This is a genomic window from Burkholderia sp. 567, from assembly GCF_040545115.1.
GTDB classification, from domain to species: Bacteria; Pseudomonadota; Gammaproteobacteria; order Burkholderiales; family Burkholderiaceae; genus Burkholderia; species Burkholderia ambifaria.
Window position 1 is genome coordinate 1030024 of the sequence record NZ_JBEPLG010000002.1, and the last position, 113788, is coordinate 1143811.

The 113788-nt window shown below is 66.1% G+C and carries 106 protein-coding genes (2 of these 106 running past the window's edge); 56 read left to right on the forward strand and 50 right to left on the reverse strand.

Features of this window, described 5'->3' with window-relative positions; translation table 11 throughout:
- Both ABIC50_RS10120 and ABIC50_RS10125 read right to left on the reverse strand, forming a co-directional pair.
- Nucleotides 1-671, reverse strand: partial view of an NAD(P)H-binding protein gene (locus ABIC50_RS10120; RefSeq protein ID WP_354163513.1) — the 5' portion only. Its footprint begins 217 nt before the window's first position; the window shows 671 of its 888 coding nt (coding positions 1-671); the start codon lies at nucleotides 669-671; its stop codon lies beyond the left edge, outside the window.
- A gap of 284 nt (nucleotides 672-955) precedes the next feature.
- Entirely contained in the window at nucleotides 956-1861 is a 906-nt protein-coding gene (locus tag ABIC50_RS10125) for an AraC family transcriptional regulator (RefSeq protein ID WP_011660025.1), read from the reverse strand.
- 192 nt (nucleotides 1862-2053) lie between these two features.
- Between ABIC50_RS10125 and ABIC50_RS10130 the strand changes: the two genes are divergently transcribed.
- Nucleotides 2054-2251 carry a hypothetical protein gene (locus ABIC50_RS10130; protein ID WP_041491567.1) on the forward strand — a complete coding sequence of 66 codons (198 nt, stop codon included), beginning with the start codon at nucleotides 2054-2056 and terminating at the stop codon, nucleotides 2249-2251.
- Nucleotides 2252-2290: 39 nt separating this feature from the next.
- Here the strand turns inward: ABIC50_RS10130 and ABIC50_RS10135 are convergent, their stop codons facing one another.
- The gene (locus tag ABIC50_RS10135; protein ID WP_006749336.1) at nucleotides 2291-3244 is read right to left on the reverse strand and encodes a LysR family transcriptional regulator; all 954 of its coding nucleotides are present in this window, start codon (nucleotides 3242-3244) and stop codon (nucleotides 2291-2293) included.
- A 100-nt stretch (nucleotides 3245-3344) separates the two neighbouring features.
- Between ABIC50_RS10135 and ABIC50_RS10140 the strand changes: the two genes are divergently transcribed.
- From ABIC50_RS10140 to ABIC50_RS10150, 3 genes are all read left to right on the forward strand, one after another.
- Nucleotides 3345-4703 (forward strand): NAD(P)/FAD-dependent oxidoreductase, encoded by a 1359-nt coding sequence (locus tag ABIC50_RS10140; protein WP_011660024.1) that lies wholly within the window; start codon nucleotides 3345-3347, stop codon nucleotides 4701-4703.
- Between the two features lie 316 nt (nucleotides 4704-5019).
- Nucleotides 5020-5454, forward strand: coding sequence for an HAD family hydrolase (locus tag ABIC50_RS10145; RefSeq protein ID WP_011660023.1), 435 nt, complete (start codon nucleotides 5020-5022; stop codon nucleotides 5452-5454).
- A 185-nt stretch (nucleotides 5455-5639) separates the two neighbouring features.
- The gene (locus ABIC50_RS10150; RefSeq protein WP_354163515.1) at nucleotides 5640-7262 is read left to right on the forward strand and encodes a histidine-type phosphatase; all 1623 of its coding nucleotides are present in this window, start codon (nucleotides 5640-5642) and stop codon (nucleotides 7260-7262) included.
- A gap of 4 nt (nucleotides 7263-7266) precedes the next feature.
- Here the strand turns inward: ABIC50_RS10150 and ABIC50_RS10155 are convergent, their stop codons facing one another.
- Complete coding sequence (locus tag ABIC50_RS10155; protein ID WP_041491711.1) at nucleotides 7267-7554, reverse strand: hypothetical protein; 288 nt, start codon at nucleotides 7552-7554, stop codon at nucleotides 7267-7269.
- Nucleotides 7555-7858: 304 nt separating this feature from the next.
- Between ABIC50_RS10155 and ABIC50_RS10160 the strand changes: the two genes are divergently transcribed.
- From ABIC50_RS10160 to ABIC50_RS10180, 5 genes are all read left to right on the forward strand, one after another.
- Nucleotides 7859-8164: a hypothetical protein gene (locus ABIC50_RS10160; protein ID WP_354163677.1), complete on the forward strand. Its 306-nt coding sequence runs from the start codon at nucleotides 7859-7861 to the stop codon at nucleotides 8162-8164.
- Nucleotides 8165-8619: 455 nt separating this feature from the next.
- Nucleotides 8620-10260, forward strand: coding sequence for an EAL domain-containing protein (locus ABIC50_RS10165; protein ID WP_354163517.1), 1641 nt, complete (start codon nucleotides 8620-8622; stop codon nucleotides 10258-10260).
- 172 nt (nucleotides 10261-10432) lie between these two features.
- Complete coding sequence (locus ABIC50_RS10170) at nucleotides 10433-12025, forward strand: PAS domain-containing hybrid sensor histidine kinase/response regulator (RefSeq protein ID WP_354163679.1); 1593 nt, start codon at nucleotides 10433-10435, stop codon at nucleotides 12023-12025.
- 87 nt (nucleotides 12026-12112) lie between these two features.
- Complete coding sequence (locus tag ABIC50_RS10175; protein WP_354163519.1) at nucleotides 12113-14479, forward strand: DNA polymerase II; 2367 nt, start codon at nucleotides 12113-12115, stop codon at nucleotides 14477-14479.
- A gap of 223 nt (nucleotides 14480-14702) precedes the next feature.
- Nucleotides 14703-15821 carry a J domain-containing protein gene (locus ABIC50_RS10180; RefSeq protein ID WP_354163520.1) on the forward strand — a complete coding sequence of 373 codons (1119 nt, stop codon included), beginning with the start codon at nucleotides 14703-14705 and terminating at the stop codon, nucleotides 15819-15821.
- 37 nt (nucleotides 15822-15858) lie between these two features.
- Here ABIC50_RS10180 and ABIC50_RS10185 read toward each other — a convergent pair whose 3' ends face one another.
- The 6 genes from ABIC50_RS10185 to ABIC50_RS10210 all read right to left on the reverse strand — a co-directional run bounded on the left by ABIC50_RS10185 (nucleotide 15859) and on the right by ABIC50_RS10210 (nucleotide 21712).
- A complete protein-coding gene (locus ABIC50_RS10185; RefSeq protein ID WP_212069734.1) occupies nucleotides 15859-16764 on the reverse strand; it encodes a LysR family transcriptional regulator in 906 nt (301 codons plus the stop codon).
- A 363-nt stretch (nucleotides 16765-17127) separates the two neighbouring features.
- Nucleotides 17128-18372, reverse strand: a complete 1245-nt coding sequence (locus ABIC50_RS10190) for an acyl-CoA dehydrogenase family protein (RefSeq protein WP_354163521.1) — start codon at nucleotides 18370-18372, stop codon at nucleotides 17128-17130.
- Nucleotides 18373-18405: 33 nt separating this feature from the next.
- Nucleotides 18406-19164, reverse strand: a complete 759-nt coding sequence (locus ABIC50_RS10195) for an SDR family NAD(P)-dependent oxidoreductase (protein ID WP_354163523.1) — start codon at nucleotides 19162-19164, stop codon at nucleotides 18406-18408.
- 7 nt (nucleotides 19165-19171) lie between these two features.
- The gene (locus ABIC50_RS10200) at nucleotides 19172-19936 is read right to left on the reverse strand and encodes an SDR family oxidoreductase (RefSeq protein ID WP_041491710.1); all 765 of its coding nucleotides are present in this window, start codon (nucleotides 19934-19936) and stop codon (nucleotides 19172-19174) included.
- A gap of 50 nt (nucleotides 19937-19986) precedes the next feature.
- Nucleotides 19987-21018: a phosphotransferase gene (locus ABIC50_RS10205; RefSeq protein ID WP_354163525.1), complete on the reverse strand. Its 1032-nt coding sequence runs from the start codon at nucleotides 21016-21018 to the stop codon at nucleotides 19987-19989.
- Between the two features lie 19 nt (nucleotides 21019-21037).
- On the reverse strand, nucleotides 21038-21712 hold the full coding sequence (locus ABIC50_RS10210) for a histidine phosphatase family protein (protein WP_354163527.1): 675 nt from the start codon (nucleotides 21710-21712) through the stop codon (nucleotides 21038-21040).
- 205 nt (nucleotides 21713-21917) lie between these two features.
- Between ABIC50_RS10210 and ABIC50_RS10215 the strand changes: the two genes are divergently transcribed.
- Both ABIC50_RS10215 and ABIC50_RS10220 read left to right on the forward strand, forming a co-directional pair.
- Nucleotides 21918-22073 carry a DUF3309 family protein gene (locus ABIC50_RS10215; protein WP_012365129.1) on the forward strand — a complete coding sequence of 52 codons (156 nt, stop codon included), beginning with the start codon at nucleotides 21918-21920 and terminating at the stop codon, nucleotides 22071-22073.
- A 408-nt stretch (nucleotides 22074-22481) separates the two neighbouring features.
- Nucleotides 22482-23774 carry an MFS transporter gene (locus ABIC50_RS10220; RefSeq protein ID WP_354163529.1) on the forward strand — a complete coding sequence of 431 codons (1293 nt, stop codon included), beginning with the start codon at nucleotides 22482-22484 and terminating at the stop codon, nucleotides 23772-23774.
- A gap of 346 nt (nucleotides 23775-24120) precedes the next feature.
- Here the strand turns inward: ABIC50_RS10220 and ABIC50_RS10225 are convergent, their stop codons facing one another.
- Entirely contained in the window at nucleotides 24121-25071 is a 951-nt protein-coding gene (locus ABIC50_RS10225; RefSeq protein ID WP_175677540.1) for a LysR family transcriptional regulator, read from the reverse strand.
- A 155-nt stretch (nucleotides 25072-25226) separates the two neighbouring features.
- Here ABIC50_RS10225 and ABIC50_RS10230 point away from each other — a divergent pair, with 155 nt between their 5' ends.
- From ABIC50_RS10230 to ABIC50_RS10265, 8 genes are all read left to right on the forward strand, one after another.
- The gene (locus tag ABIC50_RS10230; RefSeq protein ID WP_354163531.1) at nucleotides 25227-26273 is read left to right on the forward strand and encodes a 4-hydroxythreonine-4-phosphate dehydrogenase PdxA; all 1047 of its coding nucleotides are present in this window, start codon (nucleotides 25227-25229) and stop codon (nucleotides 26271-26273) included.
- Nucleotides 26274-26323: 50 nt separating this feature from the next.
- Nucleotides 26324-27496, forward strand: a complete 1173-nt coding sequence (locus ABIC50_RS10235; protein WP_175798550.1) for an L-rhamnonate dehydratase — start codon at nucleotides 26324-26326, stop codon at nucleotides 27494-27496.
- Nucleotides 27497-27504: 8 nt separating this feature from the next.
- Complete coding sequence (locus ABIC50_RS10240) at nucleotides 27505-28422, forward strand: dihydrodipicolinate synthase family protein (protein ID WP_354163533.1); 918 nt, start codon at nucleotides 27505-27507, stop codon at nucleotides 28420-28422.
- 95 nt (nucleotides 28423-28517) lie between these two features.
- Nucleotides 28518-29810 carry an MFS transporter gene (locus tag ABIC50_RS10245; protein ID WP_354163535.1) on the forward strand — a complete coding sequence of 431 codons (1293 nt, stop codon included), beginning with the start codon at nucleotides 28518-28520 and terminating at the stop codon, nucleotides 29808-29810.
- A gap of 46 nt (nucleotides 29811-29856) precedes the next feature.
- On the forward strand, nucleotides 29857-30804 hold the full coding sequence (locus ABIC50_RS10250) for a YncE family protein (RefSeq protein ID WP_354163537.1): 948 nt from the start codon (nucleotides 29857-29859) through the stop codon (nucleotides 30802-30804).
- A complete protein-coding gene (locus ABIC50_RS10255) occupies nucleotides 30782-31738 on the forward strand; it encodes an amidohydrolase family protein (RefSeq protein WP_354163681.1) in 957 nt (318 codons plus the stop codon). Before ABIC50_RS10250 ends, ABIC50_RS10255 begins: the two co-directional genes overlap by 23 nt.
- A gap of 72 nt (nucleotides 31739-31810) precedes the next feature.
- A complete protein-coding gene (locus ABIC50_RS10260; protein ID WP_354163539.1) occupies nucleotides 31811-32833 on the forward strand; it encodes a MerR family transcriptional regulator in 1023 nt (340 codons plus the stop codon).
- A 202-nt stretch (nucleotides 32834-33035) separates the two neighbouring features.
- A complete protein-coding gene (locus ABIC50_RS10265; protein ID WP_354163683.1) occupies nucleotides 33036-33992 on the forward strand; it encodes an LAPAL motif-containing putative phage structural protein in 957 nt (318 codons plus the stop codon).
- Between the two features lie 74 nt (nucleotides 33993-34066).
- Here the strand turns inward: ABIC50_RS10265 and ABIC50_RS10270 are convergent, their stop codons facing one another.
- The 3 genes from ABIC50_RS10270 to ABIC50_RS10280 form a co-directional block, all read right to left on the reverse strand.
- Nucleotides 34067-36001: an SMP-30/gluconolactonase/LRE family protein gene (locus ABIC50_RS10270; RefSeq protein WP_354163541.1), complete on the reverse strand. Its 1935-nt coding sequence runs from the start codon at nucleotides 35999-36001 to the stop codon at nucleotides 34067-34069.
- 435 nt (nucleotides 36002-36436) lie between these two features.
- Nucleotides 36437-37744, reverse strand: a complete 1308-nt coding sequence (locus tag ABIC50_RS10275; protein ID WP_175733785.1) for a dicarboxylate/amino acid:cation symporter — start codon at nucleotides 37742-37744, stop codon at nucleotides 36437-36439.
- Between the two features lie 333 nt (nucleotides 37745-38077).
- The gene (locus ABIC50_RS10280; RefSeq protein ID WP_354163542.1) at nucleotides 38078-39283 is read right to left on the reverse strand and encodes an MFS transporter; all 1206 of its coding nucleotides are present in this window, start codon (nucleotides 39281-39283) and stop codon (nucleotides 38078-38080) included.
- Nucleotides 39284-39596: 313 nt separating this feature from the next.
- Between ABIC50_RS10280 and ABIC50_RS10285 the strand changes: the two genes are divergently transcribed.
- Nucleotides 39597-41744, forward strand: a complete 2148-nt coding sequence (locus ABIC50_RS10285) for a TonB-dependent receptor (protein ID WP_354163544.1) — start codon at nucleotides 39597-39599, stop codon at nucleotides 41742-41744.
- A gap of 127 nt (nucleotides 41745-41871) precedes the next feature.
- Here ABIC50_RS10285 and ABIC50_RS10290 read toward each other — a convergent pair whose 3' ends face one another.
- From ABIC50_RS10290 to ABIC50_RS10300, 3 genes are read right to left on the reverse strand one after another with little or no spacing between them, the layout of a single operon-like run.
- Nucleotides 41872-42057 (reverse strand): DUF1289 domain-containing protein, encoded by a 186-nt coding sequence (locus ABIC50_RS10290; protein ID WP_059508013.1) that lies wholly within the window; start codon nucleotides 42055-42057, stop codon nucleotides 41872-41874.
- 2 nt (nucleotides 42058-42059) lie between these two features.
- Complete coding sequence (gene dmeF, locus ABIC50_RS10295; protein ID WP_354163546.1) at nucleotides 42060-43340, reverse strand: CDF family Co(II)/Ni(II) efflux transporter DmeF; 1281 nt, start codon at nucleotides 43338-43340, stop codon at nucleotides 42060-42062.
- 11 nt (nucleotides 43341-43351) lie between these two features.
- On the reverse strand, nucleotides 43352-43624 hold the full coding sequence (locus ABIC50_RS10300) for a metal/formaldehyde-sensitive transcriptional repressor (protein ID WP_354163548.1): 273 nt from the start codon (nucleotides 43622-43624) through the stop codon (nucleotides 43352-43354).
- 173 nt (nucleotides 43625-43797) lie between these two features.
- Here ABIC50_RS10300 and ABIC50_RS10305 point away from each other — a divergent pair, with 173 nt between their 5' ends.
- The 4 genes from ABIC50_RS10305 to ABIC50_RS10320 all read left to right on the forward strand — a co-directional run bounded on the left by ABIC50_RS10305 (nucleotide 43798) and on the right by ABIC50_RS10320 (nucleotide 48070).
- Nucleotides 43798-44775 carry a chromate resistance protein ChrB domain-containing protein gene (locus ABIC50_RS10305; protein WP_354163685.1) on the forward strand — a complete coding sequence of 326 codons (978 nt, stop codon included), beginning with the start codon at nucleotides 43798-43800 and terminating at the stop codon, nucleotides 44773-44775.
- Nucleotides 44772-45950, forward strand: a complete 1179-nt coding sequence (locus ABIC50_RS10310) for a chromate transporter (protein ID WP_354163550.1) — start codon at nucleotides 44772-44774, stop codon at nucleotides 45948-45950. The genes ABIC50_RS10305 and ABIC50_RS10310 overlap by 4 nt, the downstream gene beginning before the upstream one ends.
- A 189-nt stretch (nucleotides 45951-46139) precedes the next feature.
- On the forward strand, nucleotides 46140-47294 hold the full coding sequence (locus tag ABIC50_RS10315; protein WP_354163551.1) for a DUF3182 family protein: 1155 nt from the start codon (nucleotides 46140-46142) through the stop codon (nucleotides 47292-47294).
- On the forward strand, nucleotides 47291-48070 hold the full coding sequence (locus ABIC50_RS10320) for an alpha/beta hydrolase family protein (protein ID WP_011659984.1): 780 nt from the start codon (nucleotides 47291-47293) through the stop codon (nucleotides 48068-48070). Before ABIC50_RS10315 ends, ABIC50_RS10320 begins: the two co-directional genes overlap by 4 nt.
- A 22-nt stretch (nucleotides 48071-48092) precedes the next feature.
- Here the strand turns inward: ABIC50_RS10320 and ABIC50_RS10325 are convergent, their stop codons facing one another.
- The 9 genes from ABIC50_RS10325 to ABIC50_RS10365 form a co-directional block, all read right to left on the reverse strand.
- The gene (locus ABIC50_RS10325) at nucleotides 48093-48797 is read right to left on the reverse strand and encodes an RNA polymerase sigma factor (protein ID WP_354163553.1); all 705 of its coding nucleotides are present in this window, start codon (nucleotides 48795-48797) and stop codon (nucleotides 48093-48095) included.
- Nucleotides 48794-49093, reverse strand: a complete 300-nt coding sequence (locus ABIC50_RS10330; protein WP_354163555.1) for a cupredoxin domain-containing protein — start codon at nucleotides 49091-49093, stop codon at nucleotides 48794-48796. Before ABIC50_RS10330 ends, ABIC50_RS10325 begins: the two co-directional genes overlap by 4 nt.
- A 31-nt stretch (nucleotides 49094-49124) precedes the next feature.
- Nucleotides 49125-49676 (reverse strand): DUF4142 domain-containing protein, encoded by a 552-nt coding sequence (locus ABIC50_RS10335; RefSeq protein WP_354163557.1) that lies wholly within the window; start codon nucleotides 49674-49676, stop codon nucleotides 49125-49127.
- Between the two features lie 367 nt (nucleotides 49677-50043).
- Nucleotides 50044-51303, reverse strand: coding sequence for an IS256 family transposase (locus ABIC50_RS10340; protein ID WP_354163559.1), 1260 nt, complete (start codon nucleotides 51301-51303; stop codon nucleotides 50044-50046).
- A gap of 161 nt (nucleotides 51304-51464) precedes the next feature.
- Entirely contained in the window at nucleotides 51465-52667 is a 1203-nt protein-coding gene (locus ABIC50_RS10345) for an L-dopachrome tautomerase-related protein (protein WP_354163561.1), read from the reverse strand.
- Between the two features lie 28 nt (nucleotides 52668-52695).
- Nucleotides 52696-52986 carry a putative quinol monooxygenase gene (locus ABIC50_RS10350; protein WP_222151644.1) on the reverse strand — a complete coding sequence of 97 codons (291 nt, stop codon included), beginning with the start codon at nucleotides 52984-52986 and terminating at the stop codon, nucleotides 52696-52698.
- Between the two features lie 14 nt (nucleotides 52987-53000).
- Nucleotides 53001-53795, reverse strand: coding sequence for an SDR family NAD(P)-dependent oxidoreductase (locus ABIC50_RS10355; protein ID WP_011659967.1), 795 nt, complete (start codon nucleotides 53793-53795; stop codon nucleotides 53001-53003).
- Between the two features lie 57 nt (nucleotides 53796-53852).
- Complete coding sequence (locus ABIC50_RS10360; protein ID WP_354163563.1) at nucleotides 53853-54695, reverse strand: type 1 glutamine amidotransferase domain-containing protein; 843 nt, start codon at nucleotides 54693-54695, stop codon at nucleotides 53853-53855.
- Nucleotides 54696-54716: 21 nt separating this feature from the next.
- Nucleotides 54717-55430 (reverse strand): type 1 glutamine amidotransferase domain-containing protein, encoded by a 714-nt coding sequence (locus ABIC50_RS10365; protein ID WP_354163565.1) that lies wholly within the window; start codon nucleotides 55428-55430, stop codon nucleotides 54717-54719.
- 121 nt (nucleotides 55431-55551) lie between these two features.
- Here ABIC50_RS10365 and ABIC50_RS10370 point away from each other — a divergent pair, with 121 nt between their 5' ends.
- From ABIC50_RS10370 to ABIC50_RS10395, 6 genes are all read left to right on the forward strand, one after another.
- Nucleotides 55552-56460, forward strand: coding sequence for a LysR family transcriptional regulator (locus ABIC50_RS10370; protein ID WP_354163567.1), 909 nt, complete (start codon nucleotides 55552-55554; stop codon nucleotides 56458-56460).
- Nucleotides 56461-57352: 892 nt separating this feature from the next.
- Nucleotides 57353-57739 (forward strand): ectoine synthase, encoded by a 387-nt coding sequence (locus tag ABIC50_RS10375; protein ID WP_354163569.1) that lies wholly within the window; start codon nucleotides 57353-57355, stop codon nucleotides 57737-57739.
- 107 nt (nucleotides 57740-57846) lie between these two features.
- Nucleotides 57847-59067 (forward strand): MFS transporter, encoded by a 1221-nt coding sequence (locus ABIC50_RS10380; RefSeq protein WP_175694251.1) that lies wholly within the window; start codon nucleotides 57847-57849, stop codon nucleotides 59065-59067.
- Nucleotides 59057-60580: a class I adenylate-forming enzyme family protein gene (locus ABIC50_RS10385; RefSeq protein ID WP_354163571.1), complete on the forward strand. Its 1524-nt coding sequence runs from the start codon at nucleotides 59057-59059 to the stop codon at nucleotides 60578-60580. Before ABIC50_RS10380 ends, ABIC50_RS10385 begins: the two co-directional genes overlap by 11 nt.
- Nucleotides 60475-61614, forward strand: coding sequence for a class I SAM-dependent methyltransferase (locus tag ABIC50_RS10390; protein WP_354163573.1), 1140 nt, complete (start codon nucleotides 60475-60477; stop codon nucleotides 61612-61614). Before ABIC50_RS10385 ends, ABIC50_RS10390 begins: the two co-directional genes overlap by 106 nt.
- Entirely contained in the window at nucleotides 61614-62846 is a 1233-nt protein-coding gene (locus ABIC50_RS10395) for an acyl-CoA dehydrogenase family protein (protein ID WP_354163687.1), read from the forward strand. The genes ABIC50_RS10390 and ABIC50_RS10395 overlap by 1 nt, the downstream gene beginning before the upstream one ends.
- A 218-nt stretch (nucleotides 62847-63064) precedes the next feature.
- On the opposite strand, the gene ABIC50_RS10400 is transcribed toward ABIC50_RS10395, so the two are convergent.
- The 4 genes from ABIC50_RS10400 to ABIC50_RS10415 form a co-directional block, all read right to left on the reverse strand.
- Nucleotides 63065-63679, reverse strand: a complete 615-nt coding sequence (locus ABIC50_RS10400) for a hypothetical protein (protein ID WP_175677572.1) — start codon at nucleotides 63677-63679, stop codon at nucleotides 63065-63067.
- A gap of 63 nt (nucleotides 63680-63742) precedes the next feature.
- The gene (locus tag ABIC50_RS10405; RefSeq protein WP_354163575.1) at nucleotides 63743-64534 is read right to left on the reverse strand and encodes a molybdopterin-dependent oxidoreductase; all 792 of its coding nucleotides are present in this window, start codon (nucleotides 64532-64534) and stop codon (nucleotides 63743-63745) included.
- Nucleotides 64535-64536: 2 nt separating this feature from the next.
- Nucleotides 64537-65130: a cytochrome b/b6 domain-containing protein gene (locus ABIC50_RS10410; RefSeq protein ID WP_354163689.1), complete on the reverse strand. Its 594-nt coding sequence runs from the start codon at nucleotides 65128-65130 to the stop codon at nucleotides 64537-64539.
- Nucleotides 65131-65490: 360 nt separating this feature from the next.
- Nucleotides 65491-66975 (reverse strand): HD domain-containing phosphohydrolase, encoded by a 1485-nt coding sequence (locus ABIC50_RS10415; protein ID WP_354163577.1) that lies wholly within the window; start codon nucleotides 66973-66975, stop codon nucleotides 65491-65493.
- A gap of 176 nt (nucleotides 66976-67151) precedes the next feature.
- Between ABIC50_RS10415 and ABIC50_RS10420 the strand changes: the two genes are divergently transcribed.
- The 5 genes from ABIC50_RS10420 (at nucleotide 67152) to ABIC50_RS10440 (ending at nucleotide 70737) form a co-directional block, all read left to right on the forward strand.
- Entirely contained in the window at nucleotides 67152-67748 is a 597-nt protein-coding gene (locus tag ABIC50_RS10420; protein ID WP_175677575.1) for a TetR/AcrR family transcriptional regulator, read from the forward strand.
- Between the two features lie 50 nt (nucleotides 67749-67798).
- A complete protein-coding gene (locus ABIC50_RS10425; protein WP_354163579.1) occupies nucleotides 67799-69280 on the forward strand; it encodes an MFS transporter in 1482 nt (493 codons plus the stop codon).
- 73 nt (nucleotides 69281-69353) lie between these two features.
- Complete coding sequence (locus tag ABIC50_RS10430; protein WP_354163581.1) at nucleotides 69354-69539, forward strand: hypothetical protein; 186 nt, start codon at nucleotides 69354-69356, stop codon at nucleotides 69537-69539.
- Nucleotides 69540-69763: 224 nt separating this feature from the next.
- The gene (locus ABIC50_RS10435; RefSeq protein WP_354163583.1) at nucleotides 69764-70381 is read left to right on the forward strand and encodes a LysE family translocator; all 618 of its coding nucleotides are present in this window, start codon (nucleotides 69764-69766) and stop codon (nucleotides 70379-70381) included.
- 107 nt (nucleotides 70382-70488) lie between these two features.
- Nucleotides 70489-70737: a hypothetical protein gene (locus ABIC50_RS10440; RefSeq protein ID WP_006749284.1), complete on the forward strand. Its 249-nt coding sequence runs from the start codon at nucleotides 70489-70491 to the stop codon at nucleotides 70735-70737.
- A gap of 123 nt (nucleotides 70738-70860) precedes the next feature.
- On the opposite strand, the gene ABIC50_RS10445 is transcribed toward ABIC50_RS10440, so the two are convergent.
- The 7 genes from ABIC50_RS10445 to pobA form a co-directional block, all read right to left on the reverse strand.
- Entirely contained in the window at nucleotides 70861-72219 is a 1359-nt protein-coding gene (locus tag ABIC50_RS10445) for an MFS transporter (RefSeq protein WP_011659955.1), read from the reverse strand.
- Between the two features lie 193 nt (nucleotides 72220-72412).
- A complete protein-coding gene (gene pcaC, locus ABIC50_RS10450) occupies nucleotides 72413-72799 on the reverse strand; it encodes a 4-carboxymuconolactone decarboxylase (RefSeq protein WP_006756643.1) in 387 nt (128 codons plus the stop codon).
- Nucleotides 72800-72809: 10 nt separating this feature from the next.
- On the reverse strand, nucleotides 72810-73595 hold the full coding sequence (pcaD, locus tag ABIC50_RS10455) for a 3-oxoadipate enol-lactonase (protein ID WP_175659894.1): 786 nt from the start codon (nucleotides 73593-73595) through the stop codon (nucleotides 72810-72812).
- Nucleotides 73595-74977 (reverse strand): 3-carboxy-cis,cis-muconate cycloisomerase, encoded by a 1383-nt coding sequence (locus ABIC50_RS10460; RefSeq protein ID WP_354163585.1) that lies wholly within the window; start codon nucleotides 74975-74977, stop codon nucleotides 73595-73597. The genes pcaD and ABIC50_RS10460 overlap by 1 nt, the downstream gene beginning before the upstream one ends.
- Nucleotides 74978-75065: 88 nt before the next feature.
- Nucleotides 75066-75722, reverse strand: coding sequence for a CoA transferase subunit B (locus tag ABIC50_RS10465; protein WP_006749279.1), 657 nt, complete (start codon nucleotides 75720-75722; stop codon nucleotides 75066-75068).
- Between the two features lie 19 nt (nucleotides 75723-75741).
- A complete protein-coding gene (locus ABIC50_RS10470; RefSeq protein WP_354163587.1) occupies nucleotides 75742-76458 on the reverse strand; it encodes a 3-oxoacid CoA-transferase subunit A in 717 nt (238 codons plus the stop codon).
- Nucleotides 76459-76602: 144 nt separating this feature from the next.
- The gene (gene pobA, locus ABIC50_RS10475; protein ID WP_105833570.1) at nucleotides 76603-77835 is read right to left on the reverse strand and encodes a 4-hydroxybenzoate 3-monooxygenase; all 1233 of its coding nucleotides are present in this window, start codon (nucleotides 77833-77835) and stop codon (nucleotides 76603-76605) included.
- A gap of 116 nt (nucleotides 77836-77951) precedes the next feature.
- Between pobA and ABIC50_RS10480 the strand changes: the two genes are divergently transcribed.
- From ABIC50_RS10480 to ABIC50_RS10490, 3 genes are all read left to right on the forward strand, one after another.
- Nucleotides 77952-78878 (forward strand): LysR family transcriptional regulator, encoded by a 927-nt coding sequence (locus tag ABIC50_RS10480; RefSeq protein ID WP_011659951.1) that lies wholly within the window; start codon nucleotides 77952-77954, stop codon nucleotides 78876-78878.
- A gap of 101 nt (nucleotides 78879-78979) precedes the next feature.
- A complete protein-coding gene (folE, locus tag ABIC50_RS10485; protein WP_011659950.1) occupies nucleotides 78980-79609 on the forward strand; it encodes a GTP cyclohydrolase I FolE in 630 nt (209 codons plus the stop codon).
- Nucleotides 79609-80412, forward strand: coding sequence for an SDR family oxidoreductase (locus ABIC50_RS10490; protein WP_354163589.1), 804 nt, complete (start codon nucleotides 79609-79611; stop codon nucleotides 80410-80412). Before folE ends, ABIC50_RS10490 begins: the two co-directional genes overlap by 1 nt.
- Nucleotides 80413-80444: 32 nt before the next feature.
- Here ABIC50_RS10490 and epsC read toward each other — a convergent pair whose 3' ends face one another.
- Nucleotides 80445-81365, reverse strand: a complete 921-nt coding sequence (gene epsC / locus ABIC50_RS10495) for a serine O-acetyltransferase EpsC (protein ID WP_175733803.1) — start codon at nucleotides 81363-81365, stop codon at nucleotides 80445-80447.
- 143 nt (nucleotides 81366-81508) lie between these two features.
- Nucleotides 81509-81742, reverse strand: a complete 234-nt coding sequence (locus tag ABIC50_RS10500) for a hypothetical protein (RefSeq protein WP_011659947.1) — start codon at nucleotides 81740-81742, stop codon at nucleotides 81509-81511.
- Nucleotides 81743-82020: 278 nt separating this feature from the next.
- Between ABIC50_RS10500 and ABIC50_RS10505 the strand changes: the two genes are divergently transcribed.
- The 3 genes from ABIC50_RS10505 (at nucleotide 82021) to fnr (ending at nucleotide 84449) form a co-directional block, all read left to right on the forward strand.
- Nucleotides 82021-82431, forward strand: a complete 411-nt coding sequence (locus ABIC50_RS10505) for a DUF3005 domain-containing protein (protein ID WP_342611666.1) — start codon at nucleotides 82021-82023, stop codon at nucleotides 82429-82431.
- A 637-nt stretch (nucleotides 82432-83068) separates the two neighbouring features.
- Nucleotides 83069-83539 (forward strand): universal stress protein, encoded by a 471-nt coding sequence (locus tag ABIC50_RS10510; protein WP_105833564.1) that lies wholly within the window; start codon nucleotides 83069-83071, stop codon nucleotides 83537-83539.
- A 160-nt stretch (nucleotides 83540-83699) separates the two neighbouring features.
- Entirely contained in the window at nucleotides 83700-84449 is a 750-nt protein-coding gene (gene fnr, locus ABIC50_RS10515) for a fumarate/nitrate reduction transcriptional regulator Fnr (protein WP_126226341.1), read from the forward strand.
- A gap of 68 nt (nucleotides 84450-84517) precedes the next feature.
- Here fnr and ABIC50_RS10520 read toward each other — a convergent pair whose 3' ends face one another.
- Entirely contained in the window at nucleotides 84518-85411 is an 894-nt protein-coding gene (locus tag ABIC50_RS10520) for a LysR family transcriptional regulator ArgP (RefSeq protein WP_011659943.1), read from the reverse strand.
- 106 nt (nucleotides 85412-85517) lie between these two features.
- Between ABIC50_RS10520 and ABIC50_RS10525 the strand changes: the two genes are divergently transcribed.
- Both ABIC50_RS10525 and ABIC50_RS10530 read left to right on the forward strand, forming a co-directional pair.
- Complete coding sequence (locus ABIC50_RS10525; RefSeq protein ID WP_105833562.1) at nucleotides 85518-86138, forward strand: LysE/ArgO family amino acid transporter; 621 nt, start codon at nucleotides 85518-85520, stop codon at nucleotides 86136-86138.
- A gap of 374 nt (nucleotides 86139-86512) precedes the next feature.
- On the forward strand, nucleotides 86513-87460 hold the full coding sequence (locus tag ABIC50_RS10530; protein WP_011659941.1) for an aldo/keto reductase: 948 nt from the start codon (nucleotides 86513-86515) through the stop codon (nucleotides 87458-87460).
- A 235-nt stretch (nucleotides 87461-87695) separates the two neighbouring features.
- On the opposite strand, the gene ABIC50_RS10535 is transcribed toward ABIC50_RS10530, so the two are convergent.
- Nucleotides 87696-88661, reverse strand: coding sequence for a helix-turn-helix domain-containing protein (locus tag ABIC50_RS10535; RefSeq protein WP_354163591.1), 966 nt, complete (start codon nucleotides 88659-88661; stop codon nucleotides 87696-87698).
- Between the two features lie 187 nt (nucleotides 88662-88848).
- On the opposite strand from ABIC50_RS10535, the gene ABIC50_RS10540 reads away from it, so the two are divergent.
- From ABIC50_RS10540 to ABIC50_RS10560, 5 genes are all read left to right on the forward strand, one after another.
- A complete protein-coding gene (locus tag ABIC50_RS10540; protein WP_126226333.1) occupies nucleotides 88849-89382 on the forward strand; it encodes a 2,4'-dihydroxyacetophenone dioxygenase family protein in 534 nt (177 codons plus the stop codon).
- An 18-nt stretch (nucleotides 89383-89400) separates the two neighbouring features.
- The gene (locus ABIC50_RS10545; RefSeq protein ID WP_354163593.1) at nucleotides 89401-90702 is read left to right on the forward strand and encodes an MFS transporter; all 1302 of its coding nucleotides are present in this window, start codon (nucleotides 89401-89403) and stop codon (nucleotides 90700-90702) included.
- A 1-nt stretch (nucleotide 90703) separates the two neighbouring features.
- Nucleotides 90704-91825 (forward strand): 2,3-butanediol dehydrogenase, encoded by a 1122-nt coding sequence (locus tag ABIC50_RS10550; protein ID WP_354163595.1) that lies wholly within the window; start codon nucleotides 90704-90706, stop codon nucleotides 91823-91825.
- Entirely contained in the window at nucleotides 91803-92525 is a 723-nt protein-coding gene (locus ABIC50_RS10555) for an SDR family NAD(P)-dependent oxidoreductase (protein WP_354163597.1), read from the forward strand. The genes ABIC50_RS10550 and ABIC50_RS10555 overlap by 23 nt, the downstream gene beginning before the upstream one ends.
- Before the next feature lie 205 nt (nucleotides 92526-92730).
- Nucleotides 92731-93822 (forward strand): porin, encoded by a 1092-nt coding sequence (locus ABIC50_RS10560; protein WP_354163599.1) that lies wholly within the window; start codon nucleotides 92731-92733, stop codon nucleotides 93820-93822.
- A 69-nt stretch (nucleotides 93823-93891) separates the two neighbouring features.
- On the opposite strand, the gene ABIC50_RS10565 is transcribed toward ABIC50_RS10560, so the two are convergent.
- The 3 genes from ABIC50_RS10565 to ABIC50_RS10575 are packed head-to-tail and all read right to left on the reverse strand — an operon-like array spanning nucleotide 93892 to nucleotide 97019.
- The gene (locus tag ABIC50_RS10565) at nucleotides 93892-95379 is read right to left on the reverse strand and encodes an NAD-dependent phenylacetaldehyde dehydrogenase (RefSeq protein WP_354163601.1); all 1488 of its coding nucleotides are present in this window, start codon (nucleotides 95377-95379) and stop codon (nucleotides 93892-93894) included.
- A gap of 41 nt (nucleotides 95380-95420) precedes the next feature.
- The gene (locus ABIC50_RS10570) at nucleotides 95421-96014 is read right to left on the reverse strand and encodes a GMC family oxidoreductase (protein ID WP_354163603.1); all 594 of its coding nucleotides are present in this window, start codon (nucleotides 96012-96014) and stop codon (nucleotides 95421-95423) included.
- Nucleotides 96015-96050: 36 nt separating this feature from the next.
- Nucleotides 96051-97019 (reverse strand): GMC family oxidoreductase, encoded by a 969-nt coding sequence (locus ABIC50_RS10575; RefSeq protein WP_354163605.1) that lies wholly within the window; start codon nucleotides 97017-97019, stop codon nucleotides 96051-96053.
- A gap of 386 nt (nucleotides 97020-97405) precedes the next feature.
- Here ABIC50_RS10575 and ABIC50_RS10580 point away from each other — a divergent pair, with 386 nt between their 5' ends.
- Both ABIC50_RS10580 and ABIC50_RS10585 read left to right on the forward strand, forming a co-directional pair.
- A complete protein-coding gene (locus ABIC50_RS10580; RefSeq protein ID WP_354163607.1) occupies nucleotides 97406-98356 on the forward strand; it encodes a helix-turn-helix domain-containing protein in 951 nt (316 codons plus the stop codon).
- Nucleotides 98357-98875: 519 nt separating this feature from the next.
- Nucleotides 98876-99451 (forward strand): AidA/PixA family protein, encoded by a 576-nt coding sequence (locus ABIC50_RS10585; RefSeq protein ID WP_354163609.1) that lies wholly within the window; start codon nucleotides 98876-98878, stop codon nucleotides 99449-99451.
- Between the two features lie 120 nt (nucleotides 99452-99571).
- On the opposite strand, the gene ABIC50_RS10590 is transcribed toward ABIC50_RS10585, so the two are convergent.
- The 5 genes from ABIC50_RS10590 to ABIC50_RS10610 all read right to left on the reverse strand — a co-directional run bounded on the left by ABIC50_RS10590 (nucleotide 99572) and on the right by ABIC50_RS10610 (nucleotide 107706).
- Entirely contained in the window at nucleotides 99572-101809 is a 2238-nt protein-coding gene (locus ABIC50_RS10590) for a TOMM precursor leader peptide-binding protein (RefSeq protein ID WP_354163611.1), read from the reverse strand.
- A 92-nt stretch (nucleotides 101810-101901) separates the two neighbouring features.
- On the reverse strand, nucleotides 101902-102264 hold the full coding sequence (locus ABIC50_RS10595) for a BMA_0021/BMA_0022 family TOMM bacteriocin (protein WP_126226323.1): 363 nt from the start codon (nucleotides 102262-102264) through the stop codon (nucleotides 101902-101904).
- A gap of 16 nt (nucleotides 102265-102280) precedes the next feature.
- Nucleotides 102281-102625, reverse strand: coding sequence for a BMA_0021/BMA_0022 family TOMM bacteriocin (locus tag ABIC50_RS10600; protein WP_175656997.1), 345 nt, complete (start codon nucleotides 102623-102625; stop codon nucleotides 102281-102283).
- Between the two features lie 33 nt (nucleotides 102626-102658).
- On the reverse strand, nucleotides 102659-106708 hold the full coding sequence (locus tag ABIC50_RS10605) for a TOMM system kinase/cyclase fusion protein (protein WP_354163613.1): 4050 nt from the start codon (nucleotides 106706-106708) through the stop codon (nucleotides 102659-102661).
- Nucleotides 106705-107706 carry an FHA domain-containing protein gene (locus ABIC50_RS10610; RefSeq protein ID WP_212051689.1) on the reverse strand — a complete coding sequence of 334 codons (1002 nt, stop codon included), beginning with the start codon at nucleotides 107704-107706 and terminating at the stop codon, nucleotides 106705-106707. The genes ABIC50_RS10605 and ABIC50_RS10610 overlap by 4 nt, the downstream gene beginning before the upstream one ends.
- Nucleotides 107707-108505: 799 nt before the next feature.
- Here ABIC50_RS10610 and ABIC50_RS10615 point away from each other — a divergent pair.
- The 3 genes from ABIC50_RS10615 (at nucleotide 108506) to ABIC50_RS10625 (ending at nucleotide 110422) form a co-directional block, all read left to right on the forward strand.
- Complete coding sequence (locus ABIC50_RS10615; RefSeq protein ID WP_175731902.1) at nucleotides 108506-109219, forward strand: PadR family transcriptional regulator; 714 nt, start codon at nucleotides 108506-108508, stop codon at nucleotides 109217-109219.
- 38 nt (nucleotides 109220-109257) lie between these two features.
- A complete protein-coding gene (locus ABIC50_RS10620; protein ID WP_229081155.1) occupies nucleotides 109258-110079 on the forward strand; it encodes a siderophore-interacting protein in 822 nt (273 codons plus the stop codon).
- Between the two features lie 118 nt (nucleotides 110080-110197).
- Nucleotides 110198-110422, forward strand: coding sequence for a hypothetical protein (locus tag ABIC50_RS10625; protein ID WP_354163615.1), 225 nt, complete (start codon nucleotides 110198-110200; stop codon nucleotides 110420-110422).
- Nucleotides 110423-110461: 39 nt separating this feature from the next.
- Here the strand turns inward: ABIC50_RS10625 and ABIC50_RS10630 are convergent, their stop codons facing one another.
- Nucleotides 110462-111043, reverse strand: coding sequence for an undecaprenyl-diphosphatase (locus tag ABIC50_RS10630; protein WP_354163617.1), 582 nt, complete (start codon nucleotides 111041-111043; stop codon nucleotides 110462-110464).
- 443 nt (nucleotides 111044-111486) lie between these two features.
- On the opposite strand from ABIC50_RS10630, the gene ABIC50_RS10635 reads away from it, so the two are divergent.
- The 3 genes from ABIC50_RS10635 to ABIC50_RS10645 all read left to right on the forward strand — a co-directional run.
- Nucleotides 111487-112227 (forward strand): acetoacetate decarboxylase, encoded by a 741-nt coding sequence (locus tag ABIC50_RS10635; RefSeq protein WP_011659919.1) that lies wholly within the window; start codon nucleotides 111487-111489, stop codon nucleotides 112225-112227.
- Between the two features lie 51 nt (nucleotides 112228-112278).
- Nucleotides 112279-113064, forward strand: a complete 786-nt coding sequence (locus ABIC50_RS10640; RefSeq protein ID WP_006480179.1) for a 3-hydroxybutyrate dehydrogenase — start codon at nucleotides 112279-112281, stop codon at nucleotides 113062-113064.
- Nucleotides 113065-113194: 130 nt separating this feature from the next.
- Nucleotides 113195-113788, forward strand: the 5' portion of a protein-coding gene (locus tag ABIC50_RS10645) for a patatin-like phospholipase family protein (protein ID WP_011659917.1). 624 nt of this gene lie beyond the right edge of the window; 594 of the gene's 1218 nt are visible here — the first part of the coding sequence; it begins with the start codon at nucleotides 113195-113197; its stop codon lies beyond the right edge, outside the window.

Genomic DNA, 113788 nt, shown 5'->3' on the forward strand with positions numbered 1-113788 from the left:
TCGGCCGCCGCGCCGAGCATGTCGGCGATGTCCCGCACACTCACGCGCCGCGGTCCTTCGATGCTGACGATACGCGGCCCGTTGCCGGCTTCGGTCCGATCGAGCAGCAGCCGCGCCGCCGCGACGCCCACGTCGGGCGCCCAGACCGTCGGGAACAGCTTGTCGACCGGATGATGAAAGCTGGGCAGCACGCCGGTACCGAGCGCGACGGGCAACACGCGTGTCCAGTTCTGCAGGTGTTCGGCCGAGCGCAGCAGCGTGAGCTGCGTCGGGACCGTTTTCAGCCGCTCCTCCAGATAATGAAAGAGCCGCGTGATGCCCGTGTTGCCGTCGCGCTCCGCGCCGTAGTCCGACAGCGCGAGCAGCGCCGGCGGCGGGTTCGCGGCGAGTGCGCCGGTCAGGATGTCGATCGCCCGCGCCATCGTCGCGGCTGGGTCGCTGTCGGCGACGGGCACCGGACATAGCATCTGCACGGCTTGCGCGCCGTCGATCGCGGCGGCGACCGCGCGCGCGTCCGTCAGGTCGGCGATTGCCACGTCGCAGCCGAGTTGCGCAAAGCGTTCACGATGGCCTGAGTCGCGCAGCACCGCGCGCACGGGATGGCCTGCCTGCCGCAGGGTCGTCACGGTCGACAAGCCGACGTTGCCTGATGCTCCGAAAATCACGAACACGATCTGCTCCTGGGGGATGAAGGTGAGGTGATTGTCGGCACGCGCGGCCAACGTGGCGCGCACAGATGGATGCCCCGGACAGGAACGGATGACGGTTTTGGCGATTGCCGACGATGTCCGCTGCATGGCAGGGCCCGGCAATTCTCCAACAGTCCGTTGGACAATCGGCTTGGATTAGAGACTAACCGGGCGTTGCCGGCCAAGCTGGAGCGGTCCTACGCGTGACGGAGCGTAGACTCGCCGATCGGCGTCCGCGTGGAGAACCCGTCTCGCGCGACGGTCGATCAACGGTCCTCGCCATCGTAAGCGAGCCGCAGCCCGCCGCGCGCGCCCGACCGCGCGATCTCCGTCGGCGTCGCGCCCAGCACGCGATTCATCCAGTGCGCCATGTGGCTCTGATGCGCGAAACCCGCTTCGAGCGCGATCTGGCTGATGCCGAGCCGGCCTTCGAGTAACAACGCCTTCGCGCGCTCGACCCGGCGCCGCACCACGTACTGATGCACCGGCATCCCGAGCGTCTCGCGAAACAGCACCTTGAAATGCGGCACGCTGATCGACACGAGCGCCGCGAGTTCGGCGAGCGTCATGCGGCGCTCGAGGTTGGCCTCGACATAGTCGATCACGCGCGCCGCCGCCTTCGGCGCGAGCGTACGCCGGTGCTCGCGGAATGCCGGCTGGCTGTCGGCCAGCCGTGCGACGAGTGCGGTGCACAGGCTCTCAGCATAGAGCGGGTCCGACGCGTCTTCCGCTTCGAGTTCGGCGGCCATCGCCCATGCGATGTGCTGCAGCCGCGGATCGCGCACCTGCAGCCGGCGGCGGATTTGCGCCTGCGACGGCTTCAGCTCGAGCTGGTCGAACGTGCGCCGCACGAACGTATCGCTGAGCGCGATGTGCAGGATCCGGCAGTCGGCGCTGTCGGTCCATTCGCCCGGCAGGCCGGCGGGAATCACGTCGACGTCACCATGCGCCTGGATGCGCGACACGCGGGCGCCGTCGCACACGCAATCCGCGCGCACGGGCGAGCCGATATGCACGCCGATGCGGTGATGCTCGGCGGCCGGGATCCGGTACGTGCCCGCGCGAATCTCCAGCAGCGACGCGCCGAAGCCATGCCAGCCACGCCCGCGGCTCGAGCGCAGGCTGACCGGCACGCCGTTGTCGGTCGGCGCGGCGGGAATCGGATCGCTCATGGTTCTGCTCCACCAGTCGTGGGTCGAACGCGCATTGTGACGCTTTTTCCGGCCGCTCGCCGGGCTTGCACGGCCATTCCCGCGCCACGCGGAAAAATGATCATCCGTTTCTGCTCCGGCCCATCCTTGCGTGCGCGCCGACGGGCGCGGCGCCGCTTACGATGGCCTCATCCGACACTTCCGGAGACCGTCATGCCCCATTACTGCCCGCAACGCGCGGCGTTCACCACCGCTTCACCGTCCCGCGGCGCATGCCGCCCTGCCCGGCCCGCGCCGCGTCACGATCGGATCGGTATCGCGTTGTGGTGCCTGCGCATGATCGGCTGGTACCGGCTCGAACGGCTGCTCGCATCGATTCCCGACAGCAACGACGACTTCGGGCTCGTCTGACGGTCGACACGCACGGCGTCACGCGCGGGCTTGATCCGCCTACTTGCGTCGCCGTTCGTGCGACGCGACCGTCGCGCCGTCGATCACCGGCGCGCCCTGCTTGATCAGGAAATCGCGAAACAGCCCCGTCACCTGCGAGATCCGCCGGTCGGCGAGCGTGATCACGTACCACTCGCGCACGATCGGATTGCCCGGAAACGGCAATTGCCCGAGCAGCCCGGTGCGCAGCTCGAGTGCACACGCGTGCAACGACAGGAACGCGATGCCGAGCCCCGCTTCGGCCATCTGCTTGATCGCCTCGTTGCTCGACAGTTCGGAGCCCACATGAAAGCGGTAGCCGGACGTCTTGAACAGGCTCTCGACGGTCGAGCGCGTCCCCGCGCCGCGCTCGCGCACGAGCAGGTGCGCGGATTCGAGATCCTTCAGCGCGACGCGCTTGCGCTGCATCAGCGGATGACCGGGCGCGGCGACGAACACCATCGGATGCTTCGCGAACTCGACCGCGTGCGTGCGCAGTTCCTTCGGCGCGCTGCCCATCACCGCGAGATCGATTTCATGCGTCGCGAGCATGCGGATGATGTCGTCGCGATTGCCGACCTTGAAATACGTCTTCACGTGCGGGCGCGTCGCGGTGAACTTCACCAGCAGCGGCGGGATCAGGTACTCGGCCGTCGTGATCGCGCCGATCCGCAGCGTGCCGCCGAGATCACCCGTCAGCGCGGCCACTTCGTCGCCGGCCTCGCTCCACAGATGGAGGATCTCGCGCGCATAGCGCGACACGATTTCACCGGCCGCGGTGAGCTGCACGCCGCGCCCCACTCGCTGCAGCAGCGCGGCGCCCACCGCCTGCTCGAGCAGGCGAACCTGCAGCGACACGGCCGGCTGCGTAAGGTTCAGCTCCTCGGCCGCGCGCGACACGCTGCCGAGCCGCGCAATCATGTCCAGCGCCTTCAGCTGCCGGAACGTCGCGGTCTTTCCTATAAGTGAATACATATGAGTCGCTTATAAACATTGAATTGTTCTAGTAGGTTCGAAACTATATCGTCGGTTCTTGAGCAATGTCATCCGAATCGTCATCAGCGGGAGCCACAACATGGACAACATCACGCCTACCCTTGCAACGGATCGCGCACCGCGCGTGCCGCGCATCGTGATCGTCGGCGGCGGCGCCGGCGGCCTGCAGCTCGCCACGCGCCTCGGCGACACGTTGGGCCGCCGCGGGCAAGCCGACGTCGTGCTCGTCGACCGCTATCCGACGCACTTCTGGAAGCCGCTGCTGCACGAAGCCGCGTCCGGCCATCGCGATCCGGCGTCGCACACGATCGAATACGCGGCGCAGGCGAAGCGCCACGGCTTTCGCTTCGTGCAGGGCGCGCTGCACCGGGTCGACCGCGCGGCACGCACGGCGACGATCGCCGCGGTGCAGGACGCGGACGGCACGGAGATCCTGCCGCAGCGCGCGCTCGGCTACGACGATCTCGTGCTGGCCGTCGGCAGCGTGACGAACTTCTTCAACGTGCCGGGCGCCGCGCGCCACGCGTTGCCGCTCGAAAACCTCGACCAGGCCGAGGATTTCCGCCGCAAGTTCCTCGCCGCCTGCACGAAGGCGAACCATGTGGCCGAGCAGCAACCGGCGCGACCCGCGGCACCGATCTGCATCAACGTGATCGGCGCGGGCGCGACGGGCGTCGAACTGGCCGCGGCGCTGCGCCACGCGATCCAGCAGCTGACGACGTATCGCTTCAAGGCGCTGGTGTCCGCACGCGACGTGCACATCCGCCTGATCGAAGGCGGCCCGCGCATCCTGCCGGCGCTCGACGCACGGCTGTCGGCCAGGATGCACGCGCAGTTGCGCACGCTGAACGTCGACGTGCTGACGGATACGCGCGTCGCGGAAGTCGGCGCGGATGCGGTCACCACCGCAACCGGCGAGCGACTCGCGAGCGACATCACGATCTGGGCGGCCGGCGTCGCGGGCCCCGCGATCCTGCGGGAACTCGGCGACATCGCGCTCAACCGGTCGAACCAGGTGATCGTGACCGATACGCTGCAGACGCCCGACGATCCGCATGTGTATGCGTTCGGTGACTGCGCCGCGTGCCCGTCGGCCGATGCGAGCGGTTTCCTGCCGCCGCGCGCGCAGGTCGCGCACCAGCAGGCCGTGTACCTCGGCGAAGCGCTCGCGCGGCGCCTCGCCGGCAAGCCCGTCGCGGGCTTCACGTTCCGCGACGCGGGCACCGTCGTGTCGCTCGGCCAGGCCGGCGCCGTGTATCAGGGCGACCTCGGCGTGCGTTCGCGCTCGCTGATCGTCGACGGGCTCGCCGCGATCGGGCTGTACAAGTTCCTGTACCGCAAGCACCTGTTCAGCGTGTACGGACTGAAGCGCGCACTGTTCCAGTCGCTGAGCCACTGGCTGCAAAGCCGCAACCAGCCGTCGATCAAGCTGCACTGATCAGTTGGTTCGCACACGGCATCGCATGACGGCGTATCGGGCCCGATACGCCGTTTTTCCTGATGCACATACCCGGTGCAGTCATCGTGCGCGCACCTTTGGTGCATCAAGTTCAAGCCCATCGATACGATGCAAATCGTGCGACACGCACCGCGTCGCGCGCCTTCCGCGCTGGCTATGGCTTGCCACCCCATTCATTAGTCGAATCGTATGAGTCGGACATAAATATTAATTGGTCGCCTATTCCGGATCGACGCTAAGGTGTGTGGCATTCCCGTCCGCGAACGGATCGTCACGTCTCAGGAGAGGAATCACCGTGGTCATCGAAGCCATTGTCACCCGTCTCGACGCCGCCTTCGCGCAGATCGAAGCGACACCGGATTCGCACGAATCGCGCAACCAGCGCGATGCGATCATCCAGTGGCTCGACAGCGCGTCGGAGCATGGATACCGACTCGGTCTCGTCACGACGCTGCCGGCCGCCCGGCTCAGCGACATGTTCGAAGGCCAGTTCGGCCGTGCGAACCTCGACCGCTTCTCGGTCGTCGTGACCGACGCCAATCAGCAGGATTCCGTATCAAATCAGCATCCGTTCGACGTCGCGCTGCAGGCGCTGGGCGTGCCGCCCGAGCGCGCGGTGGGTGTCGCGAGCAGCGAACCGGAACGCCGTGAAGCCGAAACGTTCGGCCTGTCGCGTTGCGTGCGCATCACCGACACGGTGCGATCGATCGCATCGGCAGGCGTGCACTGAACTGAGCACCTGCACACAGGCCGGCTCGCGCCGGCCGGCGGCAATCCGGCGCAATGCCGACGATCGCCCGACCGAAGCCTGACATTCTGCTGTCAAAGTCGCTTGCAACACTTCCGGGTTCGACCGATCCCGCCCGGAGATGGAACGACGCACTTCCTGCGTCGCCCCGCCCGTTTCAAGCCACGATGACACGCCCGACCCGCACCGCCTCCGCCATCGCTGTCCTCTGCCTGCTGCTCGCCGCGTGCGGCGGTGAGACGTCCAGCACGCCCGCCACGTCGGCAGACAACAGCGGCACGCAGCCGGCGCCGCAGCCTCCGCAACCGAAACCCACGCCCGCACCCGCGACCTACTACCAGACGAAAACGCCGTATCGTCCGCAGCAGGACGCGGCGACCTACGAAGCGCCGCCGGCCGGCTACGCACCGGTCTACACCGAGCTCGTTGCACGGCACGGCTCGCGCGGACTGTCAGGGTTCAAGTACGACGGCGCGATCTATTCGATGCTGGTCAAGGCCGAGGCCGACGGCGCGCTGACCGCGCTCGGCGCGCAGCTGAAGGCCGACACGTACGCGATGATGAAGGCCAACGCACTGCTCGGCTACGGCGTGCCGGGGATTTCAACGCCCGGCTACGGCAATCTCACGCAAACCGGCATCCGCGAACACCAGCAGCTCGCCGCGCGGCTCGCGCAGCGACTGCCGGCGCTGTTCGCGTCGGGCGGCCGGCAGATCGTCGTCGTCAACTCGGGGCAGGACCGCGCGGTCGACAGTTCGACCTACTTCTCCGCCGCGCTCGTCGCCGCGCAGCCGGCACTCGCCGCCGCGATCACGCTGCCGGCCGCGCCGTCCGGCTATCCCGCGAGCGCGCCGATTGCGCAGCCCGCCGGCACCAACCGGTTCCTGCTGTATTTCCATTCGCTGAAGCCAGCCACCGATCTGGTGACCGATACATCCGATCCGTATTACGCGACCTATCAGGCGAGCCAGGCATACCAGGCCTATTCGAGCGATGCGGCGGTCGCCGACAAGCTGAAGACGATCAAGGCGGCGCCGCAGGTCGGGGAAGTCGCGCAGACGGTGCTCGCCGCGCTGGTGTCGCAAGCCTTCATCGCGAAGCTCGGCAGCGACGGCTACACGTTCGCGAACACGGGCACCTACGCGTTTACGTCGTCGGACGGCAAGTTCACCAACACGCTGAAGGGCGACGGCAAGACGAAGATCGCGTCGGCCGTCGATGCTGTGAACGTGCTGTACAACCTGCTGCAGGTCGCGCCCGCGATGACGGCCGAAACGGGCGGCGTCACGATGGAGAAGTACCTCGGCGCGGAGCAGGCCCAGACGCTCGCCTACCTGCAGGACGCGGAGGATTATTACCAGAAGGGGCCCGGCATCCAGGAAGCAAACCCGGTCACGTACCGGATGGCGAAGGTGCTGCAGGACGACTTCTTCAACGAGGTCGACGCGATCGCGCGCGGCGACCTGACGCGCGCCGCGAAACTGCGCTTCACGCATGCGGAAATCGTGATTCCGTTCGCGTCGATCATGAACCTGAAGGGCGTGTTCGTGCCGACGCCGCAGGCGCAGACCTACACGTATGCGAACAACCCGTGGCGCGGCGACCAGGTGTCGCCGATGGCCGCGAACATGCAATGGGACGTGTATCGCAACGGCTCGCGGCTCATCGTGAAGATGCTGTACAACGAGCGCGAGACGGATTTCCAGGCCGCATGCGATGGCGCGAAGATCGCGCCGGCGAGTCACTACTATGGCTACGCGGGATTGAAGCGCTGTTACGGATATCAGTGACGCGTCAACGCTGGATCGTTGCGCTCGTGTGTGCCGCCGGCGCGGCCTTCGGTTTCGCCGCGGCGTGCGCCTTCGGATCGGCGCTGGCCGCATGTTGAACCTTGCGCGGCTTCGCGGGCGCCGCGTGTGGCTTCGACGCGGGCTTCGCGTCGGCATGCGCCGCGGCCGGCGCCTTCGACGGCGAACGAACGGCTTGCCGCGCCGGCTTCACGGATGCCGTCGCACTGCTCGTCGCGACGGGCGCATGCTTGGCGTGCTGCTGCGCGTACGCTTTGACGTCCTGGTCGTTCATCCACGATTCCGTGTAGGCAGCCGCCGCGGGCTGCGACAGATTGAGACAGGCGATCGATGCCACGAGAAAGGCACGAAGATGCGTGCGACGATTGAATGCGGTAATGACGAATGCTCCTTGCGATCTTGGCTTGACGCGCCGTGTCGAACTTGCCGGCGCCGTCGTGGCGGCACGATAAATGAGCGCATTCCACATCGCAAGCATCCGGCCGGTGATCCAAACGATTCTTGACGTTTGGTCGGCCACCGGTGATCTCGAACTCCGGTTCGCCGACGGTGTCGAACGTGCATCGCCGGAGAGTCATATGAAACGCGCCACCCCTTTCGCCATCCTGATCGCGCTTGCCGCCGCCAGCATGCCGGCGCTCGCCGGCAGTACCGCGTCGCCGGTTCCGCAGCAAGCGAAAAACTGTGTACCGTCCTCCACCTCAGCCTCTGCCGGCACGGCCCCCGGCTCCCGCGCCACATCGAAGGCCCCGCCGATTCGCGTGTGCGTCGGCGATTCCGACACGCAACTAAATCTGCCGTGGTTCCTGACCGACGTCCTCACCGCCGTGGACACGCACCAATCGCCGCGCGACCTGTTCCACAAGATGCGCAACGACTTCTGACGCGCGGCCGGGCCGACGGCGCGCCAGTTATGCTCGGGTATTCCCCAACCCAGAAAGAAGCCCCCCCCATCGCGCGGGTTGAACGACGTTGAAAGCAAATTGCCAAGAGATTGCGGTGTCGCCCCGTTGCTCGAATATTTCCCGTTGAGCGTCAATCGCAAAATTACACCATTTGTTGACTAACAATATTTCGCAATCGGGCATCGCGTCATATACTTGCCGCGCACCATCCTCGTGCCAAGAGAAGGTGTTCTTCTGTCCCGGCCGCACCCCGATGCGGCCGGGTTTTTTTTCGGTGCGCGACGTCGATATCTATACATAATGAATGCATGTATAGCGATGCGCGTCGAATCCCGTGACTCCGTCGCGATGCGTTGGCTTGCGGACCGCAAGCATAGAATCGATTTGCGTCCAGATCTCGGCGCGAGCGCCATTGCCCCGGCCAGGCACGGCAAATGCTTCGCGCCCATCCATCGACCGGTTCGACCTGCATTGCCATGCATACAACAACAAGCGCGATCGGAGAATCAGCCCCGCCGGGCTCAAAACCCGCATTCCAGCGCAGCGGTGCGTGGCCGCATGTCGTCTTCTCGCTTGCGTTGATCATCTGCATCCTCGTGCTCGCGATGGCGCTCATCGTGGCCGAACGCCTCGCACGCGAATCGGTAGCCGAGCACGAACGCGTCGTCGCGAACGACATCGTGATCTCGGTCGACCGCATTCTCGACGGCGTACGCTCGCGACATCCGGCCGAATTGACCGCGCTGGTCGGGCGACCGTGCGCGACGGTCTTCAGGACCCTCGCCGAAGTAGGCACTCACCTGCGCTATCTGCGCGCCGTCGCGCTGGCCAACGACGGTCGCGTCACGTGCTCGTCGGCGCTGGGCTCGATCGACGTGTCGCTGGACGCGTATGTGCACGCCCCGCCACCGGGGATGACGGCCATCACGCTGCTTCGGCAGACCCCGTTCCAGCATCGCGTCCCGGTGCTGGCGGTGTTTCGTGCAACCGCGCCCGCCTCGGGCGTGCTTTATCTGATCGAAGGCGACTATGTGGCCGACATGCTGTCGCACGGCGCGCGCTTCGGCGCGGAAACCGCGATGCTGTCGGTCAACGGCGCGGGCGGTCTCGATCAGCATGGCGAGTTCGTGCCGGCGTTCCACGCGGCCCCGTCGGCCGGCAGCACGATCGCCTCGGGCGCGTGGCCGTTCACGGTTTCCGTCACGTCGTCGGAATCCTATGTTCAGCAGGTGGAACGGCACTATCGGCTGATTTGCGTGACGATCGCGCTGCTGGTGAACGGCCTCGTCGCGGCCGCGTACCTGCTCGCGATGGCGCCGCGCCGGCTGTTGCTGAAGGCCGTGCGCAACGCGTTGAAGCGCAACGAGCTTCACGTCGTGTATCAGCCGATCGTCGACGTCGAAACGCGCAGGACCATCGGCGTCGAGGCGCTGCTGCGCTGGCATCATCCGAAATGGGGGCTGATCAGCCCGGCCGTGTTCGTCCCGCAGGTCGAATCGAGCGCGATCCTGCCGAAGGTGACCGAGTTCGTGCTGCGCACGGCCGTGTCGGAGCTGACCGCGCTCGCGCCGGCGATGCCGCTGCGCATCGCGATCAACGTCGCGCCGAAGGATCTCGAACGCCCGCGTTTCGTGTCCGTCGTCGAAGACGCGATCCGCAGGCTTCCGCCGGGGTTCACGCTGGTGCTCGAAGTGACCGAGCGCATCCTGCTCGAAAAGAATGCGCGCACCACCGCGATGTTTGCCGCGCTGCGCGCGACGGGCGCGCGATTCGCGATCGACGATTTCGGCACGCATCACAGCAACCTCGACATGCTGTCGCGCTTTCCGTTCGACTACGTGAAGATCGATCGCCAGTTCATCGCGCAGCTGACGACCGGCAATGCCAGGCTGATCGAAGGCATCGCGGCCGTCGCGCATCACTACGAGCTGAAGATCATCGCCGAGGGCGTGGAGACGGAAGAGCAGCATCGCGCGCTGCATGCGGTCGGGATTCAGTATGCACAGGGCTACCTGTATCAGCGGCCGCAGCGGCCGGCCGACCTGAAGCGGGATTTCGCGCCGATGCCGGCTTAGGTACCGGCTCAGGTGTCGGCCGGCGCGGCGCGGGCGCGGCCGGGCACTTTGATCCGGCGCCGTTTCACGGCTATGCTCTCTGCGATGCTGACCGTCGCGCGACCGGGTATGAATCCATCGCGCCATAATGGAATTCGCAGCGCGATCGACAGGTTTAACGAGTTTTCCGATCATGACGCCAGACCAGCCGCAGCCCATCCCTTCGGACCCACCGCCGGCCCAGCACGAGCAGCCGCTGCTCGACCGCTATGCGGAGTTCCGCTTTCAGACGGTCGTCGCGTCGATCACCGACTACGCGGTGTTCATGCTCGACCCGCACGGCAACGTCGCGACATGGAACGCGGGCGCCGAGCGCATCAAGGGTTTCCGGACGGACGAAATCATCGGCAGCCATTTCTCGCGCTTCTATCCAGCCGATGCGATCGCGGCCGGTCGCCCGTCGCACGCGCTCGAAGCCGCCGCCGCGTACGGTCATTTCCAGGACGAAAGCTGGCGCGTACGCAAGGACGGTTCGCGATTCTGGGCCAGCGTGACGATCACGGCCGTCCGCGACGAATCGCATCAGTTGCGCGGCTTCATCAAGATCACGCGCGACATGACCGAGCGCAAGCGCGTGGAGGAACTCGAAGCGGCCACGCGGCGGCTGGACGTCTTCATCGCGACGCTCGCGCACGAGCTGCGCAACCAGCTCGCGCCGCTGCGGCATACGATCGGCATCCTGCAGGGCCTGCCGGCGTCCGAACTGGGCCCGGCGCTCACGCAATGCAAGGACATCGCGGATCGCCAGATCGAACAGCTCGTGCGGCTCGTCGACGATCTGCTCGACATCGGACGTATCAAGTCCGACAAGGTGGATCTGAAGAAAGCGCCGGTGAACGTGCGCGATATCGTGTACCGCAGCGTGCAGGGCATCCAGCCGAAGGTCGACGCGCGCGGGCAGCGGATCATCGTGCGGCTGCCGCCCGCGCCCGTGATCGTTCACGGCGACGATGTCCGGCTCGTCCAGGTGCTGTACAACCTGCTCGACAATGCGTCCAAGTATTCGCCGAACGGCGAGCGCATCGAGCTCCACGTGCGCACCGAGCAGAACGTGGTTGCGATCGAGATCGTCGATTACGGGATCGGCATCGTGCCCGGCGCGCAGGAATCGATCTTCGACCCGTTCGAGCAGGAGAATGCCGCGGAGCGCCACGCACCCGGCGGGCTCGGGCTGGGGCTCGCGATCAGCAAGAAATTCGTCGACCTGCATGGTGGCGGCATCACGGCCGACAGCGCCGGGATCGGCGCGGGGTCGACGTTTACCGTCCGGCTGCCGATCGCGGAATCGAATCGTGCGGTCGAGCACGTGCAAAAGGCGCCGGCGCCATCTTCCACGCATGCGCTGCGCATCCTGATCGTCGACGACAACCGCGAATCGGCCGACACGCTCGCCATCCTGATGCAGATCAAGGGCCACACGTCCCGCGTCGCATACCACGCGCGCGATGCGCTGCCGCTCGCCCGCGAATTCGCGCCGCATCTGATGCTGATCGACCTCAGCATGCCGGACGTCAGCGGCTTCGAGCTGCTGCAGACGTTGCGCTCGACCGGCGCCGCCCCCGATTCGTACTATGTCGCGCTGTCCGGACATGTGCGTTCGTCGGACCGACAGGACACCACGGACGCAGGCTTCCACGATCACTTCGCGAAGCCGATTCCGATCGAGGCGCTGGACAGCCTGCTCGCGCGCGTGGAGGACGATGCGCGGCGCCGCGGCCGGCTGTGAAGATTGGCACGGCCACCGCGGAGCGACGCGCGGGAGCCGCGAGAGGGGCTAAAATCCGCCGCCTGAGCATCCATACGAGCAAGCGTTTTGACGGAGTTCGAGCAGGGTTTCATCCTCACCCGCCACTGGCGGGACACAGCGTCCGGCATCGAGATCGAGTTCTGGCTGGCAACCGAACACGGCCCGCGCCGCGTGCGGTTGCGCCCGCAGGAAGCCGTCGCGTTCGTGCCGGCCGAGCAGCAGGCGCTCGCCGAACGCGCGCTGGCCGGCGAACGTGATGCCGAACTGCGCCCGCTCGCGCTGCGCGACTTCCGCCAGCGCGCCGTCGCCGGCCTCTATTGCCGCCGCTACCGCAATCTGTCCGGGCTTCAGAAACGCCTCGCCGCAACCGGCGTCGACGTCTACGAAGCCGACATCCAGCCGCCCGACCGCTACACGATGGAGCGCTTCATCACGGCGCCCGTGCTGTTTCGCGGCACGGCCGGCCGCGACGGCACGCTGACCGACGGCGAACTGAAACCCGCGACCGGCTATCGCCCGACGCTGCGCTGCGTGTCGCTCGACATCGAGACGAGCGTCCACGGCGAGCTGTATTCGATCGCGCTCGAAGGCTGCGGGCAGCGGCAGGTCTACATGCTCGGGCCGCCCAACGGTGACGCGCCGGCCGTCGACTTCAACCTCGACTACTGCGACAACCGGGCCGAGATGCTCATGCGGCTCAACGACTGGTTCGGCGCGCACGATCCCGATGCGGTGATCGGCTGGAACGTCGTGCAGTTCGACCTGCGCATCCTGCATGCGCACGCGGAGCAATACGGCGTGCCGCTGAAGCTCGGGCGCGGCGGCAGCGTGCTCGAGTGGCGCGCGCATGGTCAACAGCCCGACCACTTCTTCGCGGGGGCGGCCGGCCGCCTGATCCTCGACGGCATCGACATGCTGAAATCGGCGACGTGGTCGTTCCCGTCGTTCAGCCTCGAATACGTGTCGCAGTCGCTGCTCGGCGAAGGCAAGGCTGTCGACAATCCGTATCAGCGGATGGACGAGATCCAGCGCCGCTTCGATCACGACAAGCCCGCGCTCGCGCACTACAACCTGAAGGACTGCGAACTCGTCACGCGCATCTTCGAGAAGGCCGACCTGCTGTCCTTCGCGCTCGAACGCGCGAGCGTCACGGGCCTCGCGGCCGATCGCACCGGCGGCTCGGTCGCCGCGTTCACGAACCTGTACCTGCCGCGCATGCACCGGCTCGGCTATGTCGCGCCGAATCTCGGCGACGTGACGGGGCAGAACAGCCCCGGCGGCTTCGTGATGGATTCGCGGCCCGGGCTGTACGATTCGGTGCTCGTGTTCGACTACAAGAGCCTCTATCCGTCGATCATCCGCACGTTCCTGATCGATCCGGTCGGGCTGATCGAAGGGCTCGCGCACCCGAGCGACGACGCGTCGGTGCCGGGCTTTCTCGGCACGCGCTTCTCGCGTACCGCGCATTGCCTGCCCGACATCGTGCGGCGCGTGTCCGAAGGCCGCGACGAGGCGAAACGCCAGCGCAACGCACCACTGTCGCAGGCGCTGAAGATCATCATGAATTCGTTCTACGGCGTGCTCGGCTCGACGGGCTGCCGGTTCTTCGATCCGCGCCTCGCATCGTCGATCACGATGCGCGGCCACGAGATCATGCATCGCACGCGCGAGCTGATCGAGGCGCAGGGCTACGAAGTCATCTACGGCGACACCGATTCGACTTTCGTGTGGCTCGGGCGCGAGCACGACGACGATGCGGCCGCCGCCAAGGGCCGCGCGCTCGTCGAGCAGGTGAACCGCTGGTGGCAAGCGCACCTGCGCGATCGCTTCGGGCTGGAAAGTGCGCTCGAACTGCAATACGAGCGGCATTACCGCCGCTTTCTGATGCCGACGGTGCGCGGCGCGGAGGAAGGCAGCAAGAAGCGCTATGCGGGCCTCGCGGTCACGGCGAACGGCGACGATGACCTCGTGTTCAAGGGGCTCGAAACGGTGCGCACCGACTGGACGCCGCTCGCGCAGGTATTCCAGCGCGAGCTCTACCGGCGTGTGTTCAAGCGCGAGCCGTACCAGGACTTCATTCGCGACTATGTGCGCCGCACGCTCGCCGGCGAATACGACGCACAACTGATCTATCGGAAGCGCGTGCGCCGGCCGTTGAGCGAATATCAGCGCAACGTGCCGCCGCATGTGCGCGCGGCGCGGATCGCCGACGAATTCAACCAGGCGCGCGGCCGGCCGCTGCAGTACCAGCGCGGCGGCTGGATCAGCTACGTGATGACGACGGCCGGCCCGGAGCCGCTCGAGACGATGCGCTCGCCGATCGACTACGCGTTCTATGTGAGCCGCCAGTTGCAACCGGTCGCTGATGCGATCCTGCCGTTCCTGCGCGACGATTTCGAACGCGTGATTTCGGGGCAGGGGCAGTTGTTTTGAGGTCGGGGGCGGGGGGACGTCGCGCGCCTTCGTTGTGCCGCACGCGCGCCACCGTCTGCCCGGCCGGGTGACCGGCCCAGCGCCGTCCCGCCTTTTCCGCTCGCCCTGGCGTGGTCACGCGGCTCGCGGCCACGCATCGAAACACCGCAGGCCGGCGGCACCACGCCCATCCGGCTAAAATACCGCCCTGCCGCGCGTCCCGCCGCGGCCGGAGGATACTCACATGACCGCACGTCGCGGTGCCGCGGTCGCCATCGCGCCCGGTCACGAGACAGCCAGCCTGTCGAAAGCCCAGAAAACGTTCAATACGCTCGTCAAGCAGATCGAGAAGCGGCGCGAGCGTCTCGGCGCGTGGGACGCCGTGATGCCGGCGTTCCAGAAGAAATTCGTGGACGCGCTGTTGCCGCTCGAACAGGAATCGACGGCACTGCGGATCAAACTGATCCACCTGCTCGACGACGCGTTCCTGCAGAAGGGCTTGAGCAAGGCCGAGCAACGCACGCTGTCCGACCTGATCGCCGATATGGCGCGCGATTTAATGCAGGTCAGCGACGACGCGACACTGAAGGTCATTTACAACCGGCATGTCGGATCTGCGAACGTGGGCAACGCGGCGGCCGAGGCCGAGGCCGAGCCCGATTTCGAGCCGCAATCGCAATCGCCAGAGGATCTCGACTCACTGTCCCCCGACGAACTTGCCGAGCGGATACAGGCCGAACTCGACGCACAGTTCGAGCGCGACATGGCCGCTCACGCAGCCCGCGAAGCCCAGCGCGCGAAGCGCAAGAAAGCGCCGAAGCAATCGGCCGCGCAGGCCAGAATCGAAGCCGAGCAGGCCGAATCGAGCAAGTCGATCCGCGAAATCTACCGGAAGCTCGCCAGCGCGCTGCACCCCGATCGCGAAACCGATCCGCGCGAGCAGGAACGCAAGACCGTGCTGATGCAGCGGGTCAACCACGCTTATGCGAAGGGCAATCTGTTGCAGCTGCTGGAACTGCAACTGGAGATCGAGCAGATCGACCGGCGTGCGATCGACGGGCTCAGCGAAGCGCGGCTCACGCGCTACAACGGCATCCTGGAAGAGCAGATCCGCGAGCTCGACCAGGAGATCCAGCACGTCGAGAACGATTTCCGGCGCACGTACGGCATCGCATCGTCCACCAAGGTCGCGCCCGATACCGTGATGCGCATACTCACGCGTGATATTGCCGGCATGCAGCGCGGCAATCAGGATCTCGCCGTGGCGCTGCGCGAGTTCGAGGATCCGGACAAGGTCAGGGACTGGTTGAAGGACATGAAGCGCCGGCCTGCGTCGTCGCGCTTCGATGACGAGTCGTTTTAAGCGGCAAGCCGGCGCACACCGGCGAACGCACGACGTATCACCGCGCCTCCCCCATCCCACCCATCAGCGTCATCAACTGCTCCCGCAGCCACTGACTACCCTGGTCCTGATCGGCGCTGCGATGCCAGTAGCAGAAGTATTCGAGCCCAGGCATCTCGAACGGCAGTTCGAGGATCCGCGCCGGATAGCGCTGCAGCAGCCTGAGCGGCGCGGTCAGCGCGAGATCGCCGCGCATCGCGATCAGCGGCGCGACCATGTAGTGCTGCACGCGCATCTGGATGTTGCGGCGCAGCCCGAGCCGCGTCAGCTCCGCGTCGACGTGCCCGCTGCCCTTGCGGCGGCTCGACACGTGGATGTGCCCCATCGACAGGTAGTCGTCCATGGTCAGCGTGTCGCCCTTGAACGGGTGATCGTCGCGGATCATGCACGCGTAACGGTCGCGCACGAGCAGCGCCTGATGCAGATGCGGATCGCCGATCAGCGGTGCGTCGATCGCGATGTCGACCGAGCCGTTCGCGAGCGCGGTCGCCACTTCGCGCCGGTCCATCGTGTAGCTGCGCACGTGCATGCCCGGCGCATGCGTCTGCAGCAGTTCGCCGAGCGCGGGGAGCAGCAGCGCTTCGGTCAGGTCGCTCATGCTGAGCCGGAACACCCGCTCGGACGACGCCGGATCGAACACGTCACCTTCGTGTGCGCTCGAATCGAGCAGTTGCAGCGCCTCGCGCACGCGGCCGACGATGTTCTCGGCCATCGGCGTCGGCATCATCCCGGCCGGCGTGCTGACGAACAGCGGATCGTTCAGCGTCTTGCGCAGCCGCGCGAGCGCGTTGCTGACGGCCGGCTGCGTGAGGTTCAGCACCTCGGCCGCGCGCGTCAGGTTGCGCTTGTTGTAGATCGCCTCGAATACGACGAACAGGTTCAGATCAATCTTCGAAAGGCGCATCGCCGGGTCTCCAGGGGCCTGTTCCCGCTCATAACGGGCTTGCGAACGCGCCTTGCCGGTCGTAGTGCAAGGAGAGAGGAGCGCCGTTTGGCCATGCCAAACAAGCGACGATCGACGCCGCAATACGGCCGGCAAGGCGGGTTCCCCTGTTTGGAAAAAATCATTCGCGGGGCTGGCCGCCAGAAGGGCCGATCGCTGCGTCATGCTCCTTGCGAATACGTCGAGTATTCGCTTCGTCGCAATCCTTGCGCTCGGCCCTTCTGACGGCCAGCGCAAGCCCGTTATGAGCGGGAACAGGCCCCCCATGTTACGGCGTGCACCATCTGTTCGTCCATGCCGCCCCCGCGCGTCGCGGCGCGAGGCTCAGCCGCGCGGCGGCCGCGTCAGGTACGGCTCGGTCGAGCCGCGCACGCCTTCCTTGATCTCCATGCGCGCGATCGCCTGCAGGTGCACCTCGTCCGGGCCGTCTGCGAAGCGCAGCGCGCGACCCCAGGTCCACATGTCGGCAAGCGGCGTATCGGGGCTCAGGCCCATCGCGCCGAACACCTGCATCGCGCGGTCGCATACGTCCGTATACACGGTCGGCACGAGCGCCTTGATCATCGAGATTTCCTTGCGCGCCGCCTTCGCGCCGACCTTGTCGATCATCCACGCGGCCTTCAGCACCAGCAGGCGCGCCTGGTCGATCTCGATGCGCGAGCGCGCGATCCATTCGCCGATCGTGCCGTGCCGGTTCAGCGGCTTGCCGAACGCCTCGCGCGACTGTGCGCGATCGACCATCAGCTCCAGCGCCAGCTCGGCCGCGCCGATCGAACGCATGCAGTGATGGATGCGGCCCGGCCCGAGGCGCGCCTGCGCGAGCGCGAAGCCGCTGCCTTCCTCGCCGAGCAGGTTGCGCGCCGGCACGCGCACGTTGTCGAACGTGATCTCGCAGTGCCCTTCCGGCGCATGGTGATTGACCACCGTGATGTTGCGCACGATCGTCACGCCCGGCGTGTCGCGCGGCACGAGGATCATGCTCTGCTGCTGGTGCGACTCGGCATCGGGATCGGTCTTGCCCATCACGATGAAGATCTTGCAGTTCGGATGCGCGGCGTTCGTGATGAACCACTTGCGGCCGTCGATCACGTAGTCGTCGCCGTCGCGCCGGATCCGCGTCGTGATGTTGGTCGCATCCGACGATGCCACGTCGGGCTCCGTCATCGCGAACGCCGACCGGATCTCGCCGCGCAGCAGCGGCAGCAGCCACTGTTCGCGCTGCTCCGGCGTCGCGAACATGTGCAGCAGCTCCATGTTGCCGGTGTCCGGCGCGTTGCAGTTGAACACTTCCGACGCCCAGCTCACGCGCCCCATGATCTCGGCGAGCGGCGCGTATTCGAGGTTCGTCAGGCCCGTGCCGGGCTCGTCGTCCTTCAGGTGCGGCAGGAACAGGTTCCACAGCCCCTCGGCCTTCGCGCGTTCCTTCAGCTCCTCCATGAACGACACGGGATACTGGCCCGCGTGCACTTCGTCGTTCCACTGGCGGATGCGCGGCACGATGTGCGCGTCCATGAACGCATGCACGCGTTCGCGCAGCGCTTCCACTTTCGGGGTGTAGCCAAAGTCCATGATCGACTCCTCGAGATTGCGTGTTCGGTTCGGTCAGAAGGCCGAGACACCGCCGTCGACGGCGACGGCCTGCCCGGTCAGATAAGTGTTTTCCTTCGCGCACAGCATCAGCATCGTCGCGACGATTTCGTCGGGCCGGCCGAGCCGCTTCATCGGCGAGCCCTGCGCGAGAAAGTCCTGGCGGTCGCCGATATCGCTGTCGGTGACCATCGGCGTCGTGCTGTAGAACGGGCACACCGCGTTCACGCGAATGCCGTGGCGCGCGTATTCGAGCGCGGCCGTCTTCGTGAGCCCGATCACCGCGTGCTTCGACCCCGCGTACGCGGCCAGCTTCGGCGCGCCGCCGAGCCCGGCCATCGACGCGACGTTCAGGATCACGCCTTCGCGCTGCGCGAGCATCTGGCGGATCTGGTGCTTCATCCCGAAGAACACGCCCTTCGCGTTCACCGCGAAGCTCAGGTCGAGATCGGCTTCGTCGGTGTCGATCAGCGCCTTCATCGGCGGCGCGATGCCCGCGTTGTTGATGCCGACGTCGAGCCGCCCGAAGCGCGCGGCGGCCGCCTGCACCAGCGCTGCCACGTCAGCTTCGACGCGCACGTCGCAACGCTGCGCGATCACGTCGGCGCCGGCCGCGCGCAGCGGCGCGGCCACGCGTTCGAGCGCGTCGCCGTTCAGGTCGCCGAGCGCGAGCCGCGCGCCCATCGCGGCCAGCTCGCTCGCGAGCAGCGCGCCGAAGCCGCTCGCGGCGCCGGTGATCATCACGGCCTGCCCCGCATAGCTGTCGAGTTTCATCGCGCGCTCAGATCGTCAGGCCGCCGTCGACGACGATGCATTCGCCGTTCGTGTAGCTCGCCGCGTCCGACACGAGATACAGCACGGTGCCGGCCATCTCGCGCGGCTCCGCGTGGCGGCGCAGCGGGATCTTCGCCATCCAGCTCTCATAGATGTCCTTGTCGGCGAACAGCGCGCCCGCGAACTTCGTCTTCGTGAGGCCCGGCAGCAGCGCGTTCACGCGGATGCCGAACGGCCCGCATTCCTTCGCGAACGCCTTCGTCATGTTGACGACGGCCGCCTTCGTGATCGAGTAGATGCCCTGCCGGTCGCCCGGCTGCAGCGCGTTCACCGACGCGGTGTTGACGATCGCGCCGCCGCCCTGCGCCTTCATCAGCTTGCCGGCCTCGACCGACATGAAGAAGTAGCCGCGGATGTTCACGTCGACGGTCTTTTCGTACGCGGCGAGATCGGTATCGAGGATGTGCCCGAAATACGGGTTCGCGGCCGCGTTGTTTACGAGGATGTCGAGCCGGCCGTGCTTGCCGCGGATCGTCTCGAACGTCGCGGTGATATCCTCCAGCCGCCCGACGTGACAGGCCAGCGCTTCGGCGCGGCCGCCCGCCGCAACGATCGCGTCCGCGACCGCCTGGCAGTCGTCGAGCTTGCGGCTCGACACGATCACGTGCGCGCCCTGCTCCGCGAGCAGCTTCGCGATTTCCTCGCCGATGCCACGGCTCGCGCCCGTCACCAGCGCGATCTTGCCCGTCAGGTCGAACAGATTCGTTGCCATGTTGCTGTGCTCCTCCATGTTGTAATGTGTCGTGCCGCCGCTCGGCGATGTCAGCGATGCGCGTCGATCACGCCGACGGCCATTTCGGCCAGCCGTCCGGTCATGGCGCCCACGCGCAGCGCCTGCTCGCTCGACGCGTTGCCCTGCAGCGCACGCGCCTTCACGCCCTGCGCGATCGCCGCGAGCCGGAAGAAACTGAACGCCAGATAGAAGTGCCAGTCGCGGATCGGCTCGATGCCGCGCAGTTCGCAATAGCGCGCGACGATCGCCGCTTCGTCAGGAATGCCGAGTTCGGCACGATCCTGGCCCGCGAGCCCGCGCACCTGTCCGCCCGACGGCAGCCGCAGGCACATACAGAAGTACGCGAGATCCGCGAGCGGGTTGCCGAGCGTCGACAGCTCCCAGTCGAGCACGGCCTGCACGCGATAGTCGTCGCGCGCGAACATCAGGTTGTCGATCCGGAAATCGCCGTGCACCAGCGCGGGCCGGCCCGTGTCCTCCGGGCACGCCTTCGGCAGCCAGTCGATCAGCGCCTCCATCGCGTCGAGGCGCTCCGTTTCGGCCGCGCGATACTGCTTCGTCCACACGCCGATCTGGCGCTCGAAGTAGTTGCCGGGTCGGCCGTAGTCGGCAAGGCCGACCGCGTCGACGTCCACGTCGTGCAGCGCGGCCATCGTGCGCAGCAGTGCGTCGTAGCAAATCGCCCGATCGGCCTTCGGCAGTTCCGGCAGCGCTGGATCCCAGAAGATCCGGCCGTCCTCGAAGCTCATCACGTAGAACAGGCTGCCGATCACGTCGCGGTCTTCGCAGAGGTGATACGGATGCGCGACCGGCACCGCGGTGCCCGACAGCGCGGTGAGCACGCGGAATTCGCGATCGACCGCGTGCGCGGATTTCAGCAGTTCGCCGGGCGGCTGGCGGCGCAGCACGTAGCGGCCGCTCTTCGCATGCAGCAGGAAGGTCGGGTTCGACTGGCCGCCGGCAAACTTCTCCATGTCGAGCGGACCTTCGAAACCCGGCACGTGCGCTTCCAGATAGCGCGTGAGACGGGCTACGTCGAGGGGCTGGGAAGGGTTCGTCATCGTCGCGATCGTTCGTAGGTCAGCCGTAGGTGCGCCACGCATGTCGTTCGGGGTCCTCGAGATGCGGGATGCCGTTGAACGACGCCAGGTGGAACGCTTCGGCGTTGAAGAAAAACTGCGAAAGACTGCTGTTGCGGATCTGCAGGTTCAGCGCGATCGCGCTCGACGGCGGCGCGGCGAGCACCTGCTGCACTGTCACCGCGATCGGCCCGCCGGAACTCACCGCGAGCACGCGCTGGCTGCCGCCGTCGCGGATCGCGGCGCGCGCGTCGGCGACGCGCTGCTGGAAATACGCCCAGGTTTCGGGCGCGGTGTGGCCGAGCTTGTCGTCGGCCCACAGATGCAGCACCTGTCGCAGCGCGCGAAAGTGCTCCTTCATCGAGCCGGCCGCGAGCCGCGCGATCTCCGGATAGTCGCTGGCCGCCGCCGCGAACAGCCCGTGGAAGTCGTATTCGTTCAGGCCCGGATGGCGGTCGACCGGCGCGCCTTCGTGGCCCATCCCGCGCAGGATCGCGGCGACCGTCTGCGCATGCCGGTTCATCGTGCCGCAGATCACGCGGTCGAACGTCAGGCCCTGCCGGGCGAAGTATTCGCCGAGCCACGCGCCCTGCTGCTCGCCGGCAGCGGACAGCCGGTCGTAGTCGTCCGTGCCGAACGACGCCTGTCCGTGCCGTACCAGAAAGAGTTCAGCCATTGCCTGTCCGCCTGAAAGGGAACCGAAGGCCCAGCATAGCGATCGCGCTTACATTTTTGAAATTTATTTTCTGAATCGATCGGTATTCATGGAATGAATTCCACCGATTCAGACAATGCGCTTTCAGAGAGTTTCGAGTTGCCCAGTGTCGCGGCACGCGAATTGCGGCAGCAGGCACCGTCATATCACCACTCAGGAGGGTGCGATGCTCGGTACGATCCTTATCATCGTTCTGATTCTGCTGCTCATCGGAGCATTTCCTGCATGGCCCCACAGCCGGAGCTGGGGCTACTGGCCATCGGGCACTCTCGGGCTGGTCGTCGTCATCGTCGTGATACTGGTGTTGCTGGGGCGGATTTGAGCGGGAAGGCGCGCGTGCCGGTTGAACGCCCACGCGCGCCTTCCCCTGTCGCCGCCATCACTTCTTTACAAAGGCAAGCGATGATCGGCACCTCCGTAGCCCGTGCGGACGGCATCTGATGCCGTCGACCCACGCGGGCGGGATATCGCTGTCCGTTGCTCGCGCACCGATCCGCTCCGATCCCGCAGAACGTGTTTCCCGCCGCCCTCGAGCAACGCCGCGCGTACGTCGCGCATTAGCAGGGAGGATCGTCCTCCCGCGCGACCCGCGCCCGGCAAATCCGAACGCCTCAGGTTATCAATTGATCGAAAAGATTCATTAGACGGTGCATCCTCCTGCGCGCGATGCTGGCCCCGCCCGTGAACGCTGCGTCATTGCAACGCCGCGCACGAAAATGGAGTGAGACACATGCCTACCGATCACCGTCAACGGCGCCACACGCTGTGGCTGCTATGCGCGCTTTCGTTCATCCTCTACGTCGACCGCGTGAACCTCGCGACCGCGGCCGGCGCGATCAAGGCCGAACTCGGGCTGTCGAATACCGAGCTCGGCATCGCGTTCTCCGCGTTCGCCTATTCGTATGCAATCTGCCAGATCGGCGGCGGGTGGATCGCCGACCGCTTCGGCGCGCGCATCACGCTGATCGGCTGCGGGCTGATCTGGGTCGCGTCGACGTTCATGACCGGCCTCGTGCACAGCCTCGCGCTACTGTTCGCCGCGCGCCTGCTGCTCGGCATCGGCGAAGGCGCGACGCTGCCCGCGCAGGCCCGCGCGATCACGCACTGGTTCTCGCGCGAACGGCGCGGCGTCGTGCAGGGCTTCACGCATTCGTTCTCGCGGCTCGGCAACGCGGTCACGCCGCCGATCGTCGCCGCGCTGATGACGTGGCTGTCGTGGCGCGCGGCATTCTTCGTGATCGGCGCGGTGACAATGGTGTGGCTCGTGTGGTGGGTCGTCGGCTTCCGAGAGTATCCGCGCGGAGAAAGCGACGGCAATGGCGTCGGCCGCACGCACACCGCTGCGACCGCCCGCCCGGCACCGTCGTCCGGCCCGACGCCGTGGGGGCCGCTGTTCCGCCGGATGGCGCCGACGATCTTCGTGTACTTCTGCTACGGCTGGACCGCGTGGCTGTTTTTCACGTGGCTGCCGACCTTCTTCCTGAACGGCCAGGGCCTTAACCTGAAATCGACCGCGTTGTTCGCGTCCGGCGTGTTCTTCGCGGGCGTGGTCGGCGACACGCTCGGCGGCTGGCTGTGCGACCGCATCTATCGCAAGACCGGCAACCTCGCGCTGTCGCGCCAGAGCGTGATCGTCGCGAGCTTCACCGGCGCGCTCGTCTGCCTGCTGCCGCTCGCGTTCGTGCATTCGACGGCCGGCATCGCGCTGTGCCTGTCCGGGTCGTTCCTGTGCCTCGAACTGACGATCGGGCCGATCTGGGCCGTGCCGAGCGACATCGCGCCGCAACACGCGGGCATCGCGAGCGGGATGATGAACGCGGGTTCGGCGATCGCGGGGATCCTGTCGCCGATCCTGTTCGGCTATCTCGTCGATCACACCGGCAGCTGGACGGTGCCGTTCGTCGGGTCGGTCGCGATGCTGCTGATCGGCATCGTCGCCGCGCTGCGGATCCGGCCGGATCGCGCGTTGTCGGAAGCGGCGGCGCCGCTCGCCGAAGCGCCGGTTGCACCGTCGGCGCGCTGAAGCCGTTCGCTTCGGGTTCGCCTGCCTCCCCCGTCTCGCCAGCGTCGCCGTCGCGTTTCACTGCGTTCCGCGATGGTGGTGCCTCGGCTGATTCGGCTGATTCGGCTGATTCGGCTGATTCGGCTGATTCGGCTGATTCGGCTGATTCGGCTGATTCGGCTGGTTCGGCTGGTTCGGCTGGTTCGGCTGGTTCGGCTGGTTCGGCGGATTCGGCCGACGCGGCCGACGCGGCTTGTTCGGCGTGCTTGGCTGGCTCGGCCAGCTCGGCTGATTCGGCCGATTCGGCTGGTTCGGTCGCCTCGGCTGGCGCGGCTGGCTCGGCCGCCTCGGCTGGCAAACCGCGCCGTTACGCGCCGCCGTCATCGCCCGGCCCGCCTTCCCGGTGGAACAGCGCGAGAAACTGCTGTGCGGGAATGCTCAGCGGCCGGTCGCGCCGCACGAGACTCCCGTACGACGGCAGCTTCTGGCCAAGCTCGTAATCGAGGATCGCCACGAGCCCGTGCTCCGCGTTGCGCTGCGCGACCGTCAGCGGAATCACGCCGAGCATGTGCGAACGGTCGACGAGGTTCATCGTCGTCAGGATCGATCCCGTCTCGACCAGCCCGCGCGGCATCGGCTGGTGACGCGCGCGGAACTCGCGCTCGACGACCTCGCGCGCCGGGCTGCCGGCCGGCTGCAGGATCCACGTGTAATCGAGCAGCGCATCGAATTCGACCGGCCCCGCCCCTGCAAGCGGATGGTCGCGGCCCGCGATGATCGCGAGCGCCTCGTCGTCCACCACGCGGAAGTCGCAATCGGTGCCGACGTTGCGTCCGATCACCACTTCGAGCACGCCTTCGCGCAACTGCGGCATCAGCCGGTCGCTGGTATCGACCGCGATGTCGATCGCGAGCAGCGGATAACGCGCCTTCAACTGCACCAGCGCCTCGGTGAGCCGCCCCGGCGACGCGGCCATGATGCTGCCGATCGCAAGCCGCCCCGCGCTGCCGAGCTGCAGTTCACCCAACTCGCGATTGAGCGCCTCCATGCTGCCGCGAATTCCGCGGAAATAGCCGAGCACGCGCTCGCCGGCCGGGTTCAGCACGAGCCCGCGCCCGACGCGGTCGAACAGCCGCTGGCCGAGCGCGCTTTCCAGCTCGGCCAGCATCTTCGTCGCGGCCGGCTGCGTGAGGCCCAGTTGCCCGGCGGCCGCGTGCAGCGTCGAGCATTCATCCACCGCGAGCAGCAGCGCGATCTGCCGCATCCGCAGCCGGTTCAGCAATTGGGGAGTCGAGTCTCGTCGATCGATCGAGCCCATTTCGATTACTCCAGGTTATCGATTCATCAAGAGTTTTCAATTTACCGACTCATTCCGTCTACCTAGCATGAACCCCATAGACCAACGGCCCCGCGCCGCCACCGGAGACACCGCATGAACCCGCAACCGACCGCCGCCCGTCACGGAGATGCCCGATGACGACCGCCGCTGCCCTGCCCGTCGTCGCGCTGACGCTCGGCGACCCCGCCGGCATCGGCGCCGAACTGATCGCGAAATTGCTCGCGCGGCCCGACGCGACGTCCCGCGCGAACCTCGTGCTGATCGGCGACCGCTGGCTGTGGGAAGCCGGCCAGCGCGTCGCCGGCGTGACGGTCGAGGTCGAGCCCGTCGAATCGCTCGCCGCCGTGCGCGGCCGGCCGTCCACCGCGCGCGCCGCGTTCGTCGCGGTCGACACGATCGATCCCGCGCAGGTCACGGTCGGCCAGCCCGGCGCGGCCGGCGGCCGCTCGACGCTGACGGTGCTCGACCAGTGTCTCGACGCCGCGCTCGCCGGCGACATCGACGCGATCTGCTTCGCGCCGCTGAACAAGTACGCGATGAAGCTCGGCGGGCTCAGGCACGACGACGAGCTGCACCACTTCGCGGCCGCGCTCGGCGTGACCGGCTACTTCTGCGAATTCAACACGCTCGGCGAACTGTGGACCGCGCGCATCTCGTCACATATCCCGCTGAAGGAAGCGGCGGCCCAACTGAGCGTCGAGCGCATCGAACAGGCGTCCGAACTGATTTACCGGTCGCTGCTCGCGAACGGCGTCGCGACGCCGAAGGTCGCGATCGCCGCGTTCAACCCGCACGGCGGCGACGGCGGCAGCTGCGGCCGCGAGGAAGTCGACATCATCGAGCCGGCGGTGCGCAAGCTGCAGTCGCGCGACTGGCCGACCGACGCGCCGTTCCACGGCCCGTTCCCCGCCGACACGATCTTCCTGAAGGCGCAGGCCGGCGACTACCAGGCGATCGTCACGATGTACCACGACCAGGGGCAGATCGCGATCAAGCTGCTCGGCTTCTCGCGCGGCGTGACCGTGCAGGGCGGGCTGCCCGTGCCGATCACGACGCCCGCGCACGGCACCGCGTACGACATCGCGGGGCGCGGCACGGCCGACGTCGGCGCGACCTGGCAGGCGCTGCAGATCGCCTGCCGGATGGGCGCCGCGCGCCGCACGCCCACCGTTTCGGCGTGACGCCCGCACGCCGCTTGCACACAACAACATCGATTCCAGGAGACACCAACATGAAGATCCGCTCCGTGCGCGCCCGCGTATTCCAGTGGAAAGGCAAGACCGTCCCGCCGCAGGGCAACTTCTGCTCGAACGCGATGGACCTGCTGTACGCGCCGCAGGAAACCATGAGCACGTTCCGCTTCCATGCGTGGACCGTCGTCGAAGTCGAGACCGACGACGGCATCGTCGGCCTCGGCAACGTCGCGCTCGCGCCGCACATCGCGAAAGCGATCATCGACCAGTACCTCGCGCCGCTCGTGATCGGCCAGGACCCGTGGGACTACGAGTACCTGAACCAGCGGATGTACCGCGCGACCCACGCGTGGGGCCGCAAGGGCATCGGCATGGCGGCGATCTCGGCGGTCGACATCGCGATCTGGGACATCCTCGGCAAGAGCGTCGGCAAGCCCGTGTTCAAGCTGCTCGGCGGCCGCACGAAGGAAAAGATTCCCTGTTACTACTCGAAGCTCTACCGCACCGACCTGAAAGAGATGCAGGACGAGGCGCAACGCTATATGAAGGAAGGCTTCCGCGCGTTCAAGATGCGCTTCGGCTATGGGCCCGCGCACGGGCAGCAGGGCGTGACGGAGAACCTGAAGTCGGTCGCGGCGATCCGCGAGGTGATCGGCTACGACAACGACCTGATGCTCGAGTGCTACATGGGCTGGAATCTCGAGTACGCGAAGCGCATCCTGCCGAAGCTCGAGAAGTACCAGCCGCGCTGGCTCGAGGAACCCGTGATCGCCGACGACATCGACGGCTACGCCGAACTGAACCAGCTCACGCGCATTCCGATCTCCGGCGGCGAGCACGAGTTCTCGCTGTACGGCTTCAAGCAGCTGCTCGACCGCAAGGCCGTGTCGGTCGTGCAGTACGACACGAACCGCGTCGGCGGGATCACGATGGCGCACAAGATCAATGCGCTGTGCGAGGCGTACAGCGTGCCGGTGATTCCGCATGCGGGCCAGATGCACAACTATCACCTGACGATGAGCACGCTCGCGTCGCCGATGAGCGAGTACTTCCCGATGTTCGACGTCGAGGTCGGCAACGAGCTGTTCTATTACATCTTCGACGGCGAGCCGGTGGCCGAGAACGGCTTCCTGCAACTGCGCGACGACGTGCCGGGCCTCGGTCTCACGCTGAAGACCGAGTTCCTCGACCAGTTCGACATCGTCGAGTGAGCACGGCCATGAACGCACGTTACCAGGGCGTCTTTCCGGTCGCGCCGACCATCTTCGATGCGCACGGCGCGCTCGACCTCGACGGCCAGCGCCGCTGCCTCGACTTCATGATCGATGCCGGCTCGCAGGGCATCTGCATTCACGCGAACTACTCGGAGCAGTTCGCGCTCGGCGACGACGAACGCGACCTCATCACGCGCACGACGCTCGAACACGTCGCCGGCCGCGTGCCGGTGATCGTCACGACGTCGCATTTCAGCGCGCGCCTCTGCGCGGAACGCAACCGCCACGCACAGGCGTGCGGCGCCGCGATGGTGATGGTGATGCCGCCGTACCACGGCGCGACGTTCCGCGTGCCCGAAGCGCAGGTGCGCGCGTTCTTCCGCGAAGTCGCCGACGGCCTCGACATTCCGCTGATGATTCAGGACGCGCCCGCGAGCGGCGTCGCGCTGCCTGCGTCGTTGCTCGCGACGCTCGCGCGCGAGATCGACGCCGTGTCGTACTTCAAGATCGAGACGGCCGGCGCCGCGTCGAAGCTGCGCGAGCTGATCGCGCTCGGCGGCGACGCGATCGAAGGGCCGTGGGACGGCGAGGAAGGCATCACGCTGCTCGCCGATCTCGATGCCGGCGCGACCGGCGCGATGACGGGCGGCGGCTATCCGGACGGTATCCGCCGGATCACCGACGCGTATTTCGCCGGACGCCGCGACGAAGCTTGCGAGCAGTACGCGCGCTGGCTGCCGCTGATCAACTACGAGAACCGCCAGTCGGGTTTCCTGACCGCGAAGGCGCTGATGAAGGAAGGCGGCGTGATCGCGTGCGACCAGCCGCGCGCGCCGTGGCCCGAGCTGCACCCCGAGGTACGCGCGGGCCTGCTCGACGCGGCGCGGCGGCTCGATCCGCTCGTGCTGCGCTGGGGACGCTAGCCACACACCGGTTGCACCTGCAACAACGTTGCGCATCGGCGTGACGGCGGTCCGACAGATGGCCGCCGCCGCTCGTCACATGGATCGGAGACACCATGAACCTGTTGAACCCCGCCACCCCGGCCTATGAAGCCGGCGAAGCCATTCCGCGCCGCCGCTGGCTGCGCGTGATTCCGCCGCTGCTGCTCGCCTGCATCGTTTCGTACATGGATCGCGTGAATATCGCGTTCGCGATGCCGGGCGGGATGAACGCCGATCTCGGCATGGACGCGACGATGGCCGGCCTCGCCGGCGGCATCTTTTTCTTCGGCTACCTGTTCCTGCAGATCCCCGGCGGCCGGCGCGCGGCGCTCGGCAGCGGCAAGACCTTCATCGCGTGGTCGCTCGTGAGCTGGGCCGTACTGTCGGTGCTGACCGGGCTCGTCACCCACACGTGGCAACTGCTGACGCTGCGCTTCCTGCTCGGCGTGGCCGAGGGCGGGATGCTGCCCGTCGTGCTGACGATGGTCAGCCACTGGTTTCCCGATCGAGAACGCGGCCGCGCGAACGCGATGGTCATCATGTTCGTGCCGCTCGCCGGCATGATCACCGCGCCGCTGTCCGGCTTCATCCTCGCCGCGTACGATTGGCGTCACCTGTTCTTCAGCGCCGGCGCGCTGTCGCTGCTGTGCCTGTTCGCGTGGATGATGTTCGCCGACGACGGCCCGCAAACCGCCCGCTGGGTGTCGCCGCGCGAGAAGGCATACATCCTCGACGCGCTGCGCGACGAACAGGCGCGCAAGCAGGCCGCCGGCGCGCCGGCCGCCGCGTCGTTCGGCGCGATACTGCGCAACCCGACGATCTGGCTGCTGATCGCGATCAACTTCTGCTATCAGGTCGGCATCTACGGCTATACGATGTGGCTGCCGACTCTGCTGAAGAACCTCACGCACGGCGGGATGGGCAAGGTCGGCCTGCTCGCGATGCTGCCGTATGTCGCGATGGTGATCGGGATGTTCGCCACGTCGTATTTGTCGGACCGGACCGGCAAGCGCCGCCTGTTCGTGCTGCTGCCGCTCGTCGGCTTCGCCGCGTGCCTCACGCTGTCGGTGCTCACGCATGCATCGATGGTCGTGTCGTTCGCGTTCCTGATCGGTTGCGGCTTCTTCCTGCAGGCGGCCGCCGGCGTGTTCTGGGCGATTCCGCCGAAGCTGTGCAGCGTCGAGACGGCCGGCAGCGCGCGCGGTCTGATCAACGCGCTCGGCAACCTCGGCGGCTTCTGCGGCCCGTATGCGGTCGGCGTGCTGACCCAGCACGTGAGCGCGGCGGCCGGCGTGTACAGCCTCGCCGTCACGCTCGCGGTGGCCGGCCTGCTCGCGCTGACGCTGCCGAAGCGCTGCGAAGGCTGACGCGCACCGCCACGCGAACACGCGAACGAAACAACGGAGACACACCATGAACGACATCCTGTTGCTGGTGCAGAAATGCGCCCATACCTTCAGCTTCTACGACCTCGAGACGAAAGCCGCGCTCAAGCATCTCGTGCTGCCGAATTTCCCGCACGAGTTCACCGTCGACGTGAACGAACGATTCGCGTACGTCGGCATCTTCGGGATCGAGACGGCCTGGTCGCGCGGCCATGAAGGCGATCACCGGATCGCCGAGATCGACCTCGTCGAGCGCATGCAGACGCGGATGCTCGACCTGTGGCCGTACTACCGGCCGCACGGGATGGCGACCGATCGCGACGGCCGGCTGTACGCGATGAGCGAAGCGCACGACATGCTGCTCGTGTTCGACGAACCGACGCGCCAGAGCGTGCCGAACATGGCCGTGCCGTCCGGCGGCGTGAAGACCCACCTCGTGACGCTCACGCGCGATGCGAGCCGCGCATACGGCGTGCACTTGCTGTCGAACACGGTCACGCAGTTCCATCCGCGTGACGCGACCGTCGCGCCGCGCGCGGTGATGCCCGGCCCGCGTCCCGAAGGCAATGCGCTGTCGGGCGACGAGCGCACGCTGTTCGTCGCGAATCGCGGCGACGACACGCTCGTCGAGATCGACACCGACACGATGACCTGCGGCCGCCGCGTGAAGACGCGCAGCGATCCGAACCGCATCTACCGCACCAGCGCGCCGGACGGCCGCGACCTGCTGCTGCTGACCAATTCCGGCGAGCAATCGATCTCGGTGTTCGACGCGCGGCAGCTGGAGGAGATCGAACGCGTCGCGCTGCCCGCGAACCCGACCGCGCTGTCGTTCCATCCGTCACGGCGCGTCGCGTACGTGTCGTTCCAGGACGACTACGTGCGCGAGCTCGATCTCGATGCGTGGCGGTTCGTCGGCGCGTGGCCGACGCTGCGCGAACCCGATGCGTCGTATGTGCTCGCAGGCGCGCGCTGAGCGGCACGGCGACGCCCCGTCGCCGTATGCGCTGCCGGCGGCGCTCGTCGACGCGCATCATCACCTGTGGCAGCTCGGCGCGGGTGCGCACTATCCGTGGCTGCAGGAATGCTACGACCCGGCGCGCTTCATGTTCGGCGACTACGCGGCGCTGTGCCGCGACTTCGGCGTGGACGACTACCGGCATGCCGCACAGCGCGCGCCGATCGTCGCGAGCGTGCATGTCGAGGCCGAACGGGCACGCGACGAGGCGCTCGCGGAAACGCGCTGGCTGCACGAGGTCGCGGCCGCGCACGGGCTGCCGTCGGCCGTCGTCGCGTGGGTCGACCTGCTGGCCGACGATGCGCACGAGCGGCTCGCCGAACAGGCCGCGTGGCCGCGCGTGCGCGGCGTGCGGTTCAAGCCGCGCATCGCGGCGGCGCCCGATGCATCCGTCGACGGGCCGGGCACGCTGCGCGATCCGCGCTGGCCGGCCGCGCTGGAGCGGCTCGCCGCGTATGGCCCCGGCTGGGATCTGCGCGTGCCCTTCTGGCATCTCCGCGACGCCGCCGCGCTGCTGGCCGACGCGCCCGGTGTCGACGTCGTGCTCGAACACGCGGGGCTGCCGTGGGATCGCTCGGAAGCGGGGCTCGCGCGCTGGCGCAGCGGCATGGAAGCATTGGCCGCATCGCCGCGCGTGACCGTGAAGATCTCCGAACTCGGCTTGCGCGATGCGGTGTGGAACGAGGCCGACAACGCGCGGATCATCCGCGACACGATCGCGATATTCGGCTGGCAGCGCTGCCTGTTTGCGAGCAATTTTCCGGTGGCGGGGTTGCGCGTGTCGTATCCGGCGCTGCTGCGTACGTTTGCCCGCGCGATGGCGGACCTTGACGATGCGGCGCGTCAGGCGATCTGGCACGACAACGCGATGCGCGTGTACCGGATTGCGTGAACGGGCTTGACCCGGCCCTTGGGGTCGCCTTTATGCTGGCGGTGACGAATCGACGGCAGACAGGGGTGACGAATGGGCACGACCACGCTTCGCTTGAGCGCTTCGGCGGCAGCCGCGCGGCTCGGTGTATCGGTGAAGGCGCTGCGGCTCTATGAGCGGCACGGTCTCGTCGCGCCGAAGCGAACGCCGGCGGGCTATCGCGTCTACGGCCCCGAGGACCTCGCACGCGCGGCCGACATCGTCGCGCTGCGCGCGCTTGGCCTGAGCCTGGCGCAGGTCGCGAGCGTGCTCGGTGGCGACGCGCGCAGTCTCGATGACGCGCTGGCCGCTCACGAAGCGGCGCTCGACCTCGGCATTCAGGATCTCGTCCACAAGCTCGATCGCGTGCGTGCGATGCGCACCGGCCTTGCGCGCGGCCGGATGCCGTCCGACGGGGAGCTGACGCGGCTACTCGACGATCGCGGCGCCGGTGTCGCGTTCAATCTGCCGTGGCCGTGGGGTGGCGAGTGGTTCGAGTTTCACAACATTCGCCCGTTGAACTACATCATCGGCTCGCTGGGAAGCGGCAAGACGCGACTGGCGATGCGGCTGGCCGAGGCGCTGCCCGGCGCGGTATTCGTCGGACTCGATCGGCTGGAAAACGGCGCTACCGCGGCATCGGGGGCGCTGCAGGCCAACCCGGCGTGGCAGGCGCGTGTGGCGCGCGCTTTGGCGTCGCTCATCGACCGTGGCGCAACGCAATCGCCGGCCCTGACCGCGCTGCTTGCCTGCCTCGAAGCGCCGGGCCCGAGCGCATTAGTCGTCGATTTGATCGAACAGGATCTCGACCGGCCCACGCAACAGGCGTTGATCGCGTGGCTGCGTACACGCGCCGCGACCGACGCGCGTCCGCTGTTCCTGATGACGCGTTCGTCGGCCATCCTCGATCTGTCGGCGGTCGGGCCCGATGAGGCGATCATCCTGTGTCCGGCGAATCACACTCCACCTTCGCGCGTCGCGCCTTACCGTGGTGCGCCCGGCTACGAAGCCGTGGCGATGTGTCTGGCGTCACCCGAAATTCGCGAGCGAATCGCCCGCAGGCCGGAAGCGGCGTAACCCGCTACGCGCAAGAGTCGGCGGTTGTAACCGGGAAAGTAGTGGAAAAGTTCGATGCTTGCCGGGCACTGTCGGGACACGTCGGACGATCGCCTTGGCCCGATGGCCAACGTCGCGCGCAGCCGATCGATCGCGCTTAACATTCAAGGCATCCGAACGAATTCGATTCCTGTATCGTCCACGTCTCCAGCCGACATTTCGCATGATCGCACGCCATGAAAACCGCACCGGCCCGGCCGAATTCGGCCGCCTCGACACCATGAGCCGATTTCGCGTCACTTACGACGGCCCCGCACTCGAATCCTCCGAAATGGACGTGCGCGAACTCGCGCCCGCACTGCTTGCGATCGGAGATTTGCTGGAAGCGTCGACACGGGCACTGTGCGGCGATCAGGTTCGGCCGCGCGTGAACGTGCGCGGCAGCTTCAAGACCGGCAGCTTCGGAATCGACTTCACGCTCGCGACCTCGCTGCTTGGCCGCATGCGCGACCTCCTGAGCGGCAACGAAAGCACGGCGCTGGCCAACGCGGTCACGATCCTGACCGCGCTCGGCATCGCCGCGCCGAAGGCAAGGAAGGGTCTCTTCGCTGTACTCAAGTGGTTGCGCGGGCGCGAGATCCAGCGGGTGCAGATGCAGGACCACACCGCGACGCTGCACGTGGACGGCGAGCAACTCGAGATCGACCTGTCGGTCCTCACGCTGCTGCGCGACGTCGGCGTTCGGCAGGCAACCGAGCACGTGCTTGCGCCGCTTGCGCGAGACGGCATCGTGATTTTCGCGACCGGCACCGACACCGAGGTAGTCGAGACGATCACCCGCGATGAGATCGCGTGGTTTCACGCGCCCGGACAAACCGACGCGCTCCTTCTCGACGAACATCGAAAGATGGCGTTCTCGATCGTGTCGCTCGCGTTCAAGGACGACAACAAGTGGCGGCTGTACGACGGCGCGTCGACGATACACGCGGCGATCACGGATGCCGGCTTCCTGTCGCGCGTGAACAACAGCCAGATCAGTTTCAGCAAGGGTGACGTGCTCGTGTGCAATGTCCGTATGCAGCAGTGGCAAACCTCGGACGGAGCGAAAACCGAATACGAAGTCACGGATGTCCTCGAGCATCGTCCGGCCGGGCGGCAGATTCAGTTGCCGGGGCTTTGATTGCGAAGTTGAACCGATCCGCCGGCCTCGATGACAACCACCGCGGCGTCATCGCCGCATTCGACGCGCCGCCCTCAAGGCGTCCACCGATAAACGGTGATGCTGTTCCCCTTAACGTTGTTCTTCGTCACCACATACTCGCCGTTCGAGCGGCGATACGCGCGCACGCTGTACATCGCATCGATCGCGCTGCTGGTATCCACGGTCGCCGGGCTGGCATTGACGAGCGTCGTGTCGAGGTTGCCGGTGTCGAGATTGAATGCGTCGATGTTCGGCCACAGCGGCCCGCTGCTGCTGAACCAGTAGCCGACGAACAAGTGGTTGCCGGCCGCGTCGATCGACTTCGCGCCGCTGTGCGGCAGCGTGATCACCGGATTCGGCTTCGTCGTGTTGCCCGCGCTCCAGCCGTGATACACCTCGATGCGCGTGCCGATCGACGTCCAGTCCGTACTCCCGACCACGCCCTGCGCGAGCACCATCGTGTCGCTGTCGGCGAGATAGACCACGCGCGTCAGCGGCTGGATGCTGGCCGGCACCGGCGTCGGCACGCCCGGCCCCCACGAAGGCTTGCCGCTCGCATCGAAGCCGGTCAGCGGATAGTGATAAATGGCGCCGGTCTTGTCGAGGCCGGCCCACACGTCGCCCTTGCTGTCGAGGCTGAAGCCGGCCGACACGCGCAGGGTCGTGTTGAACGCGGGGCCCGGGATCGATCCGTCGGGAATCGCGACGTAGCCGTTGGCCGCGTTGAAGTGGAAGAAGTAATAAACCGGCGGATTCTGCCCCGCTGCAACGAGAATCCGGTTCGCACCGACCGACGTCAGCAGCCCGAAGTGCTCGTCGCGCTGCGTGTCGTTCATGTTGATGCGCGGATCCGACGGATACGTGAACGGATCGACCGTATTCGCGATGAAGGTGCCGCCCGCGGTGCCGCCGTAGATGTGCGTGCCGCTGTAGAACAGCGCGCCGTCCGTGACCGGATCGGGTGACGCGATCCCTTCGAAGTTGAGCGACTGCAGCGTCCACCGCAGGCTGCCGGTGCTGCTGTACGCGTGAATGTCGGTCGCGCCGTTGCGGCCGAGATCCCAGCTGCCGCCCCACGGGTTATTGAGCACGTACAGGTTACCGCCCGTGTCCTTGCCGATCCCGACGATCCGGGTGAAGCGCTTCGCGCCGACTTGCCCCTTGATGCCCGCCGTCGTGTCGAGATAGCCGCCGCGCGCGCCGAACGTGCCGGCCAGCGCGGGCCGGCCCGATACGGTGTAGCGCTTGATGTTCATGTCGGGGCCTTCGTCGCCCACCAGCAGCTCTCCTGCCGCCGCATCGACATAGAGCGCCGACGGCTGCGACCCGGCAGCCAGCCGGATCGTGTTCAGCAGCGCACCGGTCGGGCTGAATTCGACGACCGCGCCGGCGCTTTTCTGCGCGACCCAGATGTTGCCCGCCGCGTCGACCGCGAGCGCGCCCGGCGCGGACACGCCGATATCCCGCTGCCAGACGCCGTCGGTCGTGAACACCCGCACGCGGTTGCCGTAGAAATCGCTCGCGTAGAGCAGCGAGCCGGCCGTCGCGAGCCCGGTGACGACGTCGATGCGCGGCTGGTTCGTCGCGGCGGTGACCTGAATGAGCTTGTCGCGAAAGTGCGTCGCGCGGTTGTAGCGCCCGACCGCGCCGCTGCCGTAGGTGCTGCCGGGCTGCAGCGCGACGAACAGCGACGTCGCGTTGCCCGTGATCGCGCTGCCCTGGAATTCGGAATGCGCGCCGATCGAGCCGACGCTCTTGCCGTTCTGGTAGATCGCGACGCCGCCTTCATCCTCGTCCCACATCGACGCGGTGTAGATCACGCCTTCGGGCGCGACCCACATCGAACGTGCGACGTTGCCGACGTGCGCCGCGAGCGTGCCATATGTATTCGCCAGCCAGTCGGTGGTGTTACCCGCATATCCGTAAGGCGCGATCGCGGCGATCGCGGCGGCGAGCAGCACGGCCCGAATCGATTTTCTGGCGACCATGGCTGAGGTTCTCCTGAATGTTGGAATCATTCACACGAAGGGCAGCCGGATGGTTTGAAATCGACAATGCGTAAATACTTCCGCTAAATCATCCGGTGCGGTCGGTATTACATCGGGCGTGCATTCGATAATCGGCAGCGTCGAGAATAGCGTTATATAAATGGAAAAAAATTGCGAGCCGCTCGCGCAGACGGCATGCGCAATTGCGCGAGAGTGAATGATCACTTACGCGTGCACGCTTGATATCGGTGAAGTCAGGCTTGCGCCTTCGGGAATATCGTCGCCGGTTCGAATGCGACGTATTGAAATAACGGAGGGTTTTTCGGCGAATCGGAAAAATCGCCGGATGCGGGTACCGAAATGACCGACGGCGAGTATCGCGCCGGCCCGAATTTGACTGAATCCAGGCCGGCGCATATCACGACAACAGGAAAATCACGCGGACGTCGCCGTCTCCCGCACCTCCACCTGCTTGATCTCGCCGCCGCCGCCCGAATCCGCGTCGTCGCGCGGATCGCCGAGCTGGCCCTCCCACTTCGCGACCACGGCCGCCGCGATCGAGTTGCCGACGGCGTTGGTCGCCGAGCGTCCCATGTCGAGGAACATGTCGACACCCATGATCAGCAGCAGCCCGGCTTCCGGCAGGTGGAACTGGCTGAGCGTCGCCGCGATCACGACGAGCGATGCGCGCGGCACGCCGGCCATCCCCTTCGACGTGACCATCAGCATCAGCAGCATCGTGATCTGCGTGCCGAGCGGCAGGTCGATCCCGTACACCTGCGAGATGAACAGCACCGCGAACGTGCAGTACATCATCGAGCCGTCGAGGTTGAACGAATACCCGATCGGCAGCACGAAGCTCGAGATCTTGCGGTTCACGCCGAACCGGTCGAGCGCGTCGAGCAGCTTCGGATACGCGGCTTCGGAGCTCGCCGTCGCGAACGACAGCAGGAACGGCTCGCGAATCAGGCGGATCAGCGTGAACGCGCGCTTGCCGAGGAACGTCACGCCGGCGAGCGTCAGCACGCCCCACAGCAGCGCGAGCGCCAGATAGAAGCTCGCCATGAACTTCGCGAACGTGAGCAGGATGCCGAGCCCTTCCGTCGTGATCGTCGATGCCAGCGCGGCAAACACGGCGACCGGCGCGAACCACATCACCGCGCCCGTCACCTTCAGCATGACCTGCGCGAGATCGTCGATCACGCCGGTCAGGCGCTTGCCGGCGTCGCCGAGCGCGGACAGCGCGGTGCCGAAGAAGATCGAGAACACGACGATCTGCAGGATCTCGTTGTTCGCCATCGCCTCGGCGATCGACTTCGGCACCAGGTGGACGACGAAGTCCTTCAGCGTGAATGCGGCCGTCTTCAGGTTCAGCGTCGCATCGGCGGCCGGCAGCGGCAGGCTCAGGTGGCTGCCCGGCTTCAGGATCGTCGCGGTCACGAGACCGAGCACCAGCGACGTGAACGACGCGATGAAGAACCAGCCGAACGCCTTCACGCCCACGCGGCCGACCGACCCGCTGTCGCCCATCTGCGCGATGCCGACCGTCAGCGTCGCGAACACCAGCGGCGCGATGATCATCTTGATCAGCCGCAGGAACACGTCGGACAGCAACGACACGTAGCCGGCGACTTCCCTGGCCATTTTCGGGTCGGGAAACGCGCTATGACAGGCGTAGCCCACGGCGATGCCCAGCGCCATCGCGATGACGATGTACCGGGTGATGTTGTGCTTCTTCTTCATTAGCAATCCAAATTACGGAACATGTGTTTCCAACGGCAGGTCGATCGCCGGCATCGAAACGGGAACGGAATTCCGCGAGCACGGCGTGCGCCGTTTCGACTGCCGGAGCCCGTCCGTGGGCATGGCCACGGCGAACGGGGAGGCATTCTATCGCAAACGCCGGGCCATCTTTCAATTCTGAAAGGAAGGATGGCGGGACCAGGAGGGTGTAGGTGGCGGAGCGTTCTGCCGCAGCGGGCCGGGCCAGGCCGCCGGTTGAGGACAGGCGCCCTGTCGCGCCCGGCGCTCAGCTCGGCCGTACGCGGGACACCCGCGAAACCGCCATCCGACTCGTCACGCCGCCGACGTGCCCGGTCGCGGCATGAACCGGCACAGACACAACGGCACCACGACCAGCGCGGCACCCGTGACAAACGTGGTCGACGCGCCGAAATGCGTCCACAGCGCGCCGGCGAGGCTGCTCGCGAGCAGCATGCAGATGCCGCTCACGAGATTGAATACGCCGAACGCGGTGCCACGCAGCGTGGCCGGCGAGGTTTCCGACACCATCGCGGCGAGGATGCCCTGCGTAAAGCCCATGTGCAGCCCCCACACGGCCACGCCGACGAACATCGAGATCGTCGACGTGCCGATGCCGAGCAGCAGGTCGGCCGCGATCAGCAGCACCATGCCGGCCGCGAGCAGCACGCGGCGATCCAGCCGGTCCGACAGGATGCCGACCGGCCAGGCGGACAGCGAATAGGTGACGCTCATCGCGACCATCACCGCCGGGATCCATGCGGCGTCGAGCCCCGTCTGCTGCGCGCGCAGCACCAGGAACGCCTCGCTGAAACGCGCGAGCGTAAAGGTCGCGCCGGCCGCGACGACGAACCAGTAGCTGCGCGGAAACTCGCGCAGCGCGCTCCAGCGCAGCGGCGAGCGAAAGCGCCGTTGCGATTCCGCCCGATCGGGCTCCCGCACGCCGAATATGATCAGCGCGATCGCGATGAACGCCGGCACCACGGCGAACCAGAGCACGGTCCGGATGCGGTCCGCGAACAACAACATCAGCGCGATGGCGAGCAGCGGGCCGAGAAACGCGCCCACGGTATCCATCGACTGACGCAGGCCGAAGCACGCGCCGCGGATTTCGGGCGGTGCGACGTCCGCCACCAGTGCGTCCCGCGGCGCGCCGCGAATCCCCTTGCCGACGCGATCGAGCAGCCGGGCCGTCACGACCACGGCCGGGGTGGACGCCAGCGGAAACAACGGCTTGGTGAACGCCGCGAGGCCGTAGCCGAGCAGCAGCAGCCCCTTGCGGCGCCCGAGCCAGTCGCTGATCGCGCCGGAGAACACCTTCACGATCATCGCGGTCGCCTCGGCCGCCCCTTCGAGGATGCCGAGCGCGACGACGCTCATCCCCATCGTCGACACCAGATAGATCGGCAACAGCGCATGGATCAACTCGGAAGACAGGTCCATGAACAGGCTGACGAGGCCCAGCGCCCACACGGTCCGTGGAATCGCACGCTTGCCGGCAATCGGTGATGGAACGCTCATGACGGGTCGACCTCGAGGTTGGGGCGCCGTACGCCGGGGGTTGCTGCCTGTCGCAGCGGGTACTTACTTGCTGCGAAATCCGTAGAGGAGCACATGTCCTGCGGAAATCCTCGAGCACATTCTGGACGAGACCGACGCACATATCGACCGGATCGACACGCAATGCGTGACGAGCAGCCCCATCGCGCGGCCAAAACATCAGACAAATCAACAATCGAGTGCATTGCAACACTTGTTGACCTTCGATTCCTTTCAAATGATAATGCGTCGCGTTACGAAATTACGAATCATTACGCACACGACAGGTTGGGAGATGAGACGAGTATTGCACCCGGCACGACGCGCCGTACTGGCCGCCGTTGCGTGCCAGCCGATCATGGTTGGCGCGGCCTTCGCGCAGGAAAACACCGCCGCGCCGACGAGCGCGACGACCGACATGTTGCCGGCCGTCTCGGTGAACGCGAGCGCGGTTCGCGATCCGGGCGAAGGCTACAACCCGACCAACGCGGTCAGCGCTACCCGGATCGACGCGCCGCTGCGCGACATCCCGCAGACGGTGAACGTGGTCACGGCCGAAGTGATGCGTGATCAGCACGCCAATTCCCTGCAAGACGTGTTGAAGAACGTGGCGGGCGTCGGGTTTTCCACCGGCGACGGTCAGCGCGACCAGGTCACCATTCGCGGCTTCTCCGCGATTGCCGACCAGTTCGTCGACGGCATTCGCGACGATGCGCTCTATTTCCGCGATCTGTCGAACGTCGATCGCGTAGAAGTCGTCAAGGGCCCTGCCGCCGTTCTTTATGGCCGAGGTTCTTCAGGTGGACTAATCAACCGTGTGACGAAGAAACCCGGAGTCGACGTCACCAACCTGGGTATCAGCTACGGTTCGTGGGCCGATCGCCGGGTCGAAGCCGACGTCGGCCGCGTGCTCGCGAACGGCGCGGCCGCGTTCCGGATCACCGGCGCGCACGAGGAAGCCAAGAGCTATCGGTCGCAGCAGTTTCTGAATCGCACGGCGGTCGCGCCGTCGTTCGAATTCCGCATCGCGCCGAAGACGACGGTATTGCTGCAGGCCGACTACCTCGAAGATCGCCGTGTGACGGACTTCGGCATCCCGGCCTACAAGGGACGGCCGGTCGACGTGCCGGCATCCGCCTATTACGGCGCGGCGAACGCCGGCGAGGTCGACTACTCGCGATCGCGGGTCTATTCGAGCACCGCGACGATCAAGCACGAGTTCAACGAGCAGTGGTCGATCCGCAATGCCACTCGCTACTATCACTATTCGCTCGACCGGAACAACACGCTCGTCGGCAGCGTCAACGAAGCGAACCGGACGTTCACGCTGAATCACGGCAACGTCTATCGCGAGGAACACGGCTGGTTCAACCAGACCGATCTCACGCAAAAGGCCACGCTGTTCGGCATGAAGCACGAGTTGCTGTACGGGATGGAATTCGGCCAGCAGAACAAGGATCTCGTCAATTATTCGGCCCCCGTCACCGGCGCGAATGGCAAGCCGATGAATTTCGACCTGTTCGCGCCGGCGCTGCCCACGCTGCCGCTGCACACGTCGACCACGCCGGCCACCAACAACCTCGGCATCTTCAAGACGCTCGGGTTCTACACGCAGGACCTGATCAGCTTCAACGATCAGTGGAAGGCGCTGGTCGGCATCCGCTACGACCGCTTCGAGCAGGAGACGCTCGACCGCCGGCCCAAACAGCCGGGCCTGTCGCGTACCGACACCGCATGGAGCCCGCGCCTGGGCCTCGTCTGGCAGCCGACCCGCACGCAGTCGTACTACGTGTCGTGGAGCCGCTCGTTCCAGCCGTCGGGCGAGGCGTTCTCGCTCGCGGCCAACAATGCGGAGCTCGCGCCGGAAATCACGACCAATACCGAGATCGGTGCAAAGTACGACTGGCTCGGCGGCAAGGCCACCACGACGATCTCGGTGTTCCGGCTGGATCGCAGCAACATCAAGATTGCCAATGCAACCAATACGGCGCTGATTCCGATCGGCGAGCAGCGGACCGACGGCGTGGAACTCAGCGGCGCAGCCGAGCTCAGCCACGGCTGGCGCGTGCTGGCAGGCTACGCGTACCTGGATGCCACCGTCACGAATTCGACCGCTGCGTTGCAGGGCAAGCGGGCAACGCTCACGCCGCGTCACTCCGGCAATCTGTGGCTGACCAAGAATCTCGGCGGCGGCTTCGGTGTTGGCGGCGGCCTGAACTTCGTCGGCGCGCGGATGGCCGATCCGCAGAACACCGTGACCTTGCCGGGCTACGTGACGGCCGACATGATGGCCTGGTACGCGCGCGGCCCGATGTCGCTCCAGTTGAACCTCTACAACCTGTTCAACAAGGGCTATATCGTCTCGGCACACGGCTCGAACGCGAACCTCAACCTGCCGGGGGCACCGCGCAGCGTCATGGCGACGTTGCGATACGAGATGTAGAAGTGGAGCGTTGCCGATGACGCGTGCCGGGCCGGGCCGGCTGGCGGCCCTACTCGGCGTGCGTCGTCGGCAATAGATGAACGCATATACGCGCGGCGTGTCGCTGTCCGGCCGCGCAAGCCTGCAATCAGTCGGTCGTTTCCCGCGTCAGCTTCGCGTGCCGCCGCGCGCGGTCGTTCACGATCTGATGACGCCGGTGGTCCGTCATCTTCTTCCAGCCGCGCGCTTCGTCGCGCGTGCGCAGGCAGGCCACGCAGTAGCCGGTCCGGCCGTCGAACGAACACACGTCGACGCAAGGTGATTTGACCGCCATGTCTACTGCCCTCCCGCCGCGGGTATCACTTCGACCGTGACATGCGACAGGTTCCTGAAGCGCTGGAGCACGCCATGATAGAAGCGTGCATCCCGCTGTGGGTCCGCCGTCGCCACCGACACGACCGCGCTCATGTGCCCCGGTCCGAGACGCCAGACATGCAGGTCGCCGACGCGGTCGCCCACGCCTTCGATTGCATCGCGCACATTGTCCGTCAGACGACGGTCCGAATTCATGTCGAGCAGGATGCCGCCGGTGTCGCGCATCAGGCCGTACGACCAGTTCGCAATCACCAGCGCGCCGATGATGCCGGCCAGCGGATCCATCCACACCCAACCGAATGCGCGCGCGAGCAGCAGCCCGACGATGGTCAGCACGGACACGGCCGCGTCGGCGATCACGTGGACATACGCGGAACGGATGTTGTGGTCGCGCGCCGCCGCCGTGGACGCGCGATGGTCGTGCTCCTCGAACGCCAATGCATGCTCGCGGTCGTTCAAGCGGACGATTGCTTTGAATTCATGCGGCTCGGGAATGTCGTCCGTCGACTCCAGGTAAGCGCCGCGGCTTTCCATCGCGAACGTCTGCCGCGTGCCGTCCGGACGGATCGTCGTCACCGACACGGCGCTCGCGTCGACGAGCTTCGTGTCGTTCGACGCAGTGGCCATACGGAAAACCGGCGGGACGCCATCCTCGAACACCGATACGACAAATACACCTTGCTGATCGAAGATCCGGTGCGCGTCCTCTTCGTGTTCGTGAGCGTCGTGCGCATGCCCGTGGTGATGGTGATGACCATGCCCGTGGCCATGGCCATGATGATCGCCGCTCAGCAGCCAGACGCTCGCGACGTTGACGAGCAGGCCGGCAACCGCGATCGGAATGGCCTCGCCGAAATGAATCGGTACCGGGGCGAGCAGGCGCGCAACCGCCTCGTACCCGATCAGCAGCGCGATCATCGCGAGCACGATCGCGCTCGTGAAGCCCGCCAAATCACCGAGCTTGCCGGTGCCGAACACGAAGCGCGGGTCGCTCGCATGCTTGCGGGCGTAGGTGTAGGCGAGCGCGGCGATCAGCATCGCGCCCGCATGCGTCGACATGTGCAGGCCGTCCGCGATGAGCGCCAGCGAGCCGAACATCGACCCGCCGAGGATCTCGGCCACCATCATCGCCGCGCACAGCGCGATGACCATCCACGTCCTGCGTTCGTTCTGCTCGTGCGCCGCGCCGAGAAAGATGTGGTCGTGCCCTGCGCCGAAGGCGTCGTTCGTGAAGTCGTTCATGTCGCCCTCGATTACTTGAAGTAGCTGTGAACGACTTCGATCAGCTGCTCGGTCGCGCTGCCTTCATCGGCGTGATGTTCGGCGTCCACCAGATGGCTGCGGATGTGATCCTCCAGCACGACCGCGAGCAGGCCGTTCATCGCGCCGCGGCCGCTCGTGATGAGGCGCAGGATCTCGTTGCAACCGCGCTCGTCCTCCAGCGCGCGTTCGATCGCTTCGACCTGTCCCTTGATGCGGCGGCCACGGTTCAGCAGCTTTTGCTTTTCCTTGATGGTGTGGCTCATGGCAGTCCCTTCACATACCGGGGGGGACTATATCTCAAATCTGCTTCCATATAGGGGGGAGGGGTATATCGGCCAAACGTCAGACGAAGAAGGGAGTTGCCCGCCGCCCCGCCGCGACAGCCTTGGCCAAAGTTTTCTTGTAGAGCTGATAACGCTTGAGTAGCATTTTCTACATGAATGCGCTCACGACATGGTCGCTTCTCATCCTGACGCTTCCGACGCAGAACGCGACGGCGCGCATGCGGTTCTGGCGTTCCCTGAAGGCGAAGGGCTGCGCGGTGTTGCGCGACGGCATCTATCTGCTCCCGTACTCGGACGAGCATGAAGCGGCACTGCGCGAGCTCGCGGACGCGATTGCCGAGAGCGGCGGCACCGCCCACCTGTTGCGCGCGCCGAGTCTCGACGCGGCGCAGGATCTGGAATTCCGGACGCTCTTCGATCGAGGCGACGACTACACCGCCTTCATTCAGACACTCGCGCAAGCCCGCAAGACCCTCGCCGGACAATCCGCCACGGAACTCACGCGCTTGCTGCGGCGCGTGCGCAAGGACTTCGACATGATCCGCGCAATCGATTACTTCCCGAGCGACGCGGCGATCCGCGCCGAAGTCGCACTGCAGGATTTCGTCGCGCTGGTCGATACCGTGCTGTCGCCGGGCGAGCCGCACGCTGCCGAGCGCCCCGTCCGCCTGCTGGCAATAGGCGAGTACCAGGGACGAACCTGGGCGACGCGTCAGCGCATGTGGGTCGATCGTGTCGCCAGCGCGTGGCTGATCCGCCGCTTCATCGACACCCGCGCGCGCTTCATCTGGCTCGCGTCGCCGGCGGATTGTCCCGCTCACGCGCTGGGATTCGATTTCGACGGCGCTGCATTCACCCATGTCGGCGAGCGCGTCACGTTCGAGGTGCTGCTCGCGAGTTTCGGGCTCGACACGAATGCCGCACTCGTACGGCTCGGCGAGATCGTGCATGCGCTCGACGTGGGCGGCCCCGCGGCGCCCGAAGCGATCGGCTTCGAGGCCGTGATGGCCGGCATGCGCCAGCGCGCGGAGAACGACGACCAGTTGCTCGAGCACATGAGCGCCGTGCTCGACGCGCTGTATGCACATTTCTCATCGACCGGAAAGAACGGGAACGGAGCCAGGTCATGACCACCGCCATCGCCGCGACCGAACCGACCTACTCGCTCGGCGAGCTGGTCGCCTACATGCTGCGTCTCGGGACGTTCGGCTTCGGCGGGCCGGTTGCGCTCGCCGGCTACATGCGTCGCGACCTGGTCGAGCGTCGCGGCTGGATCACCGAAGCCGACTACAAGGAAGGACTCACGCTGGCCCAGCTCGCGCCCGGGCCGATGGCCGCGCAGCTCGCGATCTATCTCGGCTTCGTCCACTATCGCCTCCTTGGCGCGACGCTCGTCGGATTCGCGTTCGTGCTGCCGTCGTTCCTGATGGTGCTCGCGCTCGGATTCGCGTACGCGCACTTCGGCGGGCTGTCGTGGATGCAGGCGGTGTTCTATGGCGTCGGCGCCGCGGTGGTCGGCATCATCGCGATGAGCGCGTACAAGCTGACGACCAAAACCGTCGGCAACGACAAGTTGCTTTGGGCGATCTTCCTGACGCTCACTGTCGTCACGTTCGTCACCGAATCGGAAATCGCGTGGCTCTTCATCGCTGCCGGGTTGATCGGCTGGCTGTGGCGCGCGCCGCCCAAGTGGCTGCGTCGGGGCGGGCTGCATGCGGTGGCCGCCGCCAACCTGCCGGCCGCCAGCGGAATACTGAGCGGCATCGACCTGCCGCAGCTCGTGCAGATCGGCGCGTTCTTCACGAAGGCGGGCGCGTTCGTGTTCGGCTCCGGGCTCGCGATCGTGCCGTTCCTCTACGGCGGCGTCGTCACCGAACATCACTGGCTGAACGACAGGCAGTTCGTGGATGCCGTTGCGGTCGCGATGATCACGCCCGGCCCGGTCGTCATCACAGTCGGCTTCATCGGCTATCTCGTGGCCGGCTTGCCCGGCGCGTGCGTCGCGGCGCTCGGCACGTTCCTGCCTTGCTATCTGTTCACCGTCATTCCCGCGCCGTACATGAAGAAGTACGGGCACCGTCCGGACGTCAAGGCGTTCGTCGACGGGATCACAGCCGCAGCCGTCGGTGCGATCACGGGCTCCGTCCTCGTGATCTCGAAACGCTCGATCGTCGACATACCGACCGCACTGATCGCCGTCGCAACCGTGCTGCTGCTGTGGCGCTTCAGGAAGCTGCAGGAGCCGGTCATCGTCACCGCGGCCGCGCTCTTCGGGCTCGTGGCCTATCCGTTGCTCCATCACTGATTTGCGTTGCGGCGCGGTGAACTCGTGCCGCGCTGACCGCCCCGCAACCTTGCGTCCGCGCGTGCATGCCCGCCCGGGAACGTAGGCGAATGAATCTTGCTACATCACCGCGATGAGCGGATTCGACAGGCGAAACCGCCCGCGACGATGCATTCATGACAATCGCGCCGCCGGCGCGAAGGGGGCGATTTGAAACCACGGGTTCAACTGGCGCGCGTCACGCCGGCACTACCGGTCGTCCTCATTCACTTTCGGGACGAGGGGACGCCGCACGTCGGTCATGTAGCCGACACGCTGCGCCAGCTCGGCGCGCAGATCGCCGCACTGAAGGGAACACGGCTTGCGGGCGAGTTCCGTCGGACGGAACGATACCCTGCAAACCGTTACGTGATCCCGAACGATACGCTCACCGTGTCGCAAGCACGCGAACTCGGGGTCCGATCGGTACGGGACCTGTTCGGTGGCGTCGTGCCGTTTCCGTTCGTCGCGACCAAGGTGATCGCCCATCGTCTCGTCGACGGCGCCCGCGTGAAGCCGCCCGGCTGGTCCGCCGCATTCGCGGAACACGCCGCGGCGCTGACGCTGCCGGGTTACTCCGCGTTTTCGCGCGAGGATGCGTGCGATGCCGCGCAGCGCCTGTGGCAGGACGGCCGCGTGCGGCTCAAGCGGCCCTGCGGAATCGGCGGAACGGGGCAGACACTGGTGGCCGACATGGCCGAACTGGAAGCGGAGCTTGACGCGTTCGGCGACGCGGCGTTGCGCACCGGCGGCATCGTCGTCGAGCGCCATCTCGATTCGATCGAGACATTGAGCGTCGGGCAGGTCACGCTGGACGATCTGGTGGCGAGCTATTGGGGCGTTCAGCATCTGACCGTCAACAATAACGGCCATGAAGTGTATGGCGGCACCGACCTCGTCGTCGTCCGCGGCGGCTTCGACGTGCTGGCGCGGCTCGACGTCACGGCCGAGGTCAGTGAGGCGATCGCGAAGGCGTGCGCATTCGACGCCGCCGTGCAACGCGATTACGCGGGCTTTTTCGCGTCGCGGCGCAACTACGATGTCGCGTTCGGCACCGATGCACAAGGCGTGCGCCACTGCGGCGTACTGGAGCAGTCGTGGCGGATCGGCGGCGCATCCGGCGCGGAAATCGGCGCGTTGCGCATGTTCAGGACGGACCTGGAGGTGGACGCCGTGGCCGCCGCGACGCGCGAGATTTACGGCGACGACCCGGCGATACCGGCCGGCGCGCAGATCGTCTATCGCGGTGTCGATGCCCACGCCGGCGCCCTCACCAAGTACTACACGGTCGATCGTCATCCCTTCCGAAGGAGCAGCGAGACATGACAGCGGAGCATTATCGTGTGCGCATCAAGGTCGAGAACGGCTACCTCGACGGTACCGTGCTCGCGCCGAAGACTACCGTGGCGGGCGTTCTGTTCGTGCACGGCTGGGGCGGCAGCCAGGAGCAGTATCTCGAGCGGGCGCGGCAGGCGGCGGCGCTCGGGTGCGTCTGTCTGACGTTCGATCTGACCGGGCATGGACGTACGCTGGAAGAGCAGCAAAACGTGACGCGCGAAACCCATCTTCGCGATTTGCTCGCCGCTTACGACACGCTCGTTGACCACCCATTGATCGATCGCGATGCCATCGCCGTGGTCGGCAGCAGCTATGGCGGCTATCTCGCGACCATCCTGACCGAACTGCGCCCCGTGCGCTGGCTCGGGCTGCGCGTACCGGCGCTCTATCTCGACGACGGCTGGAATACGCCGAAGCGGGCGCTTCATGTCGAGCACGATCTCGTCGCGTATCGCAAACGCATCGTGCCGGCTTCAGACAATCGCGCGCTGCGCGCGGCGTCCCGCTTTCGCGGCGACGTGTTGCTCGTCGAATCGGAGCACGATCAGATCGTGCCGCACACGGCGATCGCCAGCTATCTGCAGGCATGCCTGTCCGCGCATTCGCTGACGTACCGGATTCTCGAAGGCGCCGATCACGGGCTCTCGGACGCTGCCAGCCAAAGCGCGTACACCGCTCTCGTCGAGAAGTGGCTGGTCGAGATGATCACCGGTCAGCGCGCGGGTGTGCGTGGATCCGCCGCACCCGGCCCGACGGACGCGTAGCGCGCCTGTCGGCTCGTCGAGGTCAACGCGAAGCGCTTTTCGCCAGCACGCCGAGCACGATGCGATCGCACCGTTCCCCGTCGAACGAAAACACGTCGCGCTCGGCCAGATCGATATCCCGGGCGAGCGACTCGCGCAGCATGCTCCTTGCCCGGAAATGCCGCGAGCGCACCGTCGCCTCGGGTATGCCGAGGCACTCGGCAGTTTCCTCGACGCTGAATTCCTCGACGCAGCGCATCACGAACACGATGCGAAACGCTTCGGGCAACGCATCGAGCTTGCGCTCCAGCAAGGCGCGCAATTCGGTCCGCATCAGCGCACGGTCCGGCGATTCGTTCTGGTCTGCATCCATGGTTTCCCGCTCGAAGTCGGCGATGGTCGACAGCGCGACCATCGGCGCGATCGTGTCGCGCCGCGCGCCGCGGCGCTGACGCGTCAAGCACTCGTTGAGCACGAGCCGCGACAGCCAGGTCGACAGCGACGCGGCGCCGCGAAAACGCGGAATTGCGCGGAACGCCGCGAGGTAAGCCTCCTGCAGCGCATCCTCGGCTTCGGCATCGTCGCGCAACGTCGCCCGTGCAAGCCGGTAAAGCCGCCGGTTGTAGCGACGCATCAGCTGTTCGAACGCAGCGCGCTCGTCGCTCGCGACGCGCGCGGCGAGCGTACGGTCGTCTTCTTCCGCAAGCGGCAGCGGCTTCGATTCGGGATGGCTCGCAGGGGGCTTCATGGTCTGCGCTTCACGGTCAGTGTCGCTTTCATCGTAGGATGAAACGTGCAGATATATGCGTGGCGGCCCGGTGTGTTCGCGACATACGTCCACGAAGCATCGGGTCGGATTTCATGCGAATCGAACAGGCCCGCGGCGGTGGCCGTGTGCGCGACGAGATCCTTGTTGACCCAGACGATCGTATCGCCGCGCTCGACCGTCACGCTGGGCGGGTTGAAACGCATGCCTTCGATGGTGATGCGGTGCGTCGTGGCGGCGGAGACGTCCGCGGCCACGGACGCCAGCGCCGCCGCCACGATGATCCGGCGCGCGGTCGAGCGCGCAGGCTTAGTAGGCCTTCTTCTCACTGCCGCCGCCGAGCGTCGATTGCAACGCGCGAGCATGCTCGAGGTGTGCGACGAATGCCGGCCGCACCTTCACGAGCAGCGCCTTCAGTTCGTCGTTCTTCGCCGATGGAATGAGCGTCTTGTCTATCGCATCGATCACCTGTTGATGATAGGTCACCTCATGATCGACATAGGCCTTATCGAATGCGTGCCCCTTGAGCGCCTTAAGCGCGGCGATGTTGTCGTCGCCCTCCTTCTTCAACGCGTCGCTCGTCGGGTTGGTTTCCGGTTTCAGGTTCAGCTTGGTCGCGAGTGCGACCGTCGATTTGTTCACATTGGTGTGATCAGTAACCATCGACGCGGCGAAGTTCTTGACCGGTTTCGTATGCGTCACGTTTTCCGCGAGCTTGCCGGCATCGATGTCGACCTGGTTGGCCGTCACGACGATCGCCGCGATCTGAGGGTCCGTCAGTTTGATTGCTTGCGCGGAGGCGGCGAGCGGCAGCGCGGAAAGGAGGGCCGCCAAGATGGATAGCTTGTGTGTGCGTGCCATGTCGATTTCTCCAGTCGAATGGAAACGGGACGCTCATCCAGGTCGCTCGACGATGGAGGGCTCTGTGGTGATAGACGTCGTGAGGGTGGGTTGCGTTCCGGGGGGCTGCGGGAGCTGCGGAAGCAGGCGCTCTAGATGAGGTGAGCTGGGATCGATATGTCCGGTGAGGGACAGAGCATGCTCGCGTGAGTGCGCATTGGAGATTTCTCCATGCCCCTGTGCTGGGAGGCCCCAGTGCACCCGAGCAGCGAATGATATGAGCAGCCGCGGATTCGATACGAAGGATGAACGGCTCGAATCGGACCGCCGGTATGAGCAACCCGATTTCGGAGGTATCCGGAATTTAGTGTGTGAGGCGGGTTGAGATTCAGACTCCGATGTTGAATCGTTCCGGGTAAAGCAGCGCAAACTGGGTCATCGCGCTCTTCCAATCGTGCCGGGAACCGGTCCACTTGGCTACGACGTTGCGCAGCGCTAGCCAGATCAGTTTGAGCGCGGCCTCGTCCGACGGGAAGTGGCCGCGCGCCTTGATGATCTTTCGAAGCTGCATGTGCAACGACTCGATGGCGTTGGTCGTATATACAATTTTCCGGATATCGGGCGCGAAGGCATAGAACGGAATCACCTGATCCCAGGCTCGTCGCCAGAGGGCGGCAATCGGTGGGTATTTCGTACCCCACGGGCTCGTATCGAACGCATCCAGCGCCACGGCGGCCGCTTCGGCCGACGGTGCCCGATAGACTTCCTTGAGCGCCGCCGCGACGGATTTCCGGTCTTTCCAGCTGGCGAAGTCCAGCGAGTTCCGGATCAGATGCACGATGCAGGTCTGGACCGTCGTTTCCGGGAACACCGTGTTGATTGCTTCCGGAAAGCCCTTCAGGCCGTCGACCACGGCAATCAGGATGTCCTGCACGCCACGCAGCTTCAGGTCGTTCACCACCCGCAGCCAGAACTTGGCCCCCTCGGTCTGCTCGATCCAGAGGCCCAGCACGTCACGTGTGCCGTCGCGGCGCACGCCCAGCGCCAAGTAGATCGCCTTGTTGCGGACCACGCCTTCGTCGCGGATCTTGACGCGCAAGGCGTCGAAGAACACCACCGGGTACATTGGCTCGAGCGGCCGCTGTTGCCACTCGCGCACTTCGTCGATCACCGCGTCGGTGACGGTGCTGATGAAGTCCGGCGACACCTCAATGCCGTACATCTCCAGCAAGAAGCCCTGAATCTCCCGCACGCTCATGCCGCGTGCGTACATCGCGATGATCCTGTCGTCGAAGCCGGTGAAACGCCGTTCGCCCTTGGCGATCAGCACCGGGTCGAAGGTGCCTTCGCGGTCCCGCGGAATCTCGACGTCGAGCAGGTCGTCGTCGGTTGCAACGCGCTTGCGGCTCGTGCCGTTGCGATGGTTCGTGCGGCCGCCCGGTTTGGCTTCACCCTTCTCGTAGCCAAGGTGGTGCGTCAACTCGCCACCCAGCGCACGCTCGAAGATCGCCTTCTTGAGCGCAGCGAGCTGCTCGTTGATCGTTGCGCGGTCCAACGTCCCGGGCACCAGTTGCTTGATCAGTTCCGGGTCCAGGTTCAAGCCCTTGCCCGGCTCAATCGTCACTTCTTCCTTGCGTTTGCGTGGCATAAAGTGGCTCCTTGGCCATCAGTTTATGCCTCACACACAAAGGTTCGGATAGGCTCCCGATTTCAGGTTGCTCATGCCAAGAGCCAACCCCGTACGCGGTCATATTCTCGATCGGCTATAAACCGTCTGTCGACCGATACAGACCCACCCCCGATTTTCAATCACTTGCCCCCAATCGACATCCGCCACAACTCGTAGCGCTCGCGACCGCTGGCGACCAGCCCCGCGACATGATCACTCAGCGCACTAGATGTGAAGACCAGATCGCCATTCGGCAGCAGCGCCGGCGTATCCGGCCAATGCACGCCATCGTCGGATGCGATCAACGACATCGACTTCGTGCGCGGTTCGTACTTCACAATGCCGTTATGCGTAACGTCGGTAATGTAGAGCGCGCCCCGCGAATCCGTCACCATTCCGTCCGTATTGCCGCCAACGGCACCAAGATCACGAATCTCCGCGGCAATCTGCTCATCCGTCGAGCCGTGCCGTCTCAGAACGGCGGTTGGAACCGAACGTACGCGTGTCCCTGTCGTCACCGTCCAGTACAGCGTTGTGCCGTCCGGTGACAGCGCGATTCCGTTGATACCGATCAGCAGCGGCTTTCCCGGCCATACTTCAGCGCCATGGGAAACGACCTTCACCCCCGCTTCGACCTGCAAATCCGGATGCCTGTCCAGCACACGCCGTGCGGTACCCGAAGCGAAGTCGGCAACAATCAAGCCCACCTTGTTATCGGGCGCACTGCGCGAGCCACTGTCGGAAACATAGGCCACGCGCCTGCGTTCGTCGACCACGATGTCGTTGAGGAAACTGCCGGCACGATCGGCCACGCCGTCGAGGCCGATGCGCTTCACGATTCGTCCCGACTTCAGATCGAGCACGACGATTTTCTGAGCGCCCGGGGGTGCTTCGGATTCGCCGGCAACGAACCCCATGTCGAGTGCCCATAACCAATCGTTTGTGCGGTCGACGTAAAAGCCCAGCACGTTGCGCAAATGCTCGGCAGGCGCGGTGGATATCGCATTGCCTTCCATCGACGGAAATGGCGTCAGCCGCGCGGGGCCGGTCGTCGATCGCGTATCCAGCCTGCTGAGCGTCGCCGGCGTCGATGCCGCGACGAAGCGCGGCGTACTCACGTATGCGGCGCCGCGTGCATCGAAATGAAGCCCCGCAATCGGTGCATTGACCGAGCCTGCGAACGGCGCGGGATCCCCACCGCCTTTCGGAGTCTCCCAACTTACTCCGGCATAGCTTCGCCAGCGCTCGAGCCGGGTATCGGCCGCCGCAGTCGCTGCAGTCGCGCAACTGATGAAGGCAATGGCGAACGCAATTGCCGTAACTCGATTCGAGCGCTTGAACATGATGAGGATTTCAGTGAGTCGGATGGGGTTATGCGACTTGGCGCAGATGCAGCAACTGGAAGTTTTCGATCCACCGACCAGCGCTCGCGCGGAATGCGTCCATCAGCGGGCTGCGCATGTGATGCTCCCAGGACGCACGGTCCAGCCATTGCTCGAAGAAGACCACCGTCCCGGGCTGCTCCAGCGATTCATGCAGTTCATAGCTGAGACAGCCGGGCTGATGGCGCGCCATTTCGACAAGCTCCCGCTGCGCTTGCACCAGCACCGCCTCACAACCTTGCTTCGCTTCGACGAGCGCGACGATGACATGGGCGGACATATCGACGCTCCCGTTCAGAGAATCGACCGGAAGGTGCCGCCTTCGACGCGCACCGCCGCGCCGTTGGACGCCGCGCCCAACGGACTGGCCAGCAACGCCACCATGGCGGCGATCTCGTCGGCTTCGATCATGCGGGCGATCAGCGAACTCGGGCGATAGGTCTCGAAGAAGTGCGATTCGATTTCCGCATCGCTCATGCCGGGGCGCGGCGCGGTCTGCCGCAAATACGCGACGATGCCTTCGGAACGCGTGGCGGACGGCAGCACGCTGTTGACGGTCACGCCCGTGCCCTTCGTCAGTTCGGCCATGCCGCGCGAGACCGCGAGCTGTGCCGATTTGCTGACGCCGTAGTGCACCATGTCCGGCGGCGTAAATGCGCCGACCTCGCTGGACATGAAGATCACACGCCCCCAGTTCTTCGCAAGCATGCGGGGGAAATAGTGACGCGACAGCCGCACCCCCGACATCACGTTGACGTCGATCATTCGCAGCCAGTCGTCATCGGTGATTTCCGCGAACGGCTTGGCTTCGTAGTAGCCGAGATTGTTCACGAGAATATCCGTATCCGGCTGCGCGTCGATCAGTTCGGCAACGCCTCGCGTGCCGCTCACGTCGGCAACGATTCCGCGCACGCTGCCTTCCGGGACTGCCGCGGTAATTTGAGCGACGGCTTCGTCGAGTTTGTCGCGGTGACGCCCCGTGATCGTGACCGACACGCCCTCGCCGACCAACGTTCGCGCGATAGCCATGCCGATGCCGGCGGTAGCGCCCGTGACGATCGCGGTTTTTCCTTGCAGTTGCAGATCTATGTGTTCGTTCTCCTTTGCATCATCGAAGAACCGGCGATGCCGGTCCGTTGCGTGGCGTTACTTCAGCCGCTTCAGCATTTCGCCGGCGACGTCGAGTGCGGACGCCGGGTTCTGGCCGGTGATCAATTCGCGATCGGTCACCATGTGAGCGGTAAAGGGCACCTCGTTGCTGCTGTAAATTCCACCGGCGCGTTGCAACGCCGTCTGCGGATAGAACTTCATCGCGCCGCCGCCGAGCAGTGCTTTGGCCTGCTCTTCTTCCGCGTTGCTGATCACCGTCATCCGGTAACCGGCATAGATCCATTTCGGCGCGCCATCGCCGGCCTTCCCGGCCGCGAGTTGCCGTGTAAAGCCCTGTGCATCGGGCAGCGTCGACAGCAGCGCAATCGGCCCATGACAAACGAGCGCCGTGGTCTTGCCGCGCGCATGAAAATCGGCCAGCAGCCTGCCCACCGCGGGACTGGTCAGAAGATCCTGCATCGGCGCATGACCGCCGGGAACATAGACGGCATCGAAGTGGCCGTAACCGATCTGCTCGACCCGCGACAGACTGATCACGGGAGAGTGCGCACGCGATGTGATCTGCAGTTTGTCGAGCAAAGCCCGGTAGTCGCGCATCGCCTTTTCGTCGCCGTTGAAGTACATCTTGTCGGCAGACGTGGCATCCATCGTCGGCGCCTTGCCCTCGGGCGTGGCGAAGGTCACCTGATGGCCGGTATCAAGCAGGGCCTTCACGGGCTGCATCAGTTCGTTCAGGTAGAAGCCCGTCGCGAACACTTTGCCGTCCTTCAGATCGAGGTGATCGGAATCCGACAACACCACCAGCACGTTGGCGGCGTGAGCGCTGTACGCGGCAATGCCGAGCATCGCGGCTACGGCGAGCTTGCGCATCGAATACATGGTTTTCTCCATCGGGAAATGTCAGGCCTGTTCGGATCGGTTCAGCAACAGGTAGCGAATCGCCGCGCCCACACCGGCAGCCGACTGCGGGTTCTGGCCGGTCACGAGACGCCCGTCGACCACGACCTTCGCCGTCCAGCTCGGTGCCGGATGGTGATGCGCACCTCGCTGCGTCAACGTGCTCGCGAGCAGGAAAGGCACGACGTGGTCGAGCTGGACCGCGCGTTCCTCTTCATCCGTGAATGCGCTGAGGTTCTTGCCGGCGACCAGGTAAGTACCGTCGCCCAGCGTCACATCGACCAGCGCCGCGGGGCCGTGACATACCGCTCCGACCACGCCGCCAGCCTCGTAGACCGCGCGCGTCACCTGCTGCACGTCGGCATTGCCCGGAAAATCCCACATCGCGCCGTGGCCGCCCGCAAAGAAGACGGCGGCGTATTTCGACGCGTCGACATCGCCCAGTCGCTGCGTGTGGCGCAGCGCGTCGCGGAACGCACTGTCGTTCCAGTAGCGCGCGTTGACTTCATCCGTCAGGTCGAGACCATCGACGGGCGGCTCGCCGCCCTGAATCGACGCGAATTCGACCGGGATGCCGGCCGCGTCGAGTTCGGCAAGCGGATGCGTCACTTCGCCGAGATAAAAACCGGTCGGCTCGCCGGTCGCGCCTTTCGTCGCGTGGCTCGTGAGGACGAACAGCACGGTGAGGCCCTGCCGGTCGTGAGGGACACGATTCATGGTTTGCTCCTTGATGTCAGTGAGTGACCAGACGACGCAGTCACGATGCGCTCACTTTATTTGGCGCACTCAAGGAGATAAACTCGGTTAAAAGTAAATCTTCTGTTCTTTGGAGGACAAGATGGCGCGAAGATTCGACCATCTCGGTGACGTGGAAGCATTCGTCACGGTGATCGAAAAAGGCTCGATGACGGCGGGCGCGGTGGCGCTGGGCAGCACACCGTCGGTTCTCAGCCGTGCCATTACACGTCTGGAGACGCGGCTGGGCGTGCAATTGCTGCGCCGTTCGACTCGACGGTTGAGCCTGACGGAACAAGGCAGGCTCTATCTCGAGCAGTCGCGGGCGGCGTTCTTGCTGATCGACGACGCCGAGCGTGCCATTCAGGGGCACGGCGGCACGTTGACAGGCCATGTCCGCCTCAGCGTACCGACGACGTACGGACACTATCGTCTGCCGCCGCTGCTGCGGCAGTTCACGCAGCAGCACCCGGAGGTTCGCGTGGAGCTGAACATCGCGAACCGGAACGTGGATCTGGTGGCCGAAGGGTTCGACCTGGCGATCCGGCTAGGTGAGTTGCCGGACAGCGGCCTGGTCGCACGCAAGCTCGAGGACGCGGCGCTGTGCCTTGTCGCGTCGCCGGAGTACGTGGCGCGCGCAGGCATGCCGGAGAACGTGGCGGATCTGGCGCACCATCTCTGTTTGCCCTTCATGCTGCCCAGCAGCGGCCGTATCGCGCCTTGGGTGTTCCGGGATGACGGGCAGGACATCGATTGGCTCCCGCCGTCGAACGTCGCGGTCTCCGACGACGTGCTGGGGGTCGTTTCGATGGCGCAGAGCGGCGCCGGCATTTGCCAGACCTACGACTTCATTGTTCAGGATCGCGTGCGGGCCGGGAGTCTCGTCGAAGTGCTGCCTCATCTTCGTGGGCGCACACGGGCGTTTTCGGTGATCTATGCGCCGCATCGTCGGTTGTCTGCGGCGTCGCGGGCTTTGATCGACTTGATCGTTGCGTCTACCGGCGATCAGTGAAGGGGGAAATAGAAGGGTTGGGGATAGATTCCTGTGGGCAGAGAGTGTCGCGCCGATCGTCGCGGCGCGACGTGAGGCCGTGCGCTCGCCGAGAAGCGACGGTACCCGTCTGGATACGTCGCAGTTCGGTCGACTTTCGCGGGAGCATCGACTGTAAGCAGATACTGGTCGGCCAGGGATTTCGTTTGAACCCAAAGATTTCTGCGCCGTTGCCTTCATGCGCGTCTTCGCGCATCGCTTGCCAACCAAGCTGGCTTACATGGCAAGCCGGATTCGCTGCGCGATGATGCAGGCAGCGCAAATGGTTCGGCCGGGATTCATGGGTATCTGAAGCTTTGGATATTTGCAAGTAGTGCGAATAAATCACACTTGAGGCAGCGTGGGTCATGGACGGTCTGGAGCCGAATGATAAAAGAAGAGAACGATAGTCGGCCCCGCAGGGAACATCAGTTGTCGGCGCCCTTGTATTCCATTCGATGCCAATCGCTGGAGGAACTCCGAGTTGGCTCGGCCGGCCGCGCCCACACGAGAACGTCTTGGTACGCACCGGAGATCGCTCTGCTTGTTCGCTCCATCGCGATCGCAAGGCAGTGTCGCTGCCAGGGAAACACTGCCACGGATTATGTCGGCAAGCCAGGCAACCCACAAAAAATGTAGATAAACTACATCGCGCCTGTCCAGCCTCACCCCAACACCTCCAAGGTAGATTTACATAATCACCGGAAAATCCCCCATATTCCGCCCTTGACCAGCCACGCCATCAGCGGGTAATGTTGAAAAACTACATGATTTAGCCGGCCATTCTGTTACGGACACTGGCTTGCTTTTTCGTGGCTTCGCTTCCGCTGAGAGCAGGACAATAATTTCTTACACAAAAGAAAGGAGTGCGAATATGTTCGTCAGGACCCTGAGAGACGTCGAAAAGGATGGCCTGCTTGTCGAATGGGGCTCCGGCACAAGCCATCGCTTGTTGACGGAAAAGGACGGCATGGGCTACGGCGTGTGCCATACGGTGGTGCGTGCGGGTACAGAATCGCTCCTGCAATACCGCAACCATCTCGAAGCCTGCTATTGCATTGCAGGCGAAGGCGAGGTCGAGGACATGAACGGTAACGTCTTTCCGATCCGCCCGGGCACCATCTACGTGCTCGATCGACACGACCAGCATTACCTGCGCGGCGGCAAAGACGAGGATCTGGTGCTTGTCAGCGTCTTCAATCCCCCGCTCAAGGGACACGAACGGCATAACCTGGAGTCTGCAGAAGCGTCCGCTTACTGACGCTCGATACGCTCATTCCGGGAGGCCCCGGGGTACCAGCCCTCCCGGCAACGTCCGCAGGAGCGCGCATGCATCGCGTGCTCCGCGCAAAAGAAAGGTGACTGTTCGTGCGCGCCCAGCATCAAGCCTTTTTCCATTCGCTTTTCCTTGCCCGCCTCGCCGACCAGATTCTGTTGTTTCTCGTGCCGCTGGTCATCTTTCAGATGACAGGACGCGTGTCCTGGTCGGGCATCGCGTTTTCGCTCGAAACACTGCCGAGATACCTGTGCTTCCCGTTTCTAGGTGCGCTTTGCGACCGGTATTCGCCCACGAAACTGATGCGCGTCAGTCAGGTTCTCCGCGCGGCAGTATGCGTCGCGGGCGTCGTCGCCTACGACCTCGTCGGCGGTATCGGATGGCTGATCGCGCTGTCCGCGTTGTGCGGCATGCTGACGAGTCAGGGCATCGTTGCGCGCGAGGTGATGCTGCCGCAGATATTCAGTAGCCATCGCTTCGAAAAAGTATTGTCGTATTCGCAATTGGCCGACCAGCTTGGTCTGGTGCTCGGCCCCATGCTCGCGGCGATCCTGCTGTCGTGGTGGCGCTGGGAATTCGTCGTGGTGGCCGCGGCCGTGCTGTTTGTCACAGCCGACGTCGCGCTCGCCTATTGGCAAAAGGCCAGCGCGTTCGAATTCGTGATGCCGGAAGGCACGCACGGCACCTGGTTCACGCCGATCAAGACGGCCTTGTCTCACGTCATCCGTCTCCCTGGCCTCAAGTCCGTCATCATGTTGGCTGCCGCGGAGAACCTCGTGATCGGCGTCACGCTCGCGACATCCGCCGCGATGGTCACCGGCTTTCATCACGAAAGCGGACGCTATTACGCAGGACTGCAAACGGCAGGCGCGTGCGTGACGATCGCGATTCTGCTGATGACGGCGAGGTTGCATGTCCCGAGGCGCGTCCTCGGCCTCGTCGGCTTCGGTTCGATCTGTATCGGCGGCGTTATCGCGGCAGCCAGCCCGGGAATTGCGGGGTACGTTTTCGGCTTCCTCCTGATCGTCGGATTCGACAAGATGTTCAACGTGTACATCCGGAGCACGCGGCAGAAGATCATCCCCGCGCGCGACTACGGCAAGACGACGGGAGTCGTCATCCTCCTCAACAACATGACACAGCCGCTCGCGGGCGTCGCGGTGGGCGCGTTCTCGACGCGTTTCGGACCAGACACGGTGATCATGGTGCTATCCGTGTGCATGGGTTGCCTCGGGTTGCTGGTCTCGCTCGCGCCCCGCATTCGAAAAGGCCACAGCCCCTCGTCGGCTTCGGTGTCCTCACATGAAGGCTGATGCCATGATCGAACGATTCCCGCAATACTTCGAGCGCAGCGCGAGCAGCCGGCGAGACAAAGTCGCGCTGGTGGTCGACGGACGTTCGGCAACCTACGGCGAATTGCTGGACGTGATGTTGACGATAGCCGATACGCTTCACCGTCTCGGCATTCCCGCCGGCGCGCGCGTCGCGATCTATTCGGAGATGTCCGTGCATGCGGTGGCGGCCGCATTCGGCATCCTGAAGGCCGGATGCGTACTGGCATGCATCCGGCACACGATCGACACCGCCGAACTGGAGCAGCAGATCGCGGATTGCGGCGCCAGCGCGCTCGTGGCATCGCGATCGACCTCGCCCCGCATCGCGTCCCGTCATCGCGCGGTCACGATCGACGCGACCCGCGGCGACCTGTCGGAACATGTCGTCTGCGTCGCGGCCGACGGCGCATCCGAAGCGGGCAATCCCTCCATGGATGACGCAGCAACGATCTTCTACACATCCGGCTCGACGGGCGATTCGAAGGGCGTGCTCGTCACGCACCGGATCATGATTGCCGCGTTCCGCTCGGTCTCCGGCTATCTCGCCAATAGCGAACGCGACATCGTGCTCAGTTTCTCCCCGGGCTTGAGCTCGGACTACGGCTTTTACAACACGGTCATGCCGCTGCTGTTCGGGGGCCGTGCCGTGGTCGAGACGGCGTTGCCCGCTTCGGCCGCCGCCATCGTCGACATCATCGAGCGACACGGCGTAACCGGCCTGCACGTCTTTCCGCCGGCGCTTTTCCGTCTGTGCGAATCGGGCGACCTGCCTGCCTCGAGACTGCAATCGCTGCGGTATGTCTCGACCAGCGGACAGGCGTTTCCCGGCAAGTACATTCGCCTCCTCAGGCGTGCGCTACCGGCTGTCCTGATCTACTGCAACTACGGTTCGACCGAGTGCAAACGCATCGCCTACCTGCCGCCCGCCGAACTCGATCGACGTATCGGCTCGGTCGGCAAAGCCATTCCGGGCATCAGAACCTACCTCGTCGGCAACGACAATGCACTCGTGGTCCGGCCATGGGAGGTCGGTGAACTGGCGGTAGCCGGCGATCTGCTGATGGAGAAATACTGGGGGCGCGAAAGCGATACCGCCCGCGTCATTCGCGAAGGATGTTTCGGTGAATCGCGCGTGTTCATGACCGGTGATCTGTTCGCGATGGACGAGGACGGATTCCTGTTCTTTCAATGCAGGAAGGGCGACCTGTTCGATCGAGACGGCGTGCCGGTGAATCCGCGCGCCGTCGAGCGGGTATTGCTCGACCACGAATCCGTTGCGGAAGCGCTCGTCGTACCGGTTTCCCGGTCAGACGGCGCACGCGTCCCCAAAGCCTATGTCGTTCCGGCTGCGACATCTGCGGCCAATGCAATCGAGCTGCTCGATCATTGTCGCCGCCATCTGGATTCCGCCGCGGTTCCGGCAAGCATCGACTTTCTGCGGGCGCTGCCAAGAACGTTCGGCGGCAAGGTGTCCGCCCAGGGTTTGAACTGATACCACATGTGAAGAGGTCAACCATGACGTCAAGCGGAATCGAGGACGGCGCGGAGCAATACCTGGAAAGCGCGCCGATGATCCGGATGGCAAGTTATTTTCACAGCCTTGCGACGGGCGCGACGCAGGTGCCGAAGCAATCGGTCGCGAGCCGCATCCGCCATTTGCTGCGCGATCCGGACGTGCTTGCGTATCACGACCTGATGGTCGCCGAAGCCGGGCCGCTGTTCACGCATTTTCTTGCCAGCGTGCCGGCCATACTGGAGGAAATGTCGCGCGTCGGCGTCGCGCTCACGCGGTATTCCGAACGCCGCAGGCAGCACGCGGATCAGCACTTCGAGTTTTACGAAATCGATGCCTTCGACGGCACCAACGGCAGAACGCTGGCAAAACGATCGAACGGCCTGATCCGCACTTTCACGAACTCGCCCAATCCGGCCAACGAAACGGCGTTCAACCAGTTCGCCAATCACGACTTCTCGACGTTCCACCCGCAGGCATTCGCCCACGTCACCCCTCGGCTGTTCCGGGAGCATGCGCGCCTCGACCGCTTCTCCGGCACGTTCGACTACATATACGAGACTGCCGCATTTCAGTTCTATGGCGTGGATCGCGCGGACCAGATTCGTCATGTCGCGCGTCTGCTGAAGCCGAACGGATTGATCTTCTTCCTCGAGAAGCTCAACTGCTATTCGCTCGACGAGTACGACAAGCGCGAGAGCGTCAAGGACGAACTGCACAAGAGTCGTTACTTCAGCCGCGAGGAAATCGACTGGAAGCGCAACCAGATGCTTTCGCAGATGCAAAACGGACAGGTGACGTTCGATACGCTCGTCGCGTCGATCCACGAGCAGTTCGAACATGTCTATCTGCTCTGGAACGGGACGAATTTTCACGAGTTCGTCGCCTCCAACGACGCACGATCGATCGAGGAATTCGTCTCGCTGCTGGGCGAACCCTGCATCGAGCCCGTGTTCTGCTTCGATCACCCCGTACCGCGCAGAGTGGCCGGGCCGCGAGGAGACGCGACGTGATGCAGCTGCATGATGACCTCCCGTCAATGGATACGATCCGGTCATGCGTGGACGGGCTCGAACTCGAGCGCACACAGATCGGCCGACGCATCGAACAACTGCTCCCGCGCTGGCAGGCTCGCGCACAGGCGGCCGATCAGTTCGCGCGCCTGTCGCCCGAGACAATGGCCGAACTGCACGACGCCGGGCTCCTCCACCTGCTGACACCGCGCCGCTACGGCGGATTGCAACAGGACTTTCCGACACTCGTCGAAGCTGCGCGGCTCGCAGCCACCGCGTGCGCGTCCACGGCCTGGATGTTAAGTGTCGTCGGCGGACATGTGACGACTGCGGCGCGCCTGCCCGCCGCCTGTCAGGACATCATCTTCGCGAACGGGCCGCGACAGCTGTTCGCGACGGCCACGGTTCAGAACGGCACGTTCGTCAGGGACGGCAGCGGATTCCGGTTGAACGGCATCTGGCGCTACAGCTCGGGCATCGATCACGCAACCTGGGTGATCGTCTCGGCACGACTCAGCGGGACGGACGCACCGGAGGCCCAGGAGATCTTCAAGATCGTGGTTCGACGCGAAGACGTCCGTGCGCTCGACACATGGCACGTATCCGGCATGCGCGCGACAGGTTCCAGGGATATTGCATTCGACAATCTGTACGTATCGGACGAGTGGATCTTCGCTCGTTCGAACTATTTTGGCCCGCATCCCGCCGGCGCCGACCTGCATCCCGACGCGTATCTGTACGACGTGGCGCTCATCCCGTACAGCACGACGTGGATCATCGGACCGATTCTAGGCTGCGCACAGGGCGCGTACCGGCACTGCATCAATACGCTCCGCAGCCGCGGTAGAAGCTGCGACGCGATGCTTTGCGGGCACATCGCGAAAAGCGACGCGGAGCTCACCTGCGCGGGTCGTCTCTACGACACGCTGGTCCGCACCTTGCACACGGCCGGCATCGCGCGGCGCGCGGTGTCGCCCGCCGAGACGGTCCGCATCAGGCGTGATCGCGCATTCATCGCGCAGCTTTGCGTCGACGCGATCCGACGACTGATCGGCAGCATGGGCACCGCCGTGGCATTCGACGCCCATCCTGCACAACGTCACTGGCGCGACCTGCAGGTCATGGCATCGCACATCGACGTCGGCTGGGACGCGGCGGCTGTTGCGTATGGCGGCCACGCGATCGCGCATTCGACGGGCACCTCCCGCGATTCCCCGCCGGTGTATCAATGAATACCGCGGCGCCGGACGACGAAACGGAGACGATCGACATGAACCGGGACGCGATATTCCGCCGAATTGCCGATGCGCTGGGACTCGCCGTAGACGAGGACCTTGGTGCGGCCGGGCGGTACGCTCCGCTCATGCGCTGTGACAACCAGATCTTCGTCAGTGGACAAATTCCGAAGCTTAACGGTGAAATCACCGTTCGCGGTTTCTGGACGCCCGGCTTACATCGGAGGCGCTACCCCGTCCTTCTCGACCACGATCTGGCGTCCGTCGTATTCCCCGTCCTTGCCCGGCGTAGCCACGACGAAGATCTTCTTGCCCGTCGACAAATCGGCGCGCGTCGCCGGGATGAGCGTCACGACCGGCGCGTCGGGCGGCACGTTGATCGTGTTGCTGCCGCCCTTGTACGAAAGCTTGAGATCGCGCCCGCTCGTGCCTTGAACGATGGTATCCACATTCGCGTTCGTCATCGAGCTGTTCGCGGCGAGATCCCATGCATAGTGGCCTTCGCCCATGCCGCGCGCGGCTTCGGGAAATACGAGCACTTCCTTCGCGATCAACTTGCCGTTCTCGCCCGGCATGGCCGCCGCGCCGACATAGGAACCGGGTTTGATATCGGAAAGCTGAATCGCTTTCACCGCGTTCACGTTGGCCGACGCTGCGACATTGATGAGCACGGTATCGCCGCTGCGGCGGTGCACCTTCAGGCTGTTGCCGGAAAACGAGACGATGTCGCCGCGAATGCGCTCGGGCTTGCCCGCCGCGGATTGCGCGAACGCGCTGCCGGCCAGCGTAGCCGCGACGACGGAGGCGGCGAGTTTGAGTCGAATGGACATGAATGCTCCTTTGAAGAGGTTGCGATCGAGAATGTCACCGGCGCGGTGTCCAGGGCCAAGGGCTCAGGAACCGCCAAACCAGTTGTATCCCTGGTTTTCCCAATAACCGCCCGGGAATGCGTTGGTCACCGTGATGGCGACGATATGTTTGGGATTCTTGTATCCGAGCTTGGTCGGCATGCGCAGCTTCATCGGGAAGCCGTACTTCGCCGGCAAGACGCCGCCGTCATATGAGAGCGTCAGCAGCGTTTGCGGATGGAGCGCAGTCGGCATGTCGATGCTCGTCCAGTAGTTGTCGGCGCAATGCAGCGCGACATACTTCGCGGTGGTGTCGGCGCCGGCGCGCAACAGGAAGTCGGAAAATCGCACGCCGCCCCACTTCCCGATCGCACTCCACCCTTCGATGCAGATATGCCGCGTAACCTGGCTTTCCTGCGGCAGCGCATGGAGCTCGTCGAGCGTCCACACACGCTTGCCTTTGACCAGCCCGCCGAGCTGGAGCCGATATCTCGCCGCATCCACATCCGGCACCTGGTCGATGTCGTAGTACGCATTGAACGGAAAGGGCCGCGCGATCATCGACTCCGGATACGTCGGCGCAAGCTTGCGCGGATCGAAGAGCGACGCCTGCACGTCGTCGTTGAACGACGACACGCGGCGCAGCATCGTGTTGACCGATTGGTCTTCGCGCAGGTCGCAGCCGGAAAGCAGCATCAGGCCGCCGAGCGTGAGGATCCGCTTGCCGAACAGGCGGCGTTGCGTCGACTGGAGTGCGTTGCGCGCATCCTTGACGATCGCATGCGAATCGAGCTGCGAGACGCGGTCGGCCCGCGAGGAACGTTTGGGTTCATTCATGATCAGCGCCCTCGAATCATCGTGAGCAATGAGTGCGGAACGAGCGCGACCATCACGACGTGAACGGCAAAGAAACCGACGAGCACGCTCATCGCGACGAAATGAACGATGCGCGCGTTGTCGAATCCGCCCATCAATGTCCTCAGGACCGCAAACTGCACCGGTTTCCAGATGGCGAGCCCCGAGAGAACGAGCAGCACGATATCGGCGAGCGCGCCGAGATACGCGAACTTCTGCACGGCGTTGTACTGCGCGGGATCATCGTGGACCAGCTTTCCGCGCAGCGCGGCAGCGAGGTCGGAAAGGAGCGCGCGCATGCCGAGCGGCAACAGCTTCCTGCGCAACCGCCCTGTTGCAATGCCGAGCACGAGATAGGCGAACAGGTTGCCGACCAGGATCCACATCGCGGCGAAGTGCCACAGGAGCGCACCGCCCAGCCAGCCTCCAAGCGTGATGGAAGGCGGAAACGTGACCGCCGTGAAAATCGGCGACGCGTTGTAGACCTGCCAGCCGCTCAGGCACATGGCGATGACTGCGGCAGCATTGAGCCAGTGGAAAAAACGAACCCACAGCGGATGAATCGTCGAGCGTCTCAAAGCGAACTTCCTCGTAACCTTGCGGATGGTGCACGCGCAATGCCGTGGTGACATGCGCGTGACGAGAAGGATCGCAATTGCCTCGACGTACCGGTATCGGTCGAACGACCGACCCCGGTCGGCCGCCCGTCGAGCCGATGTATCGGCTGCCGGCATGTCCGTGCCCGGCTGCCATCGCGGTGCGTCAAGCGCGCGCGTCACGGCATCCATACCGAACGGGAAGCAATCGACGCACTCCACGTTACGCGTATCGGTCGAGTGGCCGATACGGTTCGGGTGACTGCCCGGCGTCGGCCGCCCGCTCGCGCGACGGCGACATCGCCGAATCACGATGCGTCCCGACCGGGCGACGCATTATTGCTACAGCAGCCCCATCGCCGACGCTTTGAGTGTGGCTGCCGCGCGAGTCGAGCATTCGAGCTTGCGAAACATGCTCTCGACATGGGTACGCACGGTGCTCGGGCTCATCGCCAGCTCGCGCGCGGCCTCCTTGTTGCTCGCGCCACGCGAGATCACGCGCAACACGTCCATCTCCCGCGCCGACAGGCGCGCCCCCTGCGTGGCGCGTTTCGCGGAGCGTCTGCCGGCCGGCGCCGGCTCCACGATCGCATCGACCGCTTCGTCGCTCAACCTGCCGCGCTCGACCTCCTCGCGCAAGATCTTCCGGGCAGCATCAGCCGGCAGCGCGTCGCGCCAGGGTCGTGGCGAACGAAGGGCCACCCATGCGACCGAGGCCGCCAGCACGCGCGCCTCAAGCGTCAACGCGCGCCCGGCCGCGCCGCGGAAGTATCCCGAGCCGTCCTGCCTCTCGTACGCGTAGGAAGCGAGCTCTGCGGCCTCGGCGAGGGCGCCGGTTTGCCTGCCGGCGCGCGCCGTCCAGTAAGGCACCAGTCGAATCTTTTCCCAGGAGCTGGCCGCCAGCGTCTCGCGCTGATTCCACACCTCGTTGGGGACGGCGGCACGGCCTATGCCGTGAATCAACGCAGCCTGGTAGACGCGGGTTTGCGTGGTTTGATCGAGTGCAAGCCGCCCGCAGCATGCTGCCGCGGTCGTCGCGACCGCTCGCGAAAAGCCCGTCATCCAAGGCAACTTGAGATCGATGACGTCGGCAATCAGCTCGGCCGAGGTCGTCCGTTGCATGTCGGGCGTGATCAATGCAACGTCGAAATCGTCGAGCGTCGCGCGCCCGACCTCATCCAGCCAGACGCTCGCATTCCTGACGGCCGTTTCGACGAGACGGGCCGGATATCGACTGTCGGAACGTTGCTCGATGAGCTCGAGCGCCCGCTCGATGCCATAGGTACGACTGAAAATCTCCAGGTCGCCCGCCAGTGCGACGACAAACACGGGCATCGGCACCGCCTCGCGAGCCATTTGCGCGGGAAACCCCGCGCCATCCCAGGTTTCGAAGATGTGACGGAGCGACGTTTCCGTCATGCTGGACAGGCCAGACATGCTCGCAATCTCTCCCGATACCTCGCAGTGAGTCTGCGCGAGCGGCAGCATGACGGACGCTGCGCCGCCCAGCGCCTCCAACGGCGCGGCCCAGTCGGATCGTCCCTCCAGCATCGCCAGCCTGATCGCGATGTCGTCGCCGAACACTTCGGCGAAGCCCGCCGCGTTCGCGGTGCAGCCCGACCAGCGCAGCAGCGCCACCTCGCGCACCGTATCGCAAGCCTGCGAATCGAGCCCGGCCGAGCGGGCGAGTCGTGCCGCCAGCCATCCGGTGCGCAATGAATGGTCAGTCGGCTGTCCCATGCTGAGGTCGCCGACGAACGCGAGCGCTCTTACCGAATCGAACACCCGCAGCGTGGTCTGGTTTGCGTCGACGTCGAACGTGGGCATGAACGCGGAAAATCGTGGAGATCACCGCAGATCATACGCGACGCTTACGATTTGCAGCGCGGGCGCGCAAGGACGGCCATCGCCGCGCCCTGTCGCGCATGCGGATTGACATCGGAACCGATCGGTCCATATAATGAATCCAACTTCAGGCACCGCATCGCTTGCGAAACCGATCAATGACAAATCCGGCTGGCGTGGGCCGTCCCCGCGAATTCGAACTTGGCGATGCCGCGCGCGACGCGATGGACGTTTTCTGGGACCGCGGATACGAAGGCGCTTCCCTGCCCGACCTGATGGCCGGTACCGGCCTGTCGCGCGGTAGTCTGTACAAGGCGTTCGGCGACAAGAAGGCGCTGCTGCTGGCGGCGCTCGACCTGTACATGGCCGACGGGCTCAAGGCGACTGCGGACATCCTGTCGCAACCCGGCGCCGTGAAGGATGCGATTCGCGATTCGCTGCTGCGCTATGCGCGCCTGTCCGTTGGCGAGGCGGGCCGGCGGGGATGTCTCGCGGTCGCGATGACCACGGAACTGGCCGCGCGCGACGCGGATGTCGCGGAACGCACCGGGCGCATGTTCCGGCGGCTGCAGCAGCTCTATGCCGGTGCCATCGTCCGTGGCCAGGCGAGCGGCGAGATCGCCGAGCAGGACGAACAGGTGCTGGCGCGTTTGCTCGTCTGCCAGATCGAGGGCATGCGCGTGCTGGGGAAAACCGGTGTGTCCGAGCGCGACATGCTCGCGCTGGTCGACCGCACGATGCGCATCCTCGACTGATATTTTTTTACCAAATTTGGAACCGATTGGTTCCGTATGGAGAGCCGTCCATGTCACGGAATGACACCGTATCACCCGACCCGCGTCGCTGGGCCATGTTTTCGGTCCTGCTCGTCGGTGCGTTCCTCCCGCCGCTGGATTTCTTCATCGTCAATGTCGCGCTGCCGTCGATCCGCGCGGAACTGGGCGCCTCGTCGTCGGCCGAGCAACTCGTCATTTCATCGTATGCGGGCCTGTACGCGGTGACGCTGATCACCGGCGGGCGATTGGGCGACCTGTTCGGCCGTGGCCGCGTGTTTTTCCTCGGGTTGATCGGCTTTGCGATCGCCTCGACCCTGTGCGGCCTCGCGAGTTCGCCGTGGACGCTCATCGTCGGCCGCGCGTTGCAGGGCGTGACGGCCGCGATCATGGCGCCGCAGGCGCTCGCGTCGATCCAGGCGATCTTTCCGGAATCGGAAAAGCCGCTCGCGCTCAGCTTGTACGGCGCGGTATTCGGCCTCGCCGCCGTGGTCGGGCAAGCGCTGGGCGGGATCCTGATCTCGCTGAATCTGTTGAATCTGGGTTGGCGCACGATCTTCCTCGTCAACCTGCCGCTGGCGATTCTGGTCGTCCTGTTCGGGATTCCACTGTTGAAGGAAACGCGGGCGCAGCATGCGCGCAAGCTCGACCTCGGCGGCACCGCGCTGTCGATGCTGACGCTGGGCACGCTGATCGTGCCGCTGATCGAGGGGCGCGAAGCAGGCTGGCCGGTATGGGCATGGGTGTCGCTGCTCGCGGTGCCCGCCCTCGCCGGGTTCTTCTGGCGCTACGAGCGCCGGCTCGGCCGCCGCGGCGGCGCACCGCTGCTCGATCCGACCGCGCTGCGCGCACCGGGGCTTGGCCGCGCGTTGCTGATCGCGCTGCTGCTGTACTCGATCGGCGCGTTCTTCCTGCTGTTCTCGGTGTATCTGCAGAATGCGTTGCACGTCGACGCGCTGAGCGCGGGCCTCGTGTTCCTGCCGTTCGGCGTGGGGTTCCTGCTCGGCCCGCTGTCGACGCCTGTCTGCTCGCGTGTCATCGGCGCTTACGTCAATCCGTTCGGCATGAGCCTGGAGATCGTCGGGCTCGTCGGCCTCGCGTGGTTGATCGACGCCACGCCGGTCGGGATGCCGCTCGCTGCCGTGCCGCTCGCCGTCGTTCTCTTCGTCATCGGTTTCGGACAAGGCCTCGCGCTGCCGACCCTGATGCGCATGGTGACGGGGCGCGTCGCACCGGCGCTGTCCGGCATGATCGCCGGCATCGCCAGTGCGACGCTGCAGGTCAGCACGTCGCTCAGCGTGGCGATCATCGGCGGAATTTTCTATACGGTGCTGGGCACGCGCCAGGACCCGGCGGCCATCGCGCACGCGTTCATCGTCGCACTCCTGTCGATCTCGTTGTTCCTCGCCATCGGCGCCGCGCTGGGTATCTCGCTCGCATGTGCGCCTGGCGCGCCGACCTCGGTGCGGGCGGCCGCCCGGCCGGGCTTCGGCCCGGAACACAATCGGCCGTAGTCGCCCGTCTCGACATTCACTCCCGCCCCCGGCTTCGAGCCCTATCGGCGGGCGTTCACGTGGAGTTTTGGAAATGGCAAACGTCTATAAGCAAAAGCGGGCCTACTACTGTCTTGGCGAGATCTACGATCATGGTCGCGTATTCGCAGATGCCGGGCGGCATCTGATCCAATCAGAGGGAGCGTTGTCCGTACCGGGCATTCCCACCTCGCTGATGACCGAGCACGCGTCGATGGGTCACGTTGGCCCGGAAAATTGATCCCACGGCTCCACTGGCAATATGCCGCCTTTTATTCAAAGACAACTTATTGAGACCGCGGACATCGTTTCCTTTCCGAGAAGCAACAACTCCTTCGACCACCGCCGCGCACACCTCTCCTTCCCCCGTACCGGCATCCGTCAACAAAACTGTACCGGTACTGTACAGAAAACCGTCGCTACACTGACTCCATCCCTGTCTCAAACACGAATGGAGAATCCGCGATGGAATTCCTCACCCTGAGCGCGCTGCCCGCCGGCATGCTGTTCGCGCTCGTCACGTCGATCACGCCCGGCCCGAACAACACGATGTTGCTCGCCTCCGGCGTCAACTTCGGTTTCCGCCGCACGATGCCGCACCTGTTCGGCATCAGCATCGGCGTCGCGATCCTGATGTTGTGCGTCGGCTTCGGTCTCGGCGAAGCGTTCCGCCGCTTTCCGGTCCTGTACACGATCCTCGAAGTCGCGAGCGTCGCCTACCTGCTGTACCTCGCATGGCGGATCGGCACGTCCGGCGAGGTGAAGGCGCAAGGCGCGAAGCCGCGCCCGATGACGCTCCTCGAAGCCGCCGCGTTCCAGTGGGTCAATCCGAAGGCGTGGATGATGGTGCTGACCGCCGCGACGACGATCCGCCTGTCCGCCGACTACGGGATGAACGCCGCGTGGATGGCCGTCGTGTTCATCCTGATCGGCTTTCCGTGCATCTGCCTGTGGGCCGCCTTCGGCCTCGGCCTGCGCCGCTTCCTGTCGAACCGCCGCGCGTTGCGCATCTTCAACGTGACGATGGCCGTGCTGCTGATCCTGTCGCTGTATCCGCTCGTCGCACATTTGCTGCCGCAGTAAACGCGCACCAGCGCACCCGTTGAGCTTCCCGTCATGCAGGCGTACCCTTTTGGTACGGGCGCGTGCAACCGCTTCGGCGGTTGCGCCGCCACTGCATGGAGATTGCCGTGAAGCCAATGCTGAAAGCCGGCGAGCACATCGAGGGCATGCACTGGATTGCCGAGTACCATCCGCTGACGCACGAGATCCGCGTGCTGCGCGAAGACATCGAGATCGGCATCTACTGCGCGCCGCCGACGATGTTCGGTGAAGAGGAAGACATGGGCGCCGCGAACCTCGCCGATCATCGCAGCCGGGAGGCCGCGCTGCGCGCGTATCTGCGCAACTTCGTCAAGGAACACGACGCGGAGGAATAACGGCGCCGCGGCCGTGAAATCAACGGGCCGCTGACGCGGCCCGGTCTGCTGTTACGCGTCGGCCGTCTTCCGACCCACCGCGACCCACGCGGAGCCGGCGCATCGCCCCGGCCCCGATTGCGCTCAATGCCCGAGCGACTCGATCTTGCCGCCCGGCTGCGCGACGCCATGCGGCCGCGCCATCTGCTTGATCAACAACGCGAGGCACGCGAGCAGGCCCGCGACCGCGATCGTCCCGAACACACCCGCGAACGAAAAGTGCCGGCGCGTCAGCTCCGCAACGAGGAACGATCCGGCGATCCCGCCGAAGCGGCCGACACCGAGCATCCACGCCACGCCCGTGCCGCGCCCTTCGGTCGGGTAGAACGCGGCGGCGAGCGCCGGCATCGACGATTGCGCGGTGTTCATCAGCACGCCGGCGATGAACACGACCAGCACGAGCAGCCCCACATTCCCCGCCGCCTGCCCGATCGCATACACGCTGATCGCGGTCAGCGCGTAGCACACGGCGATCACTCGGTTCGCGTTGAAGCGGTCCATCAGCACGCCGCACAGCACCGCGCCGACACCGCCGAGCGGGAACAGCGCAGAGATCAGCGTCGCGCTCTTCGGCGTGAGGCCGGCGTCCTTCAGCAGGATCGGCATCCAGTTGATCGACGCGTAGAAGATCACGAGGCCCATGAAGTACGCGAGCCACAGCATCACCGAACCGACGATGTACGAGCGCGACAGCACGACGCCGAGCCCCTTGCTGCCGGTCTGCGGCGCGGTTTCGGTCATCACGAACGAGCCGGCGTTCAGCGCGTCGCGCGAAATCCGTGAGAGCGTCGTGCGGATTCGGTCGACGCTCCGGCCGTGCGCGACCATGAAGCGCACCGATTCCGGCATCTTCAGCAGCAACAGCACGCCGAGCAGCAGCGGCGTCACACCGCCGAGCACCAGCACGCTGCGCCAGCCGAAATGCGGAATCATCCACGCGGCGAGGAAGCCGCCGAACGCCGCGCCGAGCGGGAAGCCGCAGAACATCAGGTTGATCACGGTCGCGCGGCGCTTGTCCGGGCAGAACTCGCCCATCATCGTGACCGCGTTCGGCATCGCGGCGCCGAGCCCGACGCCGGTGATGAAACGCAGGATCGTCAGGTGTCCGATCGTGTTCGAGAACGCAGACATCAGGCATGCGACGCCGAACAGGAATACCGAGCCGAGCAGCAGCGAGCGGCGCCCGAGACGGTCGGACAACGGGCCCGACACGAGCGCGCCGCACGCGAGGCCGAACAGCGCGGCGCTCAGCACGGGCGCGAGATCGGGTTTGGTGAGGTTCCATTCGCCGAGCAACGACGGCGCGATGAAGCCGATCGCGGCCGTATCGAAGCCGTCGAGCAGCACGATCACGAAACACATCAGGAATACGAGCCACTGAAAGCCGCCGAACGGCTGCTCGTTGATGAAGGTCTGGACATCGACCACGGTTGTGCGATTCATCGCTAGTCTCCTTGTCGGCCGAAACTGACGCTTGAGCGGTCGCTTCGGTCCCATCCAACATTGATATATGCAACAAGCGCGGCCTCGTGGCCGCGCCTTGCCTTCGTTCACGCACCGATTCGCCGCCGGCGCGCTTGTCGATCGTCACGGCGCGCCAGCATCGGCGGCCGTGCGACCGGATCACCGCCGGCGTTCAGCCGGCCCCATCCTGTTCCTTGAAGATCTTGTCCGCGAGATGGAACGCGGAGTTCGCGGCCGGCACGCCGCAGTAGATCGCGGTCTGCAGCAGCACTTCCTTGATCTCGTCGCGCGTCACGCCGTTGTTGCGCGCGGCACGCAGGTGCAGCGCGAGTTCCTCGCCGCGGTTCAGCGCGACCATCATCGCGATGGTCAACAGGCTGCGCGTATGGCGCGGCAGGCCGTCGCGCGTCCAGATCTCGCCCCACGCATAGCGCGTGATCAGGTTCTGGAATTCGTCGGTCACCTCGGTGCGGTTCTCGATCGAACGGTCGACGTGCGCGTCGCCGAGCACCGCGCGACGCACCTTCATCCCTGCTTCATAACGTTGCTGGTCGTCCATCGTCAGTGCCTCACGCGGTCAGGAAGTCGAGCAGCGCGCGGTTGAAACCGTCGGTGCACTCGATGTTCGAAATATGCGCGGCGTCGAATTCGACGTGGCGCGCGCCGGGAATCGCGGCAGCCAGCGCACGGCCCAGGTCGGGCGGCGTCGACATGTCCTTCGCACCGGTCACGACGAGCACCGGCAGCGCGATGCCCTTCACTTCCTCGCGCAGGTCGGCCGCGTTCAGCGCGTCGCAGTTCGCCGCGTAACCGTCCTTGTCGGTATGCACGAAGGTGTCGCGGATCGCATCGAACAGGCGCGGCTCGCGATCGACGAACGCGTCAGTGAACCAGCGCGGCAGCACGGCGTCGGCGAGCGCGGCCATCCCTTCGGCACGCGCCTTCTGCGCACGCGGCGCCCATACTTCCGGCGAACCGATCTTCGCGGCGGTGTTCGCCAGCACGGCGCGCACGATGCGCGACGGGAAGCGCGCGGCGAGCGCGGCGCCGGTCAGGCCGCCCATCGAGATCCCGCAGAAGTGCGCGCGATCGATGCCGACGTGGTCGAGCAGGCCGATCACGTCGCCCGCGAGCTGGTCGACCGTGTACGAGCCGGCCGGTGCATCGGAATGGCCGTGGCCGCGCGTGTCGTAGCGCAGGATGTTGAAGTGCTGCGTGAGCGGGCGAATCTGGGGCGCCCACATCTGCAGGTCGGCGCCGAGCGAGTTCGAGAAAACGAGCCACGGCGCGTCGTCGCGCGCGGCACGGTCGATCCGGTAATGCAGTTTCACGCCGTTGACAGTGGCGAAGGGCATCAGTGTTCTCCTGGTTGTTTCGGGCTCGCGTGCTGCGTGTGCAGCGCGAGCACGGCGTCGACGTAGGCCTGCGCCTCGCCGACGTAATGTGCGGGATCGAGCAGCCGCGCGAGCGCGTCGCGCGACAGGTGGGCCGATACGGTCGCGTCGGCGGCGAGCACGTCGAACAGCGTCGCGCCGGTGCGCACGGCCTCCTTCGACGCATGCTCGACGACATGGTGCGCATCGAGCCGGCCGATCCGGTCGCCGAGCGCGAGCATCACGGCTTCGCCGAGGATCAGCCCGTGCGTCAGGTCGAGGTTCGCGGCGAGGCGTTCGGTGTTCACGTCGAGGCCCGCGACGATCTGCGCGATCTGCGCGAGCGCGCCGCCGGTCAGGCGCGCGAGGTCGGGCAGCGCGTCCCATTCGGCCTGCCAGCCGCCGAGCGCGCGCTCGTGCTCCTGCACCATCCCCGCGAACACGGTCGCGACGAGGTTCGGCGCGCGCACCGCGGCCGTCAGCACGGCCGCGCAACCGACCGGATTGCGCTTGTGCGGCATCGTCGACGAGCCGCCCTTGCCGGCGGCCGCCGGTTCGCCGAGCTCACCGACTTCGGTCTGCATCTGCAGCGACACGTCACGCGCAATCTTGCCGAGCGTGCCGGTCAGCATCCCGAAGCATGACGCGGCTTCCGCGATGCGGTCGCGCTGCGTATGCCACGGCACGGCCGGCACCGCGAGCTTCAGGTCGGCCGCGAGCGCGGCGCTCACGCCGGCCGCATGCTCGCGCAGGCTCGCCAGCGTGCCGGCCGCGCCGCCGAACTGGAGCACCAGCGCGCGCTCGCGCAATTCGGCGAAGCGCGCGCGATGGCGCAGCAGCGCATCGAGCCATTGCGCGAATTTCAGGCCGAGCGTGATCGGCAGCGCCTGCTGCAGCCACGTGCGGCCGATCATCGGTGTCGCGCGATGCGTGCGCGCGAGCGTCGCGAGCGACGCGCACGCTTCGTCGAGCAGCGGCTCGAGCACGTCGAGCGTATCGCGCAGCTGCAGCACGGTCGCGGTATCGATGATGTCCTGGCTCGTCGCGCCCCAGTGCACGAACTTCGCGGCCTCGGGGTCGTCGGCCTTCACTTGCGCGGTGAGCTGCTTGACGAGCGGAATCGCGAGATTGCCGCCGAGCGCCGCGCCGTGCGCGAGCGCGTCGGCGTCGAGCCGATCGGCGTCGCACGCGCGTTCGATGGGCGCGACCGCGGTAGCGGGAATCACCTGCTGCGCGGCGAGCGCGCGCGCGAGCGCGGCTTCGACGTCGAGCATCCGCTGGATCGTCGCGCGGGGCGACCAGATCCGGTTGAGCGGCTCGGTGCCGCAGATGAGGGAGGTCAGGCGGGCGCTGTCTTCGAGCATGGCATCAGATTGGGGAAACGGCGTGCGCCTATTGTCTACCCAAGCGTGCCGGCGTGCGCTCGATCGCGCGCGCCGGCACGCTTGCCGTTCAGGCCGCAGCCTTGCGCGTCGCGTCGATCAGCGGCACGCCGGTCAGCTTCTGCAGTTCGTCGAACGACAGGTCGGTGAAGATCTCGCTCACCGCGAGGCCGTCGGACGTCACGTCGAGCACGGCGAGATCGGTATAGATGCGGCTCACGCACTGCACGCCGGTGACCGGATACGAGCATTGCGCGACGATCTTGCTCTCGCCCTGTTTCGTCAGATGTTCCATCATCACGAACACCTGCTTCGCGCCGATCGCGAGGTCCATCGCGCCGCCGACGGCCGGAATCGCATCGGGCGCGCCGGTATGCCAGTTCGCGAGGTCGCCGTTCGCCGACACCTGGAACGCGCCGAGCACGCAGTAGTCGAGATGGCCGCCGCGCATCATCGCGAACGAATCCGAGTGGTGGAAATAGGCGCCGCCGGTGAGCAGCGTCACGTGCTGCTTGCCGGCGTTGATCAGCTCGTCATCTTCCTCGCCGGGCGCGGGCGCCGGGCCCATGCCGAGCAGGCCGTTCTCGCTGTGCAGGAAGATCTCCTTGCTCGGATCGAGGTGGTTCGCCACCAGCGTCGGCACGCCGATGCCGAGGTTCACGTAAGCGCCTTCGGGGATGTCCTGGGCGACGCGCTTGGCCATTTCATCGCGGGTCAGTCGTTTCATTTCGAATTCCTCGGGGCAGTCAGGCGGCTTGGGATGTGGCACGTTCGGCAGCCAGCTCGGCCGCATGCGCGGCCTGCGGCACTTCGACGACACGCTGCACGAAAATGCCCGGCGTCACGATGTGTTCCGGGTTCAGCCCGCCGAGCGGCACGACTTCCGACACCTGCACGATCGCGACCTTCGCGGCGCTCGCCATGATCGGCCCGAAGTTGCGCGCGGTCTTGCGGTACACGAGATTGCCCCAGCGGTCGCCCTTGTACGCCTTCACCAGCGCGAAATCGGCGTGGATCGGCGCCTCGAACACATACGACTTGCCGTCGATCACGCGCGTTTCCTTGCCTTCCGCGAGCTTCGTGCCGAAGCCGGTCGGCGTGAAGAAGCCGCCGATGCCGGCGCCCGCCGCGCGGATCCGCTCCGCGAGGTTGCCCTGCGGCACGAGCTCGAGCTCGATCTCGCCCGCGCGGTACAACGCGTCGAACACCTGCGAGTCGCTCTGGCGCGGGAACGAGCAGATGATCTTGCGCACCCGCTTCGCCTTGAGCAGCGCCGCGAGGCCCGTCTCGCCGTTGCCCGCGTTGTTGTTGACGATCGTCAGGCCGCGCGCGCCCTGCTCGATCAGCGCGTCGATCAGCTCGGACGGCATGCCTGCCGTGCCGAAGCCGCCGATCATGATGGTCGCGCCGTCGTGGACGTCCGCGACCGCCGATTGAAGCGATTCGAAAATCTTGTTGACCATGTCTCTTCCTGATACGAACCCGCGGCACGATGCGCGGCCTGTCGAGGGGACACGCGCGTGCCGCGTGCCGCGCCGGAGGCCGTTGTCGACCTTCGGTATTTGTTCGCTATTCGAACCGAGATTCGATTAGCGAACGATGGCCGATCATAGAGTCGCGCACAGCGCGTTGTCAAGGCGGGATCCCTCGGGGGTCGGCTGGTCGTCGAACGGCAGGCCAACGTAGTTTTCGGCCAGCGACTGGGCGGCGGCCCGCGAACGCGTCACGTATTTCAGTTCGGCAAACTTCAGGCGATTGACGAACGGCGAGTCGTCCGGCGACGCATGCAGCATGTTCGTCATGAAGTACGAGAAATGTTCGGCGCGCCACACGCGTTCGAGACAGGTCGCCGAATAGCGCTCGAGCGGCGTCGCGTCGCCGTCGCGGTAGCGGGCGCCGAGCGCCCGGGACAGCGCGCGGACGTCGGCCACCGCGAGGTTCATCCCCTTCGCGCCGGTCGGCGGCACGATGTGCGCGGCGTCGCCGGCGAGGAACAGGCGGCCGTGCTGCATCGTCTCCGAGACGAAGCTGCGCATCGGCGTCACGCTCTTCTGCGTGATCCGGCCCTCGGTCGGCGTCCAGCCGGTGTCGTTCGAGAAGCGCGTGTGCAGTTCATCCCAGATCCGCGCATCGGACCATTCGGCGAGGTTTTCGTCGGGCTTGCACTGCAGGTAGAGTCGCGTGACCGTCGGCGAGCGCATCGAGAACAGCGCGAAGCCGTTCTCGTGATGCGCGTAGACGAGTTCGTCGAGCGACGGCGCCGCGTCGGCGAGGATGCCGAGCCATGCGAACGGATACACGCGCTCGAACGTGTTCAGCCGCTCGGCGGGAATCGTCTGGCGCGCGATGCCGTGGAAGCCGTCGCAGCCGGCGATGTAGTCGCAGTCGATGCGGTCCGCGCGGCCGTCCGCGTGCTTGAACGTGACGAACGGGTGCTCGCTCTCGACATCGTGCAGCGCGACGTCGGTGACTTCGAAGTGCATCGCGTGGCCATGCGCGTCGCCGGCTGCGATCAGGTCGCGCACGACTTCATGCTGGCTGTAGACGGTGATCGCGCGACCGCCGGTGAGCGCGCTCAAATCGATGCGATGGCGCTGGCCGGAGAACAGCAGCTCGATGCCGTGATGCTCGAGCCCTTCGCGGCGCATCCGCTCGCCGAGGCCGGCTTCGTTCAGCGTGTCGACGGTGCCCTGTTCCAGCACGCCGGCACGAATGCGGTTCTCGCAATATTCGCGCGAACGCGCTTCGACGAGGATGGTATCGACGCCTTGCAGGCGCAGCAGATGGGAAAGCAAAAGGCCGGACGGACCGGCGCCGATGATGGCGACCTGGGTGCGCATTGTTCGTCTCCTGAACATTGGTTCGAGTAATGGAACACATTTGAGCGCTTTCCCGACTATGCAGCAACGCGATTCAGGAGATATGTTGTATACGCTTTCTAGATACTGGCATGACGATGGACACGCTCGATCTGAACCTCATTCCCTACCTCGTCGCGCTCGACGATACGCGCAACGTCAGCCGCGCCGGCGACCTGCTCGGCGTGAGCCAGCCGCGCGTGAGCACGGCGCTCGGCCGCCTGCGCGCGTATTTCGGCGATCCGCTGTTCGTGCGCACGTCGCGCGGGATGGAGCCGACGCCGCGCGCGCTCGCGCTGCTGCCGGCCGCGCGCGACGCGCTCGCGCAGATCGAGCGCGGCCTCGTCGCGCCGCACGACTTCGATCCGGCGGCGAGCACGCATACGTTCTCGATCGCGCTGTCGGACGTCGGCGAGATCGTGTTTCTGCCGAAGCTGCTGCAGGCGTTCGCGACGCGCGCGCCGCATGCGAACCTGCGCTCGGTCTCGCCCGCGCACGACGAAGTCGGCCGCGGCCTCGAAGCCGGCTCGATCGATCTGGCGGTCGGCTACTTCCCCGATCTCGACGGCAACAACTTCTTCCAGCAGCGGCTGTTCACGCACCGGTTCGTCTGCCTGATGCGACGCGGCCATCCGTTCGAACAGGCGCCGCCGTTCACGGTCGAGCAGTTTCTCGGTTGCGGGCACGCGGTCGTGCGCGCCGAAGGACGCAGCCAGGAGGTGCTCGAGAAATACCTCGCGAAGCAGCGCATGCACCGGCGCGCGGTGCTCGAGACGCCGCACTTCATGAGCCTGCCGTTCATCCTCAGCCGCACCGACCTGATCGCGACGGTGCCGCATGCGATCGGCTATGCGTACGCGGCCGAGCACGCGTTCATCGTGCCGGTCGAGCCGCCGCTGCCGCTGCCACGCTTCGACCTGAAGCAGCACTGGCACCGCAAGTTCCACAACGATCCGCGCACCGCGTGGCTGCGCGGCGTGGTCGCGTCGCTGTTCAACGACGAGCAGGACGAGTGGCCGAAGTGAAGCCAGGTGAGCGGCGGCCCGCAGACACGCGCCGCGAAAGCATGAAACAATGACCGGATATTCGCGCCGCCGCAGGCGGCCGCATTCGATGGAGCCACTAGATGGGTAAAAAAACCGCGCGGCCCGAGCCGGTCGCATCCCGCCCGAGCCGGAAAGAAGCCGAGGAAGCCGTTCGCGTGCTGCTGCGCTGGGCCGGCGACGATCCCGCCCGCGAAGGCCTGCTCGACACGCCCGCACGCGTGGTGCGCGCGTACGAGGAGTTCTTCGCCGGCTATGCGCTGGAGCCGCGCGAGATCCTCGCGCGCACGTTCAGCGAAGTCGACGGCTACGACGAGATGATCGTGCTGAAGGACATCCGTTTCGAGAGCTACTGCGAACACCACATGGTGCCGATCATCGGCCGCGCGCACGTCGCGTATCTGCCGAACCATCGCGTCGTCGGCATCTCGAAGCTCGCGCGTCTGGTCGATGCGTTCGCGAAGCGCCTGCAGATCCAGGAAAAAATGACCGTGCAGATCGCCGACACGCTGTTCGACGTGCTGCAGCCGAAAGGCGTCGGCGTGATCCTCGAAGCCGCGCACCAGTGCATCTCGACGCGCGGCATCCACAAGCCGGGGGTCGAGATGGTCACGTCGCGCATGCTCGGCACGTTCCGCACCGACCCGTCGACGCGGCGCGAATTCCTGTCGATCGTCGCGAATCCTTCTTCAGTCAACCTGACGAATACGTAATGCAGTCCACGAAGCAAGCGGCGAATGCGCCGGTCGTACTCGTGACCGGCGCCGCGCGCCGGGCCGGGCGCGCGTTCGCCGAGTATTTCTCCGCGCACGGCTATCGCACCGCGATCCACTACGACCGCTCGGCCGATGCCGCGCATGCGGCGGCCCGCACGATCGCCGAACGCGGGCACGACTCCGTCGCGCTGCAGGCCGACCTGTCGGATGCCGCGCAGATCACCGCGCTGATCGACCAGGTGTATGCGCGCTTCGGCCGCCTCGACGTGCTGGTCAACAACGCGTCGGTGTTCTGGCAGGATCACTTTCCGAGCTTCGACCTCGCGGCGTTCGACCAGGCGTGGGCCGTCAACTGCCGCGCGCCGATCCTGCTCACGCGCGCGTTCTACGAACGGGCCCGCGCGGCCGGCACGCAGGGCGTCGTCGTGAACGTGGTCGATCAGAAGATCAAGGAAAACTTCCACCGCGACCATTTCAGCTACACGGTCGCGAAGGCAGCGCTCGGCAACCTCACGCAGATGCTCGCGCTGTCGTCGTCGCCGGTGCTGCGCGTGAACGCGGTGTTCCCCGGGCTGATGCTGCCGAGCGACGACCAGACGCAAGCCGACTTCGAACATGCGAGCCGCGCATCGACGCCGCTCGAGCGCATCGCCGGCCCGGAAGACGTCGCGAGCGCGATCCTGTTGCTAACGGGCAGCGCCTACAACGGCGTGGATTTCGTCGTCGACGCGGGGCAGAACCTGATTCGCGTCGACCAGGACGTGCTGTACAAGCATCGCTCGCCGGCCGGCAAGCACTGACCTCCGATGAGCGGCGCCGTTCGCGCGCCGCGTTACGGCTTCTCGGCGCTGCCGCCTTCGCGAACCTTGCCCTGTGCGACGCTCGTGCCGGGCGGCACGCTGTGCGTGAGCCACACATTGCCGCCGATCACCGAGCCACGCCCGATCGTCACGCGGCCGAGAATCGTCGCGCCCGCGTAGATCACCACGTCGTCCTCGACGATCGGATGCCGCGCATTGCCCTTGACCAGCGCGCCTTCGCCATCGGCCGGGAAGCTCTTCGCGCCGAGCGTGACGGCCTGATACACGCGCACGCGCTCGCCGATGATCGCGGTTTCGCCGATCACGACACCGGTGCCGTGATCGATGAAGAAGCTCGGGCCGATCCGCGCGCCCGGGTGAATGTCGATGCCGGTGGCCGAGTGCGCGATTTCATTGATGAATCGCGCGAGCAGCGGCACGCCAAGCTGGTGCAATGCATGCGCGAGCCGATGGTGCATCATCGCGAGCACGCCGGGATAGCACAGCAGGATCTCGGTGATGTGCTGCGCGGCCGGATCGCCCGCATACGCGGCCTGGATGTCGCTGACGAGCAGCGCACGAATCGACGGCAACTGCCGGCCGAACTCGCGCGCGATCTCGAACGCGCGTTCGTCGAGCTCGGCGAACGGCGTGTCCGCATGCTCGGGCAGGAACGGCAGCGCGCGGCGAACCTGCTCGGACAGCACCCTCAGCGTGCTTTCGAGCGTATGGCCGACGTAATAGTCGACGCTTTCGTCGGTCAGATCCGGCGCGCCGTAGTGCGTCGGAAACATCGACGCGCGCAGGCCGGTGACAATCTTGCAGATCGCGTCGCGCGACGGCAGCTCGCGGATGCCGCGCGGATGACGCGTGCGATGGAGTTCCTCGCGCGACTCGCGCAAGCCGGCGACGATTTCCTCGAGGCCCCACTGACGGACGGGTGATGTCGACATATGCCAATGCAGGCAGCCGCGCTCGATCGCACGGCCGCTAATAAAGTAACGGGTTCCGCAAGATTACCGCGTTTTCGTCCGGCAGCGGCACGCCGGGGGGTCGGCCGGACGGCCAACGTCGATGCCGGCGCCGCGCGACGGCGTCAGATCGTGATGCTGCTCGCGTCGATCCAGCGCACGGCCCAGTCGCGTGCGTGCGCGATCGCGTCGCCTTCGTCGTTGAACTGGAGCTCGGTCGGGAAAAAGCGGTTCGCGACGAGTTCCCCGTCGCTCGATCGGGAGATCACGACGTAGGGCTTGAACGACCCGTCACTGGCGCGCGCGGGCGCGCAGTTCAACAGATAACCGCGGTGCGTGAAAGCAGTAGTCGCTTGCATGAATCCGCCACCTCTAGTCCCTTGTTTGTTGTTCGCTACCCGTCTTTAAGGGTGCTGCGACGTCCCCGTGCGGGCAGAGGCGGCGAGACTGCATCCCCTGTCGCCGCTTCGCAGGAAAAGAATCATACTCTGTAGAAAACGGCGGTTCTAGCTGAAATAAATCATGACAAATCAGCGCGCGCCCGGCGATCGCGGCGATCGCCCGCGCGCCGTTTTCCCGTCTTGCCCGGAACGGGACTTGCTTCGATCCGGAGCGCTTCGCCGCCAGGAGAGCCGCGATGGAAACGTCAGCTCAAGGGCGCGCCGTGCACCCGCGCAGCATCGAACTCGACAACGACGATACGCACGACAGCACCGTCGATACCGACGGCAAGAATCGCGAGGCTGCCCGTCTCGCAAGCGGCCTCGCGTTCTCGCCCGACCAGATCACGGGCAGCAACGCGTCGCTCGTCAACGCGGTGCCCGAGGGCGCCGACGGCTTCGCCGGGTTCGACAGCCGGCCCGGCGGCAATCATCCGGCGTTCGCGCTGCGTGCGGGCTACATGGTGATCGAGAAAGGGTTCCACGCGCCGTCGCGCGCAGCCGACGAGCCGTTCGGCCCGATTCATCGGATGTACGGCAGCGCGTATTGGCCCGGCCACGGACGCCGGCCGGAACGGGTGATCGAAATCACGACGGTGCCGGAGTAGCGCGTGCGGCGTTTGAATCGGTCGTTCGAGGGGCGGGGTGGAGCGGCGGGGTCGGTGGCGGATGCGTGCCGGGTTTGCGGTCGATGTGTCGTCGATAGCGCGATCGTTCGGATCGGCTGTGGTATCGATATCAGCGCCGGGTTCGGCATTCTCGGTTTCGCGATATCGGGCGTCGAATCCTCGGCAACGCCGATGCACGGGCGTTGATCGAAGTCACGCCGTCGCGACGCGGATGCGCTCCAATGGAGGGCGAGGCTAGCGGTTCGTCAGGTGGTCGTCGGCATACGTCGATGACGCCGGCGTGCGGGCCGGACGTGCTCGCACGCTGCGCCGCGCCGCGCCGCCGCACGATGCCGGGCAGCCGTGACCGGTGGGGGGAGCTGGTATTCGCTCGACGCGCGCGCTGTCATTGCGCGCGGCCAACCGTCGCGCGCGTCACGCTCATCGCGAAACGCGGCATGCAGCGCGCGCATGGCGCGCGGTCGCTACGCGCCGCCGCGACGGCCTAAGCGCCGCGATCGCGACGACCGGCACGTCGCTGCAGAGTCCCTGCCGTTGGTTTACTCTGCCTCGCAGCAACGCAGGGCCCACTCGGCCATTCGGCCGACTTTCGTCCAACCCGCCACTCGGAGACACTATGTACAAGCGCATTCTGGTTGCCATCGACGGCAGCGACACGTCCCGCCACGCGTTCGATGCCGCGCTCGCGCTCGCGAAGGAGCACGGTGCCGAACTGCAACCGTTCTACGTCGTCGAGAACGCCGCGATCTACTACAACGTGCCGGGCTACGACCCGTCCGTGCTGCGCGATCAGCTCGTCGCGCAAGGCAATGCGCTCGCGGCGGATTTCACGAAGCTGATGCAGGCGGCCGGCGTGAAGGGCGCGACGGTGATGAGCGAGGCGTCGTCGATCAACGACGTGTCGACGCTGATCCTCGATGGGGCGAAAGCGTTCGGCGCCGATCTCCTGGTGCTCGGCACGCACGGCCGCCGCGGGTTCCGTCGCCTCGTGCTCGGCAGCATCGCCGAACAGTGCGTGCGGCACGCGACGCTGCCCGTGCTGCTGATCCCGGCCGCCGCGCATGCCGACGCCGATCAGGATCTCTGAGCAGCAGCGTGCGCAGCGCACACGTGCGGCATGCATGCCGTGCCAGCATGCCGCTACGATGCCTGCGGCATGCGCGCGCGGTCGCGACGTTTTGTCACCCGACGGCGGCAACTTGCGGTGGGACAATGATTTCATCGATTCAACGCCGGAGTAAACGATCATGCTGACGCCCGTCGCCACACGCCCCGCGGCCCCGTTCCATGCAGGCAGCCGGGCGGCTCCCCGCCAGGCCCCGCACTGCTCGTCGTGCGCCATGCGGCATCTGTGCATGCCGCAGGGCCTCGCACCCGAAGCGCTCAGCCGCCTCGAGTCGGTCATCTGCGCGGCGCGGCCGGTCAAGCGCGGCGAAGCGCTGTTCCGCGAAGGCGACACGTTCGACAACCTGTACGCCGTGCGTTCGGGTTCGCTGAAAACCGTCGCCACGCGCCACGACGGCCGTGAACAGGTCACCGGCCTGCACTTGGCGGGCGAAGCGCTCGGCCTCGACGGCATCTGCGACGATACCCACCCGCGCACCGCGGTCGCGCTGGAAGACAGCTCGGTCTGCGTGATTCCGTACAGCGCGCTCAAGTCGCTCTGCTCGGAGGCCGGCACGATGCAGCTGCGCATGCACAAGCTGATGAGCGAGCAGATCGTGCGCGAAACGTCGCAAACCATGCTGCTCGGTTCGCTGAACGCGGAAGAACGCGTGGCCGCGTTCCTGCTCGACGTGTCGGCACGCTATCTGAAGCGCGGCTATTCGCCGTCGGAATTCAACCTGCGGATGACGCGCGAAGACATCGGCAGCTATCTCGGCATGACACTCGAAACGGTCAGCCGCACGCTGTCGAAGTTCCAGAAGCGCGGCCTGATCGAAATGCAGGGCCGCCTCGTGCAGATCGTCGATTTCGACGGCCTTCATCACGTCTGACCCCGCGCGGCGCGCGACCTGCGCGCCGCCGCCCGCTTCTCGCGCCCCTCTCACCTCTCCCGCTTCGATCAGTCGAGAAACAGCGCGGCACGCGTCTTGAGCGCCGCGCTGAAGTCGTCGAGCCAGCCGATCGACAGGCGCCAGCTCTGCCAGTACAGCTCGATATCGACGGTCCGCCCGCGCGACATGTCGACCAGTTCGCCCGCCGCCAGCTGGCGATCGACCATCCGGTCCGGGCACATTCCCCATCCGAGCCCCGTTTCGCATGCGCGCAGATAGCCCGCCACGTGCGGGATCCAGTGTTGCGGCGGATCGAGATCCGCACGCGTCACGCGCCGGATGAAGCGCGCCTGCAGGCCGTCCTTCGGATTGAACATCACGCACGGCGCGCGGCGCAGCGCATCGCGCGTGATGCCCGCGCCGAAATAGCGGTCGTAAAACGCCGGCGAACACACCGCGCGATAGCGGATGCGCCCGAGCCGCGTCGACCGGCATCCCTGGATCGGCTCGGCCTGCGCGGTCACCGCGCCCTGCACGCTGCCGTCGCGAATGCGCGCGGCCGTATGGTCCTGGTCGTCGATCACGAGGTCGAGCAAGGTCTCGCGCTCGGTACAGAAGGGCCCGACCGCGTCGATGAACCAGGTCGCGACGCTGTCGTCGTTGACGGCCACGCGCAATGTCGGCCACGCGCTCGCGATCTGGCCCGGCAACGCGGGCATCCGGCCGCCCAGTTCGGCCTCGAGCAACTGCACGCGTTCCGTATGCCGGCATAGAAGCGCGCCGGACGTCGTCGCGACGCACGGCTGCCCGCGCTTGACGAGCACGCTGCCGACGCGCTCCTCCAGCAGCTTCACGCGCTGCGATACCGCCGACGGCGTGACGTTCAGCTCCTTGGCCGCCCGTTCGAATGAACCGTGCCGGATCACCGCGGCCAGGGCGTCGAGCAACGCGTAGTCGAGCATTAGATTTCCTTAATCAGCATTAGGTGAATTAGCTTCCCTTATGTTTCGGCTGACCGCAGACTAGCGCCAACTGATTCCCCCGTCTACGGCTTCACCTTTCCCCATCATGAACTGGATCGCTTTTTCCCACGGCGCCGCCCTGTGCGGGTCGCTCATCGTCACCATCGGCGCGCAGAATGCATTCGTGCTCCGGCAAGGCATCATGCGCTCGCATGTCGGCAAGATCGTGCTGCTGTGCGCGCTGTCCGACATGATCCTGATCGGCGCGGGCGTCGGCGGCGCGTCGGTGCTCGTCGAACGCTATCCGACCTTCGTCCACGTGGTGCTGTACGTCGGCCTCGCCTATCTCGCATGGTTCGGCTTCAACGCGCTGCGCCGGGCGTTCAAGCCTGGACACGAAACGCTCGACGTGCGCGGCGACGCCGTCGCGCCGCCGCCGCAGAGCACGGTCGCGATCGTGCTGATGACGCTCGCGTTCACGTGGCTCAACCCCCACGTTTATCTCGATACGTTCCTGCTGATCGGCACGGCCGGTGCGCGCGAGCCGGAAGGCGCGCGCCTCGCGTTCGCGATCGGCGCGATGGCGGTCAGCCTCGTGTGGTTCCTCGGGCTCGGATACGGGGCGCGACTGCTCGCGCCGTGGTTTCGCAAGGCCGTTGCATGGCGCGTGCTGGATGGCGCGATCGGCAGCATGGTGCTGTTTCTCGCGGCCGTGCAGTTGCGGTGACGCTTGATGATTGACCGATCGCGGGCGGCCACTAGCCGCCCGTGTTTCGTTCCGCTCCGATGCTGCGTCACAGAACGCCGGTTTCCACCCGCCTCTCGACCGTCCGCTGCCGCGCCCAACTACGGCAAAATTCGGTTCCCGATCGAACGCAGTCGCACGGATGGTGCACATAGCGGATGATTCGTCCGTCATCCGCCGCAAGTCCTCCGTCACCGCGGCCGCGTGATCGCTGCACGATCCCGGTCGATGCGCGAGAATATTCGAGCATCCCGCGACAACGGCGAAAGCGCGTCGCCCCTCCGCCATCCCGTCGCATTCAACTCGACCGGTCCCGCCGTTCAATCCCGTTCACCCCGCAGCATCAGGAGAGCAACATGGCACTACGCACCCTCGGCACGTCGGACATCCAGGTTTCCCCGCTCGCCTTCGGCGGCAACGTCTTCGGCTGGACCGTCGACGAGAACGCATCGTTTGCGCTGCTCGACGCGCTGGCCGACACCGGCATCAACTTCATCGACACGGCCGACGTCTATTCGGCCTGGGCGCCCGGCAACAGCGGCGGCGAATCGGAAACAATCATCGGCAAGTGGCTCAAGCGCTCCGGCAAGCGCGACCAGGTCGTGATCGCGACCAAGGTCGGCCTGCTCGAGGCGCGCGCGGGCCTGTCGAAGGACAACATTCTGAAGGCCGCCGACGATTCGCTGCGCCGCCTGCAGACCGACTACATCGACCTGTATTTCTCGCACCGCGATCTCGCCGACACGGCCCCGCTCGAGGAAACGCTCGCCGCCTACCAGACGCTGATCGACGCGGGCAAGGTGCGCATCATCGGCGCGTCGAACTACAGCGGCGCGCGCCTGCGCGAAGCCGCCGACATCAGCAAGCGCGACGGCCTGCCGGCTTACCAGGTGATCCAGCCGGAATACAACCTGATCGACCGCGCCGAATACGAGCACGATCTCGAACCGGTCGTGCGCGATCTCAAACTCGGCGTCGTCAACTACTACGCACTCGCGAGCGGCTTCCTGTCGGGCAAGTACCGCAGCGAGGCCGACTTGAAGAAGAGCGTGCGCGGCGATCGCGTCGCCGGCTATCTCGATGCGCGCGGCCTGCGCATTCTCGCGGCACTCGACGACGTGTCGGCGAAGCACGGCACGCAACCGGCCGCGATCGCGCTCGCATGGCAGATCGCGCGGCCGACGATCACCGCGCCGATCGCGAGCGCGACGTCGCTGTCGCAGCTCGCGCTGCTCGGCGAAGCGATCCGCGTGAAGCTCGATGACGAAGATATCCGCAAGATCGACGAGGCCAGCGCGGTGTGAGGGCGTTTGCGGCCGGGCGGCGACTTGGACCGCGGAGTTCGCGGTTCAACGGATCGACGGATTGCGGATCTGCGATGCGTCCGCTATCCGTCGGCGATGCCGCGCATCGTGTCAGGCAACAGGCGACAAGCGACAATCAACACGAACACGCTGCCGCCCCCCGCCACGACGAAAACACAATAAAAACGAAAACGGCGCATGAACCACGCGCCGCTTCAACACCGGCTCCACTGTTTCAACAAGCGTTACGCAGCGCCATCGGCGACGCACCGTAGCGTTCGCGAATCGCACGGCTGAAGTGCGCCTGGCTGGAGAACCCCCAGCGAAACGCGATCTCGCCGATGCTCGTCTTGCGCAGGCGCGCATCGACCAGTTCGCGATGCGCATGCGACAGCCGCTCGGACCAGATGTGCTGCGTGATCGAGTCGCCTTCGGCGGCAAAGAGCCGGCTCAGATGCCGCAACGACAGCCCGACCGCATCGGCGACCGCCTGCGGCCCGAGCTCCGGGTCGCCGAGATGCGTCGCGATGTATTGCTTCGCGGTCAACAGGTACGACAGCGACGCGCGCGATGCGCCCGCGCCGTTCACTTCCGCGTCGATGAGCTCCGCGACCAGCGTGCGCGTATGTTCGACGAAGCGGGCTGAGTCCTCCTCGACCGGATCCCTCATGAACCGCTCGACGCTCGCGCGCAGCGTCGCGCCGAGCATCGCGCCCGCGCCCGGTTTCGGCGCGATCCGCAGCGGCAGCGCCGTCAGCGCCGCGTCGAAGCGGTCGTCGAACGTGGTGATCGGAATGTCCACCAGCAGCTGCCGCATCGGCGTCAGGAATCCGAACAGATAGGGCACGCGCGTGTCGTACACGACGACATCGCCGGCTTCCGCGAGCAGGCACCGGTCGCGCTGGATGAAATACGCGCGACCGCTCAGGATCTGGCACGCGAACAGCGACTCCTTCGGCAGTTGACGCACCAGCGCGGGGCTGCGCTCGATCACGTGATCGCGGCCGCTGATGTCGGCGACGCCGAGCCCCGGCAGCGCGAGATCGGTTTTCTCGGCCTCGAGCCCGGCCGGCGACAGCGACGAGCAGCGCAGGCCGACCAGCGTCGCGGCGTTGAATGCATCCCAGTACGCCATCCGGTCGCGCGCCGGCACGTCGGCCGTCGAGCCTCGCGTGCATGAAAGAACGGTCGAATTCGTCACGTCGCCTCCTGGAGTCGCCTGTCGTGCGGAGCGGCACGGATTGGGGGATGGTGCGCAGCGTTATTGGTGCAGTGCGGTGCGGCGCGATGTCCGGCCCGATCAAGCAATTCGTCCAGCCCAGTCAAGAGCGCCGCGCACCGGCTGGCTAAAGTCGACCCCACGACATCCAACGACAAGGAGACACAACGTGGTCGACAAAGCCGTATCCGAATTCTGGCAAAACATCGCGCCGATTGCCAATCCGTTCAAGCCCGATGCGCTGCCGGAAGCCTACATCCCGAACGCGGCCAGCGACGACGAGCGCCTTTACGTTCCGTTCACCGAAACGGTTTCATCGCGGCCGCTATGGATCTCGCCGTCGCAGAACAAGTGGTGCGACATCCTGATGGCGAAGGAAGCAGGGCTCGTGAACCGCCACTATCACCCGCACGAGGTGTTCGCTTACACGCTGTCGGGCAAGTGGGGATACCTGGAGCATGAATGGACCGCGACGCGCGGCGATTTCGTGTATGAAACGCCCGGCGAAGGCCATACGCTCGTCGCGTTCGATCATCCGGAGCCGATGCGCGCGTTCTTCATCGTCAAGGGCCCGCTGATCTGGCTCGACGACGAAGGCAACCCCGACGGCTACTTCGACGTGCATTCGTACATCGCGATGTGCAAGGCTCATTACGAGAAGGTCGGCCTCGGCGCACAAGCGGTCGAGAAGCTGTTTCGCTGACGCGCGACGAGGCCGCTCATGACATTCCATCCCTCTTCCAAACCGGCATGGACGTATGAGAACAGGCTGCTCCTGATCCTGTTCATGACGTTCGGCTTCGTGTTCTTCGACCGCCTCGCGCTGTCGTTCCTGTTTCCGTTCATGTCGGCCGAGCTGCATCTGTCGAATACGCAGCTCGGCATGGTGTCGTCCGCGCTCGCGCTCACGTGGGCGCTGTCGGGTGCCGCGACCGGCGCTTGGTCCGATGCGCGCGGCACGCGCAAGCCGCTGCTGATCGCCGCGGTGCTCGGCTTTTCCGTGTGCTCGGCGCTGTCGGGGCTCGTCGGCGGCTTCGCGAGCCTGATCGCGTTCCGCGCGCTGATGGGCATCGCCGAAGGGCCCGTGCTGCCGCTGTCGCAATCGCTGATGGTCGAGAGCTCGACGCCGAGCCGCCGCGGACTGAACATGGGCCTGCTGCAGGGCTCGGCCGCCGGCCTGCTCGGCGCGATGATCGGCCCGCCGGTCGTGATCGGCATCGCGACCGCCTACGGCTGGCGCGAGGCGTTCTACGTCTCGTGCATTCCGGGCTTCCTGATCGCGTTCTGCATCTGGCGCTGGGTGCGTGAAGTGCCGCCCGGCGGCGTACGGCATGCACAGGCCGTCGGCGCCGGCGCGCCGGCCGCGAGCGGCGCGGCGATCAACCGCTGGGCGCTGTTGAAGGAACGCAACATCCTGCTCTGCGTGCTGATCAGCTGCTTCTTCCTCACGTGGTTCGTCGTGATCATCTCGTTCGCGCCGGTCTTCCTCGTGGAAAGCCGGCATCTGTCGCCGGCCGACATGGGCATCGTGATGACCTGCCTCGGCGCCGCGTGGGTGTTCTGGGGCTTCGCGGTGCCGGCGATCTCCGATCGCATCGGCCGCAAGCCGACGATGATCGCGTTCGCGCTGGTCGCGGCCGTGTGCCCGGTCGTGATGATCCATGTCGGCTCGGTCTGGGCGCTCGGCGCACTCGTGTTCGCCACGTACACGGGCCTCGGCTGCTTCACGCTGTTCATGGCGACGATCCCGGCCGAAACCGTGCCGCCCCGCGCGATCGCCAGCGCGCTCGGCCTCATCATGGGCGCGGGCGAGTTGATCGGCGGCTTCGTCGCGCCGACCGTCGCGGGCTTCACGGCCGACAGGTACGGCCTGCAGTTCGCGATGTGGACGTCGGCCGCCGGCGCGATTCTCGCGTGCGTGCTGTCGTTCGGCCTCGTCGAAACCGCGCCCGCCGTGCTGCGCAAGCGCGCGCTCGCCGGCGCCACCACCCGTCTCGATACCCAGAACCTCGGAGGACGCTGACATGCGTGCACTTCAATGGCACGGCCCGCGCGACATCCGCGTGGGCGATCTCGACACGCCGCGCGCCGGGCCTGGTGAGGTCCGCATCGCGGTCGCGTATTGCGGCATCTGCGGCAGCGACCTGCACGAATATGCGGACGGCCCGCACGCGATTCCGGTCGACACGCCGCATCCGCTGTCCGGCCGCACCGCACCGCTCACGCTCGGTCACGAGTTCTGCGGCACCGTCGTCGAAGTGGGCGCGGGCGTGACGACGCTGACCCCGGGCGACCGCGTCGCGGTCGAGCCCGAGTATCACTGCCACCAGTGCGCGTACTGCCGCTCGGGCTCGTACAACCTGTGCGTATCGATGGGCTTCGCCGGCCTGATGGGCGACGGCGGGATGGCCGACTTCGCGGTCGTGCCGGCCTACATGCTGCATCGGCTCCCCGACGACGTCAGTCTCGAGCAGGCCGCGGTGATGGAGCCGGCGGCCGTCGCGCTGCATGCGCTGCGGCGCGGCGAGCTGCGGCTCGGCGACACCTGCGCGGTGTTCGGGCTCGGGCCGATCGGCCTGTTGCTGATCATGCTCGCGAAGCTGCAGGGCGCGACGACCATCGTCGCGGTCGACGTGTCGCCCGAGCGGCTTGCCGCGGCCGCGCGCTTCGGCGCGACGCACGCGTTCGACGCGCGCTCGCTCGACGCGCCAGTGCTGCGCGACGCGATCCGCGAAGCGGCGGGCGGGCTCGGTGTCGACGTAAGCTTCGAGGCGGCCGGCCTGCCGGCCACGTTCGAGGCCGCGATGCAGGGGCTGCGCAAGGGCGGCCGCCTCGTGATGGTCGGCCTGATGCCGCATGCGGGTTTCGATGCGTTCCGCGCGGTCAACGACGAGCTGACCTTCACGGCGAGCGTCGGCTACCGGCACGTGTACGAAGATCTGCTGCGGCTGATCGGGTCGGGCGCGCTCGATCTCACGTCGATCGTCACGCGCACGGTCGCGCTCGACGATGCCGTCGCCGACGGCTTCGACGCGCTGCTCGCCGATCGCGCGCAGATCAAGATCCTGGTTGCGCCGCCGCGCAGGCATGCGCGCCGTCCTCACACCGTCGGGAGCATCGAGCATGAGCCGCCCCTGGTCGTTTGACGGCAAGACCGTCGTCGTGACGGGCGGCACGTCGGGTATCGGCGCGCGCACCGCGTGGCGTTTCGCGGAAGCGGGCGCGTCGGTGGTCGCGCTCGGGCTCGAGGCCGCCGGCCCGCATGCGCCGGTGCATCCGGGCATCCGCTGCGTGGAACTCGACGTGACCGACGGCGAAACATTGACGCGCAGGATCCGCGCGCTGCCGCGCGTCGATGCGCTCGTCAATGGCGTCGGCATCAGCCGGCACGCCGACGAGTACAGGCTGGACCAGTTCGAGCTGGTGCTGAACGTGAACCTGACGTCGGTGATGCGGGCATCCGACGCCGCGCTGCCGGCGCTGTCGGTGAGCGGCGGCAGCATCGTCAATGTCGCGTCGATGTACACGTACTTCGGCAGCAAGGACCGCCCGGCCTACAGCGCGAGCAAGGGCGGCATCGCGCAGCTCACGCGCTCGCTCGCGCAGGCGTGGGCCGAGCGCGGCATCCGCGTGAACGCGGTGGCGCCCGGCTGGATCGATACGCCGCTCAGCAGCGCGCTGATGGCCGACACGCACGCGTCGCGGCGGATTCTCGAGCGCACGCCGCTCGCGCGCTGGGGCACGGCCGACGAAGTCGCGGAAGTGATCCTGTTCCTGTGCTCGCCCGGCGCGTCGTTCGTCACCGGCTCGATCGTGCCGGTGGACGGCGGGTATTCGACGGTATAGCGGCCGGCGCACGCGGGCATCGGCGCATGCGCCACGCGCCGGTGCCCGCGTGCGCGATCCAGCTCCGATCCGGTTCCGATTCGATCGCGTTCCCGTTCCCGGCACGACCGAATCGGCACTCAAACGATTCACTCCCTTCATATCAATCAGTAGTCCCATCAAAAATATTCCGGCAAGACCGGAAACATGTGAGGAGCATTTGGAGATGACGAAAAAGACCCTGCTGGCCCTCGCGGCCTGCACGATCCCGGCCGCGGCCTTCGCGCAGAGCAGCGTGACGATGTTCGGGCTGCTGGATGCCGGCATCAGCTATGTCAGCAACGAAGGCGGCCACGGCAACGCGAAATTCGACGACAACATATTCTTCCCGAACCTGCTCGGCTTCGAGGGCAAGGAGGATCTCGGCGCCGGCACGCGCGCGATCTTCCGGCTCGTCAATCAATTCTCGCTCGCGAACGGCTCGATGATCGGCGGCGGGTTGTTCGCGCGCACGGCCTATGTCGGGCTGCAGAACGATCGCTACGGCACGCTGACGCTCGGCAACCAGTACGAGTTCATGGTCGATTCGCTGGCCGCGAGCGGCAACGAGATCGCACAGGATCTCGTCGGACTGTACGGCTTTCGCAACGGGCCGTTCGACACGCTCGCGCTGCCGAACAACCCGACCGGCGCCTTCGACTGGGACCGCGTCGCGGGCAGCAATCGCGTCGCGAATTCGGTCAAGTACACGAGCGCGTCGATCGCGGGCCTGACCTTCGGCGCGCTGTACGGCTTCGGGAACGTCGCGGGGTCGGTCGGCGCGAACAATACGGTCAGCGTCGGTGCGAGCTTCGACAACGGCCCGTTCGGCGCGGGCGCGGCCTATACGAACCAGAAGTACGGCGCGGCGGATGGGCGGCCGGCCACCACCGTGCGCAACTGGGGCGCCGGCGCGCACTACACGCTCGGCACGGTCACGGCGAAGGCGCTGTTCACGACCGTGCACAACGCGTGGAATGGTGCGGGCGTGTGGTCGGCGGAGGCCGGCGCCGCCTGGCATCCGTCGCCGGTCTGGGTGATCGGCGCGAGCTACACGTACATGAAGGGCAACGACACGCTCGAGAACGCGCATGCGCACCAGCTCCTGGCCGCCGTCCAGTACTGGCTGTCGAAACGCACGATGGTGTACGTCGCGGGCGTGCATCAGCGCGCGAGCCACGGCAGCCACGCGCAGATCAACGGTGTGATGGACGCGAACGGCGCGTCGAGCGGCGCGCTGCAATCGGTCGCGCGGATCGGGTTCAGTACGCGGTTCTGAGCGGCAGCCGCGTGCGACTGAAACGCCCGCCCGGTTCTGCCCGGGCGGGTTGCGCGGGACGCGGCTTCGTCAGAAGCGAATGGTCACCGCTTTCGGCTCGGTATAGGCGTCGATGAACGACGAACCATATTCGCGGCCGACGCCGGACCCCTTCGCTCCGCCGAATGGAACGGCCGGGTCGACCAGCGTATGCATGTTCACCCACACGGTGCCGGCTTCGATGCGCGGCACGTAGCGCAGCGCCTTCGACAGATCGTTCGTCCACAGGCTCGCGGTCAACCCGAACGGCGTGTCGTTCATCATCGCGATCAGCTCTTCCTCGTCGTCGAACGGCACGAACGCGCCGACCGGCCCGAAGATCTCCTTGCGGTACGAAGCCGATTCCAGCGAACGCGGCAGCACGATCGTCGGCTTCACGTAGAAGCCGTCGCGCGCGTACGCGCCGCCGCCGGTGACGATCGTGTCGCCTTCCGCGCGCGCAAGCTCGAACGCGTCGACGAACTTGCGGAACTGCGGTTCGTTGCAGACGGGGCCGATCATCCCGGCGTCGTCCATCGGATCGGCCGGCTGGAAGCCGTCCAGGCGCGCCTTCATCTTTTCGACCACCTCGTCGAACTTCGAACGATGCACGAAGAAGCGTTCGGCCGACGCGCACACTTGCCCGCTATGCAGGAACCCGGCTTCGACGATGCCATCGAGAATCTTGTCGACCGGTGTATCGGCCAGGAATGCCGCCGCGTTCTTGCCGCCCAGCTCGAGCGTGAAGCGCGTGAAGTTCGCGTTGACGGCTTGCTCGCCGATGATGCGACCGGTCGGCACCGAACCCGTGAACGATACCTTCGCCACGCGCGGATCGCGGATCACCTTCGCGCCGACCTGACCAGTGCCGTTGATCACGTTGAGCGTGCCCGGGGGCAAACCGGCTTCGGTCGCCAGCTCTGCGATACGCAGCATCGTAAGCGGCGTGAACTCCGACGACTTGATGAGCACCGTGTTGCCGGTCGCGAGCGCCGCGCCGAATTTCCACACCGGGATCATCACCGGGAAATTCCACGGAATGATCCCGAACACGACGCCCAGCGGCTCGCGCAGCGTGAACGACGTGTAGCGCTCGCCGTTCATGCTGGGAAACGACGGGGCGAGCGTTTCGCCCGCGATCTTCGTGGCCCAGCCCGCGTAATAGCGCAGCCAGCGTGCAGACCAGCCGACCTCGATCACGCGCGACAGCGCGATCAGCTTGCCCGACTGCGCGGTTTCGATCTGCGCGATCTCTTCGCCATGGGCTTCGATCAGGTCCGCGAAGCGCAGCAGGATGCGCTCGCGATCGGCCGGCGTCAGGTTGGCCCACTCGCCGCGGAACGCGCGATGCGACGACGCGAGCGCGGCTTCGACATCGTCGTCGGTCGCCTGAGCGACCGAGCCGATCACCGCGCGCGTCGCCGGATCGCGCACGTCGATCCGTTCGCCGCGGCCGGCCACCGCGCGGCCGTCGATGTAATGACCGTGTTCGCGCGCGAGAAACGCGCTGACTTCGTCCAGCATCCGAACCAGTGCCATCTGTATTCCTCCGGAAATCCCATTGAGTGTGAAAGGCCCGATCAGGCCGCGTGGGCGATCAGGTCCGACGCCTTTTCGGCGAGTGCGATGGTCGGCGCGTTCGTGTTGCCGCTCGGGATGCTCGGCATCGTCGAGCTGTCGGCCACGCGCAGCCCCGCGATACCGTGCACGCGCAGTTGCGGATCGACGACGGACGACGCCGCCTCCGTGCCCATCCGACAGGTGCCGACCGGGTGATAGACCGTCTTCGCCGCGCCGCGCACCCAGTCCTCGATCGCCGCGTCGTCGTCGGGCGGACAGTCCGGCGAGAAAATCTCGTCGACGTGCTCCGCGAGCGCCGGCTGGCGCAGGATCTTCAGCGCGAGCTTCGCCGCCCGGATCTGGCCGTCGACGTCGCGGCGGTCGGCCAGATAGCGGCCGTCGATGCGCGGCAGCTCCTGCGGGTTCGACGAGCGGATCGTCACGCGGCCGCGCGAATACGGTTGCAGATGGCCGGTCTTGATCGTGATGCCGTGCGTGCGACCCGCCGTCACGCCGATCGGATCGTCGAACGAGTCGATCGTCGGCAGGAAGTGGAACTGCACGTCCGGCTGCCCCTGGCCGCAGGTATCGACGAACGCGAACCCTTCGAGCACCGGCGACGTCAGGATCCCGGAGCGGAACCACTTCCACTAGATGCCGTGCTTCAGCGCGCGCCAGCCCTTGTCCTGGCCGTAGAGCGACACCGGCGTGCGGATCGTCGCATTGACCGACATGTGCATGTGATCGTGGAAGTTCTCGCCCACCGGCAGCACGTGCCTGACTTGCACGCCGGCATCCTCGAGCACCTTTCGCGGCCCGATGCCGGACAACTGCAGGATCTTCGGCGAGCCGATCGCGCCGGCCGACACGATGATTTCGGCCCGCGCGCGCGCCGTCACGCGACGGTTGCCCTGCCGATACGTGACGCCGGTCGCGCGGCCGCCTTCGATTTCCACGCGTTCGACCAGCGCATCGACTTCGAGGCTGAATTCCGGACGGTTGCGGATCGCGCTCAGGTAGGTCGCCGCCGTGGAGCCGCGCTCGCCGTTGAAGATCGTCGCCTGATAGAACCCGACGCCCTGCTGCCGCTCGCCGTTGTAGTCGACCAGGTAGTCGAGCCCCATCTGCTGGCCCGCGCGCACGAACGCCTGCGACAGCGGATGGCGATAGCGGATCTCCGTGACCTGCAGATGCCCGTTGTTGCCGTGATAGGGCGCCGTCAGCGATTCGTTGTTCTCGGCCTTCGCGAAGTAGCGCAGCATGTCGTCCGCGCCCCAGCCCTTGCAGCCGAACTCCGTCTCCCAGCGGTCGTAGTCGTTGCGGTGCCCGCGCACGTACAGCATTCCGTTGACGGAGCTGGAGCCGCCGAGCACGCGCCCCTGCGGCACCGCGATCGAGCGGCCCTTCACGTCGTCCGACGGCTCGGCCGCATACGGCCACGTGTAGCGCGGAATCGCCTTCGCCAGCCCGCCCGGCATGTGGATGAACAGATCCTTGTCGTGGCCGCCCGCTTCCAGCAGCAGCACGGTGCCGAGGCCGCGCTCGACGAGATGGGTCGCGATCGTGCAGCCCGCCGAGCCGGCGCCTATGACGATGTAATCGAAAGTTCTATCGGACATCCTGGTATGCGCCCGCTGTCGTGCGCGCGACGTTCACCGGCGCGTGCTGCCGCCGCATGCGTCCGTCGCCCGGCCTTCGGCGGCGTCTCCTTGAAAATCGGTGGTTGTTTTTCATGGCACGAGCCAGCCCGTGCGATTCGACAGGACAGCTTGCCGACCGCTTTCCGATTCTAGGGATGCGCCGCCGGCGCCGTTCGGCGTTGCGTGCACACTTTTGGCTTCAGCGTGCAGATCGATGGCGTCGCGCGCCGGCGGCCCGGGAGAACGTGGAGAAACCACGATTGACGCCGCAGGGCAGCGCTGCCGACAATGGCGGCGTCTGAACGCGCGTCCCGGTCGTTTGCATTAACCTTGACGCGTTCCCCGGCCCTCTCCCTCTTCCGGCAATGGCACACGAACTCGTCGTCGACGCCAGCAACAGCAGCACGAATCTGCGCGACCTGATCGCGGACAGCTTCCTGCCGCTGGTCTTTCACGACACCGGCTCGCAGTTCCGGATGTCGGTGCGGGTCGCGACGGTGGGCGGCCTGCGGATGGCGGAGGTCGACACCACCGCGATCCGCGTCGATCGCGACCGCTCGCTCGCGTCGCGCGCGGACAGCGACTGCTACAAGATCCTGTTCCAGATCGCCGGACAAAGCCGCGTCACGCAGCGCAGCGCGACGTCGATCGTCAATCCGGGCGAGTGGGTGATCTACGATGCGACGCAGCCGTACATGATCGAATCGACGAACGCGTCACGCTTCGTCGCCGCGCTGACGCCGCCGAGAAGCGGCACAATGTGGCGCTGGTTCGTCGAGCGTGCGGGCGTGCAGGTGCGCCGGACCGTCGGCAATGCGCAACTGGCCCTTCAATCGATCCATTACCTGATGGACGGGCAGGTGCCGAACGATCCGGAAAGTCTGTTCGGCTTCGAGCAGTCGACGCTGATGCTGCTCGATTCGGTGATTCGACGCGAGGCGAGCGATTCGCTGACCGGCGCGGATGCGCGCAGCGCTGCGCTGCGCATGAACGCGGAAATCTACCTGTCGCATCACTACAGTGATCCTGATTTGTCGCCGGACAAGCTGGCGAGCGCGCTGAACGTGTCGCGGCGCACGCTGTATAGCGCGCTGGCCGCATCCGAGCGGACACCGCAGAGCCTGATTCAAGAGTATCGGCTGCAGGCGAGCCGGCGCGCGCTGGAAGATCCGGCCGATACCAATCGCACGCTGCTGGAACTCGCGATCGCGTGCGGGTTTTCCGACATCACGCATTTCGGGCGAGCGTTCAAGGCACGGTTCGGGTGTAGCCCGGGGGTGTATCGGGATGCGTATCGGAGTGCTCCGAGCGAGTGATGTAATCCGTATGGTGCGATTGCGCTGACGTGTCGGGCGGATCGCAGCGTCCTGCTTGCTGCAAGGCTTTTCGCAGCCCCCCCAACAAGCCGAATATTTCCGCGAATCCGGATCGCCCGACGACGAAGGCGCGGCGCCGGTTCGGGTCGCCGCTTTCATCCCGCTCGACGGCGACTACCACGCCTCTGCTCCCCTCATGTCCTGCCGGCCTTCGAGCTCGCAGCGTGTCGATCGACATCGGCAGATCCCGGAGTACGAAGCATCGACATATCCGGCCCACTGCACGACGCGGGTTCCGGCGACGCTCGGACATCCGTGCACCGGATGCAGGATTCACACGCACGCGTGCTGTAAGCGTGTGTAATCGATTCGCGGATCGATCCTTCGTACGCTGTCGATACTCTTCCGCGCGCCGCCGTCTCCGCAAGCGCCGCTTCGCAGGATGGGAGAGATGCAGATGCCACGGGCGTCGTCACTCAGCAGAGTGTTTTTCAACGAGAAAGCGTGAAAGGAACTGCCATGCCCAAGAACTTGGATATCTTCAAAATCGTCGATGTGCTGATCGCGTTCGATGTCGACGAGATCCTGAAGAGCAACAACAACTCGCTCAGCCAGCATCCGGGCCAGCCGACGTCGCTCGGCAACAATCCCGATACCGTCTACATGATCACCACGCTGGCGAATGCGGCGTACGGCTTCGGCCAGGGCACGACGTCGGGACAGAACGAGGGCGAAGGCGGCAGCAATTTGCGGATCAAGGCCCAGGTCGACGACGTGATCCGCTGGCGTACCGTGTCGCTGACCGGCACGGCCGAATACAAGTGCTTCTTGTATGACTTCGTTCCGAAGACCGCCAATCTGCTCGGCTACGTTTCGTACCTCACCGACAACAGCACGGAGCCCTATCCGGCGCGGGGCTGGCCCGATAACAACACCGTGAACGAGGAAGCACGCGCGGACTACTACGCGAAAGCGACCGTGCTCTGCCCCGGCAACAACGAAACGTATTCGTTCGTCGCCGCCATTTACGACCGGCACGCGCAACTGAAGGGCTACGTCACCTGGGATGCGTACCTCACCATCATCAGCCAGTAATGCCGAACGGGCACCTCGACATGGCCGGGGCATGATCCGCACGCGGTGCCCGGCGGCACCGGGCGGGCCGAATCGGTCCGCCCGGCGCGTTCCGCCGCCGCTGACGCGCCCGCGGTCATGTCACAGAAACAGCAGCGCGGGATTCAGCTCCGTTTCATCGCACGGCTGCGCACGCCAACCGCGTTCGACCGGCACCGAATACAGCCGTCGCGCGCCGAACCGCGGCCAGAAATGACACAGCCCCGGCGCGATGACCTGCACCACGGACAAGCCGATGTCGGGCCGCGTCTTGTCGACGACGAGCACGTCCATGCCGGCCGCCGCAATGCGCCCGGTGCAATGCGCGAGCGCCGCCGGTAACGACGCGGCCTCGACCGGTTCCCACGTCGAACGCGTCGTCGCGCGCGCGCCCGCCGCCGGATACAGAAATCCGGTGGCCGGGAGCGTGTCGCGGTCCCACGGATGCGGCGCATCCGCGGCGACATCGAGCAACTGGTTGACTTCGGTCAGTGCCCGCTGCACCGCGATCCGGCCGTCCGGATGACAGCCGAAACCGATCGAGAAGCGCCCGTCTTGCGGATTTTCCGCGAGCGCGGCCACGGTCGGCACCGCGAGATCGGTCGTGATGTCGAGCGCCCACAAACGCCACCCGAGCGTCGCGTATTCACGCACGAGCGCATCGAAATACGGGTCGTCGAAACTCGCGAGATCGATGCCGGGGCGTGCAAGCCGGTTGTACCACCAGATCGCGACCGCATCGCGCTCGATCAACTCGAGCATGCCTTGCAGAATCGCTTCGTCGATGCTCGAACCCGCCGCGCAGCCGTTCGGGTTGTGCACGCACGCGGCCGGCGCCTGCGCACTGTCCGGCGTTTCCGCATAACAGTAGCTCAGCGGTACGAGGCGGCGCCGGCCACTCACGAGCGACCATGCAGGTGTCCAGTCGATCACGTCGCGCGACGTGAAGCGCGGTGGCACCTGCTTGCGGACATCGCGCGTCAATGCATTGATCGCGTCGCGCGCATCGAATTGCCGTTCGCTGAACTGCTGAAGCTCGTTCACGTGGATGGGCTCGGCGTCGCAAGCCGGATCGGCGAGCAGGCTTTCCATGCTGCCGGTCAACCTCGCCTCGTCGCCCTGATACACGCTGCTGTATCGTTCGAGCGCTTCGCATAGCGCGCTCACGCGGGCTTGCTCGTCGGTACGGCCCTTGCCGGAGCAGATCCTGTCGAACCGGTTGCTGCCCGGCACGGCGGCCGGGCACACGAGAAAGCCCGACGCATAGACCTTGCGCAGCCCCGCGTGCCGCTTCGGCATCGGATGCAGATAAGCAAGTGCGCCGCTGACCGGCGAGATCAGATGCGCGTGACGCTCGAACACCTGTTGCGGATCGGTGGTCCGATAGCCGCCGTCGGCGTGCGTCAACGGCACCTGCGCGGCGAGACGCGGCGCACGCGCCGCCTGCTCGCGCATCCATGCGGGATTGCCGCAGCACGGGCATTGCGGACGCCTGATCACGCGGTGCCGTTCGACGGTCAACGTATCGATACGCTGCGCCACGAGATGCGTTTGCGAACGCTCCGCTATCGCGCGGTTGACCGCGATCTGCTCGATCGTCGCTGCAACGAGCGCCGCGGCGGCAGCGGCGCCGGCGCGCGACACGGCCGGCGGCAGTCGCGTTGCCGCGCTGCCGTGATGGCGCGCAAGCAGCGCCTCGACCGGCCGGTTGACGCGAATCCAGTAGCGCACGCATTCGATGCATGGCGCATCGGCCAGCGCGCCGCCGCCGGCCAGCAACGGCCCGATCAGCGTCTGCACGCCGCCGGCCGCCACGACGAGCAATGCACCGCCGCGCGCCGTCACGCGAGCGGCACACGCGGCGAGATCGTCGCGGTCGTGCGTATCGGCGATCGCGACGGTCAGTTCGGCGTCCGGCACGATAGCGATGCCGGCCGTGTCGAGCGCGCGCCGGAGCGCCGCATCGTCGGCGCCGAATGCCTCGACCGCGACGCGTAGTTGGGCGACGCGCGCACAAGCCGCGTCGCCGTCGAGCCCGGCGCGCTCGAAGAAGCCGCGCGCCGCGTCGTCGTCGTGCGGCGGATCGGCGCGCACGTAGCCGCGGCGCATCAGGTGGTCGAGCCGCGCGAGCACGTCCCATTCGCCGAACGTGCCGGCAAGCGTCGTCACGATCTCGGCGGTCGTCATGCGCGCCCGCAGGCACGCGGCGATCCGCACGAAGATCGCGCCGGACAGCATCGTGCGCTTGAACTCGTCGACGACGAACAGGGTCTCGGGCCCCGCATCGAGCACGAGCAAATGCGGCTTGAAGCGCAACACGCGCGAAAGATCGTCGAGCATCGTCTGGTTCCGTGCGGCGGGTCGGAAAAACGTCGCGCGGCCCGGGCAACCAACCCGGGGCCGCGCGTGGGTACGCGGCTCGGCGCGCCAGGTCAGCAGCAGGTGAACAGGTAACACGGCCCCGCGTCGCAGTACGCCGCGAGCGCAACGGCCTCCTCGTCCAGGTTCGTCGGCTGCTCCGGTATGCCGACCGTCATCACGTTGCGCGGCAGGTTCCAGCTCCCGCCGCCCTTCCCGTCGCTCGTCCAGCCATGATCGCCGTGCGTCTTCTCGATCTCGATGTCGAGGATCCACGGACACTGGTAGCCGAAGTATTTCGCGAGCGTATCGAGCGGCTGGTCCAGCAGTTCGCGCTTGAAGGCCGGGTCCCGCCATGAAAGCGCGATCGCACGCAGATAGACCTTCTGAAACTCCAGCATCGATTCGAGCGTCGGATTAGCGTTGTCCTTTGCCATGTCGGTTTCCCCGAGGTCATTCCATGATGGTGATGTGGTTCGCGTTGTACGCGGCCAGCGCCTGCGCGAATTGCGCCTCGTCCGCCGGTGCGGGCGGCAAATACAGGGTGAGCTTGTTTTTGTGGCCGGCTGTCCAGTCGCCGTTGACGGTCGGCGTCCACGCCGACGATTTGATCTGCACCTTCAGGTCGAGCTTGAACGGAAAGTGATAGTCGAAATGCTCGCGCAATGCGTTGACCGGATCGTTCTCGAGTTCGGCGAGAAATGCCGGCGAATGCCATGCGAGCGCGATCGCCCGGATGACGGTCGCGCGGTATTCGAGAAACTGATCGTACGTCGGTAATCGAAGATCCTTGCTCATCGGTCTGTTCTCCTGAATGACGAATGGAACTGCTTACGGCAACGGCTGCAACGTCGCTTCGGCGAGCCTGGCGATGCGGCTCATGCCCGCCGTCGTTGCAATTTCGACTGCGCGCCGGCACGCGTCCAGCGCGGCCACGCCGCCGCAGCGCGGATCGGCCCGGCGCAGATACTCGCACTCCTTCAGCAATAGCTGGGCTTCGTAATACCGTTCCCCGGTCGACTCGCACCATGCGAGGCATTGCCGGATCTGCGCGAGCGCGGCGCCGTAGTCGCCGCGCCCGGCATCCAGCTCGGCGAGCAGCGACGCGTAGTAGGTCAACCCGAGCAGGCCGCCCGACTGCCGCTGCGCATCCAGATGCGCGACGACGCCCGCGCGATCCTCCTGCGTCCACGCATGGATGATCGCGGCGTAGTGCCCGACCGCGCGCAGCCGGTGCGCCTCCGACAGGCGAAGCAGCGCTGCCGACAACGATTGCGCCGCGTCGCGATCGCCCGCGAGCTGGTACGTGCGTGCGAGGTACAGCATCGTGACGCCGAGCGTCGGCAGATGGTCGAGGCAGGTCGCGCAATACACGGCTTCGCGCGCCATCGCGAGCGAGGCCTGCGGGTCGTCGTCCATGCACCAGCGCACGCTCGCGAGCGATGCCATCGTCCATGCGCGCGTATCGAGCCCCAGGATGCGCCGGTGGCCCGCGTCGCGCCGCACGTCGTAACCGGCCAGCACCGCGTCGAACGCGGCGCGGGCGCGCGCATAGTGGCCGTCGACCCACAGGCTCATGCCGCGCATCGCGTCCGCCGCGACCTGAACGCCGGCATCGCCGCGCTCGGTCGCGAGCGCGTCGAGCCGCAGGCCGATCCCGCGCACGGTGGGACGATCGCCCGCGACGTGGTAGTAGGTCGACAGCGTCCATAACGCGCTGATCTCGAGTTCCGGATCGTCGAGCGTCTGCATTTGCCGCAGCAACTGCTCCGCATGCTCGCGCACCTGCGGATCCGCCCAGCCGAAGCGCGCCATCGTCGCGTGCGTCAACGTGGCGCGGATACGCGCACTGTCGTGCTCGCGTTGCGCGTAGTCGGCCGTGCCGAGCCATTCGAATACGGTCTGCCCGTAGCGGATCGCGTCGTCGTACCGCGAACGTTCGAGCGCGCGGCGCGCCGCATCGATGCCGTGGGCGATCGCCTCCGCCCAAGCGCCTGCGCGCGCGAAGTGCCCGGCGACGCCGAACGCATGCGCACCGGCGCCGCGATCGGCTTGCGCGATCAGCGCACGGCCGACGCGCGCGTGATTGCCGCGTCGCACGGCCGGCGGCATCGATTCATACGCGGCATCGCGAATCAGCGCATGGCGGAACGAATAGAACACGCGATCGCGCCGATGCTGCGCATACACGATCCGCTCTTCGAGCAGCAGCCGCAGATGCGCGTCGAGCGTGGCCCGATCGTGCGGCGATGCGTCGGCGAGCAATTGCGCATCCACCTCGAGCCCGATGGTCGCGGCGAGCTGCGCGGTGTCGCGCGCGCCGTCGATCCGGTCGAATGCAAGAGCGAGCATGCCGCCGAGACTGAGCGGAAGCGGATAAGGATCGGTTGCCCCCGGGGCCGCGGGCGAGCCGTCCGCGCCGCTCATCGTCAACTCGCGCGCGATGGCCTCGATAAACAGCGGGATACCCGCCGTGCGATCGGCAAGCTGGTCGAGCCACGCCGGATCGAACGCGCCCTGGCCCAGATGCGCCGACAACAGGCGCTGCGCGTCGTCGCGCGGCAGGCGGCGCAGCACCACGCGGTCGGTCGCGCCGCGCCAGCGAGCGAGCTTGTCGGGGCGCGACGTGAGCACGATGCACAGGGCCGCCGCGCGGGGCGAGCGCTGCAGATACGCGAGAAAGTCCTCGGTCGAGCGATCGATCCATTGAACGTCCTCGATCACGAGCAAGACCGGCGCGCCGTTGCCGAGCGACACGATCAGTTGCTCGAGGACGTCGAACAATGCGTGCTGCTCGCGCACGCTCGACCACAGGAGCCCCTTCGCATCGCAGGGCAGCCCCAGCCAGGTCGCGAGCGCGAGCCGGGCGGCCGCATGATCGCAATCGAGCGGCGCGATCATCGCGTCGATTGCCGCGAGCGCGATGCCGGGCGGGCTATCGGCATCGATATGCCAATGCGCGCCGATGAACCGCAGGACCGGAAACAGCGCGTGGTTCTCCCGCTCGGGCAGGCACCCGCAATGCGCGAACGCGTGGCCCCGGTCCCGAACGGCTTCGCACAGCGCGTGCACGAGCCGCGACTTGCCGAGCCCAGCCTCGCCGACGACGAGCCGCGGCACACCGTGCGGCGCCGGCTCGCCGCGCATCGCGCGACGAAGGCGCTCTTGCGTTTCCCGCCACGCGTGCAGCAGCGCGTCGAGCTCGCGCGCGCGGCCGACCATCGGCGCACGCATGCCGGCGTCGAGCGAATCGAACGGCGTATCGGCGTGCCGCTCGCCGAGCAACTCGTGAACCGGCTGCGGCGCGAGGCCCGCCCGCGCCAGCCGCAACGCGGTCGGCCGGAAATCGGCATGCCGTTCGAGCGCGAGCCGCGCATCGTCGCTGATCAGAATCTGTCCGGGCCCGGCCAGCCGCAGCAGCCGCGACGCCGCGGCGGGCGTCGAGCCGCCCGACATGTGCGACGCATGCGCGAGCGCCTGCCCGACGTGAATCGCGGCCGCCACTTCGACCCGCCAGCTGTCTCCTGCCCCGGCAACGCGGCCGCCGGCCGCCGCCGGCACCGGCAGCCGCGCACGCCCGGCTACCCGCACGATGTCGAGCGCCGCACGCACCGCGCGGCGCTCGGGCCGGTCGATATCGCCTTGCAGGCCGAAATGGAACAGCAGCGTGTCGCCGAGCCGTCCGCCTGCGTGCGCGCCGTAACCGACCGCGATATCGGCGCACTTCGTCAGCCACTGTTCCTCGTAGCTGTCGAGCGCATTGCCGTGCTCGGTGCCGGCATGGCGTTGCCGCCCCTCTCCGGCGATCGTCACGCAACAGCACAGCGTGGTGATCTGTCGGAACTCGCCGAGCGCGGCGATCGTCTCGCCATGCGGTGCAAGCGGGCGCGGAGGCATCGACCGGCCCGCGCGACCGGCATCGAACTGGCCGACGAGCGCAGCGAAGTTGAGCGCGCGAAACTGCGCCGCGAGCGCGTCGGCCGACGCGGCGCGCTGCTGCGGATTCTTGTTCAGTGCATGGCGCAGTACCGCGCCGAGCGGATGCGACGCGATCGATGGCGGGAGCGCGACATCCACCGGGCTCAGCTGCTGATAGAGGATGTCGGCCACGCTCGCGCCTTGCATGACGACATCGCCCGTCAGGCATTCGATCACGATCAGGCCCCACGCATAAAGATCGCTTGCGGGTGTCGGCGGCTCGTTGCGCAATTGCTCCGGCGCGCAATAGGGCGGCGAGCCGAGCACCTCGGTCGCCAGCGTCGCGGTGTCGCGCGCGACGTCGTCGGTGCCGGGCAGCAACGCACCGATGCCGAAATCGAGGAGCTTCGCGTGCGGCCCGTCATCGGCCATCGTGATCACGATGTTCTGCGGCTTCAGATCCCGATGCACGATGCCGCGCCGATGGGCGGCCGCGAGCGCGTCGAGCACCTCCGTCATCAGCCGCCCCGTGTCGACGGCCGACAGCGGCCCTTGCGCCGCGAGGCGGTCGCGCAAGGTCCTGCCCTGCACCAGTTCGAATACGGCGAACAGCCGCCCGTCGGGCGCTTGCCCCTGGTCGAGCAGGGCCACGATGTTCGGATGCCGCAACGCCTCGCACAGGCTCGTCTCGCGCCGGAAGCGCGCACGCCGGCGCGCGCGCTCCGCCGCGCTGAGCGCGGCATCGTCCCGCATCAGCTTGATCGCGACGTCTTGCCCCGTCTCGTCGCAGGTCGCGCGAAACACCACGCCGTTACCGCCTTCGCCGAGCAGCGCGCCGAGCCGGTAATGCCATTTGCCGGCAAGCGCCGCGAAAGGCGCGGCATGCTGATGCGGCGCAGCGGCGTCCGGCCCGGCTGGCGCGTGGAAGGCGGCTGGCAACACGGCCGGTTCGCGCGCGTTCACGGGCAATGGACAACCGGGGCCGGCGCCGCACGCTGCACGCCGAGACGCGGCCCGACGGCCGGCACCGACTGGCATTCGAGGTGCTCGCCGCGCATGACGCGGAATGCAAAATCGCCGAAACGGACGCTGCCGCGCCGGCGCTCGACGAGCTGGCGCGCGCCCAGCCCCGGCAACGCCGCGAACTGGCTCCGTGCGCGGTGAATCTGCACGTTGACATGGGACGTATCGGTGCCGAGCATGCGTGCCAGCCGGTCGAGTTCGATCCATCCTTGCGTGGCGGCGTCGTAGCCGGCCTGCATGTCGGCCGCGCGTGCGCGGGCGAGCGTGACGAGGCTGTAGTGATGGGCGCGCTCGCCCAGGTCGACCACGCCGCCGCGGACATGCAGCAGCATGTGCACATGCTCCTCGTTCCGGCTGACGAAGAATTCGAGCAATTGCGCCGGCGCGGCCGGATCGGCGGGTGCGGCGAGCATCACCGTGGAGCCGTGGCGCACGAGTGCGAGGCGCCACGCGAAGTCGCCGGTCGACACTTCATCGCCGTCGTGGAGCGCGCGCGGCGGCAACGTGTCGTCGCACAGCCATTCGCCGGCCGGCGAACGGACGATCGTGACCGGCTGCGCGGCCGGGGCAGGCAGGATCTGGCGCGGTGCGAGCACGATCGGGGCCGCGGCGCCTCGTATCGGCCATAGCGTATCGGCCGGGTCGTCGAGCGTATCGACACGCCACGGTGCAATGCCGGCCCTGCCGAACCGGATCACGTCGCCGCGCTGCAGCACCGCGTGCTCGCCGTCGCGCAACGCCACGCCCGATACCGACGTGCCGTTGCTGCTGTGATCGTGGAGCTCCCACAGCCCGCCGACCCAGCGGATATGGGCATGGACACGCGACACCGAGCCATCCCGGATGACCGTGTCGCAGCGCGCGTCGTCGCGGCCGAACACGTGATACGCGCGGAGCAGGCATGCTTCTCCGGAAGAATCATTCTTGAGTATCGCCATGGCCGCCCCGTGTCGGATTCGCCCGGATCGCTCGCTCGCGTGACGCATCGACGCGACCGGACAAGCGATTGATTCAATGATCGCGAACGGTGTGGGCCGTTCGCCGCCTCTTTACCCCATTTTTCTGGTCAGCTTCCTTTCCAATCGTTGCCCGGTGCGCCGCGCGGTATTTCGGTAAATTGAATTGTCGAGCGGTTTGTTGTTTTAAACTCGGACAACCTGATGAAAATCCTGCCAAATTAAATCACGCCTCGCAACCGGAATACCCGCGCGGGGGCTTTATATTGCAATGCTTCACATTTCGATGAATTTTCAGGGTCGTGGATAAAGGGTCGGAATTCTTCATCGCTGGGCGAATGCCCGTCGGACAAGCACTGCAACGGATGACGTCATTGAATTACGAGGTGGATTTGACGACCTTTGCTGTCGCGGACAATTTGTTTGATCGGGCGATAATTAAATTAAATAATTTCCGGGAATTTAAACAATGTCCGCCGATGTTTTTATAATCGGTATTGGTTAATTTATTCATAAATCCTGCTGCGCCACTCGGAATGTTTCAGGAGATCGGCGGCAAGCGCGGGCGTCCCGATTAATAATGAACGCAACACCGGCTCCGCCTACGGCCGCCCGGTCGCCGGAGCGGGCCGACGACGGCATCGACGGAACACGCCGCCGGACTCCGCGCCGCCGCCGGCCAGTACAGCCTCACGTCCCATCCCGCCCCCTAATCCGTCCTTGACACCCTATCTTTCGATATATATCTTTAGATATGTTTTCCGACATATAGGACACGATCATGCGACACAACCCCTCCCGCGGCCATGCCCGATGCGACGGTCATGGTGCGCATGCCGGCCCTGACTGGTTCGCCGGCCTCTGGCACGCGATCGGCCGCCATCGCCGCGGCCACGACCCGTTTGGCGGCGGCGGCCCGTTCGGTGGCCGTGGCGGACGCGGCGGCTTTGGCGATTTCGGCGACGACGGCATGCCGCGCGGCCGCCAGTTCAGTTCCGACGATCTCCAATTGCTGCTGCTCGCCCTCGTCGCCGAGCAGCCGAGCCACGGCTACGAGCTGATCAAGGCGCTCGACACGCGCTCGAACGGCTTCTACAGCCCGAGCCCCGGCATGGTGTATCCGGCGCTCACGTATCTCGAGGAAGTCGGCTTCGTCGCGTCGCAGGCGGAAGGCAATCGCAAGCGCTATGCGCTGACCGACGCCGGCCGCGCGCATCTCGACGCGCAGCGCGAACGCGTCGACACGCTGTTTGCGCGCCTCACGCACCTCGCGCGCAAGATGGAATTCATGCGCCGCGCGTTCGCCGGCGAATCGGCGGCCACCGACGCACCGGACGATGCACAGCCCGGCTGGCTTCCGGAGTTCGTCGAAGCGCGTCTCGCGCTCAAGCGGGCGCTGCTGCACAAGAGCGCTGCCGACGCCGACGAACAACGGCGCATCGCGGCGATCATGCGCCGCGCGACAGCCGAAATCGAAGGCGGCACCGGCGCGTAATCCGCGCCGTCCCGTCAAACCACAAGGAGTACGGATTGATGCAGAACACATCCGAGCGCACCGTGACCCGCGTGCGCCATACCCTCAAGTTCCGCCTGCTGCAGGTCGTGCGCGTGCACGCGGTGACGCCGCATCTGTTGCGCGTCACGCTCGGCGGTCCCGACCTCGCTGATTTCGAATCGTCGTCGTTCGACGATCACGTGAAGGTGTTTTTCCCGCCGCCCGGCGCCGAGCGGCCCGCAATGCCGACGCTCGGCGCGAACGGCCCCGAGTTTCCCGAGGGCGAACCGAAGCCGATTGCGCGCGACTTCACGCCACGCCGCTTCGACCGCGCCGCCTGCGAACTCGATCTCGAATTCGTGCTGAATCATCCGGGCCCCGCATCGCAGTGGGCTGCACAGGCGCGCGTCGGCCAATGGCTCGGTATCGGCGGCCCGCGCGGTTCGTTCGTGGTCCCGATCGATTTCGACTGGCATCTGCTGATCGGCGACGATACGGCGCTGCCGGCGATCGCACGGCGTCTCGAGCAATTGCCGGCCGGCGCCCGTGCGGCGGTCGTGCTGGAAGTCGCGGATCGCACCGCACAGATCTCCTTCGATACGCGCGCCGACGTGCATGAAATCTGGCGCTTTCGCGCCGAAGCCGACTCAGCGGACGGCGACGCGCTGCTGAATGCAGTGCGCGAGCTGCCGCTGCCGTCCTCCGGCGACGGTTATGTCTGGGCGGCGGGTGAAGCGCAGTCGATGCGCGCCGTGCGGCTGCACCTGACCGGCGAGCGCGGCATCGACAAGTCGCGCATCCGCGCGGCGGCATACTGGAAGCGCGGCGCGGCGGCCGTGCACGAAACGCTGGAAGACTGACGCGAACGGGCGCCCGCGCATCGGCGGGCTTGGCATCGGCGGGGCGGCTGGTATATATGTATGTCTGCGACGCCGCTGTCGGGCGACAGCCGCCGCAGCCCCCCAGGAGCGCCCGGTCATGACAAGAGAAAGCCACGCTTCGCCTTTCCTTCGCAACCTGAAGATCGCCGGCTATTGCGGCCTGGCGGCCGTCGTGCTCGCGCTGTTCGTCGCGATGTGCGCGATCCTGAAGGAAAGCTCTCTCGAACGCGACGCCGTCCGGCACCCGGGCGAAACGCCCGAACTGCACGAAGCAGGCGACAGCACGTCGGCAGCGACCGAATCGGCCAAGACGCCCGGTTGACGGCGCCCGGCCCGCACTTCTCCCGCTTGATTCTCCCGCTCAAGGCGCGCGCTCGCGCCCCATCATCACCGCGTGCACCACATCGCCGATCCGTTCGAGCAGCTCGACTACGCGTTGCCCGTACAGGTGCGCGGCCAGCGCGCCGGCCGTGCCGACCAGCACGCCGCCGGCCATGTCGAACGGCCAGTGCACGCCCGCATACACGCGACCCCATGCAATCGCGACGGCCATCGCGGCCATCACGAACCCGGTCAGCCGCGTGCTGCCGGCGAGCATCATGCCGACGGCGAGACTCCACGCGAACGTCATGTGATCGCTCGGAAACGAGCCGTTCGGCACATGCGGAATCAGTTGCGTGCCGACGCCGGCCATGAACGGCCGCGGCGAAAACCAGAAATGCCCGAGCACCTGGGCAAGCGCCAGCGCCACGCAGGTGCCGACGCCGGCTTCGATCGCCTGGCGCCGCGTCGCGCGCTCGCCGAAGATCCAGGTCAGCAGCAGCATCGCAGGCAGCGCATAGACGAGCCAGTCGGCGGCGAAGATCGCGAGACGGGCCACGCCGGGGTGCGGCGCGGCGCCGGCATTGATGGCGGAAAACAGGGTGAGGTTGAGGTTCTGCATGAATGCGGTTGCATGGGGCGTAATGAGCGACCGGCCGTGCCGGTCAGAGGCGAACGATGCTAGGGCGCACCCGCTTAAGCGTTGCTTAATGCGTCGGCGGGGTAAGGAAGCCCGGCCGGTGCGCCGTGCGCGAACGCACTTAGAGCCCGCACTGCAACACAAGTTCACACAATTGTCACATCTCCGCGCGACCGTCTCCCGTAGAAGCTCACCAACTCTCCCGTAAAACCTCACCTTTTACGCATCGTGGCTTCATTGATGCGCATGAATATCGGGTCACCGGGCGCCGTCCGCGCTGTTTGTGCCGCTTGTCTCAATATTTAGGCGGCAAATGAATCGAAATCGGCAACAATTAATTCCATATGCGGCATCGCACAACGGCGACGCACAGGCATACGATTACGACCAATCATCCACGAAGCGATCAACAACAAGGAGTCCGCATGAAAATCAGCGATGTCCGATCGAAAGCGTTTGCGATGCCGTTGACGAGCCCCGCTTTCCCGATGGGGCCGTACCGTTTCGTCGATCGTGAGTTTCTGATCATCACGTATCGCACCGATCCGGACCGCCTGCGTGAGATCGTCCCCGAGCCACTGCAGATCACCGAGCCGCTCGTACATTACGAATTCATTCGCATGGCCGATTCGACCGGCTTCGGCGACTACACCGAAAGCGGTCAGGTGATTCCCGTTGAATACAACGGCCAGGCCGGCGGCTACACGCTCGCGATGTATCTCGACGATCACCCGCCGATCGCCGGCGGCCGCGAGCTGTGGGGCTTCCCGAAGAAGCTCGCGTCGCCCACGCTGCACGTGAACACCGATCACATCCTGGGCACGCTCGATTACGGCAAGGTGCGCGTCGCGACCGGCACGATGGGCTACAAGCACAAGGACCTCGACATCGAAGAGCAGGCGAAACGCCTCGCCGGCCCGAACTTCCTGTTGAAGATCATCCCGCACGTCGACGGCACCGCCCGCGTGTGCGAACTGGTGCGCTACTACATGCAGGACATCAAGATGAAGGGCGCATGGACGGGCCCCGCGTCGCTCGAGCTGGCACCGCACGCACTTGCGCCGGTGGCCGACCTGCCGGTGCTCGAGATCGTCGAAGCGCGCCACATCGTCGCGGATTTGACGCTCGGCCTCGGCGAAGTCGTCTACGATTACCTGGCTCAATAACACGTCCGCAGTCCTTTCTCCCTGTCAATCCTTTCACCACGGGAATTCGAAATGAGCAACCTGAATGGCAAGACCGCAGTCGTCACGGGCGCCGCAAGCGGCATCGGCAAGGAAATCGCACTGGAGCTCGCCAAGGCGGGTGCGGCCGTCGCGATTGCCGACCTGAACCAGGACGGCGCGAACGCGGTTGCCGACGAGATCAACAAGGCAGGCGGCAAGGCGATCGGCGTCGCGATGGACGTGACCAACGAGGACGCCGTGAACAGCGGCATCGACAAGGTCGCCGAAGCGTTCGGCTCGGTCGACATCCTCGTGTCGAACGCCGGCATCCAGATCGTCAACCCGATCGAGAACTATTCGTTCTCCGACTGGAAGAAGATGCAGGCGATCCACGTCGACGGCGCGTTCCTGACGACGAAGGCCGCGCTCAAGCACATGTACAAGGATGATCGCGGCGGCGTCGTGATCTACATGGGTTCGGTGCACTCGCACGAAGCGTCGCCGCTGAAGTCGGCCTACGTGACGGCCAAGCATGGGCTGCTCGGCCTCGCGCGCGTACTGGCGAAGGAAGGCGCGAAGCACAACGTGCGCTCGCACGTCGTGTGTCCGGGCTTCGTGCGCACGCCGCTGGTCGACAAGCAGATTCCGGAGCAGGCGAAGGAGCTCGGAATCAGCGAAGAGGAAGTGATCAAGAAGGTGATGCTCGGCAACACGGTCGACGGCGTGTTCACGACGGTGCAGGACGTCGCGCAGACGGTGCTGTTCCTGTCGGCGTTCCCGAGCGCCGCGCTCACGGGGCAGTCGTTCATCGTCAGCCACGGCTGGTTCATGCAGTAATGTCTGCGCCTCCCCGACGGGAGGCGATTCCCGCACCACCGCCCATTCTCAAGACTCACGATGGCGTGCCGTCGATCGACGTCACGCCTTCCGTGTCCGCCATCCACGGCGGCATTTCTCGGAGCAACTGATGAAACCGCACGCGCGTACAGAAAAGCAGGCCGTCGATGCGGCGGACCTGCAACACGAGGCCGGCGCACCGGCCGCTGCGCGGTCGCTGCCGTACGAAACGATCGCGCTCGTCCTGCAAGGCGGCGGCGCGCTCGGCGCGTATCAGGCCGGCGTGTTCGAAGGGCTGCACGAAGCGAACGTTCCGCTCGACTGGATCGCAGGCATCTCGATCGGCGCGCTGAACACCGCGCTGATCGCCGGCAATGCGCCCGAACATCGCGTCGAGCGGCTGCGCGAATTCTGGGAAACGATCTGCCAGCCGGCGTTCTTTCCCGCGATGCCGGCCGCGTTCGAATTCGCGCTGTTCAACAGCATCGACCAGATCCGCACGTTCTTCACCGCGTCGCAGGCCGCGAGCGCGATGATGCAGGGCCAGCAGGGATTCTTCGTGCCGCGCTTCCCGCCGCCGCTGCCGGGCGTGTCCGATCATCCGGAAAAGATCAGCTGGTACGACACGTCGGCGCTGCGCGCGACGCTGCTGAAGCTGTGCGATTTCGACCGGATCAACTCGGGCGAGACGCGCGTGTCGGTCGGCGCGGTCAACGTCGGCACC

Bases quoted from the DNA above. Each gene is read 5' to 3' on its own strand.
- ABIC50_RS10125 (WP_011660025.1), bottom strand. From the start codon at position 1,861: ATGAGCGATCCGATTCCCGCCGCGCCGACCGACAACGGCGTGCCGGTC.
- ABIC50_RS10130 (WP_041491567.1), top strand. From the start codon at position 2,054: ATGCCCCATTACTGCCCGCAACGCGCGGCGTTCACCACCGCTTCACCG.
- ABIC50_RS10135 (WP_006749336.1), bottom strand. From the start codon at position 3,244: ATGTATTCACTTATAGGAAAGACCGCGACGTTCCGGCAGCTGAAGGCG.
- ABIC50_RS10140 (WP_011660024.1), top strand. From the start codon at position 3,345: ATGGACAACATCACGCCTACCCTTGCAACGGATCGCGCACCGCGCGTG.
- ABIC50_RS10150 (WP_354163515.1), top strand. From the start codon at position 5,640: ATGACACGCCCGACCCGCACCGCCTCCGCCATCGCTGTCCTCTGCCTG.
- ABIC50_RS10155 (WP_041491711.1), bottom strand. From the start codon at position 7,554: ATGAACGACCAGGACGTCAAAGCGTACGCGCAGCAGCACGCCAAGCAT.
- ABIC50_RS10160 (WP_354163677.1), top strand. From the start codon at position 7,859: ATGAAACGCGCCACCCCTTTCGCCATCCTGATCGCGCTTGCCGCCGCC.
- ABIC50_RS10165 (WP_354163517.1), top strand. From the start codon at position 8,620: ATGCTTCGCGCCCATCCATCGACCGGTTCGACCTGCATTGCCATGCAT.
- ABIC50_RS10170 (WP_354163679.1), top strand. From the start codon at position 10,433: ATGACGCCAGACCAGCCGCAGCCCATCCCTTCGGACCCACCGCCGGCC.
- ABIC50_RS10180 (WP_354163520.1), top strand. From the start codon at position 14,703: ATGACCGCACGTCGCGGTGCCGCGGTCGCCATCGCGCCCGGTCACGAG.
- ABIC50_RS10185 (WP_212069734.1), bottom strand. From the start codon at position 16,764: ATGCGCCTTTCGAAGATTGATCTGAACCTGTTCGTCGTATTCGAGGCG.
- ABIC50_RS10190 (WP_354163521.1), bottom strand. From the start codon at position 18,372: ATGGACTTTGGCTACACCCCGAAAGTGGAAGCGCTGCGCGAACGCGTG.
- ABIC50_RS10195 (WP_354163523.1), bottom strand. From the start codon at position 19,164: ATGAAACTCGACAGCTATGCGGGGCAGGCCGTGATGATCACCGGCGCC.
- ABIC50_RS10200 (WP_041491710.1), bottom strand. From the start codon at position 19,936: ATGGCAACGAATCTGTTCGACCTGACGGGCAAGATCGCGCTGGTGACG.
- ABIC50_RS10205 (WP_354163525.1), bottom strand. From the start codon at position 21,018: ATGACGAACCCTTCCCAGCCCCTCGACGTAGCCCGTCTCACGCGCTAT.
- ABIC50_RS10210 (WP_354163527.1), bottom strand. From the start codon at position 21,712: ATGGCTGAACTCTTTCTGGTACGGCACGGACAGGCGTCGTTCGGCACG.
- ABIC50_RS10215 (WP_012365129.1), top strand. From the start codon at position 21,918: ATGCTCGGTACGATCCTTATCATCGTTCTGATTCTGCTGCTCATCGGA.
- ABIC50_RS10220 (WP_354163529.1), top strand. From the start codon at position 22,482: ATGCCTACCGATCACCGTCAACGGCGCCACACGCTGTGGCTGCTATGC.
- ABIC50_RS10225 (WP_175677540.1), bottom strand. From the start codon at position 25,071: ATGGGCTCGATCGATCGACGAGACTCGACTCCCCAATTGCTGAACCGG.
- ABIC50_RS10230 (WP_354163531.1), top strand. From the start codon at position 25,227: ATGACGACCGCCGCTGCCCTGCCCGTCGTCGCGCTGACGCTCGGCGAC.
- ABIC50_RS10235 (WP_175798550.1), top strand. From the start codon at position 26,324: ATGAAGATCCGCTCCGTGCGCGCCCGCGTATTCCAGTGGAAAGGCAAG.
- ABIC50_RS10240 (WP_354163533.1), top strand. From the start codon at position 27,505: ATGAACGCACGTTACCAGGGCGTCTTTCCGGTCGCGCCGACCATCTTC.
- ABIC50_RS10245 (WP_354163535.1), top strand. From the start codon at position 28,518: ATGAACCTGTTGAACCCCGCCACCCCGGCCTATGAAGCCGGCGAAGCC.
- ABIC50_RS10250 (WP_354163537.1), top strand. From the start codon at position 29,857: ATGAACGACATCCTGTTGCTGGTGCAGAAATGCGCCCATACCTTCAGC.
- ABIC50_RS10255 (WP_354163681.1), top strand. From the start codon at position 30,782: ATGTGCTCGCAGGCGCGCGCTGAGCGGCACGGCGACGCCCCGTCGCCG.
- ABIC50_RS10260 (WP_354163539.1), top strand. From the start codon at position 31,811: ATGGGCACGACCACGCTTCGCTTGAGCGCTTCGGCGGCAGCCGCGCGG.
- ABIC50_RS10265 (WP_354163683.1), top strand. From the start codon at position 33,036: ATGATCGCACGCCATGAAAACCGCACCGGCCCGGCCGAATTCGGCCGC.
- ABIC50_RS10270 (WP_354163541.1), bottom strand. From the start codon at position 36,001: ATGGTCGCCAGAAAATCGATTCGGGCCGTGCTGCTCGCCGCCGCGATC.
- ABIC50_RS10275 (WP_175733785.1), bottom strand. From the start codon at position 37,744: ATGAAGAAGAAGCACAACATCACCCGGTACATCGTCATCGCGATGGCG.
- ABIC50_RS10280 (WP_354163542.1), bottom strand. From the start codon at position 39,283: ATGAGCGTTCCATCACCGATTGCCGGCAAGCGTGCGATTCCACGGACC.
- ABIC50_RS10285 (WP_354163544.1), top strand. From the start codon at position 39,597: ATGAGACGAGTATTGCACCCGGCACGACGCGCCGTACTGGCCGCCGTT.
- ABIC50_RS10290 (WP_059508013.1), bottom strand. From the start codon at position 42,057: ATGGCGGTCAAATCACCTTGCGTCGACGTGTGTTCGTTCGACGGCCGG.
- dmeF (WP_354163546.1), bottom strand. From the start codon at position 43,340: ATGAACGACTTCACGAACGACGCCTTCGGCGCAGGGCACGACCACATC.
- ABIC50_RS10300 (WP_354163548.1), bottom strand. From the start codon at position 43,624: ATGAGCCACACCATCAAGGAAAAGCAAAAGCTGCTGAACCGTGGCCGC.
- ABIC50_RS10305 (WP_354163685.1), top strand. From the start codon at position 43,798: ATGAATGCGCTCACGACATGGTCGCTTCTCATCCTGACGCTTCCGACG.
- ABIC50_RS10310 (WP_354163550.1), top strand. From the start codon at position 44,772: ATGACCACCGCCATCGCCGCGACCGAACCGACCTACTCGCTCGGCGAG.
- ABIC50_RS10320 (WP_011659984.1), top strand. From the start codon at position 47,291: ATGACAGCGGAGCATTATCGTGTGCGCATCAAGGTCGAGAACGGCTAC.
- ABIC50_RS10325 (WP_354163553.1), bottom strand. From the start codon at position 48,797: ATGAAGCCCCCTGCGAGCCATCCCGAATCGAAGCCGCTGCCGCTTGCG.
- ABIC50_RS10335 (WP_354163557.1), bottom strand. From the start codon at position 49,676: ATGGCACGCACACACAAGCTATCCATCTTGGCGGCCCTCCTTTCCGCG.
- ABIC50_RS10340 (WP_354163559.1), bottom strand. From the start codon at position 51,303: ATGCCACGCAAACGCAAGGAAGAAGTGACGATTGAGCCGGGCAAGGGC.
- ABIC50_RS10345 (WP_354163561.1), bottom strand. From the start codon at position 52,667: ATGTTCAAGCGCTCGAATCGAGTTACGGCAATTGCGTTCGCCATTGCC.
- ABIC50_RS10350 (WP_222151644.1), bottom strand. From the start codon at position 52,986: ATGTCCGCCCATGTCATCGTCGCGCTCGTCGAAGCGAAGCAAGGTTGT.
- ABIC50_RS10360 (WP_354163563.1), bottom strand. From the start codon at position 54,695: ATGTATTCGATGCGCAAGCTCGCCGTAGCCGCGATGCTCGGCATTGCC.
- ABIC50_RS10365 (WP_354163565.1), bottom strand. From the start codon at position 55,430: ATGAATCGTGTCCCTCACGACCGGCAGGGCCTCACCGTGCTGTTCGTC.
- ABIC50_RS10370 (WP_354163567.1), top strand. From the start codon at position 55,552: ATGGCGCGAAGATTCGACCATCTCGGTGACGTGGAAGCATTCGTCACG.
- ABIC50_RS10375 (WP_354163569.1), top strand. From the start codon at position 57,353: ATGTTCGTCAGGACCCTGAGAGACGTCGAAAAGGATGGCCTGCTTGTC.
- ABIC50_RS10385 (WP_354163571.1), top strand. From the start codon at position 59,057: ATGAAGGCTGATGCCATGATCGAACGATTCCCGCAATACTTCGAGCGC.
- ABIC50_RS10395 (WP_354163687.1), top strand. From the start codon at position 61,614: ATGCAGCTGCATGATGACCTCCCGTCAATGGATACGATCCGGTCATGC.
- ABIC50_RS10400 (WP_175677572.1), bottom strand. From the start codon at position 63,679: ATGTCCATTCGACTCAAACTCGCCGCCTCCGTCGTCGCGGCTACGCTG.
- ABIC50_RS10405 (WP_354163575.1), bottom strand. From the start codon at position 64,534: ATGAATGAACCCAAACGTTCCTCGCGGGCCGACCGCGTCTCGCAGCTC.
- ABIC50_RS10415 (WP_354163577.1), bottom strand. From the start codon at position 66,975: ATGCCCACGTTCGACGTCGACGCAAACCAGACCACGCTGCGGGTGTTC.
- ABIC50_RS10420 (WP_175677575.1), top strand. From the start codon at position 67,152: ATGACAAATCCGGCTGGCGTGGGCCGTCCCCGCGAATTCGAACTTGGC.
- ABIC50_RS10425 (WP_354163579.1), top strand. From the start codon at position 67,799: ATGTCACGGAATGACACCGTATCACCCGACCCGCGTCGCTGGGCCATG.
- ABIC50_RS10430 (WP_354163581.1), top strand. From the start codon at position 69,354: ATGGCAAACGTCTATAAGCAAAAGCGGGCCTACTACTGTCTTGGCGAG.
- ABIC50_RS10435 (WP_354163583.1), top strand. From the start codon at position 69,764: ATGGAATTCCTCACCCTGAGCGCGCTGCCCGCCGGCATGCTGTTCGCG.
- ABIC50_RS10445 (WP_011659955.1), bottom strand. From the start codon at position 72,219: ATGAATCGCACAACCGTGGTCGATGTCCAGACCTTCATCAACGAGCAG.
- pcaC (WP_006756643.1), bottom strand. From the start codon at position 72,799: ATGGACGACCAGCAACGTTATGAAGCAGGGATGAAGGTGCGTCGCGCG.
- pcaD (WP_175659894.1), bottom strand. From the start codon at position 73,595: ATGCCCTTCGCCACTGTCAACGGCGTGAAACTGCATTACCGGATCGAC.
- ABIC50_RS10460 (WP_354163585.1), bottom strand. From the start codon at position 74,977: ATGCTCGAAGACAGCGCCCGCCTGACCTCCCTCATCTGCGGCACCGAG.
- ABIC50_RS10465 (WP_006749279.1), bottom strand. From the start codon at position 75,722: ATGAAACGACTGACCCGCGATGAAATGGCCAAGCGCGTCGCCCAGGAC.
- ABIC50_RS10470 (WP_354163587.1), bottom strand. From the start codon at position 76,458: ATGGTCAACAAGATTTTCGAATCGCTTCAATCGGCGGTCGCGGACGTC.
- pobA (WP_105833570.1), bottom strand. From the start codon at position 77,835: ATGCGCACCCAGGTCGCCATCATCGGCGCCGGTCCGTCCGGCCTTTTG.
- ABIC50_RS10480 (WP_011659951.1), top strand. From the start codon at position 77,952: ATGGACACGCTCGATCTGAACCTCATTCCCTACCTCGTCGCGCTCGAC.
- folE (WP_011659950.1), top strand. From the start codon at position 78,980: ATGGGTAAAAAAACCGCGCGGCCCGAGCCGGTCGCATCCCGCCCGAGC.
- ABIC50_RS10490 (WP_354163589.1), top strand. From the start codon at position 79,609: ATGCAGTCCACGAAGCAAGCGGCGAATGCGCCGGTCGTACTCGTGACC.
- epsC (WP_175733803.1), bottom strand. From the start codon at position 81,365: ATGTCGACATCACCCGTCCGTCAGTGGGGCCTCGAGGAAATCGTCGCC.
- ABIC50_RS10500 (WP_011659947.1), bottom strand. From the start codon at position 81,742: ATGCAAGCGACTACTGCTTTCACGCACCGCGGTTATCTGTTGAACTGC.
- ABIC50_RS10505 (WP_342611666.1), top strand. From the start codon at position 82,021: ATGGAAACGTCAGCTCAAGGGCGCGCCGTGCACCCGCGCAGCATCGAA.
- ABIC50_RS10510 (WP_105833564.1), top strand. From the start codon at position 83,069: ATGTACAAGCGCATTCTGGTTGCCATCGACGGCAGCGACACGTCCCGC.
- fnr (WP_126226341.1), top strand. From the start codon at position 83,700: ATGCTGACGCCCGTCGCCACACGCCCCGCGGCCCCGTTCCATGCAGGC.
- ABIC50_RS10520 (WP_011659943.1), bottom strand. From the start codon at position 85,411: ATGCTCGACTACGCGTTGCTCGACGCCCTGGCCGCGGTGATCCGGCAC.
- ABIC50_RS10525 (WP_105833562.1), top strand. From the start codon at position 85,518: ATGAACTGGATCGCTTTTTCCCACGGCGCCGCCCTGTGCGGGTCGCTC.
- ABIC50_RS10530 (WP_011659941.1), top strand. From the start codon at position 86,513: ATGGCACTACGCACCCTCGGCACGTCGGACATCCAGGTTTCCCCGCTC.
- ABIC50_RS10545 (WP_354163593.1), top strand. From the start codon at position 89,401: ATGACATTCCATCCCTCTTCCAAACCGGCATGGACGTATGAGAACAGG.
- ABIC50_RS10550 (WP_354163595.1), top strand. From the start codon at position 90,704: ATGCGTGCACTTCAATGGCACGGCCCGCGCGACATCCGCGTGGGCGAT.
- ABIC50_RS10555 (WP_354163597.1), top strand. From the start codon at position 91,803: ATGAGCCGCCCCTGGTCGTTTGACGGCAAGACCGTCGTCGTGACGGGC.
- ABIC50_RS10560 (WP_354163599.1), top strand. From the start codon at position 92,731: ATGACGAAAAAGACCCTGCTGGCCCTCGCGGCCTGCACGATCCCGGCC.
- ABIC50_RS10565 (WP_354163601.1), bottom strand. From the start codon at position 95,379: ATGGCACTGGTTCGGATGCTGGACGAAGTCAGCGCGTTTCTCGCGCGC.
- ABIC50_RS10575 (WP_354163605.1), bottom strand. From the start codon at position 97,019: ATGTCCGATAGAACTTTCGATTACATCGTCATAGGCGCCGGCTCGGCG.
- ABIC50_RS10580 (WP_354163607.1), top strand. From the start codon at position 97,406: ATGGCACACGAACTCGTCGTCGACGCCAGCAACAGCAGCACGAATCTG.
- ABIC50_RS10585 (WP_354163609.1), top strand. From the start codon at position 98,876: ATGCCCAAGAACTTGGATATCTTCAAAATCGTCGATGTGCTGATCGCG.
- ABIC50_RS10590 (WP_354163611.1), bottom strand. From the start codon at position 101,809: ATGCTCGACGATCTTTCGCGCGTGTTGCGCTTCAAGCCGCATTTGCTC.
- ABIC50_RS10595 (WP_126226323.1), bottom strand. From the start codon at position 102,264: ATGGCAAAGGACAACGCTAATCCGACGCTCGAATCGATGCTGGAGTTT.
- ABIC50_RS10600 (WP_175656997.1), bottom strand. From the start codon at position 102,625: ATGAGCAAGGATCTTCGATTACCGACGTACGATCAGTTTCTCGAATAC.
- ABIC50_RS10610 (WP_212051689.1), bottom strand. From the start codon at position 107,706: ATGGCGATACTCAAGAATGATTCTTCCGGAGAAGCATGCCTGCTCCGC.
- ABIC50_RS10615 (WP_175731902.1), top strand. From the start codon at position 108,506: ATGCGACACAACCCCTCCCGCGGCCATGCCCGATGCGACGGTCATGGT.
- ABIC50_RS10620 (WP_229081155.1), top strand. From the start codon at position 109,258: ATGCAGAACACATCCGAGCGCACCGTGACCCGCGTGCGCCATACCCTC.
- ABIC50_RS10625 (WP_354163615.1), top strand. From the start codon at position 110,198: ATGACAAGAGAAAGCCACGCTTCGCCTTTCCTTCGCAACCTGAAGATC.
- ABIC50_RS10630 (WP_354163617.1), bottom strand. From the start codon at position 111,043: ATGCAGAACCTCAACCTCACCCTGTTTTCCGCCATCAATGCCGGCGCC.
- ABIC50_RS10635 (WP_011659919.1), top strand. From the start codon at position 111,487: ATGAAAATCAGCGATGTCCGATCGAAAGCGTTTGCGATGCCGTTGACG.
- ABIC50_RS10640 (WP_006480179.1), top strand. From the start codon at position 112,279: ATGAGCAACCTGAATGGCAAGACCGCAGTCGTCACGGGCGCCGCAAGC.